This window comes from uncultured Flavobacterium sp. (assembly GCF_963922255.1).
Classification (GTDB): domain Bacteria; phylum Bacteroidota; class Bacteroidia; order Flavobacteriales; family Flavobacteriaceae; genus Flavobacterium.
This window is the reverse complement of the sequence record NZ_CAWUIC010000002.1, coordinates 288356-393402: the sequence shown is the minus strand read 5'-3', so window position 1 is coordinate 393402 and position 105047 is coordinate 288356. Positions and strand designations below refer to the sequence as shown.

Below are 105047 nucleotides of genomic sequence, written 5' to 3'. Positions count from 1 at the left end.
TGTTGCAAAAAACTCTAAGTCATATTGGAAAGGATCTAAACCATTTAAAATAGTTGCTGTATTTTGACTTAAATCAAAAGTATTATCGCAACTATATAAATCATTTGGCATATCATTGATTATAAAATCAGGATAGTATTCAACCACAACACAATCAGTCTGCTCACATGCACTTCCAATAAATCCATTAGAAGTAGTAACACAATAAATACCAGGACTATCTACAGTATAAGAAGGTCCTGTTGCCCCTGCAATTACTTGAGGCCCATTACCATCTCCAATATCAACAGTCCACACAAAAGTAAAATCATTAGGGCTTAAATTAGTATCTAATACTCTTGTATTATCTGGACATATTGCTCTACCTTCTGCAATAGTCATATCTCCTTCATAAATATTAACTCCTGCTTCATAGGTTAAATTAACCTCTCCAAAACCTGAATAGAAACTCGCTACACCCATTGTTCCTGAAAGTCCTAACACTCCTACTGCTGTAGAGCCTGTAGATTCAACTTTTACATTTCCTGATAATCCAGAAATTCTATAAGTCACCCAGTTTGGGTTACCCAGTACTGGTTGAGGTGTTGCGGTTGTTACAGCTCCGTTAATAGATATAACTGAACCGGCAACTGTAATTAGAATAACATTTGTACTACCTCCTCCAGTATTAAAATTAACTCCAGAACCAATCAAATTAATACTAGGTATTAAATCAACAACTTTTGGATAACTACAACTTAATGGAGGAATAAAATTCATACCTGTGGTATGAGTAGAGGTATCTCCTGCTAAAATTTGATAAAGATAAACGGGTTTATCTGTCTGTACATACATATTTTGATTAAATGTCCCTTGAAAATAAGTGAAAGGAACAATATAATAATCACCCGCATTTAAAGTGGTTAAAGGAATAGTATTACCATTGACAAATACCTGTGTATTATTTTGAGTTGCTATAACAATAGGTAATTCAGTTTGTGCTGTACCATTACCTTTAACAACAACATATTCCATTCCCACACGTTCCACTGGAACAATTTGGTCTAAACACACATCATTTCCTCCTGTTGCAGGATTATTAGTAATATTCCCTGTATTAACAGCAACTGGTCTTGTAGATGTTAAACGGGCTCCTATAAACCCTGTAAGATTTTGGGAGGTTGCGTTATCAGCATAGCCCGACAATACAACTGATTGTCCCGCATTTAAATTAAATGTTTGTGTTCCATTAGTGTTTATTCCTGTAGGTGTTGTAAAATAGACACCGGCATCATAGTCAGAAACAGTAACAGTTGTTCCGTTTTCCGTAGCCATGACACTCGCAACAAAGTTTCTACTACTGTCACTTGAACCTTGAGGAGAACTTCCTAACCTAAAATCTGTACCTAGACCTGCTCTACCTTTGGAAACAAACATTTCACCGTGTGCACCTGCATCAAGTTTAAAAGTTACATAAAACTCGCTAGTTCCTGTCAATATAAGCCCACTGTTTCCAGAAACTGTATGTAAACCTGCTTGGGTAACAAACATATTTGAGGGCTGGGCATTACCTACCGTAAATTGAGCAGGATTACCTGCTGAAATTGTATATGTACCAACAGCAACTCCGCTACCATTCGTAACGTTTACTTGAAAAGGTGTAGCTTCAGGTGTTGAAAGGTAAATTACATGTTGCCCGATATGACTAGTCGTTCTAGAATGCAATGGTGGAAGCCAGTGCTTATCACTTAGTTGACCAAACATACATGAAGTAAACAATAATGTAAATAGTAAATATAAACGCATTTTAATATTTTTTAAGGAAGTAAAAATAAATAAAAAAATGAATTATGTTACATAAAAATGTGTTTTTTATAAAAAATCACTAAGATAAGTCTGTTTTAGATGAATTTTTAACACCTAATCATCGAAATATAACAAAAAAATCATTTTATTATAAAATTATAACAATTATTAATCCGTTAAACTAATCATAAAGTTAACACTTTTTTATTACTTTATTATTAAAGAAAGTGTTAAATTGCAATTTAAGAGATTTAAGAAAGAATTAAAATAAAGAAGTTATCTGAATTAAATGATTTTTTAAAAAATTACTTAATTACAAATCAAATCCTAACTTTACTTCTAATTTTGAAGCTATAATTTTAGTAATTCTTTGTTTTAGTTCGGGAATCTTAATACTTTCAATTACTTCATTACTAAATGCAAACATTAATAAAGCTCTAGCTTCTTTTTTAGGAATTCCTCGCTGTTGCATATAAAACATGGCACTTTCATCTAATTGTCCGATTGTACAACCGTGAGAACATTTTACATCATCCGCAAAAATTTCTAATTGAGGTTTAGCATTGATTGTTGCTTTTTCACTAACTAAAATGTTGTTGTTTTGTTGAAAAGCATTTGTTTTTTGTGCTTCTTTTTCAACATAAATTTTTCCGTTGAAAACACCTGTTGCACTATCACCAATAATAGTTTTGTAATTTTGATGACTTTCACAATTTGGTGTAGAATGTTGAACTAAAGTGTAATGATCTACGTGTTGCTTGTCACCAATAATTGTAATTCCTTTTAAAGTACTATCAATATGTTCTCCGAAATGATAGAAGTTTAGGTTGTTTCTAGTTAAATTTCCACCAAAAGAGAAGGTGTGAACTGAAGCACGGCTTTCTTGCTTTTGAGAAATATAAGTGTTATCAATTAGATTTGCAGTTAAAGTGTCATTTTGAATTTTATAATAATCAACAATGGCTCTTTTTTGTGCAAATATTTCAGTAACCGAATTTGTTAAAACGGGATTAGTATTTAAACTCTGATGTCTTTCAATAATTTGAACATGAGCATTTTCACCAACAATTACTAAATTTCTTGGTTGAACCATTAAAGCATCTTCTTTTCCTGTTGAGAAATAGATGATTTCAATAGGTTTATCTGCAATTTTACTTTTAGGAATATTGATATAAGCTCCTTCAAAAGCAAAAGCAGTGTTTAATGAAGTTAAAGTTTCATCTTTACTTGCAATTTTGTTGAAATATTCATCTATAACCAATTTGTATTTAGGTTTGGTCAAAGCTGATGACATCAAACAAACATCAATTCCTTCATGCGTTGTAGCAGATAAAAAAGAACTAAATTTTCCATCAATAAAAACAACTTTATAAGTGTCTACTTCATGTAAAAAATATTTTTTTACCTCAGCAAATTCAACAGCATTATCCTTTTTTGGAAAAACCGAAAAGTCATTTTTAAGAATTGAGTTTAACGAAGTATATTTCCAAGCTTCTTCTTTTTTTGAAGGAAAACCTTTGTTTTCAAAGTTTTTTATAGCGTTTGTTCGCACATCATGTAGTTCTGAAGAAGTATCTATTTTTTCTTCAAAAGCCATGAAAGACGAAACTAATTTTTCTTTTAAATCCATTTTTATTATGTTGTCGGTTATCTGTTTTCGGTTGTCAGTAGAGTTTCTAACTGATAAAAGAAAACTGATAACTTTTTTAAACTAATTCAGCTTTAATCCAATCGTAACCTCTTTCTTCTAACTCTAAAGCCAGTTCTTTTCCACCAGACTTTACAATTTTTCCATCCATTAATACATGAACAAAATCAGGAACAATATATTCTAACAATCTTTGGTAATGTGTAATTACAATTACTGCATTATCTTTACTCTTTAATTTGTTTACACCATTGGCAACAATTCTTAAAGCATCAATATCCAATCCAGAATCTGTTTCGTCCAAAATAGCTAATTTTGGTTCTAACATTGCCATTTGAAAAATTTCGTTACGTTTCTTTTCTCCACCAGAAAAACCTTCATTTAAAGAACGAGATAAAAATTTACGATCAATTTCTAATAATTCAGATTTCTCACGAATTAATTTTAGCATTTCGTTAGCTGGCATATCTTCTAAACCTTTAGCCTTACGTGATTCGTTTATAGCAGTTCTCATGAAGTTCGTAACTGAAACTCCTGGGATTTCAACTGGATATTGAAAAGATAAGAAAACACCTTTGTGAGCTCTTTCTTCTGGAGCTAATTCTGAGATATCTTCACCTTCTAATTCGATTGTTCCTTCAGAAACTTCGTAGTTTTCATTTCCTGCAACAATTGAAGCAAACGTACTTTTTCCGGCTCCATTCGGTCCCATGATTGCATGAACTTCTCCTGCTTTAATTTCTAGATTTAAACCTTTTAATATTTCTTTATCTTCAACTGAAGCATGTAAATTTTTTATTGATAACATTTTATTCTTTATTTTAAACCATTAAGGTATTAAGATTTATTTTGATTTATCCGACACTTCCTTCAAGGGAAATTTCTAATAATTTTTGTGCTTCCACAGCAAATTCCATTGGCAACTTATTTAAAACTTCTTTACTGAAACCATTTACGATTAAAGCAATAGCTTTTTCAGTTGGAATTCCACGTTGGTTGCAATAGAAAACTTGGTCTTCACCTATCTTTGAAGTGGTAGCTTCATGTTCGATTATTGATGAAGTGTTTTTGCTTTCAATGTATGGAAAAGTGTGTGCACCACATTCATTTCCCATTAAAAGACTATCACATTGAGAGAAGTTACGCGCATTTTCTGCTCTCGCTGAAATTTGAACCAAACCTCTATAACTATTTTGAGATTTTCCTGCAGAAATACCTTTTGAAATAATGGTTGACTTAGTGTTTTTTCCTAAATGAATCATCTTGGTTCCAGTATCCGCTTGTTGAAAATTATTGGTGACTGCAATTGAATAAAATTCTCCAATTGAATTATCTCCTTTCAACACACATGAAGGATATTTCCATGTTACAGCTGAACCTGTTTCTACTTGTGTCCAAGAAATTTTTGCGTTTTTTTCGCACAAACCTCTTTTGGTTACGAAATTATAAACTCCACCTTTACCTTCTTTGTTACCAGGAAACCAGTTTTGAACGGTTGAATATTTTATTTCGGCATCATCTAATGCAATCAATTCAACAACTGCTGCGTGCAACTGATTTTCATCACGACTTGGAGCTGTACAACCTTCTAAGTAAGAAACATAACTTCCTTCATCAGCAATTACTAATGTTCTCTCAAATTGGCCAGTTCCTGCTTGGTTGATTCTGAAATAAGTTGAAAGTTCCATAGGGCATTTAACTCCTTTTGGAATATAACAGAAACTTCCGTCTGAAAAAACTGCCGAATTTAAAGCTGCGTAGAAATTATCTTTTTGTGGCACAACTGTTCCTAAATATTTACGAACTAATTCTGGATGTTCTTTAATAGCTTCAGAAATACTCATGAAAATAATTCCTTTTTCGCCTAAAGTTTTCTTGAATGTTGTAGCTACTGAGACGCTATCAATAACAATATCCATAGCAACATTATTCATTTTCTTTTGTTCGTCCACAGAAATTCCTAACTTTTTGTACATAGCTAACAATTCTGGATCAACATCGTCTAATGTTTTATTGGGATCTGCTTTTTTTGGAGCTGAATAATAAGATATCGCTTGAAAATCAGGTTTGGTGTAATGAACATTTGCCCATTCAGGTTCAATCATCTCTTCCCAAGCCCTAAAAGCTTCTAATCTCCATTCTGTCATCCATTCAGGTTCTTCTTTTTTCAAAGAAATAGCACGAACGATGTCTTCATTAAGACCAATAGGAAACGTTTCCGAGTCTAATTCGGTGTAAAATCCGTATTCGTATTCTTTATTTTCTAATTCGACTTTTAAATCGTCTTCTGTATATTTTGACATTTTATATTTTTAATGATTTATAGTGAAAAACTTTCTCCACAACCACAAGTTCTTTGTGCGTTTGGATTGTTGAACACAAAACCTTTACCATTTAATCCACCAGAAAATTCCAATATAGTACCCGCTAAATAAAGAAAACTCTTTTTCTCAACGGCTATTTTTACATTATTATCTTCAAAGACTTTATCGTTCTCTCCTATTTGTTTATCAAACTTTAATTCGTAAGATAATCCAGAACAACCTCCGCTTTTTACACCTACTCGAACAAAATCTTGAGTAGCGTCAAAACCATCTTCTTGCATCATTGCAACGATTTTTTTGCTTGCTGTATCAGAAACTTTAATCATTTGTTATTTTGATTTTGTCTAAATTAACTGCAAAGATAAGTCTTTTAGCTCTTTTTACAATGAATACTAACATTTTTATAACTTATTAAACGATAAGTAACATTTATGATAGATTTCACAAATCAAAGTTTATATTTTTATTAACTTGCAATCAAATTTTTTTTTAAATGAAATTATACCCTATTGAGGCTGGAAATTTTAAACTAGACGGTGGAGCTATGTTTGGTGTTGTTCCAAAAACTTTGTGGAATAGAACAAATCCAGCAGATGAAAATAATTTAATTGATATCGCTGCAAGATGTTTGTTAATAGAAAATGACAATCGGTTAATTTTGATTGACACAGGAATGGGTGATAAACAATCGGATAAATTTTTTGGTTATTATTCGCTTTGGGGAAATCATTCTATTGATAAATCATTAGCTAAATATGGTTTTCATCGTGATGACATAACAGATGTATTTATGACTCACTTACATTTTGACCATTGTGGAGGAAGCGTAGTTTGGAATAAAGATAGAACTGGTTATGAAGTAGCTTTTAAAAATGCAAAATATTGGACAAATGAAAATCATTGGGAATGGGCAACTAAACCTAACAATCGTGAAAAAGCTTCTTTTTTACATGAAAACATAATTCCAATGCAAGAAAGTGGTCATTTGAATTTTATAAAAAGACCTGAAAATGCAATATTAGAAAATTCAGAATTAGGTTTTGGAATATTCTTTGCAGATGGTCATACAGAAAAGCAAATGATTCCTATGATAAATTACAAAGGAGAAACATATTGTTTTATGGCAGATTTATTGCCAACAGCTGGTCATATTCCTTTACCTTATGTTATGGGTTATGATACAAGACCTTTATTGACACTTGGAGAAAAAGAATTTTTTCTTGAAATGGCTGCAGAAAAAAATTTTAAATTAATATTAGAGCATGATGCTCATAATGAAATAATAACGCTTCAAAAAACAGAAAAAGGGATTCGTTTAAATGAAGTGTTAACTTGTAATGAGGTTTTCAACTTATAAAATGTAACTTTTTTTTAAAAAAATTGTCTAATAAAAATAAATAAACACAAAATAATGAGAACATTTAAACCATTTTACGTATCAGCAGCCCTTGCCATTCTTCTTGCAAGTTGTGGAGGTACTTCAAAAATAGTATCAACACCTGTTGAAAACATTGATGCTATTCAAACAAAAACTACAAAATTATCAGAAACCGATTTACAACGTTGGAGTCATTTAGACTTAGTTAAAGACTCAGTTCCTGGAATGAGTGTTGATAAAGCTTATGCTGAATTACTTAAAGGAAAAAAAGGGAAAAAGGTAATTGTTGGAATTGTTGATTCTGGTGTAGATATTAAACATGAAGATTTAAAAGCAGTTATTTGGACTAACCCAAAAGAAATTGCTGGTAACGGAATTGATGATGATAAAAACGGGTACATTGACGATATGCACGGTTGGAATTTCTTAGGGAACTCGGTAAATGAGCAATTAGAAATGACTCGTATCGTAAAACAAGGCCCATCTGCTCCTGAATATGCTAAAGCAAAAGCTGCTTTAGATGAAGAATTAGAAGGTTTAAGTCAGCAAAAAGCTCAAATAGATATGATTTTAAATGCTGAAAAAGCTTTAGAAGAACATTTAAAAAACCCTAATTTCACTTTGGATGAGGTTAAAGCCATGACTACCACAGATGAGACTTTATTACAATATAAAGCCATGTTTACAAACATTTTAGCACGTCAAGATAAAGCTGCTTTTGACGAAAGATTGAAAGGTGGTATTAAGCAAGTAAATGATCAACTTAATTATAATTATAATGTAGATTTTGACGGTCGTTCAATTGTTGGGGATAATCCAAATGATATTACAGACACTAAATATGGTAATAATAATGTAGTTGGACCAGATGCAGAAGAAGCATTACACGGAACTCACGTTGCTGGAATCGTTGCACAAGTAAGAGGAAATGGTCTTGGTGGAGATGGTGTTGCAAACATGGTTGAAATCATGGCTGTAAGAGCTGTTCCAAATGGTGATGAGTACGATAAAGATATTGCTTTAGGAATTCGTTATGCCGTTGACAATGGAGCAAAAGTAATCAATGGTTCATTTGGAAAATATTTTTCTCCTAACAAAGAATGGGTTCAAGATGCATTAAAATATGCGGCTAAAAAAGATGTTTTAGTAATTTTCGCTGCTGGAAATGATGCAAAAGATTTAGATGTACACAATAAATACCCAAGTGATTCATATGATGGTGCACCAGAAATTTCAGATAATGTTTTAATAATTGGAGCTTTAAATGCTACTTATAGTCCAAACATGGTTGCTCCTTTTTCAAACTATGGAAAAAACAACGTAGATATTTTTGCTCCTGGAATGCAGATTTATGCTACCACTCCAAATAATAATTATAGATATTTACAAGGAACATCAATGGCTTCACCAAACGTTGCTGGAGTTGCTGCTTTAATTCGTTCTTATTATCCTAAATTATCTGCTGCTCAAGTAAAGCAAATTATTATGGCAAGTGGAACACCCTTAAAAAATACTATTTTAGTTGATGAAGATCAACACAAGGCTAATTTTGCTGAAATTTCAAAATCAGGAAGAATTGTAAATGCTTACAATGCATTACTTATGGCTTCAAAAATGTAATACTTTTTTTAAGTAAATAGTAAACCACAAAGCCCATATTTATATGACTTTGTGGTTTCTTTTTTAAATACTAAATTATGAAAAAAACACTTTTAATTACACTTATTTCATTTATTGGATTTTCTCAAAACAATCCAAATCCAGGCTATTGGCAACAACATGTTGACTATAAAATGGACGTGAAAATGGACGTGAAAAATTATCAATATACAGGAACTCAAGACCTGGTTTACACTAATAATTCAGGTGATACTTTACGAAAAGTTTACTATCATTTATATCCTAATGCTTTTCAACCAGGAAGTGCAATGGATATTCGTTTACAAACAATTGCCGATCCAGATAAACGAATGGTAAAGAAGTTTAAAGTTTCTGATAAAGAAGTAACTGAAAGCCGAATTAAAACACTAAAACCAGATGAAATTGGTTATTTAAATATTTCAAATCTAAAACAGAATGGAAAAATTGTTGCTACAAAAGTAGTTGGAACCGTTTTAGAAGTTACTTTAAATGAAGCTATTTTACCAAAATCAAAAACAACATTTTCACTAACATTTGAAGGTCAAGTACCACTTCAAGTTCGTCGTTCAGGAAGAAATTCTGAAGAAGGAGTAGCTTTATCTATGACCCAATGGTATCCAAAAATGGCTGAATATGACTTTGAAGGTTGGCATGCTGATCCTTACATTGGTAGAGAATTTCACGGTGTTTGGGGAGATTTTGATGTAAAACTAACCATTGACAAAGATTATACTGTTGGTGGAACTGGTTACTTACAAAACAAAAATGAAATTGGTCACGGATACCAAGATAATGGTGTTGAAGTAAAATATCCAAGAAAAATTAAAGAGTTGACTTGGCATTTTGTTGCTCCTAATGTGCACGATTTCACTTGGGCTGCTGACAAAGATTATATTCATGATATGTTAATTGGTGAAAATAATGTGGAATTGCACTTTTTATACAAAGACAACAAAGAGTACAATGAAAATTGGAAAAAAATGCAACCAAAAACTGCTGAATTATTAGCGTTTTACAATAAAAATGTTGGGCCTTATCCTTACAAACAATATTCTGTAATTCAAGGTGGTGATGGTGGAATGGAATATGGAATGTGTACTTTAATCACAGGAAATAGAAGTTTTGGAAGTTTAGTTGGAGTAACAGCTCATGAATTTGCACATTCTTGGTTCCAATTTGTATTAGCTTCAAACGAATCTAAACACGAATGGATGGATGAAGGATTTACGTCTTTTATTTCTGATTTAGCCATGAATGAAATTATGCCTCCAAAAGAAAAAGAAGATAACGTTTTTGAAAGTGCTTATAAAAATTATATATATTTAGCTAATTCTGGAAAAGAACAACCGCTTTCTACACATGCTGATCGATATGATTACAACATGACTTATAGTATTGGTGCTTATAGTAAAGGAGAAGTTTTCTTAGCACAATTAGGATACATTATTGGATCTGATAATTTAATGAAAACTTTAAAACGTTATTATTACGATTATAAGTTAACACATCCAACACCAAATGACATTAAAAGAAGTGCTGAAAGAGTTTCTGGAGCTAATTTAGATTGGTACTTAGTAGATTGGACACAAACCACAAATACTATTGATTATGCTATTCAAAATGTGGAAAGTGCAACTGATGGTGTACAAAGAACTGGTGTTACTTTAGAGCGAAAAGGAAGAATGCCAATGCCATTAGATATTCTTGTGGTTTATGAAGATGGTTCTAATGAAACTTTTTATATTCCGAATACTTTGATGCGTTTTGAAAAAGAAAATCCTTATGAAGGCATTAAAAGAACTATTTTAGATGGTTGGGATTGGGCTTATCCAACCTATACTTTTGAAATTCCAAAAGCAAAATCTGCTATAAAAGCAATTGTTATTGACCCAAGTGGATTAATGGCTGATGTGAATAGAGATGATAATGTTTATGAGAATAAATAATTCTTTACCTAAAAAAGGAGGCAATTGCCTCCTTTTTTATTTTTACACTTAACTGATTCATCGGTAAAAAAATCATGAAGAAAATAAATTATTTTCCAATAGCTTCATTATTTAATGATTCAAGAATTTCTTGAGATTTGTTTCTTTGTTCATTTAATTTATCTATTTGTAATTGCTGAATTGAATCTCTTCGCTGAGTCTCTTTTTTTTGTGCTTCTTCAAAAGCTTTCATTTCATTTTTTCTTGAAGCTTCAATAATTCTGTTTCTCTCTTCAGTTTGATTTGGTTTAGTAATTACACTCCTTCCCATTTTACGTGCCGTTTTCATATAAACCAAAAAGCCAAATAAAATTACAAAGCCAACAATTCCCAGTATTCCTTTTAATTTTTTATTCATTTTTTAATTTTAAAACAAATTATTCTTCAATCCAAATTTCCTGTTTGAAGTGTGGATAAGGAAGGTCTTTTGTAGTTAGATAAATAAATTCTGATTTTTCTTCACCTGTTAACCAGTCTATCCATCCCCATTTGTCATTTTTTTTAACCGCAAGTTTTGGGATACCGTTAGCATCAAAACTTTTATAATCATCATAAGCACAAGGAACCGTTTGTTTTGCATTTTTATAATAACTCCAGTACGACAAATAAAAGCCTACTTTTTCATTTTTATAGACTGCTGTATACTTTCCGTTGAACGGAAAAAAGGAAACACTATCGTAGTTTGCAAGAATAAGTGTTGTCAACCCTCTCGAACCTAAGGATTGATACATACCCCATTTTTTAGAATCTTTATTTCTGGCTTTAAAAACGTTATCACCATTACTTTCATCAAAGATTAGAATATCAGCATTTAGTTGTTTCTTTGATTCTTTAAAGGTGTCTATTGCCCAAGATTCGACCCAAATTAAAGGAACATCTTCTGGGTTTTCAAAAGAAGGATCTACTAAACTGACATCTTCAAACCAGTCAACCAGTCCCCAAAGATTCCCTTCTTTTACAAGTGTGTAGAATCTACCTTCAACTTCCTTTATTTTAATAGCATCGTATTTGCATTTTGCTTTATCAGCTGCATCTTGAATCTCGTAAGGATTCATAAGAATACCATATTTCTTATTATTCTTAACGATAGTTAGGGGTTCCATTTTTGTAAACCACCCTATAGAATCAAATTTAGGAGCTACTACCTCTTCTGAATCTATTTCAATTTCACCAGAATAAGAATGTGCATCAATAAAATAAATGCCCCATTTCTTATTGGATTTCATCTGCACTTTTGCTAAACTATTTCCTCCAGGAATCCATTCTATTTTTTTAGCTTTAATGTGTTTCAAAATCTGTTTGTCTGAGATTTTTTGTTGTGCATTTACGATGTTAGAAAACAGTAGTGGCAATAGTAAATAACTAAAATTTTTCATTTTAAATAAATTTTTTTAACTAAATAAAGTTGATGATTTACTATTAAATCAATTATTAACTTTTTTCTTAATTGGAGACACTTTACCTGATCCAAAACTGTCACTTTTAAGAGATGGAGTTCCTTTGCTTGGAAAACTAGTTGTCATTGTAGGCTTTGCAAAGACAGGTCCATTTGACTTTTTTGTTTCAATTTGTGGTTGATTTAGTCCATTTAAATTTGTGTTGAATTGACTCATAATTCTCTGTGAAAAATTTTGTAATTCAATTTCAATTTCATCAAAGCATTTTGGGTCAAGGTTATCATTGTTTACATAGGAATCCATTCGTTCTGTAAAACTTTGTATTGAAATCATAATATTAGTATAATTAGATTGCGAAATGTTTGCTGTTTGATTTAACATACTCCTAATTTCTTGTTTTAAGTTATTGCATACATTAGGATCATAATTATGCGTTGTAATTTCTTTATCATCAGTTTCTTGAATAACTATTTCGTCAAGGTTGTATGACTGAATGTTGTTTTCCAAAATTTGATTGTTTTCAATTTCAATTTGACTTTCAAGATCTAATTCTAATTCTGATATTAAATCATCAACATCATTTGTGTTATTTCCGGTGTTGTTATTGTTGTTTACTGGATTAGTAGGATTAGTAGTAGTTGAGATTTTTACAAAAGCCTTATAAAAAAATAAGTAGATACAATCAGGAATAAAATAATCACCTTGCATAGCTAAAATCTCTTCATGCTCCTCTACACTTATTGGGTAAAAATCATTCTGATACATGTCTGTTTTGGCATGAAATGAAATCGTTTTACCTGGATCAATTTGAAATGTTTTATTTGGGGTAGAATTATAAATTATTAAGTTTGCTTGTTCTGAACAAGCATTGGTTTTATGATTTCTTCTAACAATCGTTGATGAATGTTTAGGAAGCTTTATAAAGAAGACTTTGTTGTTAGTTGTATTAGTAAAATAAATTTGTAAACTGAAATTTTCCATTGGTTTGTCAGTAAACATATTGTTACAACAATATTCTCTATCCTCTACATTAAGTGTAACTTTCAAATCCTCCTCTAAACCCTCTGTTATATCAAAAAAATGATTTCTCCCTTGTAAAAAATCAGGAGAGTCAATATTTGGTATATTTTGCCCTAGAGTAATTCCAATATTTAAAATACCAAAAAATAAAAAAAAAATATGTTTAGAAATTTTGCTCATTTTTTTCTAAAGGTATTGAGACTTCTTTCTCTTTAATTTGTTTCCAATCTCCACTTATAATGTCTATTAATTGATAAAAGACATTTATATTGTTCATCAAAATAAATTTAGAGTCTACTCGAGATTCTAAATTAATTATAGAATCTTTATAACCTTCTTTGGATATATGTATATTATGGCTTTTTTTTGCAAGTAAAGAAATTTCTATAGGAGTTATTCCTTTATTATCTCCTTCAACCTCAACTTGAGCTCCACTAGGATTAGAAGTTACATAGACATTATTATATTTTGGGGCATAAAGTGTTCCACAACTTTGTATAAATAATGCAAATAATAATAGTTGTACCGTTTTTTTCATGGTTATTTAAGTTTAGATTTTGCTTTGTTAAACAGGGATTTATTGCCCGAAGTTTTTATTTGATCTTTGTAGGAGTTCAATAATTCATAGGCTGTTAAACCATTATCATTTTTTACATCTTTATCCACCGAATTATACTTTATTCCTAAATCGTAAACATTAGCCAAATAGCGTGCATTTGATTTAGTTATCTGCACAACCCAATGAAGTAAAGTTCCTCCATCTTTAAGTCTAACCTCGCTTAAATCAATATTATAATTTGCTATAACTTCATCTAGCTTTCCAAATAGATCATAATCTGATGTATTATTTTCTAAAATTCCATCTAATAAAATTCCCAAAAACTTTTGATTGTTATATTTATCATTAAAATCCATTTTCTTAGAGACAAAGTCTTTTGAAACTTTTCCGGTTTTTAGCATTTCTACGAATAAAGGATCGCCACTTTTTTCTTTAACCTCACTTAAATCAAACTTGTTGTCTAAAACTTTAAAAAGTTTACTGTTACCAATAAGGAATGCATTATAAGCTAAAGAGTATTCTGGTTTAGTTTTGTCAAATGAAGTTAGCGTCTTCTTTTCTTTTTTTGATTCTTCAAAAGCTTCATCTAATGGTAAGTTTTGAGATTTTGCAATTGATGAATACACACTATCAATAAGAGATTTATCAGTACTTGACAACTCGTTTTTTGACTTAAAACCATTATATCTATTTATTTCGTCTACAAAAATTTGTTGAGGTGAAGTATTATTTGCTGTTTCAAACATTTCAATTATCGCATTCATTTTAAATTCATAAGTCAAGTCTGATTTTTTCTTTTTTGATGAAGTGCTTGTCTTTTGCTCTTTTTTATTATTTTGCTCTATAGATTCTATAGAAACCAATTCTAAAAGAGTAGGCATTTTTTTAAATTTAATAATATCGTTTTCAATAAAAATTGCTGCATCATCACTACCTTTCAAAACATATCCATAAAACTGAGCCTTCGTTAGTGCTAATAATTTATCGTTTGTATTTATTCTGTCTTTGATAAATTCATTTTCACCTATGACGTTTAAAATTTCTCTATCATTGTATAAGTTTTTTAACAAACTGTATATTTTTTCGTCTGCTACTTTAGTTGACTTTGATTCTATGTAAGCAGCCGCTTCAGAGGGATCATTATTTGCTAAATACTTCAAAACGATTTCAGAATCTTTATATTTATTTAAATAAGTTTCTTTATTGTTAGCGTTCTCAATTAATATTTGAAATGCTTTTTCAGATTTTGAAAGTACCGCAAGGTCAATCGGTGTTTTTTTATTTAAAGTAAAATCAGTACTTACTCCTAAACTTACTATTCGATTTAAGCAATCATCACTGTTGTTTACAGTACAAAGCATTATAGTTTTTTTGAGTAAAGCATTCTTCTCATTTTGATTTTTATCTTTTAAATACGTATTAAGTATCAATTGAAAAGCATCAGAATTATCAACTTTGATTGCATACAACAATATGCTTTTATTCTCTATTTTTAAGGTTCCAAATATTGCAGATTCAATAATATCTCTTAGGTAACTATTGTCTTTATTGTCTATAGCGGTTTTTACTTTTTCTGATACATTTTTTTCTAATGCAGCTATCTTTTCTTTCTTTTCCTTAGAAAAATAGCTTTTATCATAAGCATAAGCGGTTAAATAATTACTTAAAGCTATTTCTTCACTTTGCTCTTCATACAAAGTGCCTAAATAATAAAAATTACTTGCATTAGGCTTTAGTTTTGCAACAGATGCAGCAAAAGTGATTGCAGCATCATAATAAGCATCATATTTTAATTCATTATACTTCTTGTATTTACTAACTGCTAATTTTTTGTACAATTGATCTTTTGCAATAAAGTTGTTCTCTATTGTTATTTGTTTTGTTGGAACAGGACAATTATTGTTTAACCAATATGTATTATTAGAATTAAAATTTTCTTTCATGCTTTTCATAAAGCAATCCAAGTTTGAGGCAAAGGCTAAATTGTATTCTTCGTCTGAAACATTCTCAGAAAATGCAGCAGCTTTTATATAATTTTGCTTCGCGCTTTCTGTTTTTTCTTTAGCGTCCCAATAAACTTGCGACATTCTATTGTGTTTTTCTTTTTTTAAAGCTGCTTTTCTAGCAGCTAATTCTCTTTCCGCTTTTTTGCGCTCTGAATTAGCACTTAAAAGACCAAGACCTTTAAATATAGCACCTTCATTATCACCTGCATTGATACTATTCCCTATTGAAATTCCTGTGTTAAAATCTGAAGTAAATGAATTTTCTTTATAGTTAGATTCTATTGAATTAAGTTGCTTAATTTTAGAATTAAAATCTGTTAAGATATCGTTAGGATTCATTGAAGCTGTTAAACCCTCTATATTTTGCATATTTTGATACAATCCATTTGCTAGTGAAAGTCCTTCTTGTTTTACATTCTCAGCCATCTTGTATGAACTATATAAGTCAGGAGAAAATGTTCTAATATATTGGTCTTTTAGCTCACTAGTATTTTGAGAAAAAAGATTAAAACAAGATGTAAAAAGGAATGCTAAACTAAAGAATAATTTTTTCATGGTTAATAAATATTAATAACAAACATAATAGAAATGGGTGTTTGTACGAAAAAAATGTCATGAGTGACATGTTTTCCGACATGAATGACACATAAAAAAATTATTTATGCTTAACTGCTTTTGAATAAATATAAATTTTGAAGAATTATTTTAATTTAATCTGCTTTTTTTCTTGAAAAAATTTACTTGTCAATGTTAGTTTTTCATAGAAAATATTAAACTTAATAAACAATTCAGAAAACGTAAAAAAATCTGGATTGTCACTAATGTTTAGTGTTTCTAAATTATTCATTTCAAAAACGAATCAGGTAATTTTTGTAGTTCATTACGCGATAAATCTAAGAACTTTAGGTTTTTAAATCCTTTAATTTAAGTAAGTAAAAAGTTAATTTTTTGCTTACTTAAATCAAGATTTTCAATATTTAAATCACTATTTAAAACTGAATTGACTTTTAGATATTTCAATCTTAGGATACTTTAATATTAATAGGGTTGGGTTAGGTAATTATTCTTTGTAGTAAAAAACATAAGGAATTATTTTTTTATCTTTTCCATTAATATAACCTCATAAACTACCGCTTTCACAGGCTAAAACCTGATTGAAACCCTTAAAATGTTCTATTATACTGTAAATACCTCATGAAACAATGTTTTAACTTGCCCATCAAAAAGTGAACTTGAAACAGTATACATATTGTTGCTCTTTGCTATAGTGAAAGAACCATTCCAATTGTAGAATTCAATATTATTATAAAATGAAGGCATTAATACTTTTGGCTTATTGGAGTTATAAACCAATTGATATATTCTCCTCTTTTTCGTTACTGAATTTAGTGCTTTAAAACACCATCTTCATTTATAGAATCATTGATAATTAAATCAGCATGAAGCATTTTTAAGGCTTCCTCTTTAATTTGAGAGAATGATAATTGAATAAAAACAATGAAAATGAAAAATAAAATTTGTCTAAAATATTGCTTTTATTCATGGTTTATTTCATTTTTTAAATTGAAAAAAGACAGTAGCAGTAATCCCTGACTTATGTTGCTACTGCCTCTCAACAATTAAGATTTATTTATCACAATCAGCGTATGGCTGAAGTCCATCTTTACCAAACCTTAATCTATCTATGTAAACATTAAAATATTTTGAAGTAAAACTTGATCCTGAATAACTTTTGTAAGTACTTCCAGAATTAACTGTAACTCTATTGTTTTTATTAGAATAAGAACCACCAGTAATTTCGTAATTAAAATGAACTTTTTCATTATAATTATTTTTAAATTCTAAATAAGCTTCATATTTTCCGGTACTTGTTTTTTTCGATTTTACTCTAAATTGAACACCTTTAAAACAGGCAATACTTGTCCAATTACTCCAATCTGTCCATTGAGCCTGAGCCATATTAACTGTTAAAAAAAACATTACTGCGGTAATTAAAATACTTTTTTTCATAATTATTGATTATTAATGCCTTTGTGAAACGTCTATAAAATCTTAAAAATTATTTCCGATATACGTATGAAGGCTGATTATATATTTAATTAATTGAAATTCTTTTTTTAAATAATTAAGCGGTTCCTGGTAACGTTCTTGGAACACATCCTCCTGAAACAGCATCATAATAAAATCCTGAAGGACAAGATGGGGTTACTGAGCCATCATCGCTTGAACAACTACTAAGAGAACAGAATGTAATTGCTAGAAAGGCAATAAATAAAAATTGGTGGAATCTTTTTTTCATAATTATTGGTTTTTGAATTTTGAGCCAAATTGAATAATTACTACTTGAAAACCAAAAAATTGTCACCAATGACCTGTTTTTGTACATGAATGACATCAATCAAATAAGCCTTTTTAAATTTTTAAGTATTAATTAGTCTTATTCAACAAATCTTTCAGCAATTGTTTATAAGTCCTAGATAGCTTTATCCACTCTCCATTTTCTAACATTACCTCTGTAGAGTTGATGATTTTAATTTTGTGAATATTCACTACATACGATTTATGAATACGAACAAAATCTTGTTTTGGCAATAACTCTAAAAGACTCGATAAAGATGTTCTTTCTATTTCTGGTTTTTCTCTTCCTTCTATAGAAATTTCTGCATAATGACCATCTGATTTAATGTATAAAATTTCGGTAGTGTTTAAAACGGCATTACTTTTTAATTTTAAAATAGCATTAGTTGAAATTGCTTCTTCTTTCTTTTTGGAGAATTCATCATTGAAAGAGTCCAATTGATTTTGCAATTGAATCACTTCTGATTTTTGGTTTTTATATCTTTTAAATAGTAAGAAACTAACTATTGCTAAAATCAAAACAATTAAAAATGAAATAAATAAATTTGATTTGTAAAAAGTGTTTTCTTTGTCTAATCTTTGTATTCTTTTTCTTTTCTCTTTGTTATCTTCTAAAACAAGTACTTGACTAAAACCATTTTCGCTTTTATTTATATATTTAGCTTTTTTTAAGCTATCATTAGCTCTTAAATATTCATTAGCCTTTTTATAATTTTCTTTTTTTTCGTTGATTTCTGCGTATAATGCATATTGATTTTCTAAATCGTATTTTATATGTTTATCTACAGATAATTTATGAGCCGAATCAAGGTATGTTAGTGCTAAATCATATTCCTCTTTTTTTAGATAAGCAGTAGCCAACAATCTATAATTTTCAATTTTAGATGGAATTTGGTTTTTATTTTTAAATTCTATTAATGATTTTTTCAAATACCATAATGCACTGTCTATTTCTTTCACAAAAATTTTGTTTTGTCCTCTGTTAAGATAAGCTAAACTCAATTCAAAATTTTGATTTGTGGACTTATAGTGGTGTATTACTTTATCTAAATAAAAGTTTGTAGAGTCTGTGTTTTTAATAAAACTAAAATTTGTAGCTAAGTTGCCATAAAGTCTATAAACGGTTCTTTTATCTCTTGGATTTCTCTTTGAAAATGAAATGCCTTTATGAAAGCTCAAATTAGAACTTTCAATGTCACCTAATAATTTTTGTGAAACACCGATATTAGAATATAATCCTGGTTTTGCATAATCAATTCCCAAACTATCCCATAAAACAAGTGCTTTTTCGAAGTATTCAATAGCCTTTTTATGTTCGTTTTTTTGTTTTTTAATCATACCTAAACCATTGTACGTATGAGCAATTTCTTCCTTTTTATTTATTTTTTTACTTTGCTCAATTATTTCTTTATAAATTAATTCCGCTTCATCAAATTTTCTAATTTGTGTATAAGCAATTGCTTTTGCTCTCAGAAGTCTGAAATAATTACTAATATTAATCTCATCTTTATAAACCAATGCACTATCTAAATAAACTATTGAACTTTCTCTTTTAGCTTGAAAAAGTTGAGATTGGGAAAGAATAAAATAACCCTCGGTTATGAAAGTAACATCATTTTCCTTATTTCCTAAATCTAAAATTTTATTACCATAAAAGAAAAGACTATCAGGATTGTTCTGATTTTTTCTAGAAAGTGATTGAAGTAATTTAAACTCTGAATTAGCTTGATTTTGTGCATTTAAAGTAAGCGTTACAAAGAAGAAATAAAGAAAAAATCTTGTCATTTTGGGGCTTTTAAAAATATAAATCAGCATTATATTCTTGTTAAAAAAATGCAAAATATTACAAAAAGTTAACTATTCAAAATTAAATTATCGTAAATAGCCTTTTTAAACCAATAAAAATAAAGCGAAAAACTAATATTTTAATTGCAATTCTATTTAAAAAGTCTAGTTATAGTTTATACCTTTGCTTTATGGCATTTACATATCCAAAAACTGAAAAACTGAAAAGCAAAAGCACTATAGATTTACTATTTAGTGAAGGAAAATCAGTTTCAAAATATCCGTTGCGATTGGTTTTTGTGGAAAATCCATCTGAAGAAAAAGAATTAATAAAAATGGGTGTTTCGGTTTCAAAGAAGTATTTTAAACATGCAGTTGACCGAAATTATTTCAAAAGAGTGTTGCGTGAATGCTATCGTTTAAATAAACATATTTTGACTGAAAATATTGAAAAACCTCATGCTTTTATGTTTTTTTATCAGACAAAAGATCGTTTAACTTATCAGGAAATTAACGAGAAAACTATCCAACTTTTTCAAAAATTTGTTGAAAATGTTAAGTAAAACCTAACTTTGGTTTACTTTTTGCTCAATTATAATTACATTCGTAGTTCATTTTATTTAATTCTATTGTTATGAAATCTCTTTTTAGAAAAAGAATCATTATCCCTATTATAGCTATTTCGTTTTTATTTGTTGGAGTTAGTTTCAAAGGTGATTTCTTTGAATTAGCAAAACAAATTGAAATATTTACCAATTTATTCAAGACCGTAAATCAAAATTATGTGGATGAAACAAATCCTGGTGATTTGATGGATAAAGGCATCAAAAGCATGTTGAAAGAATTAGATCCTTACACGGTTTTCTTCAACGAACAAGATGTGATCAAATTCAAAATCAACAATACTGGTGAATACACTGGAATTGGAGCCTTGATTACTCGAAAAGAAGATAAAGTAATTTTAAAAGAAGTGTACAAAGGTTTTCCAGCTGATAAAGCAGGTCTGAAAGCAGGTGACGAAATCATTCAAATTGATGATGTTTTGCTTAAAGACTTTAAAGAAGATGCTTCCCAATTATTGAAAGGAGCCAAAAACACCAAAGTAAACATTGTTTATTTCCGACAAGGTAAGAAAACCAATGGAGAAATAATTTTAGACGAGGTTGATTTAAGAGCTGTTCCCTATTATAAATTATTGGAAGACAATATTGGCTATATCGTTTTATCAAAATTTACCGAAAAAGCTTCTTCTGAAACTAAAGCCGCTTTATTGGATTTGAAAAAACAAGGAGCTACAAAAATAGTTTTAGATTTAAGAGGAAATCCAGGTGGTTTGTTAGGTGAAGCTGTAAATATCTGTAATTTATTTGTGCCAAAAAATGAAACTATTGTTACCACAAAATCAAAAGTTGAAAAGCATAATAGTGATTACAAAACAAGAAATGAACCGGTAGATTTAGAAATCCCATTAGCTATAATTGTTAATGGAAAAAGTGCTTCAGCTTCTGAAATTGTGGCTGGTGCTTTGCAAGATTTAGACAGAGCAGTTGTAGTAGGAAATCGCAGTTTTGGAAAAGGATTGGTTCAAAGACCTTTGAATTTATCTTATGGAACGCAAGTAAAAGTTACTATTTCTAAATATTATACACCTTCTGGAAGATGCATTCAAGCTTTAGATTATTCGCACAAAGATGAAAATGGAAAAGCTATTCGTACTGACGAAAAAAATTACAATGCTTTTAAAACCAAAAAAGGAAGAACCGTTTATGATGGTGGTGGAATTATGCCAGATCTTGAAGTTACAGAAACAAAACCTTCAACTATTTCAAAAGCTTTAACAGCAAATGATGCCATATTTAACTATGCAACTGAGTTTTATTATAAAAACCAAAACAATCCAAATGCCATGTTCACAAATTCTGATTATGATGGATTTAAACAATTCGTCAAAAAACAAGAATACAAGATGAATACGGAAACTGAAAGAGCTTTAGAAAGCACACTTGAAGTTGCAAAAAAAGAAAATATTGACAAAAATATTCAAACAGAATATAATTTACTGAAAGCAGCTATTGAAAAAAGTAACGAAAAAGAATTAGACAGAAATAAAGATGAAATCATCATGCTTTTAAACGATGAAATCATTACTCGTTTTCAATACAAAGAAGGTTTGTATGATTATGAAACTAAAAATAGTGCAGAAATCATCAAAGCCAAAAACATTTTAAAAAACACAGCTGAGTATAACAAAATATTAAAAAAATAATGCGTTCTCTAAAATACCTTTTCTTGTTACTTTTCTTAACTTCATTGACTTCATTTGCACAAGAAGATGAAATATTACAGTCTATTTATTTTGATTTTGATAAGTTTGATTTGCGAAAAGACCAACAAAAAGAACTTCAAAAATTCATTAAAACCATTGATACATCTATAGTTGAGTCTATTCAAATTTCTGGTTATTGTGATGATCGAGGAAAAGATGCTTATAATTTTGATTTATCAACCAAAAGAGCCAATACCATTAGAGATACATTGTTGCTTAATGGCATAAAAAATAAAATTATTGTTTCCATTCAAGGAAAAGGAAGCATAATGATTGATGAAGATTTAGAAACTAATGTACCTGAAGTTCGTTCTAAAAATAGACGTGTGGATGTGTTAGTAAACTTTAAACCACCAATTGTTAAAAGAACAAAACCTGAAAATTACACTATTTTAAGAAAAGATGTAATTGTTGGTGATAAAATTACCCTTGACAAAGTTTTCTTTGATAGAGGAAGCAGTAGATTAACTACTTCGGCCAAAAAAGAGTTAGATAAAATTGCCATTAGGATGCATCGTTTTCCAAAAATAGAACTTGAAGTACAAGGCCATATTTGTTGTACACCTTCTTACCAAAAAGAAGCTGTTGATAAAGATACTCGAAAACGGGAACTATCTGTAAACAGAGCCAAAGCAGTTTATAAATATCTTATTTCAAGAAGAGTAAATGAAAAAAGGTTGATTTATAATGGTTATGGAAACACACAACCTCTTGGTGGAAGTACTGATCAAGATAGAAGAGTTGAATTGCTGATTACTAAGATTGAATAAGCTTTGAAAAAACATTATAAAATATTACTCTTATTTATTTCTATTTTAATATTAGTTGGTTGGAAAACTATTCAAAATAATGAATTTGTTTACCAAATTGAAAATCAAAAAATAATGTTGAGAATTGAAAGTGGAATGAATTTCTTGAGATGGAATGAAAAAGCAAAATTAATATTAAATACAGAAAATATTGACTCAAGAAAATTAAGTCTTTCTGCTCCTGGTCTTCGAAATATAAAAGGAGCTACAATTGAGAATACAGAAAGTATTTGGGAAATTAATATTAGTAAACAAACCATCAAAAATGATACATTAAAACTTTTTATAAGTTGTAGAAATCAAGACGATAGGTTTTGGAGTCATCAATTTAAAATCCCAATAAAAGAATAGAAATCGATTGTTCAAAATCATTTCCTCTTCATCTGAATATGAGGAATATCATCTTCTAAATACATTTCACTGGTTTGAACAAACTGATGGGTTTCGTAGAATTTCTTTAAATATTCTTGTGCAGAAATTGTGATTTGAGAAGTCTTAAATTCCTTTTCAATAGTTGCAATGGAAACTTTCATTAAATCGTGTCCCCTTTTTTTGGCTCTTACTTTTTCGCTTACTACTACTCTACCAATTGAAGCTTCTTCAAAATAATAACCTTTGTCGAATAATCTGGTGTAAGCTACAATTTCGTCATTATAAAAACCTAAGACATGAATTGCTTTCTCATCTTTGCCATCAATGTCTTGATAAACGCAATTTTGCTCCACTACAAAGACTTCGCTTCTCAATTGCAACAATTGATATAGTTCTTGAAGAGAAAGTTCGTTAAAACGCTTTATTTTGAATATAAGCATATTTGAAATATTGAATTAAAAAAAAGAGCAAAAACTAATTTAGAAATCAGTTAATTTGCTCTTCATTTATAAGTTGTGAAATCTAAATTTATTACTTGATTTTAGCTGAATTAATAATCGCTTCTAATTCAAACATATGATCTCTTTTGGCTTTTGACGGCAAATAGGTAAATCCTTCGATAACTAAATAACGATTATTTTTAGTGTCTTTTACAGCATAGTTCACAAATGGACCAGCCATAAAGTCGTTTTTCAATTCCCACGTTCCTTTAGTCAAGTAAGTAAACTTATTGTCTAATTTAGTTTGAAACAAATAGGGAGCATAGGCTTCTTCGGTAATCATCCAAGTATTATCTAACGTTCCATGAATGTTAGCTTTTCCGATAGAATCTCTTAAATTAATAATGTTTTGAACGATATTTCCGTCTTTTTCTACTCTAGAAATTGGAGCTTCATAAATTAAAATACTATTATAACCTGAAGTAAATTCTTTTCGCAACCAAATAAATTTATCCTTTTCCATGTCATAATTATAACCATAACCAATGTCCAACGATAAACCAAACTTGTCTTCAATCTTTTTGTCGTTAACCAATGATTTTTTCATACGTCTTTGGTTTTCAGCTATTTCCCCATTTCTGATAGTGCTAATAATTTGAGAAGCTTTTGATTCAATGTTGCGAATTAGCTCTTCTGAATTTGTTCCGGTAATGAAAAAGACATTTTGAGGATAAGCATATAAATCTTTTCGAGCTGCAAAACCATTTTTATCTGATTTTTGAACCACAATAATGTTTCGTCCTTTTTTTACAAAGCCATCAAAAATTTTTGTTGGATATTGATTGATGTTAAACAATGGTTCTTCTTGAGGTAAACCGTCTACTGGAGCAGCTAATTTTTTTCGTAAGGAATCTCCAATTTCACCATTCCAAAGAGGTTCATCAATAAAAATAGAAACGTTATTAATATTTCCTGATGATTCAGAAAGGCCTTTGTTATTTGATACTTCTTCTTTGCACGAAAACAATAAAAAAGAAGCAAAAAAAAGTACAATAATTTTTTTCATTTGAAGTGTATTTAATAAAATTTTACCCGTTTATTTTTAATTTCATTCCGGGTTTAATATTATTACCACTAATACCGTTCCATTCTTTCAAATCATCAGCAGAAACTCCTGGAAATTTTTTTGCAATGGTGTATAATGAGTCTCCACTTCTTACTACATAGGTAGTTGCGCTTGATTTAGAAATATGAGATTTAGTGCTTTCTTCTTTGGTGCCATAAATTTTTAATTTATTTCCAGCATTAATTAAAGAAGATCTTAAATTATTCCATCTTTTTATTTCTGTTACTGTTACATCATATTTTTGAGCAATTAAACCTAAACTTTCTCCACGTCTAACTGTATGATAAGCAAGTTTGCTTTTTGTTTTCGTTTCTTCGTAGACAACAACTTTTGTTTCTTCTGGAGTTGTGCTTTCTGCTAAAGCTTCTTCTCTTGCTTTTTCACCACCATTTTTTATAAAATCAATATAAGCATAAACCGCTTCTTCATTAGAAACAAATAAGCCGATTTTGTCTTTTGGCATACGTAAATAATGAGGTTTGTCTTCGTTGTAAGGAATAATGTTTAATTTATAAATCGGGTTTAAAAACTCTACTTGGTCTTGTGGAATGTCAAATAATTCTGAAATTTGTTTAAAACTCATTTCTCTCTTCACCATTATAGTATCTGTTTCAAAATAAGTGATTTGAGCTTTTTTAGGAACAATTCCTAGTTCTTTTTTATGCTCATAAATATACATAGTCGCTAAAAAAGCAGGAACATAATTAGCCGTTTCTCTAGGAAGATTTTTTCGAATATTCCAATAATTTTGACTTCCACCAGAACGTCTAATAGCTTTAGAAACATTTCCTGGTCCAGCATTGTAAGAGGCTAAAACCAAGCTCCAATCTCCAAAAATTTTGTATAAACTTGATAAATATTGGCAAGCAGCTTCTGTAGCTTTTAAAGGATCAAATCTTTCATCAACATAAGAGTTAACTTCTAAATTAAATTGTTTTCCTGTTGGATACATAAATTGCCAAAGACCAGAAGCTCCTACTCTACTTTTTGCTCTTGGGTTTAAAGCAGATTCAACAATTGCCAAATATTTAATTTCTAGGGGAACATCGTATTTTGCTAAATGCTCTTCAAACATTGGAAAATAATATTCGGAAATTGCCATTAATCTTTCAAAACTATGCTTTCTGTTTTTAAGAAATGATTTGATTACGTTTTCTAATGAAGTATTGTATTCGATATTAAATGGAGATTTATCGTCCATTTTTTGAAGTCTTTTCTTTAAAATTTCTGTTGACATTTCAAAAGAAACTGCCTCGTCTATATCTAAATCAGAAATATCAGCATACATATCATCAAAAAGTTCCTGATTAGATAGCTCTTCCATCCATCGACTATCAATACAAGTACTTGTACTGTGATTAACAAAAGAGGCTTTTAAAGAATCTAAGTAAGATAATTTTGGAGCAACTTCTTCAATTAAACTTACTTCTATACTCTCTTGAGCAAAAGTAATACATGGGACTAATAGGAATAAAATGTTTCTGATTTTCATCATGCAGGGATTTGTAATTTAATAGTTTGTTAATCTATAATAACTCAAAAAAGTCAAAAATAGTATTATTATTGGATAATTGCTTGAATTCCAGGTAAATTTTTTCCTTCTAGCATTTCCAACATCGCTCCACCACCAGTAGACACGTAGCTTACTTGGTCTTCAAAACCAAATTGTTTTACCGCAGAAACTGAATCACCACCACCAACAAGTGAAAAAGCTCCATTTTTAGTTGCTGCTGCAATGTATTCTCCTACTTTAACTGTTCCATTTTCGAAACTTGGCATTTCAAAAACACCAACTGGTCCATTCCAAAGAATCGTTTTTGATTTTAAAATAACTTCTTCAAAGAGTTCTAAAGATTTTGGTCCAGCATCTAAACCTTGCCAACCATCTGGAATTTTTGTTACATCAATAATTTGCGTTTTTGCATCGTTTGAAAATGAATCAGCAATAACTGCATCAACAGGTAAATGAATTTGTACTCCTTTTTCTTTTGCTTGTTTTAAAATTTCCAAAGCTAATTCCATCTTATCATCCTCACAGATAGAGTTTCCAATGCTTCCACCTAAAGCTTTGATGAAAGTAAAAGTCATTCCACCACCAATAATCATGTGGTCAATTTTATCTAAAATATTTTCAATAATTGTTATTTTTGAAGACACTTTAGAACCTCCTAAAATAGCCGTTACAGGTTTTACAGACTCATTAAGTACTTTATTGATACTTTCAATTTCTTTACCTAATAAAAATCCGAAGTATTTATCATTTGGAAAATAGTTTGCAATAATTGTTGTTGATGCATGTGCTCTGTGAGCTGTTCCAAAAGCATCATTTACATAGATATCTCCAAGTGAAGCAAGCTTTTTTGCAAAGGCTTCATCACCAGCCTCTTCCTCTTTATAAAATCTAAGGTTTTCAAGTAAAAGTATTTGGTTTGGTTGTAGATTACTTGATTTTGAGTGTGCTTTGTCTCCTATACAATCATCAGAAAAAAGAATTTCTTTACCTAAAACTTCCGAAACTTTATCAACTATATGCTTCATTGAATATTTTTCTTCTGTTCCTTTTGGTCTTCCTAAATGCGACATTAAAATTACACTTCCACCATCATTTAAGATTTTATCGATAGTTGGTTTGGCCGCTTCAATTCGTGTTGCATCCGTAACTTTAAAATTTTCATCTAAAGGCACGTTAAAATCTACTCGGATTATGGCTTTTTTACCTTTAAAGTCAACATTATTGATTGTTTTCATAGGAAATAATTATTTTTTCGGGTTTGATTTTATTGTTTTAATTTTACAAAAATAAAAAAGACTCACAATTGAGTCTTTTTTTAATACTAATTTAACGTTTACACGAGTTCTTCATCTTTAATTCTCATGCCAACCATTTTTTGTTGGGGACAAAAAGGGTCATTATAATCTACATTCTGGTCATTACTTACTAATTGATCTGGACTAGTATTTACTAGCATAATCCATGTGTCTCCATAATACTTACCGTTTACATTTGAATAATATAAATTTAAAGCACTTGTCCACGAATCGTTCTTACTGACAAATACATATCTGTAATTATTTTTCGGATTGATAAAGAAGTTTGCGTCAATTCCGAGACTTCTTAATTTGGCAACAAATCGAGTAGCATTTTTATGTACAGCAAAAACATTGGCTATTACATAAAAACCTCTTTGTTGGTTAGCAATTTCAACCATTGGACCTGGAATTGCAGTAATTTTTGGTTTTCTTCCGTCTCTTGTTTGTGCTACTTGACTTAGTTTTTCACTAATTAAAACAGGATCAATCCTTGTTGTGTTTGAAGCTATTTCTTCTTCATTTTCTGCTTTAACTTTTGGATGATTAACTACTACTTCTTTTTTTGGAGCTAAAACAACATTGTTTGAACTCTTATTTGGAGTTGCATCAGCTTTAGAGACTATAACTGTTTCATTTTTAATAGGTTGGCTTGTTGCTTTATCTTCTGTTTTTGAAGTTTCTGCCACGATAACTTCTTTAGTTGGAGTTATTGTTGTAGTTTTTATTTCAGTATTAATTGAAGAAGTTGATTTAGATTCGCTTTTTGAATTTGTGTTTTCAACCAATACTTTTTCACTACTTATAGGATTTGTTGAAATTACTGTATCATTTGTTTCAGATAAATCATTTGAAACAATCATAACTGGTTCTTTATCAATTTCTTGGACTTCTACATTGAAAGCATTAAAGAACATAAAATATCTATCCCCTACGGTTTTAAGTTTTAGGGTAACATTATCTGTATTATTTTGTATTACAGAATTATCTGGATTTGCAATTGTAATTAAAGCCGTATCAAATCCTAATGTGTTTTTACTATTAGGGTTTCTTGCTGTGTAGTATTGGTCATCAATAATAATATTACTATTGAAGAAATTGTTTTCTAATTTTAATGGACCACTTAATAGTGTAAAAACTTCGCTTAATTGAGATTTGATTTGTAACTGATCTCCTGCCAAGTTATTATCTCCTTCTAAACCCGCACATGCTAATTTTGCTGAAACGTTTCCTTCAGGTAATGTTTTAAACCCAGTAAATAATATTTCTGTTGATTTATCTGTTACACCTGCAAAACCATCATAAGAAGTAATAAATTTTGCTGTTTCATTTTCATCTTCATAAACAAAGAACATTGTCCATCCACCCGAAACTCCACCTTCAACTACACCTTGAGTAGCTTTAATATTTGCTACTGTATATTCACCTGTTGCGTTTCCTAAATTCTTTACTAAATCTGTAATGTCTGCATAAACTGCATATGGAGCACTTTCATCAAAACCTTTTTTATCTAATCCGTCAAAAATTACCTCTCCCTTTACATTCACGTATGTATTTTCTCCAGGAAGTTTTAATTTAATTTGGTCAAACTCTTCTCTATTTTTATCAAATGCTTTAAATTTGTTTCGTTTGTTTTTAACACCACTGTTGTATTTGTATGTAGCAGACCAATATAAACCTGCGTAAACTATTTTTTTGTTTTCTTCATTTTCAAGGTATAATGTTGCAGCACTAGAACTGAAAGTAGACATGTCACTATCAATGTCGATGTAAAACATTTCAAACTCATCATTAAGTTTGGCTGTTTTAGTAGCATTCATATAAGGCATGTTTGGATTATTTCCATAATCCTTTCTATTCACAATATTGTTTGCAATAACTGTCATATCTCCTTTAACATAAGATTGATATCTTACTTTAAAAGGAACCGGTAATTGACCATAAGAAAAAGATGTTGCTAAAAGAATGGCAACCATCAACCCTAATTTTGAAATTTTGCTTAACATAATATTAGTTTTTACAATTATTATACTAACGATTCAATAACAATTATTTTTATGTACATTTACTTTTTTTGTTAGTAAGTACAAACAAACTGGTGATAAAACAACTGATTTTAAATCTTTTACTAAACTATTAAGAAATGTAATTGGTTTGTCAACAATTTAAAACGACTTATTAACAATTTTTATTGTGTTTTCAACAAGATATAAAATTTAGTACCTAGAAAATGTTTAAAAGTGTAATTGGAAATAAAAAAACGGTAGATTACTTGACTTCAAGTGTTGATGGTAGTAGGCTTGCTCACGCTCAACTATTTGTTGGTCCTACAGGAATTGGGTTGTTACAAATAGCTATTTCGTATGCAAAATATATATTGTGTAATGATAAAAATGTTGAAAACTTGGATTGTGAAAAATGCCTAAATAAGGTTGATCAACTGTCACATCCTGATATTCACTATGTTTTTCCTGTTACTTCCACTGAAAATGTAAAAAGTCATCCCGTAAGTGATAATTTCCTTAAAGAGTGGAGAGAATTCGTCAATCTACATCCATTTGGAAGTCTTCAAGATTGGTATTCACATTTAGGTGTAGAAAAAAAACAAGGGCAAATCGGTGTAGATGAAGCATTAGAGATAGTTAAAAAACTTTCTTTAAAATCTTATGAAGGAGGCTATAAGGTGATGATTATTTGGATGGCCGATAAAATGAATACAGCAACATCCAACAAAATACTTAAAATTTTAGAAGAACCACCGCAGAAAACTATCTTTTTACTTATAACTGAAAATTTAGAAGAAATAATTTCTACTATCACTTCTCGTTGTCAAATTATTGAATTTAATAAGCCTGAACAACAAGAAATTGAACTTTTTCTTAAGACTACTGGGACAAGTGATGCTCTTGCAAAAAGATACGCACATTTAGCACAAGGAGATATTAACAAAGCTTTAAAACTTTCAAATAACCAGAAGGATGATAAATTATACGAGGAATGGTTTGTAAAATGGGTTCGTTCTGCTTTTAAAGCTAAAGGAAATGCTGCCTCTATATTAGAATTAATTAGTTGGAGCGAAGAAGTGGCCAGTTATGGAAGAGAAGTCCAAAAACAATTTTTACATTATTGCATAGAGTTCTTTAGACAAGCCTTGTTAGAGAACTATACTACAAAAGATTTAGTCTATTTAGATGAAGGTTTAGATGGTTTTGAGTTAAAAAAGTTTGCTCCTTTTGTAAATGGTGAGAATATAAATGAGATTTTCAAGGAAATTTCAGATGCCATTTATCATATTGAGCGTAATGGAAACGGAAAAATTATTTTAACTGACTTGTCAATCAAATTAACTCGTTTAATACATAAAAAATAAATTATTTATTTAGAATATAATCATTTATAATATATTGCGTAAAGTATTACTTTAAACTTGATCTGTATAATTTAAGTTCTTCCCATGAAAATTTATCTCCAACAGTTTCTTTAAGTTCTGACAAGCTTTCTCCTTTAAAGTATTTGAACAATACCTTTAATTGTTTTATTTTTTCTTCAGAAAGTAAATCCTCAATTTTAATGAGGTCGAGTTCGATTAATTTAGTAAAATGTGTATAAATTGTGTTTTCGGTAAGTTTTCTAATACTTGCTATCTCATTGATAGTATGGTTGTTTTTCCATAAATCCAATGTTATTTCAATAGTTGGTTTTTTGCTTTCCTTTGGCTTTTTAACTTTTGGTTCATAATAAGAAACATCTGGATCAACATCAAAAACTCCTGGTTTAACTGTATTTAAATCTCTTATTTTTTTAAGTTTATTGGCTTTATAAGATAGAATTTCTTCAGAAGTTAGGTTTTCTTTTGAAATTTCTTTTCCAAAAGCAACCATTTCAATTAACAACTTGGCTTTCATTAAACGTTGAATGGTTTTGGTTTGAGAATCTTCCAAATCATTTAATTCATCATAAAACGTTTTTACTTTTTTGATTCGTTTTATTTCATCTATTTTAAACAATAATTCATAAACAAAATTGTCTAAATCTTTATAGAAATAGGAATAAGCAGCATTAAATCTTTCATTTAAATAGTGAACATCAAATTGGTCTTTAGAAAAAATATTATTTAATTGCTTAATAAAATTTTGAGCAGGAATGAACAAATTTTCAATTTTATTAGATTGATTTTCAGCCCATTTTGCATATTTAGCTTTAGGTGATTTTGGAGCTTCTTCTTTATAACTAAACCTATGATTTCTCCATTCTTGAGCTAAATCTTGCCAATCAAAAGTTGCTTTTAAATAGTTGAATAGATAATTTTTTGTTTCTTGCTCAAGCGATTTCTGAATATATTCATCAGTAGCTTTCTGTTCTGCATATAGCATTACATCATTATCATTGGAAAGTCCATTCATTTGGATTGGAGCTAACAATACCAAACCTTTAAGTGATCGTAAACGTGAAAGTGCTACATAAGCTTGTCCTGGTTGAAAAACACGTGAAACATCTAAAGCTGCTCTATCAAATGTTAATCCTTGACTTTTATGAACAGTAATTGCCCAAGCTAATTTTATTGGATAATGGGTGAAAGTTCCTAATACTTCTTCCTGAATTTCTTTAGTAGTTTCGTTTACTTTATATCTTATGTTTTGCCATTCATATCGTTCAACTTCTATTGTTTTTTTCTCTTCTGGAAATTCTACAATTATCTCATCTTTAGATAAATACTTAACAATTCCCATTTTTCCATTAAAGTAATTTTTTTCAAATGAAAGATCATTTTTGATGAACATAATTTGTGCTCCAACTTTTAGCTCTAATGTTTCTTCCAAAGGATAAATTTTATCTGGAAAATCGTCTACAATTTGAGCTTTGTAGTTGAAAATTTTGCCTTCTAATTCATTTAAAGCTTCTATATTAATTGAATCTGCTTTTTTATTATGGGTTGTAAGGGTAATAAATCCTTTATTTTTCTTAAAATCAAAATCAGGATTAACAAATTGATTTAGAACACTTAAATCATCTTTAGTTATAGTGTTATTTCGTAAATTATTAAGTACATCGATGAATTCACTTTCTGTTTGACGATAAATTTTATCCAATTCGATATATAGAGGTGGATTTTGTTGTACAACATGAGAATGAAAGAAAAACTTTCCTTGATAATATTTGCGCAAAATATCCCATTCTTCAGGTTTGACAATAGGAGGTAGTTGTAGTAAATCTCCTATAAACAAAACTTGTGCACCACCAAATGGCTGTTTACTTCTTCGCACGGATTGCATCATAAAATCAATTGCATCAAGCAAATCAGCCCTAAGCATACTAACTTCATCAATTACAAGTAACTCAATATTTCTAATGACATTTCTCTTAACAGCACTCATTTTAAAGTGACGAGAAAGTGTGCTTTTAGATTCAAATTTTACAGAATCTTTTATATGAGGTGCAATAGTATCTGGAATAAAACCACCAAAAGGCAATTGAAAAAGAGAATGAATAGTAACTCCACCAGCATTTAAAGCAGCAATTCCGGTAGGAGCAACAACAGCTGTGTTTTTATGTGTTGTTCTAATAATTTCTTTAAGAAGGGTAGTTTTACCTGTTCCTGCTTTTCCAGTAAGAAAAACAGACTTATTTGTCTGATTTATAAACTTTAAGGTATAACTTGCAACGGCTGATAATGAATTCATTGGCTTGTAAATTAAAGTATAAAAATACTAAAAAAAGTAAATAAAAAAACCTCATTAAAAAAATTAATGAGGTTTGAAAGTATTCTTAAAATCTAGTTATTTTTTAACTTCTTCTTTTTCAACAGTTTTTGTGTCTTCAGTTGGTTTATATTTGTCATTTAATAACTTAACTAACTCATCTGTAATATCATACGAGTCTTTAGCGTATAAAATACTTGGTGTAGATAATCCTGTACCGTATACATAATCATAACCATTCTTTTTTCCGTAATCTTTTATATATAGCTTAATATCTTTTACAAGAGAATCTAATTCACCATTACTTGCATCTTGAATTTCTTTGTACATTGATTGTTGTTTGATATTCAATCTTTGTTCTCTTTCTTGTAATTCAGCAGCTTTTTGTTGAGCCCATTGTGGTCCTTTTGCTTGAGCTTGTCTTAAAGCGCTTTCATAGTCTGCTTGAAATTGTTTTGCCTCTGCATCAAGCTCACGACCCATTTCTTGGGACTTTACTTTATATTTATTTTCGATATCAATAGCTTGTTGATGTTCTTTCATTAGTTTTTCTGTATCAACATAAGCTGTTTTAAGACCAGTTGTTCCTTCTTGTTTATTACAAGATAATATTGCAAATCCTAAGGCAATAAATAATAATTTTTTCATGTACGTTATTTCTAATTTTTGGTAAAAGTAATCAATTGAAAATAGTAATGCAAGATTTAATTTTTAATGCATAATTAATATCTATATAGTTTTTGTTTTGCATAATAAACAACTATAGTTTTTAATAGATTTATATGTGATTTAAGAGTATTTCAAGAAAACAGCAACAAAAGACAAGCCAAACACGCATAAGATTCAAAAAAAGGGATTTAAAATGAGTTTTAGTCGTTTTTAATTACATAAATGTGAGAAGAAAATTCTTTTTTAAGTATTCCTGAGCAATTTGAAAGAAATCCATATAAAATTCCTTTTATGAAATTCATTTTTCCTGTTTTATATTTTTCAGATAAAAGACAAACATAAAAACTATCAAACCACATTGGTTTCACTTTTTTTAATTGTAAACCTTCTTTATTAAATAATTTTTGAATACTTCCTTTTGAAAAATGCCATAAATGTCTTGGCACATCATAAGCAGCCCAGAAAGATTTATAATGTTTTGCGTCAAAAGATTTAAAATTTGGAACGGCAATAATAATTGTTCCATTTGGTTTTAATAATCTTTTTAAAATTCTAATTTGATTTTCTAAATCGGGTACATGTTCTAAAACGTGCCACATAGTAATCACGTCAAAAGAATAACTTTCTAATTCTTCTAAACTATCGATAAAATTAACTCCTTTTGAAATTGCAATGTTTTTTGCGTTTTCGTTTGGCTCAATTCCAATACAATTCCAACCAGATTGATTTGCTTGGATTAAAAAATCTCCAGTTCCAGCTCCAATATCTAAAAGATTTCCATGTGCTGCATTCTCTTTAGTAATTAAAGCAACTTTATTTTTTAAAGCATTCGACTTAACTAGGTGATACAATTTTTCAAATAAAGTTCTTTTAGAATCTGTATGCGAAATATAATCTTCGCTTTCATAATAGGAGGGAAGTTTGTCGAAACTAGGTTGGGGAAATGTTTTTAAAAGTTGTAATTCTTCATCTAAAAGCAAATCAAACGATTCTTTAGAAACCGAATGATCTTTAACTTTAATAAAAACATTGTTTGGAGAAAAATTCATATATTTTTTTAAATAAAAAAAGAGTAAAGGTAGTAAGTATAGTAGTTGACAAAGTGTGTTTCACGTGAAACATTTTTTAGTATTTAGTGTTCAGTAATTAGTATTTTGTTAGAACTGCTTACTAAAGACTGAACACTGATCACTTTTTAACGTCCCATATAAATTAACAATACAGAAATATCACTTGGAGAAACTCCGCTAATTCTTGAAGCTTGTGCAATTGTCTTTGGACGAATTTTATTGAACTTCATTTTAGCTTCAGTTGAAATAGACTTGATTTTACTGAAATCGAAATTATCTGGAATAATTGCATCTTCTAAACGATTCAATTTATCAGCGTGTAATCTTTCTTTTTCTATGTAACCTGAATATTTTACATCAATTTCTGCTTGTTCAATTATTTCTTCATCTAATTCATTTGTCGAAATATATTCAGCAACTTTTTCAAACTTAATAATGTCTTCTAAATCAATTTGAGGTCTAGAAAATACTTTAAACATTTTATCCGGTTGCGTCATTGGACTAGAACCTTTAGATTCTAAAATCGGATTTGCTTCTTCAGGCTTCGTACTAGTTTCTCTAAAAAACTGAACCATTGCATCTGACTTAGAAAATTTTTGCTCCATACGAATTAAACGTTCTTCAGAAGCTAAACCTAAATCAAAGCCTTTTGGAGTTAATCGAGAATCTGCATTATCTTGACGCAATAGTGTTCTGTATTCAGCACGTGAAGTAAACATTCTATATGGTTCTTCTGTTCCTTTAGTGATTAAATCATCTATAAGAACACCTATATATGCTTCATTACGTTTAAGAATAAATTCTTCTCTATCTTGAACTTTTAGAGCTGCATTTATTCCAGCCATTAATCCTTGAGAAGCTGCTTCTTCATAACCAGTTGTTCCATTAATTTGTCCAGCAAAATACAAACCTTCTACTAATTTAGTTTCTAATGTATGTTTTAATTGTGTAGGAGGGAAGTAATCATATTCAATTGCATATCCTGGTCTAAAGAATTTAACTTTTTCAAATCCTTCTACAGAACGTAACGCTTTGAACTGAATATCTTCTGGAAGAGAAGTTGAAAATCCATTTACATAAACTTCTACAGTATTCCATCCTTCTGGCTCTACAAATAATTGATGTCTATCTTTATCTGCAAAACGGTTAATTTTATCTTCAATAGAAGGACAATATCTTGGTCCAATACTTTTAATCCTTCCATTAAACATCGGGCTTCTATCAAAACCCTCTCGAAGATAATCATGAACTTGATTAGAAGTATAAGTCATATAACATGACCTTTGATGTATTAGCGGTTTTATACTTTGTAAATAAGAAAATTTATGTGGCTTTTCATCACCAGGTTGTTCGGTCATTTTTGAATAATCCAAAGACCGACCATCCACTCTTGGAGGAGTTCCAGTTTTCATTCTTCCCGATTCAAAGCCAACTTTCACTAAATCTTCTGTAATTCCAAATGAAGCACCTTCACCAGCTCGACCACCACCAAATTGTTTGTCTCCAATATGAATTAATCCATTCAAAAAAGTACCATTTGTCAATACAACCGTTTTAGATCTGATCTCTAAACCTAATGAAGTATTAATCCCTACAATCTTATTATTTTCAATCAATAAGCCAGAAACCATTTCTTGATAAAAATCAAGATTAGGAGTTTGCTCTAACATCAATCTCCATTCTTCTGCGAAACGCATTCTATCACTTTGAACTCTTGGAGACCACATAGCAGGTCCTTTTGACTTATTCAACATCTTGAATTGGATAGCAGTCTTATCAGATACAATTCCTGAATAGCCACCAAGTGCATCAATCTCTCTTACAATTTGTCCTTTTGCAATTCCACCCATAGCTGGATTGCAAGACATCTGTGCAATGTTTTGAAGATTCATTGTAACGAGTAGCGTGGAGCATCCCATATTAGCAGCCGAAGCAGCAGCTTCAGAACCAGCATGACCAGCACCAACTACAATTACATCATATTTATCTTGAAATATACTCATTGTTCCACGTGAAACATTAAAATTAATATTAACAGATGATTATTGTTGTTCCACGTGGAACATTGCAATTTTTTCATCTTCTTTTTGTCGCATTAACTTTGCATCTTGATTGGTTTTGTCTTTAAAACCACAGTAATGCAAAATACCGTGAGAAAGAACTCTTTTTAATTCTTCTTCGAAAGAAACATTGTAATTTAAAGCGTTTTCTGCCACTCTTTCTGTTGAGATAAAAATATCTCCCTGTACTAAATTTCCGACAGTGTAATCAAAGCTTATTATGTCTGTATAAGTATCATGATTCAGATACTCTACGTTGATATTTAAAAGATATTCATCATCACAAAAAATATAATTGATTTCACCTTCTGTAAAACCTTCGGATGTGATAATTTTTGAAATCCAATCTTGATAAACAACTTCGTTTTCTAATGCAAAATCATTTTCGTAGTTAAATGTAATCATTACTTATTAAAATATTCTTTAACCTTTTGGTCGTAATTTTTTTGCAAAGGTAAACTTTGTCTATTTAATATTTCAATGCTTTTGATATATTCTTGTAATTCCTTTGGTAGAGTAGAAGTATTGTTTGAAAATTTATCATCTGTTGTGTTAGATTTTCGCTTCTCGTCTTGTCCTTGTTGTTGGATAGCATTTTCTAATTTAAGCAATTCATGTTTTAAATTTAACATCTTTTGAAGCGTTTCATTTTTAAAACCCTTGTTGATTAATTGCTTTTCAATGTCTTTCATTTGGTTTAAAATATTATTACCATTGATACCTTGTTGTTCTAAAGTTTTCTGTAAAGCATCTCGAAGTTGTTGTTGCTCTTTAAGGATTTCTAAAATCTTTCCAGCATTTCCTTCCGAACCTTCTCCTTCACCATTTTCTCCTTGACCTTTTCCATCTTTCTTTCCTTCACCGGGCTTTTCTCCTGGTTTCTCTCCAGGCTTATCACCTGGTTTTTCACCTGGTTTCATTCCTTCCTTCATTTTTTCCGAAAGACCTTCTTGCTTTTTTATTATATCTGACAATTGTTTTTCACCTTTACCACTTCCTGGTTTTGGCATACCTTTTCCTGTGCCAGAACCTGATGCTTGCATGTTCATATCACTTTGAACATTACTTAAAAAGTCTGCTAACTTATTGGCACTAGATAATACATATTGCTGTAAAGAAGCTCCTCTTGCAACATTATTATCTGCTAAAGATTCTAAAGATTTATCTAAGTTATAATGTATTTCACCAACTTCATTTAATACAAATTCTGTAATCATTGGATTTCTCATGGAAACTGCAAAGATACTATCATCAACATGTTGGAATTGAGTTTTTAGTTCTTGTTGTTTTTTAAGAATTTTGTTTAAAGCCAAAGAACGCGATTGAGAAGATTTTGTGGGTTGAATTAATGCTTCTTCATCATAAGAAAAAGCTAAAAGATTATCTAGAATTTGACGTAACGCTTTTGCATCTTCTTCCATTTGTTGTGATTCTCCACCTTCCATAGATGCACTTATCTTTTGACTCATTTCTTTCATTTTTTTGGAGGCAGATTTTTGAGATTTAGAAGCTTTTGGTTTGTCATTTTTTTGTAAATCTTCTTCTGACTTTTCTAAATCATCTTGTACATCTTCTTGTTCGTTTTTATCATTTGGAATATCCATAGGTTTTTTTAAATCCTTATTGTCTTTATCCAATTGTTGTAATTCTTCTTTAATTTTGTCAAATTCGTCGCCAACTTTTTTCTGTTCATCTAAATTGTTTTTATTTTCATTGGCTAACTTATCTTCTTTTTCTCCTAACTTATTTAATTTGTCGGCAATTTGCTCCGCTTTCTTTTCAACATAAAAACGCTTTGTAAGTTCTACAAGTTGTTCTAAATTCTTTGCTTGGTTTTTAGAATCTTTTTTTAATTTATCTGCTTTTTCAAACAGTTCATCATCTTGTAATTTCTTTTGAAGTTCTTCTAACTCTTTTAAAAGTTTTTCATTTTTTTCAGATTGTTTTTGGCTTTCATCTAAACGACGTAACAATTCTTCTTTAAGTTTGTCTTCTTCTTTTGGATTAAAATTTTCAAGATTTTCTGAAAGTTTTTTGGTAAATTCTTTCATCATATCATCTTGCGATTTTTGTTTTTTGATGAAATCTTCAATTTTCTTTTGGTCTTTGAAATCTAAATTAGCTTTCTCCTTTTTCATTTTTTGGAGTTTATCCAATTCTTTTAATTGCTTTTCTTGATTGTTTAATGACTTTTCTAAACTATTTATATTATCATTTTGGTGTTTTAACAATTCGTCTTGTTTTTGATCATCTGTTAATTCATTATGAGAAAAAACAGAAGATTTACTCGATTTATAGTTGTTCACAGCATCGTTATCAAAAACTTCAAAATAGTAATCATAAATAACACCTTTTTCTACATTTAAACCATTTGGAAAAGAATACACAAACTGATCAACAGTTTGATTTTTCACAGGTATGTTACCACGTTTAACCAACTGAGGTTTATTTTTAGGATAATAAACAACTTGTAGCTTACTTAAACCATAATCATCTGATAGTTGTCCAATGATATATTCTTTATAGATTTTTAAACTATCTGGAGCTTTATTGGCAGAAATGAATGGAAATTGATCTTTTACAATATTAATTTGATAATCTAATGTTTCAAAATCTTTTACTTTATCATTTGATGTTACTAACTGGTATTCAAAACTTTGACTAATGTTTTTAGAAAAATTAAATTCACCAGTAGTAGAAGTGTAAACTGATTTTTTGTTATCTGCAATAAAAGCAACATCTGTTGTAGCAATAGTTGCTAATTTCCAACGAATGGTTGTTCCTTCAGGTACAATTGCATTACCTGTTCCTTTTATGGTTTCTGATTTACGTTTTAAATAACTTGGATACGATAAAATCATTTCGAAGTTATTGATTGTAGGAACATTAACTACTTTAAGATTGTAATCTTTTGAGTTTATATTATTTGCTTTCAGACTAAAATTCACATCCGAAATTACATTATCAAACTTATATTGAAACTCTCCAGTATTCGTGTTTTCCATTAAATATTCTTCTTCACCAATTATAAGCGATACATTTTCAGGAATCACATTTCCAACGGTTTTTACATTTAAAATAAAATCTTTGTTTTGTTGGGTAACCAAATCTTTATTCAAAACCACAAACTGAAAAGGAGCTGGTGGAATATATTTAGTATTATAATTGACAACTCTGTCCAACCCTTGTGAAATAATTTTAGAATTTCCAGAAACAAAAAACAAAGCCAATAATAAGATGGGAACTATCGCATAAGGCAAAAATTTCTTATTCTTATTAAAATTAATTGCTTTAGAGAAAGGAATTGGACTTAAAGTTTCTGCTTTTTGATTGATAGAAGCTAAAAGTAATTCTGAATTTTCTTTTTGATTTGATAATTGCAAAAAATTGGTCAGTTTATCATTTACTTCACTAAAGTGATTTCCTATAATTACTGATGCTTGTTCGTAATTAATTCCTTTTTGAAGTTTGAACAATTTGAATAATGGAAATAAAATAAATCGAACTAACAAGAAAACTTCAACAACAACGAACAACCAAAATAAAATAGTTCTTCCAGAAGTTGGTAACCAAAGAAAATATTCCACTAAAATGGTAAAGAGAAAATACAGCAATCCTAAACCAACAAAAAGAATAATTCCTTTTATGAGTTCATTGGTGTAAAACCTCTTGATAAAGGCTTCTAATTTCTCAAAAATGATAGATTTTGTTTCCAAATTGTTAATAGTCTGTTTATAACCGATAAAAATACAACATATAACGTAATAAGTCAAAAGTAATTGGTGATTAGCAAAACTTTAACTTCATAATCTGTTGATAAGTATCAGAATTTCTAAAATCTAAATTCTTACTTCTAAATTCAAATTGTATCTTTGCGACAAATTAGAAAAAAATGTCAAAACCAGTTAGAGTACGATTTGCTCCAAGTCCAACAGGAGGATTGCATATTGGTGGTGTAAGAACCGCTTTATTTAATTATTTATTTGCGAAAAAAAATAACGGAACATTCTATTTAAGAGTAGAAGACACTGACCAAACCAGATTTGTAGAAGGTGCTGAAGAATATATATTGGAAGCTTTAGAATGGTTGGGAATCTCTCCAGATGAAACTGTTGGAAAAAATGAAAAATTTGGACCTTATCGTCAAAGTGAACGAAAAGATATTTACAAAAAATATGCTGATCAATTGATTGAAAACGGTTGGGCATATTATGCTTTTGACACAGCTGAATCATTGGATGCTCACAGAAAACAACACGAAGCTGAAGGAAAAACATTCATTTACAATTGGCATAATCGTGAAAAATTAGATACTTCTTTAGTGATTTCTAAAGAAGAAACAGCTCAAAGAATAGCCAATGGTGATGCTTATGTGATTCGTTTTAAAACTCCAGTGAATGAAATTCTAGAATTGAAAGACATCATTCGTGGTGATATTAAGTTTGATACGAATTTATTAGATGATAAAGTATTGTTTAAAAGTGATGGAATGCCAACGTATCATTTAGCCAATATTGTGGATGATCATTTGATGGAAACTTCTCATGTAATTCGTGGTGAAGAATGGTTGCCAAGTTTGCCTTTACACAGTTTGTTATACAGAGCCTTTGGTTGGCAAGCCCCAGAATTTGCACATTTACCTTTGATTTTAAAACCAGTCGGAAACGGAAAATTAAGCAAACGTGATGGTGACAAATTAGGATTTCCAGTATTTCCACTAGCTTGGAAAACGGCAGAAGGAACTTCAATGGGTTATAGAGAACAAGGATTTTTTCCTGAAGCTGTTATTAACTTTTTAGCTTTATTAGGTTGGAATGATGGAACAGATAAAGAATTATTTTCATTAGAAGAATTAGTTGAAGCTTTTGATTTAAACAGAATTCACAAAGCAGGAGCAAAGTTTGATCCAGAGAAAAATAAATGGTTTAATCATCAGTATTTAATAGGCAAAAGTGATAAGGCATTAGCTATAAGTTTTTCAAAAGACATAGAAAATAGAGGAATTGAAACATCTTTAGATTTGGAAAGAGTTGTTGGATTAGTAAAAGAAAGAGCTAATTTCGTGAATGAACTATGGGATTTATCAGATTATTTCTTTGAAGCACCAACTTCTTATGATGAAAAAGCATCAAAAAATTGGAAAGAAGAAACTCCTGATTTAATGCAAAAAGTGATTGTTGAATTGAATAACATTGAAGACTTTACTTCTCAAAACATTGAAACTTTATTAAAAGAATGGATGACAGCCAATGAAATTGGAATGGGAAAAGTGATGCAACCTTTACGATTGAGTTTAGTTGGAGCTTTAAAAGGACCACATTTATTTGATATCATTGAAATGATTGGAAAAGAAGAAAGTATAAAACGTATTGAAAAAGCGATACAAACCTTATAAAAAAGTTAATCCCGAAAGTTTCGGGATTTTTTTTTTGTAACTTTTCACAACTTTACGCGTATAATTAACATAACCAATTTAAAAATTAAACTATGCCATTTTTCTACATTTTCGTGTTTTTAGGATTAATCGTTTTATTTTCTTCCTTTTTTACAGTAAAACAACAAACCGCAGCTATTATCGAACGTTTTGGAAGATATGCTAGCACTCGCTCATCTGGACTGCAATTAAAAATTCCAATTATTGATAGAGTTGCCGGAAGAGTTAATCTTCGTATTCAACAATTAGATGTAATTATTGAAACTAAAACAAAAGATAACGTATTCGTAAAACTAAAAGTTTCGGTTCAGTTTAAAGTGTTGCAAGAAAGTGTTTATGATGCTTTTTATAAATTAGAGTATCCTCATGATCAAATTACTTCTTATGTATTTGATGTGGTTCGTGCTGAAGTTCCTAAATTAATTTTGGATGATGTTTTCGAAAGAAAAGACGATGTGGCAATTGCTGTAAAAAGAGAATTAAACGGAGCAATGTCAGGTTATGGATATGATATTATCAATACGTTGATTACAGATATTGATCCAGATATTCAAGTTAAGAATGCGATGAACCGAATTAATGCTGCTGATAGAGAAAAAACAGCTGCTGAATATGAAGCGGAAGCAGGAAGAATTAGAATTGTAGCAAAAGCAAAAGCTGAAGCAGAAAGTAAAAGACTTCAAGGTCAAGGTATTGCTGACCAACGTAGAGAAATTGCACGTGGATTGGTAGAATCTGTAGATGTTTTGAACAGAGTTGGAATTAATTCGCAAGAAGCTTCTGCGTTGATTGTTGTAACACAACATTATGACACTTTACAAGCAATTGGTGCTGATACCAATAGTAATTTAATCTTATTACCAAATTCACCACAAGCTGGAAGTGAAATGCTAAATAACATGGTTGCGAGTTTTACGGCAAGTAATCAAGTTGGTGAAGCTATGAAAAAAGCAAATTCAAATAAGAGAAAAAAACAGAATGATGATGGTTCTGAAAATGAAGAATAATTTTTAGAAATTCCAAACTAAAAATTCCAAATTCTAAAAAAGGCTACTTTTGAAAAAAAGTGGTCTTTTTTCATTTTGAAAATATAAATTTCTCTAAAATGATAAGAATTTAACTAGAATTCAAAATTTGAGTGATTTTTAGCATGAAAACGCAAATAAAAAGCACTGTAGAAACATTTCATCAACAACTATAAAAGTATATTAACAACTTTTAAAAATTGCTTAAAATCAAGTTATGAAGGCCGTTTTTTAAATGTTTTAACTATCGAAAATAAAAAAATAATAGATTTAAATTATTATTAGTAAAAACTATTGATGTGTTGCTTAAAAATAACAAAATCTTATAAATAAAAAATTCCAAACCCTAAAATTTAGAATTTGGAAGTTTTTATAAGATTCTGAATCAAGTTCAGAATAAATTAAATTTTCAATATTTTGAAAAGATTTCCGTTTTCACGGAAATGTTACTGATTACTAATTTTTGCCCAAGTATCTCTTAATCCAACCGTTTTATTAAAAACTAATTTATCAGCTGAAGAATCTCTGTCTACACAAAAATATCCTAAACGTTGAAATTGGTAATGTTCTAATTCTTTGGCATTTACTAAAGAAGGTTCAACATAACCTGTGATAATTTCTAATGAATTTGGATTAATGTATTCTTTAAAATCTACTTCTTTATCTCCATCAGGGTTTTCGTGTGTAAACAATCTATCGTACACTCTAACTTCAGCTTCTACAGCATGTTTTGTAGAAACCCAATGAATCGTTCCTTTTACTTTTCTTTGACTAGCTTCTGAACCACTTCCTGATCTTGAATCTTCATCATAAGTACAGTGAATTTCTGTAATATTTCCATCAGCATCTTTTACAACTGATTCACCTTTAATGATATAAGCGTTTTTAAGACGAACCTCTGTTCCTAATGTCAAACGGAAAAATTTCTTATGAGCTTCTTCTTGAAAATCTTCTCTTTCTATGTAAAGTTCTTTAGAAAACGGCACTTTTCTGTAAGTCAAAACTTCCTCTTCTGGATTGTTTTCTGCTTCTAACCATTCTTCTTTATCTTCCGGATAATTAGTAATAACCAACTTTACAGGGTTTAAAACAGCCATTACTCTTGGAGCAATTTTGTTTAAGTCTTCACGAACGTAAAACTCTAATAATGAAACATCTATAAGGTTATCGCGTTTGGCAATTCCTATGGCGTTTGCAAAATTTCTTATTGCTGCTGCCGTGTAGCCACGTCTTCTCATTCCAGAGATGGTTGACATTCTTGGATCATCCCAACCTGCTACATGATTTTCATTGACTAATTGAGCTAGTTTTCGTTTACTTACTACTGTGTGTGATAAATTTCTTCTAGCAAATTCACGTTGTTTAGGTCTTACTTTAGTTTCATCATAGATCTGATTTAAGAACCAATCATATAATTCTCTATGAGGTAAAAATTCTAAAGTACAGAATGAATGCGAAACTTGTTCGATATAATCACTTTCACCATGAGCCCAATCATACATAGGATAAATACACCATTTGTTTCCTGTTCTGTGATGATGTTTATGTAAAATTCTATAAATAATAGGATCACGCATTAACATATTGGTTGCATTCATGCTTATTTTTGCACGTAAAACGTGAGTTCCTTCTGGAAATTCACCGTTTTTCATACGTTCAAACAAATCTAAATTCTCTTCAACAGAACGATTTCTGAATGGAGAATCTGTTCCAAATTGCGTTGGAGTTCCTTTTTGTTTTGCCATATCTTCAGAAGACTGACTATCAACATAGGCTTTTCCGTTTTTTATTATATCAATAGTCCAATCATATAATTGTTGAAAATAATCGGAAGCATAACATTCTTTATCCCATTGAAAACCAAGCCATTCTACATCTCTTTTAATAGCATCAACAAATTCTTGCTCTTCTTTAGCAGGATTTGTGTCATCAAAACGAAGGTTAACAGGAGCATTATAATCTAATCCTAACCCAAAATTTAGACATATAGAACTTGCGTGACCAATATGCAAATAACCATTAGGTTCTGGAGGAAAACGAAAACGCAATTTATCATTAGATAAACCGTTTTTAAGATCTTCGTTTATTATTTGTTCAATGAAGTTTAATGATTTTTGTTCTGACATTTTCAGTATATTTTTAGCAAAAATAGCTAAAATTATCAAGGCTAAAAATTGAATTTACATATAATATTACTTTGATACGGTTTAACATTGTAGGAAGTGTGGTTTCACCGCAAAAAAGGGTGTTTTAATCGATTTTATTGGTTATTAACACTATTTGTTTATAAAAAATACTTGGTTGTTGATAATATTTTATATATTTGTGGGTGTGATATTAAGGACACTTATATTAAATTAAAAATCAATATGTTACAAAAGTTAATAGCCCCGTTAGCTTTGTTGAACAAAAGAGTTTTTTTAACAATAGCCTTGTTAATAAGTTGGATTTTTGCTTCTGCACAAATTACAATAAACACACCTACTTTAGGCTTTTCTCAAGTATGTGCTTCAACAACTTTTAACAATTACAATCTTAGTTTTTCATTTTCTCCAGCCTCAAACTTAGGTTCTGGAAATGTTTTTTCTGTTGAGTTATCAAATGCCTCAGGTAGTTTTACTTCCCCAACTGTTTTAACAACAACAACCGAAATGGTTTCACCAGTGAGTGTTTCATTTCCTTTTCCAACAAATGTAAACGGAACCAATTATAGGATTCGAATTAAGAGTTCGTCTCCAGTAAGTACAAGTCCTTCTAGTGTTGCTTTTGCAGCAAATTACGCGGTTTATAATCAACCTTTTACTATTAACAATAATGTTTCAACACAAGCTATTTGTAGTTCTTCAAACTTTAACTTAACTATTGATAGTGGGCCAAATAGTCCTTTAAACTTTTCTCAATTAACTTATAAATGGTATAAAAATAATACAGTCATTTCTGGTCAAACCTCATCAAGTTTACCCATAACAGAAGCTGGAAATTATTATGTTCGTGTAGATTATGGAACATGTAATTTGAATGCGTATTCTAATGTGGTTTCAATAAGTGTTACACCTGCAGAAATTTTAACTATTAGTTCACAGGGAAATGCAACAACTTTCTGCCCTTCAACAGGTTTATTACTTTCAAGTATGATTGCTAGTTCAGGTTACACATACCAATGGTATAGAAACAATGTTCTAATTGCTGGAGCAACGAATGCTACTTATACTGCCACTCAGGAAGGTAGTTATTCTTTAGTAGCATCAAATACAGAGTGCATTATTAATTCAAATGTATTGGTGTTGACTGAAAACACCTTTACTCTTTCATTAGATTCGGGAACTGAAATAAACCTATTACCAGGTCAGACCAAAATATTAACTTGTAGTACAAATGCTGTAAACCCAACATATACTTGGTATAGAAATAACTTACTGCTTACAGGTCAAACAGCCAGTACATTGTCTATAAATCAAACTGGAAATTATAAAGTAGTTGTAAAACAAAATACGGGCTGTGTGATTGAGAAAGAAGTTTCTACACAAGTAACAGCACCAACATCATACAATTTAAGTATAATTCATAGTGCTGATTATGAAGATTGTGATAAAACTTCGGAAACACTAACTATAGCTTCATTTGAATCGATTTCAAGTTTAGGAACAAACTCAGTACCTACAAACATTGGTGTTTCTTATGCTTGGTTTAAAAATAATACTTTAATTCCTGGGGCTATCTCCTCTAGTTATACTGTATCTAATTATGTTAATAGTGATACTTATCATGCTGAGGCAAAATTTACGGACGGACAAACAGTTTCTTCCAATAATTTAGCTGTTCGATTAAAAATTGATGAAACAATTAGTTTATCAACAGATGGTATTTTATGTAATACAAATACAGAAGTTACAATTACTTCTTCTCTTACAAATTCAATATTTACATATCAATGGTTTAAAAATGGTAACTCAACTGTCTTAGGAACAAATACAACTTATGATGCTACAGAAGAAGGTGATTATTATTTGACAATCTCGTTTTTAGGATGTGAATTAAGTTCAAACTTGATACCTGTTGAGACTATTGATGAAACTATTTTAGTAACAAATTATGATGACGAAATTTTTATTAATGAAGGGGAAGAAATAACCATTACTGCTTCAGGAGCAGATTCTTATGAATGGTATAATGATGGTGTTTTGGAAAGTTCAACAAATGAAATAAATATTAGTCAAGAAAGTATTATTCAGTTAATTGCACAAATTAACGGTTGTGAAATTATTAAAGATTTTACTGTTTTATTACAACCAAAGATGTTTAGTGCGGTCATTCCAAATACCATTACTCCAAACAATGACGGAAGAAATGATACGTGGATAATTACGGAAGAATATGCTTATCAAAATGATATAGAAATTGTGATTTTTTCTTCCAACCAACAAGTCGTTTTTAGAACTAGTGATTATCAAAACAATTGGCCATTAGAACCTATTGCAAAGAGCAACAAGATTTTCTATTATAAAATTTTAAAGAATAATTCCACCTTACAAAAAGGAATGATATCAGTAATACAATAAGAATGATTAGACACAAACTTCTTTTTATTATAGGGCTTATTTTAAGCTGTGTGATTACAAATGCTCAAACTGATACCAGCGATGAGTTTGTAATGCCATCACAGACATTTATGCGTTTTAATAGAAATTTAGTTAATCCAACCCTTTCAATATTTAATAGTTATAAGTCAGAATATGTTGCTTATCACAGAAATCAATGGTTTGATTATGATGAATCTCCAAAAACCTATATGATAAATTATTCAGGAAATAATTATGAAAATAGCGGTTATGGTTTAGGAATTTATCAACAAGAAGTTGGTGTTTGGAAGAGTTTTGGAGGAATTGCCAATTATGCAAGAGGAGTTCGTTTGAATGATGAAACTATATTGTCTTTTGGGTTTAATGTTGTGTTTTTTAACTCAGGTTTAAACAGAGGAAAAATCATTACCGGTGAAGCTGATCCATATTTAGAACAATATGATAATACAAGTATATTGATGTTAAATCCTGGATTATCACTTCAGTTTGGGAAATTCAATTTTGGAGTGTATGGTGATAATTTAGTGGATTATAATTTTAAGACAAGCGAAATGCAGACAAAATTTGGAGAAAAAACTATATCAAGTCATTTGTCGTACATACATTCTCTAGAAAGTGCCAGCAACTTATTTGAAAATAGTAGTTTGACATTTTTGGCAAGAGGAAAATACATTGCTATGGAAGATTTAGATTATTCAGCTGGGATTTTATATAATGTTCCACGAGCTGGTTGGGCACAAGCTTCATATAGTGATTATTATGGTGTTTCAGGTGGATTGGGAATTAATATTTCTCAAAAAATTGCCATTGGTTATAATTATGAAAAAGGATTAGGAAAAGAGATTACCAATTTAGGAGCGACTCATGAAATATTTTTAGCGCTTACTTTAGATAGTAATGAAGAGTTTACAGCCTATTCAAAAAAACCTAAAGTTGATAAAGAAGCTGAAGCAGAACGACTGAAAAATCAAACATTAGAGCAAGAAGAAATAGATCGATTTAAACAAAATATTTACAACCAAACAATTGTAGAAACTAACTCTGCAACCGTTAAAAAATTAGAGGAATTTGTACTAAATGTAGAGAATGATAATATAAATTACTTATTACTTCCAGAGAAAAATAGTGGGATTAAAAAGGGATATTATGTCATCGCTACGATTTATAAAGAGAAAAATAAAGCCACAAAATATATCAGTGACCTAAAGAAAAAAGGGCTGAACAAAAGTGGTTCATTTAAAACATCAGGCAATCAATGGAACTATGTTTATGTTGAACGATTTGATAGTTATGAAGCAGCTAAAAAAGCATATCAAACAAAATTCAACAATAAGTACCCCGAAACTATGTGGATTTTACCAATACTTTAACCTATGAGAAAAATTACTATATCTCAAAAAATTGTTGTTGTTCTCATCCTACTATTAGGAACAATAACTTCTTCAGCTCAGATTAAAAATTCTTTTGATGTTCGTTTTCAAACAACAGTAAGAGGAGATTTAACTATGATTTCTAATAATATTCTTAATAGAAAGACAAATAATACTTCTGCTAATACATCTTATAATGGTACAGAGGCAAATGACAATTTAGATATGCAATATATTGACATTGACGGTTCAACTCAAACCTTCAATTCAAGTAGTGCTAATTTAACTATTCCAGATGCTTCTTGTTCAAAAATTGTACATGCTGGATTATATTGGGCTGCAACTTATAAATATAATTTAGTAAATGTATCATCATCTGGAAGGGAAAATGATTGGAATCAAGTAAAGTTTAGAGTGCCTGGTGGAAATTATGTAGATATAACTGCTGATGAAATTTTATATAATGCTTTTGGAAATGCTAATCAAGTTAATGTTGCTCATAGTCCTTACGCTTGTTTTGCAGATGTTACAGCACTTGTTAGTGGATTGACTAATCCGAATGGTACTTATTTTGTAGGGAATATTCGTGCCAGTAGAAACGAGATCAATGGTCAAACTTCATCAATTAGTGGTGGACTTTCTGGAGGTTGGACATTAGTAATAGTATATGAAAATATTAATTTACCTGGGAAAAATATAACTACCTTTGATGGATATGCAGTAATTGCTTCAAATGCAGGTAATTTAGACATTCCTGTGAGTGGATTTTCTACACTTCCTCCACCTTTTCCTGTTAGAGCAAAATTAGGAGTAAATACTCTTGAAGGTGATTTAGGAGTTAATGGTGATCAGTTTAGAATTAAAGCCAATTCGGTTGCTGGATTTACAACTTTAACCAACACTCCACCTCCAGCAGCTGCAGTAACAAATAATTATTTTAATTCTTCCATTACTTCAAATGGAGCTTTTTTTACAGCAAGAAATCCAAATAGTTCTAATACCCTTGGGTGGGACTCGCATTTGAATAATATTAATAACCCTGCAAATAGTGTCATACCAAATAATGAAACTGGAGTCACTCTAAGGGCATTATCAAGTCAAGATAAATATGATATTTTCTTAACAACTTTTGATGTTGAGATTATTGAACCACAAATTCCTTTATTGAAAGAGGTTGAAGATACAGCAGGAAATAATGTTAACAATCAAGCACTAGTATTAGGACAAGAAATTTTTTACACATTAACCTTTCAAAATACTGGAAATGATAATGCGCAAAACTTCACTATTACTGATGTTTTACCTATAAATGCAATATTTCCAGCTAATGGAACCATTCAACCAGGAGATGTTATTTTGCCTCCAGGAGTTACTTATGTTTTTAACCCTGCTACTAATCAATTTACATTTACAATACCTAATAATTTAGTAGAGATAGGTGATCCTGCTTATACTATAAGAATTAAGGTAAAAATTCCATCAAACTGTAATGACTTTAAAGACGCTTGTACTAACTTAATCAATAATCAAGCGTTTGTTTCTTATACAGGTGAACTAAATCCTCAGATAATTACTGATAATCCTAGTTTTAATGGATATGACAATTGTAATTATCCAACTCCAGGTACAACAAATTTTATTGCTAACATAGATGATTGTATTTTTACAAGTACAGAAGTTTTATGTGGTAATACTGTTGATTTAACTGCAGCAGATGGTTATGATACATATCAATGGGAAGATTCTAATGGAAATATTATAGGTAATACACAAACAATTACAGTTAATGCAACAGGTGTTTACACTGTATATTTATCTATTCCACCACCTTGTGTTTCAATATATCAAACAATTACAGTTGTAGATTTTAATAATGCTATTAATACAAATCCTGCAACCCCTTATGCTGATGTTGTGGAAATTTGTCCAAATGACGGATCGGAATTACCAAAAATATTTTTGTGCGGAATTAATGATAATGTATTGATTCAGTCTGGTGTTAATGATGCTGTTAGTATCGATTGGCAAATATTAGTACCTGGAAGTTGTCCTCCTGTTGGAATCAACAATTGTGCAAACAATAATCCTGGTTGTACATGGAACACTGTTGGATCTGGTCCAAACTTTAATGTTACAACAGCAGGAGAATATCAAGTAATATTTACTTATCAAAATGGTTGTTTTAGGCAATTCTATTTTAATGTTTTTCAAAATGTTTTAAATCCAGATATAGTAACTTCAAATATAATTTGTACTACTCAAGGTTCTATCACTATTAATAATATACCTTCAACTTACGAATTTAGTTTATCACCAACTGGACCGTTTCAAGCTTCAAATACTTTTAATATAGCTAGTGCTGGTGTTTATACTGTTTACGTTCAACAATCTGGAGTAACTGGAGGTTGTCTTTTTGAATATCCTAACATCAATATCTTAGAACAACTTTTAGATGTTGATGTTATTGTTACTGATAAACTTTGTAATGATGGTTTTGGTAGCATACGAGTACAAATCAATGGTGTTGATCCACAATATTATTTTAATATATCCCAAGGTGCAACAGTAATATCGACGTTTGGTCCTTCTATTGATAATGACCATTTATTTTCTAATTTAAACCCTGGTACTTATACTGTTACTGCAACAACTGATGATGGATGTACATATACGGAACAAGTAACAATTGAAGATCTTTCAGATTTAGAACTTGTTGCTAGTGTTTCTCAACACGTCGGATGTAATCAAGGTAATATTCAAGTAAATCCAAATGGAGGGCAACCACCATATAACTATGCTATATATAGTTACAATGGTGTTCCAGTTAATCCAGCAAATTATCAATATCAAACAAGTGTAATTTTTGATGTACAAAACGGTGAACAAGGAGATTATCAATTCTTAGTTATTGATAGTAATAATTGTACATCATTATCAAATATAGTAACAATAAATTTAGAACCACCTGTTACATTAAGTGAAACGCATACTAATGTAACTTGTAACGGTTTAAATAATGGAACTATTACTGTACAAACAGGTCCTACGAACGGGTACAATGTAAATTATAGTATTGATAATGGTACAACATTTCAATCTTCAAACGTTTTTAATAACTTAGTTCCTGACACTTATACAATTTTAGTAACATTTACAAAAGGAAATAGACTTTGTGAATACACAATAGATGTTACCATAACTGAACCTAATCCTTTGCTTGGTCAAGCACAGATAGTTCAGCAATTAACTTGTAACACATTAGGAGCAATTCAAGCTATAAATGTTTCTGGTGGAACATCTCCTTATCAATACAGTATTAATGGTGTTACTTTTCAAAATTCTAATGTATTCAGTAATTTAAATGCAGGAACTTATATTGTTACTATAAGAGATGCTAATAATTGTACAATTACAACCTCTCCAATAACATTTGTACAACCAACACCACCAACAGATATTACTTTTGTTGCTTCAGCGGTTACGTGTCCAAATTTAACTAGTAATGTAACAGCAACAATAATTGGTGGAACAGCTCCATATGTAGTTCAAATTACTTCACCTTCTGCAATTTCTGCAACTACAACTGTTGGAAATGTAGCCAGTTTTAACAACTTAGCAGTTGGTACTTATACATTCAATGTAACTGATTCAAATGGATGTTTATATCAAAAAAACTTTACTATAAATCCAATAAATTTTATCAATGTAACTGGAAGTTTAATGTCTAATGTTGTTTGTTTTGGAGATGCAAATGGTTCTGTTTTATATAATGTTAGTGGATTTAATACTTCATATTCATATAGTATAAATGGTGCTGCACCAATAACAAATCAAACAAATAGTTCAATTTCATTAAATAGTATAGGTATTGGTAATTATTCAATAACCGTTACAGATAGTACTACAAACTGTCAAGCTACTGTTAGTGTAACTGTTTCTGGACCAAGTAGTCCTTTAACATTAAATACCACAGTAAATCCAATTACTTGTATAGCAAACGGAACAATTAATGCATCAGCTTCTGGTGGTTGGGGTTCCTATTCTTATACATTAACGCAACCTAACGCAACGATAGTTGGTCCACAAGGTAGTGGTATTTTTAATAATTTATCACAAAATGGAAGTTATACTATTACTGTTACCGATGGAAATGGATGTAGTGTTACAAATACTGCAACATTAAATACACCAATAACTCCAACATTAGTTATAAGTCCTTCCTCAACTATTTGTTATAATGCATCAACAGGCTCAACTATAATTGTAACTGCTTCAAGTGGAAATCCTCCTTATCAATACAACATTAACGGAAGTGCTTATCAGTCAAGTAATACGTTTAATGGTTTAACACCAGGGAATTATACTATCAATGTTAGAGATAGTTTTGGTTGTATTGCAACTGTTTCTCAAACAATAACTCCTACTTTATTAGCTCAAGCAACATTGACAAAAAACTTGGATTGTAGTTCAAGTCCGAATGCCGTAATTACTGTAAATATAAACGGTGGAACAACTCCATATCAATATCAATTAAATTTCAATAATGGTGGATTTGGAACATCAACTACTGTAGTTGGAAATTCCTTTACAACTTCAACTTCAGCTGCTGGAACTTATCAATATTTAATTACAGATGCTGCTGGTTGTACTTTCACAACAAACTCTATAACAGTAAACCCAATTACAACTCCACAAATTATTAATGTTGCTCAAACACAGCAAAATATATGTAATGGTGATACTAATGGTGCTTTTGTGGTAAATATAAATTCAAGTCAAGGTACTCCTCCTTTCCAATTTAGTATTAATGGTGGTACATTCCAAAATTCAAATATATTTACAGGTTTAACTGCTGGAGTTTATAATATAACTGTTAGAGATAGCAAGCAATGTACTGCAACATCTTCAATTACATTAGTAGAACCAGATCCTATTACTTATGACATTTCTATAACAGAAATTACATGTAACAATCCTGGTGGAACATCATTTGGAGAAGTAATTTTTGAAAATGTAACAGGTGGTACTCAACCTTATACCTATTACTTAAGTAGCAATTTTGGATATTCAGACAGTTATTCAACAACAACTAATGAAGATCATACCTTCATAGTATTAAATTTTGGTATTTATACTGCTGAAGTAATTGATTCAAATGGTTGCTCTGTTGTTCAAGGTAATATTATAATAGCTTCACCTCCTGACGATTTAGATATTGATATATCAACGGCAACAGCAGATTGTGTAAATGGTGGGACTGCTATAGTAACTGTTTCTTCATTAGTTAGTAGTGGTTCTTATGAATTTGGAATATTAGAAACCAATACATTGCCATATACATCTACATATCAGTCTTCAGATATGGGTACTCCAGAAACTTCAACATTTACTGGATTAGTACCTGGTGTAACATACACATTTGTAGTTCATGATTTAATTACAGATTGCTATTATTTTGAAACGGCTAATGGACCTATTCCAAGCCCTTCAAATTTAACAGCAGCAATAACTGTTGTTCAAAACGTAACATGTACTGGAAGTGGAAATGGTAGTATATCATTCACTTTTGATAATTATGATGTCACAACGACCTCTGTGTCTTATGAAATATTTCATGCTCAATCTAATATCAGCACATCAATTACAGGAAGTAGTCCAACAACTGGAGGTGCTGTATTGGTTCAAAATTTTGGTGTATTAAGTCCTGGAACTTATTACATACTTTTAACCGAGAATGGAACAGGAACTGCTAATGGATGTACCTCTGCGACTTCAAACTTTACAATAACTCAATCAACTAATCAATTAGCTGGGACTGCAACTTTTATTAGTAATTTAAACTGCAATAACCCTGGTTATATATCAGCAACAGGACAGTTTGGAACGCAGCCCTATCAATACCAAGCTCTTCTGAGTACAGATCCTGCTCCAACTGTTACAACTTTTGCAGGAACTGTTCTAAACACAATTCCAATTACTATTGCAGGTACATATGTTGTTTACATAAGAGATGCAAATAATTGTATTGTAGCAACGAATACTGTAGTCGTTGGTGAAGATCTTTTACCGTCAATTAGCAGTCTTACAGTTGACGATTCTTGTGCAAATGAAGGAAGTTTTTCGATTACTATTACTAGATCACCTAATGGAGTTGCCCCATATGCTTATTCAATAGATGGAGGAGCAGGTTTTGTTGAAAACGCATCTACTTTTACTGTTAGTAATCTTTCATCAGGATTTCACACTGTAGATATGGTAGATAGTAATGGTTGTTTGTTTTCAACAAGTATTACTATAGATTCAATAATTAATGGAAGTGCTATTATTACCACACAACCTAGTTGTGATAATGATGATGGAGAAATTCAAGCTACTGCAACAAACGGAAGTGGAAATTATTCTTTTGAATTACAAACTGCTGCAGGTACAAATGTAGCTGGACCAAATACAACTGGATTATTTTCTACATTAGGTTTTGGGTCTTATAATGTGATTATTTCAGATGCTACTTTAGGATGTGATATAACTATTCCTTTAACTTTAGAACAACCAACAGCTGTTTCATTCACTACAACTCACGAGAATGTAAGTTGTAATGGAGCTTCAGATGGAAGTATTTCTATTGTTTTAGATCCAACAAATATTGATACTCCTTATACTTATTCACTATTTGATGGAACAACTACAATTACACAAAACACTCCTATTTTTACAGGATTAACTGGTGGAAATTATACAATAACCGTAACATCTTCTAAAAACTGCTTTGCGTCACAAGTAATTAATATTACTGAACCAAATCCATTAACCTTAATCTTAACAGGAGGTACTTTTGTTTGTAACAATAATAACAATGTGAGTGTAGTTACAATAACTGCAAATGTTGGATTAGGAACAGGTACAGCTCCCTATTTATACAGTATTGATGGAACAAATTATCAAAATACAAACACTTTTGATATAATTGATAATGGAACAGTTCAAAATATTACGGTTACAGTTAAAGATTATAATGGCTGTACTATAGATGAATCTATAATAATTAATCCTTTGCCGACAATAACTGACGTTTCTGTAACTCAAAATATTGCATTAACATGTGGTAATGAAGAAGAAGTTTTAATTACTGTAACAGGTGGATCTGGAACATATACTTATCAATTATTACCTAATGGTGCTATAGTGGGTCCAACAACAAATAACACTGCAACTTTTGCACTTATGACTTCGGGCTCTTATGTTTTTGAGGTTGTGGATACTTTAACTGGATGTAGTACTTTAACTACTCCTTATGTTATTGATCCTTTAGGAGTACTAACAGTTGTAGCAGATAATTCAAATGCTGTAAGTTGTTATGGAGGAACCAATGGTGAATTTGATATAACTGTAACTGGTTATACTGGAAATTATTATTACAACATTTATGATGATACAAACACTATAATAGCTTCAGGAAGTAATAACACCTCTACAAACCCATTGACTTTAACAGGTCTTGGTGGTGGAAACTATTCTGTCCAAATTATAGCAACTGATACTCCTTTCTGTGAAGCACTTTCTAATGTAGTAAATATTTATTCACCTCCAAACCCATTAACTTTAGATGTTCAACAAACTTCTGATGTTACTTGTAATATACCTGGTTTAGGAACTATAACAGCACAAGCTAATGGTGGAAATGGAACATTTGAATATCAATTAGTAAATATAACAACAAGTTCTACTATTCAATCATTTGGAACAAATAGTACATTTACTAATTTAAATGAAGGTACTTATGAAGTTACAGTCAGAGATATAAATCTTTGTGAAATTTCTCAAACAATACTACTTGATGCACCAACACCAATTGATGCAACTTATGTAGTTACAAATGCAAATTTATTATGTTATAATGAATCAAATGGAAGTGTAACAATAACTGCAACTGGTGGGCAAGGTAGTTATCAATATACTTTAACTGATGCAAATGGTATAACTTCTGGACCTCAAATTGGAAATGACTTTGATAATTTAGGAGCTGGTACCTATACTATTTATGTAGAAGATGGATGGAATTGTAACTTTACTACTTTACCATTTACAATAACTGAACCTACTCAAATTGAGGCAACATTAAGTGTTCAAAGTACATTATACTGTGATGTTAATAATCCAAATAATGCTGAATTAGTAATTACAGCTTCTGGAGGAACACCTCCTTATATGTATAGTTCAAATGGAACAATTTTTAACTCAACAAATACATTTACTGTTGGACCAGGTACTTATCAATACTATGTTACTGATGCTAATAATTGTACATCAATAATTACAAATGCAGTAACTATTACTCCTATTACTCCATTAACGATAGCTATAAATGCATCAAATACAGCTATTCAATGTAATGGTGATACTAATGCTTCTATCACGGCAAATGCAACTGGAGGTTTAGGAAATTACACTTACACATTGTTAAATGCAACAACAATGGCAGTTATTACTGGACCACAAACTAGTAATATATTTAATCAATTGGGTGCAGGAAGTTACATAGTAACAGTGAATAGTGATGGTGGTTGTGAAGAAAATTCAAATACTGTAATTATTACTCAACCAAATAATGCGTTAAACATTACAAATTTTACCGTAACACCTGCAACATGTAATGGAACTGCTAATGGAAGTATAACATTTAATCCAACAGGAGGAACACCTCCTTACCAATATGCAATTACAAATCAATTAGATCAGTTCTTTAATACAAATACTTTTATAGGATTAGGTGTTGGAATGTATACCGTAGTTGTTCAAGATTCTAATGGTTGTTTTGAAACAATAAATGTTCAAATGACTGAACCAGATCCTTTAGTAGCAACATTAGATATAAATTTACCTGAATTGTGTGAAGGAAGTAATAATGGAACAGCAACAATTAGTATAGTAGGTGGAACTGCACCCTATTTTACAAGTTTAGATGATGACACTCCTGGTAACTTTGTTCAAGGTCAATTAGTATTCAATAACTTAGATAGCACTGTTGATCATACAATATATGTTCATGATGCAAATGATTGTCAAACAAATATTTACATACCAGCAGGAAACCCAATAACATTAACTCCTACAGCTACTGTTAATTATGATTGTACAACAACTACAATACTTCAAAATAACACAGTTACTGTAAATGTTGAAGCAATAAACGTTGGTCAAGTTGAATACTCATTAGATAATCAAACAAGTTATCAAACAAATAATGTTTATACTAACTTAACTAATGGAACACATACAATATATGTAAAACATAATAACGGTTGTGTTAAAACAGTTGATATAACTATTACTAATTGGATTCCAGTAACAGAAACTCATACTCAAGTTAATGTATTATGTAATGCAGCAACAACCGGAAGCATAACAGTTAATGGAAATGGAGGAAACGGAACATATCAATATGCAATTTCTCCATCATTTACTTATGGAACAACTAATACATTTAACAATTTAGCAGCTGGAACCTATACTGTAAAAGTAAAAGATGGTAACAATTGTGAAATTGAAACACCTATAATTACAATTACTGAACCAACTGCTTTAAACGCAATTATTTCTGATTTTGGTCAAGATGTTTGTTTAGGTGATAATGTTGGATACATTCAAGTAACTATTAGTGGTGGAGTTGGTCCTTATATGGCTAGCTCTAACAATACAAATAATTATCAAGCTGTTGGATCAAGTAACATTGTAGATTACTTTAATTTAGCTGGTGGAGCAACTTATACGGTTTATGTTAAAGATGCAAATGGTTGTGAAACAATCATTTCACAAACTTTAGATCCAGCTGTTGATTTAAACCCAATTGCTGCTGTAGATTATGACTGTACAAATAATCAATCAACAAATACAGTTACAATTACAGTTGATAGTATTTATGAAAATGATGTTTTATATTCAATTGATGGTGGAAATAATTATCAAATTAGTAATACATTTATTGATGTAGCTCCAGGAACTTATATAGCTACTGTTGAACACATTAATGGATGTGTAGCTACAAGTAATAATTTCACAATAGATCAAATTGATGCTGTTGATTTAGTAGTAACTGAAACTGGATTAAATCAAATAACAGCTATTGCTTCTGGTGGAGTTCCTCCTTATACTTATGTATTCAATGGAACAAATACAGGTTCAAACAATGTGTTTATCTTTAATCAAACTGGAATTCAAAATGTTTCGGTTTATGATGCTAATGGATGTGAAGCTAATGTCCCAATTCCAACAACGTTTTATCCAATTGAAATTCCAAACTTCTTTACACCTGATGGTAATGGATTTAATGATTACTGGGCTCCTCAAAACGTGGATAACTATACCAATATTGAAAGTATAATTTTTGATAGATATGGAAGAGAAATCATTCGATTAAAATTAGGAGAATCTTGGAATGGAACATACGAATCGACTGATTTACCTTCAGGTGATTACTGGTACTTGGTTAATATAAATGATGGATCAGGAAGAACTTTTACAGGAAACTTCACCCTTTATAGATAATATAAAATGAAAAATATTTTTAAAATTTTTGTTAGTTTCGTTATGGTTAATTCTTTTGCACAAGAGTTAACCATACCAACCTACACCCAATATTTAGGTGATAATCCGTATGTTATTTCACCTGCTTATGCTGGAATTGGTGATAATATTAAAATTAGGATAAATGGACTGACACAATGGGTTGGTCTAAAAAATGCTCCTGATAATCAATCTTTAGCTGTTGATGGAAGATTAGGCCAACGTTCTGGTTTAGGTGGTTTTGTTTACAACGATAAAAACGGAAATACTTTTCAAAAAGGAGGAAAAATATCTTTTGCACATCACTTAATATTAGATTATTACGAAAACAGATATCTTTCCTTTGGAATGTCATTTGTAATGAATCAATTTTACATTGATGCCACACAATTCGATCCTTCTTATGATCCAATTGTTACTAACAACAGAGATTTAAACAATTACAATATAGATTTAGGGTTTCTTTACAGACAACAAGGTTTTTATTTTGCTGCAAATGTTTCTAACTTATTAAACAAAAACACCGATAAGTTTATAATTAAAGAACCAAATATTTTAAGAAACTTTTCAGCTTATACTGGTTATAAAATAAAATCGAATAATAACAGTGATATAGAATATGAACCATCTGTTTTTTATCAATTTTACCAAAGTGATAAACGTTCTAGTACTGATGTAAATTTAAAAATCCGTTTTATGGATTATGAAGATTATTATTGGGCAGGAATATCGTATCGATTCTTAAATGATCAATTATTTCAACCTTTGAATATTGGCCCAATGGGTGGATTAAAAAAGAATAACTTTTACTTTGCTTATTCGTATCAATATACAACTAATGCACTTTCTTCTTTCAATTCTGGAACACATATGGTAACTTTGGGCTATGATATTTTCCAAGGATTAAGTAATTGTCCTTGTACAAGTAACGAAATAGACTAAAATGGGAACCATAAAATTAAAAAACATCCGAACATTTTCGTATCACGGTTGTTTAGTTGAAGAAGGAAAAATAGGTAGTGACTACGTTGTAGATTTAGAAGTTAAAACTGACCTCAGAAAATCAGCTCTAAGCGATGATTTAGACGATACTGTGGATTATGTTCATTTAAACAAAATAGTCGTTGAGGAAATGGCTATTCGTTCTAAATTGCTCGAACATGTAGCACACAGAGTTATTGTAAGAACTTTTAAAGAAATTCCATCTATTTCTAGAATAAAGATTGCTGTTTCTAAAATTAATCCTCCAATTGGTGGTGATGTATCTAAAGTGACTATTGAAATGGAAGAATTTAGAAATTAGTTTTTCATTTTAAATTTCCTCTTTTCGTATAAATTCTTTGAAGCAACTATATGTGCTAAAGCATCTTTTGCCAATTCATTGTCTAATGTCACTGGTGTAAAAACAGAGTCTTTTTCTACTTTAAACTGCAATGGTTCAGCATTTGGGTTGATAATAATTACATCATTAGCTACTTTAAAAGCATAAGTTTCATTAAACATCATTATGGTTCTACCTTTTGTATTTTTAGGTAAAGTCATTAAATTTCTTCCAGGCATTGGAGATTGCGTAGTAATTCCTGATAAAGCTAAAACTGTTGATGGAATATCGATTTGACTTGCCATTTTATCATAAGTCATTCCGTTTTTAATATTTGGAGCAATAATCAAAGCTGGAATATGAAATTTATGAATCGGAACTAAAGCTTTACCAAAAGTTCTTGTATTATGATCGGCAATAACAACAAAAATAGTATTTTTAAAATACGCTTCTTTTTTAGCTAATTCAAAGAATTTTCCAATGGAATAATCAGCATATTTCATGGCATTATTTACTGTGTTTTTCTTTTTATCATACAATTCAATTCTTCCATCAGGAAATTCAAAAGGTTTATGATTGGATGTTGAAAACATCAATGAAAAGAAAGGTTTTTCACCTAAAGAAATAAAATATTCATTCGCTTTCACAGCTAAATCTTCATCCGAATAACCCCAAACTCCTTTAAAAGCATATTTATTTCCATCAGCATCTAAATCAGTTTCGTCAATAATATTATTGAAACCATTTCCGTTAAAAAAAGAAGCCATGTTATCAAAATTTGATAATCCTCCATAAATGAAACTTGTATCATAATTTTGTTTTCCAAAAGCCTCAGCTAACGTAAAAAAACCTTGTTGCGAGTTACTTAACTTAACCACACTTTCAGCTGGATTTGGTAAAAAACCCGTAACAACCGATTCAATTCCTCTAATACTTCTTGTTCCTGAACTATATAATTTGGTAAACAACAATCCTTCTTTAGACAATTTATCAAATTCTGGAGTTAAAGGTAAACCACCTAAACAACCTACAAATTCAGCTCCTAAACTTTCTTGAAGAAAAATAACAACATTATATTTTTTAGCAATAGAATCTGGTTTTTGAATGTGTAAAAACGGAATCTCTTCATCAATAAATTCAGAAACATCCATGTATTTTTTTACTCTATTATAAGCTTCAAACTTGTCCATTGTACCATACTTGTCTGTATTTCCTTCATTTTTTAAAGAATAAGCAGCAAAAGCAACTGTATAAAGTGAATTTAACCCAAGTGAATTAGTCATTTGATCAGAAGAAAAGATAGCATTACTAGCATTAATAGGACGAAGAGTAGTTAAGCTAGAACGAGCTCCAAAAAAAAGTAAAAAAGCTAAAACCGGAAATACTATAAGTTTTGTTTTATAAGAAGTTGCAACCGTGTAAAATAATTTTTTTCCAAATTTAAAAGCAAAAAACAAAGCCACAATTACTAAAATTATTGTAACTATCATCGAAGGCAAATAGCTCTTAACTAAAGTACCTAAAACCTCTTTTGGATAAATTAAGTAATCTAAAAATAAACGATTAGGTCTTGTATCATATTCATTAATAAAATTAAGTGTTGATAATTCCATAAAAAAGAACAAAAACAAAAACAAAATGAAATAAATATTTAGAAAACCATTAAAATATTTTAATACAGAATCTGGTAAAAGACTAATTAAAACAGCAGGTAAAAAAGCTAAATAACTCAACATTATCAAATCAAAACGAAGACCAATGGTAAAAATTCTCCAATAATCTTCAATTAATGTTACTCTATCTTTGAATACAAAAAATAAAATAATTCTACTTAACGTTGTAATTATCAATCCAATAAAGAAGAAGTTAAAAAGAGGTTTTAGGTAGTTTACTTTTTTCATTGTTGTTCTTAATCAAGAAATTAAGCTACAAAAGTAAATTAAAAAACGAAATGAGATTTTTTTAAAAATTAAAATTTGCTAAATTTTCTTGTGTTAGTCCAAAATATATGTAAATTTGCAATTCAAAATTGGCGTTGTGGCCGAGCGGCTAGGCACCGGTCTGCAAAACCGTTTACTCCGGTTCGAATCCGGACAATGCCTCTAAAACCTTCAAGGAAACTTGGAGGTTTTTTTATTTTTTTATTTTAATCTACAATTTTCCCAGAAATAGAATTTATTTTACAAATAAAACCATTAAAACCACTCACAGTAAATTTAAGATTAGCTATTATAAAATCAGTTTCATTTTTAGCTTTTTTTAAGGCTTGTATGGAATCTTTATTAAATTTATTTCCATCGTTTTGAATTACTTTTTTATCTGAAATTATTAAATAAAAACTTAAAATTTCTACATTCCAATCTAAACTAACATCATCAAATTCTCCAGAAATTACAGCTGATCCAATATCTTTTCTATTTAACTGAACAATACAATTATTACAATTACTTCCATTTAATTTTGAAGATAAAATAGGAATTCTTTTTATTTGATAAACATGTTCTTCATAAACAAAGGAATTATCTTCAAAAATAATCTTTACAACAATTTTTAATTCAGTTCCACTTCCTGGTCTAATTAAATATTTACCTGGTTCATCTAATTTAGAAACTCCTGGACCAGAAACCCAATATTCTTTAGCATTAGGAACAGCAACAGTTTTTGGATTATCAATTCCTCTGTAAACTACTTTTACTTTATCTAGTGAAATTAAACTATGTTGAGGTTTATAAATGGTGTCTTGAGCCATTAAATTAATTGAAAATAAAAGTGTGAAATAGACAATTAATTTAGTCATAACTTTAAGATTATTTATACTCAATTTCGGTACTTGGTAAGAATCTTTCTTTTAAAATTTCTTTTTCTTTTGGAAAAAAACCTTGCAACATAAAAAACAAACCAAATATCAAAATTACTATACTTATAACGCGTTTTATTTTATAAATATTTTGTGGTGTTAATCTGTTTTTTAATTGTTTAGCTAAAATAATTTTAGCTACATCAAACAATAAATAAAAAACTAAAATAGCTGCGAAAAACCATGAAATTCGCTCGGTTTGCATTTCCATTTGTGGTCCATAAGTTATGATAATCATCAACCAAAAACCTAATACACCAATATTGATAAAATTCAACAAAAAACCCTTGAAGAACAAAGCAAAATAATTATTCTTTGGAATGTTATCATTATCTACTTCTTGATCTTGTTGCTTAACGTATTTCTTTTTTAATAAAATAAAAGAAATCAATCCATAAGCCAACATAATTAATCCACCAATAATAAACAAAGTTGGATTATCTTTTAATTGTTCTAAAAGTTTATTGGTACTTAAATAAGCTATTAAAATAAAAATAATATCTCCAAAAACAATTCCTAAATCCAGTGTAAAAGCAGCTCTAAATCCTTTAGTTATGGAAGTTTCTAACAACACAAAAAAACCTGGACCTATTGAAAATGCCAATAAAAGTCCCCAAGGAATTGCAGTAAGTATGTCGTGTAAATGCAAATTTTTAGTGTTCAGTGTTCAGTTTTTAGTGTTCAGTAAATGAAACTAAAATCAAACTAAGTTTGTACGAATTTACAAAAAATATCAATTCTAATATAAGAATTTTAATATTACTCTAAACAACTGCCAACTAATTACTGAACACTAATCACTTATTTAACTTCACGAATTGTTCCACCAGCAATAACCTTTTGATTAATTTGTCTTGGTTTTCCATAAATGGTAATGTTTCCTCCAGCTCTTACTTTTGCATCAACTAAATTTGTTGCATAAATATCAGCTTCTCCACCAGCATTTACTGTGATTGTTGTTTGCTCGGTTTCCAATTTTTCTGCATTATAAATTGCACCAGAATTGATTAACAAATCTTGATTTTTAGCTTTTCCTGTAACTGTGATAATTCCTCCAGAAGTTCCTTTTACATTTAATTTATCAACATCTAAATTGATTTTGACTTCAGCACCTTCTTTTGTAATTATTTCAAAAATGGTAGCATCAAAAGTTTCAGAAGATGAAATTCTTGAACCTTCATTGGCTTCAACTGCTTCAATATTTTTGTAATATAACGTCACCGAAATATCTTCTCCACCCATAGTTTGTGAAAAAGGCATTCTTATTTTTAATTCACCATTTTTATTAACGGTTTCTACACTTTCAGCTTCATTTCCATTAATTGTGATTTTATTTTCTGTTGATTTTATTAATAAAACATCTAGTTTATCAAAAGAGGTTACTTTAGTAAAATCTCCTAAGGTTCTTTCAACTTGTGAAAAAGCTGCTGTTGTTAGTAATAGAAATGTAAATGTTAGTTTTTTCATGATATTAAATTTTAATGCTAAATAATCAAAAACTGTTCCTTTTTAAAATAAATAAGATTTTGAAATTCTAAAACTAATTTAGAACAACAAAATCTTACTTTTCAACTAATTACTAATCACTAGTTACTAATTACTCTTTTTTCCTCAAATAAGTAAAATCCAATTGTTTTTTAACTAAATCTGCGTTTTTAACTTTAACGTAAACTTCGTCTCCTAATTGTATGATATTTTTAGAAACTTCACCAACTAGTGCATATTGTTTATCATCAAACGTATAATAATCATCTTTAATTTCTCTGATTCTACACATTCCTTCACATTTATTTTCAATGATTTCAACGTAAATTCCCCATTCTGTCACACCTGAAACAACACCCAAGAATTCTTCATCTTTATGATCTTGCATGTATTTTACTTGCATGTATTTGATAGAATCTCTTTCGGCTTGAGTGGCTAAATATTCCATATTACTAGAATGTTCGCATTTTTCTTCATATTCTTCTGCTGAAGCACTTTTTCCACCATCTAAATAAAATTGAAGCAATCTATGTACCATTACATCAGGATAACGTCTAATTGGTGATGTAAAATGACTGTAGTAATCAAATGCTAATCCATAATGCCCAATATTTTCTGTTGAATATTTGGCTTTACTCATGGTTCTAATTGCTAAAGTATCAATAAGATTTTGTTCTTTTTTACCATTAACATCTTGCATCAATTGATTTAATGATTTGGATATATTTTTAGAATCTCTTAAATCTAACTTATATCCAAATTTTGAAATCAAAGCTTGAAGATTAAATAATTTATCTTCATTTGGCTCATCGTGAATTCTATAAACGAATGTTTTCTTTTGTTTTCCAATAAATTCAGCTACTTTTCTATTGGCTAAAAGCATGAATTCTTCAATCAAATGATTCGCATCTTTTGAAACTTTGAAGAAAACTCCAACCGGTTCAGCTACTTCATTCAAATTGAATTTTACTTCTACTTTATCAAACGAAATGGCACCAGCTTGCATTCTTTTTTTACGAAGAATTTTGGCTAATTCATCTAATTTTAAAGTCGCATCAACAATTGGTTTTGGAACTTGATAGGCTTCTCCAGTTAAAGAAATTTCAGCTGGAATTATATCAGACTTAGTTTCAATAATACTTTGTGCTTCTTCATAAGCAAATCGTTGATCTGAATAAGTCACGGTTCTTCCAAACCAAGAATCTACTACTTCTGCTTTTTGATTCAATTGAAAAACAGCTGAAAACGTATATTTTTCTTCATGAGGTCGAAGAGAACAAGCAAAATTAGATAAAACTTCAGGTAACATTGGTACAACTCTATCCACTAAATAAACAGAAGTGGCTCTGTTATAAGCTTCATCATCTAAAATTGTTCCTTCTTTCAAATAATGTGAAACATCAGCAATGTGAATTCCGATTTCATAATTTCCATTTTCTAAAACTTCAAACGATAAAGCATCATCAAAATCTTTAGCATCTTTGGGATCAATTGTAAAAGTTAGCGTTTTTCGCATATCTCTTCTTTTATCAATCTCTTCTTGAGTTATGGAAGTATCAATTTTTTTTGCGTAAGCTTCTACTTCAATTGGAAAATCATAAGGCAAACCATATTCAGCTAAAATGGCATGAATTTCAGTGTTGTGTTCTCCAGGTTTTCCTAAAACTTTGATCACACTTCCAAATGGTGAATCGGCTTTTTTTGGCCAATCTTCCATCGTGACTAAAACTACATCACCATTTTCGGCTTCACCAATTTTATCTTTGGGAATAAAAATATCAGTGTACATTTTATTATTGGCAGTAGTTACAAAAGCAAAGTTTTTTTGGATATCAATAACTCCAACAAATTCTGTTTTATCTCTTTCTAAAATTTCTAAAACTTCAGCTTCAGGTTTGCGAGAACTTCTTCGGTTGTACACATAAACTTTTACTTTATCTTTATCTAAAGCGTGATTCAAATTTTGAAAAGGGATGAAAACATCGTGTTCTAATTCATCGCAGATAAAATAACCTGTTTTACGAGAAGTCATATCAACGGTTCCTTCGTAATATTCAGATTTTGCAATGATTTTAAATTTTCCTCTTTCGGCTTCTTCGATTTTTCCTTTTTGTTTTAAACGATTTAGTTCTTTGATAATTTCGTTTCTACTTTTGGTATCATTAACATTTAACGCTGCAGCAATTTGCTTATAGTTAAAAGTCTTGTTAGCATCTTTTGAAATAATTTTTAAAATTTGAGCAGTGAAATCTTTTTCTTTGCTGCCATACTTTTTAATTTTCTTTGTCATATTCTTTTCTTATAAAGTTTAAAAGTACGAAGAAGTATTAAGATTATAGAACTAAGTAGTAAGATTTATCAAAAAGATAACTTTTATAAATTTCAAAATTTAGAAGTTTTCAACATATATTAAAAACAACAAAAATATTTTTAATTAAATTTAAATTTATGATGGTTATGATAGGGTGTTAATAGTTACTATAATTTTTTTAAAAAGATATTGGATTTTTAGTTTTGGTAATTTATACACAACAATTAACAATGTTATGAAATTGTAAAGTCCTAAAATTGAATTGAATTTAAGTTTTTATTAACAGTTGTTAACAACCAAAAAAACAGATTTTTCCTTGATAAGTTTTTATAAAATTTGTGTTGATAAGTGAAGATTTTGTGCTGATAATTTTCAAAAAAATAATCGAAACTTTATTAGGATTTTTAATTGCAGTTTTTGATTAGACAAATTTTCTATACATTCTCAAAAAACTTCTAAAAATCTATCTTTATTTATTAACATTTGATGTTAAATTAACATTAACTGATTATCAAGCAGTTGTAAAATTCAATTAACAATTGCTAGTAAAACCCTATTTTATGTAAGAATAGTTCTGATTTTTAGCGTTTTAGTTAAATTTTTTTCAAAAAGTCTTTTTTAGTTTAGGATGTCTTTTGCTTTAACTAACTTTGTATCAAACAAACACACTAAAAATAATACTAAATGAAAATTTCTATTGGAAATGACCATGCAGGTCCAGATTATAAAGAAGCAATTGTACATTATTTAAATAAAAATGGACATACAATAATCAATCATGGAACAGATACTTTTGAAAGTGTAGACTATCCAGATTTTGGTCATCAAGTTGCTTATGATGTTCAGATTAAAAATGCTGATTTTGGAATTGTAATTTGTGGTTCAGGAAACGGAATTGCCATGACCGCAAATAAACATCAAGATGTTCGTGCTGCACTTTGTTGGACCAAAGAAATTGCAGAATTAGCGCGTCAACATAATGATGCCAATGTAATAAGTATTCCAGCAAGATATACATCAATTCCACAAGCTGTTGCGATGGTTGAAACTTTTTTAACTACAGCTTTTGAAGGTGGAAGACATGCCAATAGAGTTAATAAAATTGCTTGTAAATAAATACCATGTATAGAAATTGGGCTTTTAGAATTACTATTTATAGTTTTATATGTTCTTTAATTATAATTTTAGCAACAATAAATCATGTAAATATATTTAACGAACCTATTAATCCTTTATATGGATATTTAAGAATTTTGGTTTTTATTTTTACATTGTGCTCAATTATACTTCTTATTTTAAGTATGTTTTCAAAAGAAGAAAAAAATTATAAATTTTATATTTCTTTTATTTATATACTATTTCAAATAGTATCAGTTTTTTATTTAACTCTAAACTAAATGAGCCACAATCACAACCACCAAGTACAAGGAAAAAACCTATTATATTCTATTTTACTGAATGTGATAATCACAGTTGCTCAAGTTATTGGTGGTATAATCTCTGGAAGTTTGGCTTTACTTTCAGATGCATTACATAATTTTTCAGATGTTTTGTCATTGGTTTTTAGTTATGTTGCTCATAAATTGTCAAGAAGGAAAGCATCTTACGAACAAACTTTTGGACTAAAACGTGCCGAACTTATTGCAGCTTTTGTCAATGCTCTATCTTTAATTGTAGTTGCGATTTATTTGATTTACGAAGCCATTACTCGTTTTTTTCAACCACAAGAAATTCAACCTACAATTGTTATTTGGTTAGCAGCTTTAGGAATTTTAGTCAATGGTTTTTCGGTTTTGTTGTTAAAAAAAGATGCTGATCATAACTTAAATATGAAATCGGCTTACTTACATTTGTTAACAGATATGTTAGCTTCAGTAGCTGTTTTAGTAGGTGGAATTTTAATGTATTATTTCCAAATTTTTTGGATTGACAGTGTTTTGACTTTAATCATTGCTGTATATTTAATAGTTGTTGGAGTAGATTTATTATTAAAAGCTACAAAAATGCTAATGCTATTTACACCTGAAGAAATTAATATCAAAGAAATTGTTGAAACGGTTAACCAAATTCAAGGTGTAAAACTGTTACATCATGTTCACGTTTGGCATTTGAACGAAGAAGAATTGCATTTAGAAGCTCATTTAGATTGCTCAGAAGATATAAAATTGAGTGAGTTCAATGATTTATTATACAAAATAGAAGTCACATTATTTGAAAAATTCCATATCAATCACGTAAACATTCAACCTGAATTTCAAAAAGAAGACCCTAAAGAGATAATAGTGCAAGATTGATTTTTATTTTCGAATAAAAAAAGCTACATTTCTATTCAATTTATATAGAGAATGAGTCAAGAAAAACCACAGTTAAAGAAGCAATATTATCCTATAAATTCAAATTTAAGAAGTTATCTCGAAAAATATAAAAGAGTTACAAAAACTAGAGTCTATTATGAAGATTTATTACGTTTTCAAGGAAGTATAGCTGTTTTTGATAAGGAAGGAAAAGATACTTTATGGATTCGAGTATATCACAATGAATTTGAAAAAGAAGAATTAGATAGAAGCCTCAAAAAAATTTATACCTTATTACATTCTGATGGTGATGAAAGTAGTATAGAATATTTAAATGTAGATTATATTGACTTTTGCACCTTTGGAAATTCAAAACCTTTTAGGGTAAAAATTAGAAATACTTTAAACGATAATTACACCCATTTTTACATTAAAAAAGCAGATGCTTCTCGAATTTTTGGCCTTGAAATCGAACATATTATTTCTCCAAATAGCATTAATTTTTTAGTTTTTGAAGACACACTCATTGAAGAACATATTGTTGGAATTCCAGGTGATGTTTTTTTAGAAGAAAACTTAAAAGAATGTAATGAACACGAAAAAACCCAAATAGCCAAAGAGTTTGTAAAATTCAATGAACGTTGTATGATTGGGCTTTTAGGAGACATGCGATCTTATAATTTTGTGGTAATTCCAATTTATGATTTTGACCAAAGAATTTTTAGAATTAGGGCCATTGATTTTGACCAACAAAGCTATGAAGGCAGTTTTAAGTTATATAAACCGCATCTTTTTAAAGAAAATTTTAAGCTATCAGAATTGGTACAAAATAAACTCAAACCTAAATCAATTACACAATATCAAATTGAAGAACGTTCCATTATTGTAAAACGTTTGATTGATACCAAAACAAGACTAAAACGCTTAATTGAAGCCATGAAATCTACCAAGTTGGCTCCAGACGAACACATTCAACAATTGCAAGATGAAATTTATGAAGTTACTTTAGATATCAACTTTAAAAATGCCAATTCAATGGGAGAAATTGTACAAGCAGCATTAGATTTTATGAAACGCAATTATAAATTTGAAGAGTTTACTTAATTTGAAAAAATCGGTATTCATATTATTTTTAATCCTATTTATTTCTTGTAAAAAAGAAGTAAAAGAAACTATTGAAGTAAATTCATTACCAATAGAAAAACAAAAAGATAGTATAGTTGAACAACCTGAAAAAATTAAAACAAAAACAAATAATTCTGAAATTATTTCAAAAGACACATCATTTGTTAATATGCTAACTTTAAGTTCAAATTTTATATTGGATTTGAAATACGCAACAGAAGATAATTTTTTAAAACAAAAAGTGTACGATTGTGCAGATTGTTATTTGCGAAAAAACACAGCTTTAGCTTTGATGAAAGCCAATCAAGAATTAATAAAAAAAGGTTTTAGAATTAAATTATTTGACTGTTATCGTCCTTTAGATGTCCAAAAAAAAATGTGGCAAATTTTACCAGGAACCAATTATGTAGCTAATCCCAAAAAAGGTTCTAAACATAATCGTGGAGCAGCTGTCGACTTGACTTTAGTAGATTCTTTAGGAAACGAATTAGACATGGGAACCAAGTTTGATTTTTTCGGACCAGAAGCACATCATACCTATACAAAACATTCACCTGAAGTTTTAGCAAATAGAAAATTACTAAAAGAAACATTAGCAAAATACAATTTTAAAAGCATTTATAACGAATGGTGGCATTACGAATATCGTCCAGAAATTCGTTCCAATGTTTCTAATTTTAAATGGAAATGTGAGTAGACAGGTTAAACGGTTATAAGTTTGAAAGATTTTGTCAATAGTAAAAAGCTACTTTTATTCTATTTTCATCTTTCTATTGACTTAATTTAGCTAAATTCAGTCAATCAACTGACGGAATTTACATTAATTCAGTCAATCAACTGACGGAATTTACATTTTTTTTCTATATTTGTATTGATTTTAATCCAAAAATATATGGAAAATTCAATACAGAGAGCAGTTTTAAAACAATTTGAATCCAAAGTTTTACCTAATAAAGTCTTGTTATTATTAGGAGCAAGACGTGTTGGAAAAACGGAATTAATAAAAAAATATCTCGAAAAAATTCCAAAAGAAGATTATTTGCAATTAAATGGAGAAGATATGGAAGATGCTGATTTATTAAAAGTACGTTCCGTTACAAATTATAAAAGACTTTTAGCAAATACAAAATTATTAGTAATTGACGAAGCACAAAACATTCCAGAAATAGGTTTAATTTTAAAGTTAATTGTAGATTCAATTGAGGGAATAAAAGTCATTGCAACAGGTTCATCTGTTTTTGATTTATCCAATAAACTAGGAGAACCTTTAGTTGGTAGAAAAAACACGATTTTCTTATTTCCCTTTGCTCAAATGGAATTTGCTAATTACGAAAATCATAAAGAAACAACACAAAAATTGCAAGAACGTTTACTTTTTGGTAGTTATCCAGAATTAGAACAATATTCAGATTGGAACGACAAAATCAATTATATAAAAGAAATAATAAATTCTTACTTATTAAAAGATATATTGATTTTTGAAGGTATAAAACAAGCTGATAAAATAGTAGATTTGCTAAAATTAATAGCCTTTCAAGTTGGACAAGAAGTTTCGCTTCAAGAGTTAGCAAGACAATTGGGAATTTCTAAAAACACTGTTGAAAGTTATTTAGATTTACTTTCAAAAGTTTTTGTAATCTATAAAGTAACAGGTTTTAGCAGAAATTTGCGAAAAGAAATTACGAAATCCAATCGTTGGTATTTTTATGATAACGGAATTAGAAACGGAATAATAAATAATTTTACTTTATTAGAAAACAGAACAGATGTTGGAGCTTTATGGGAAAATTATTTAGCTTCAGAACGAATAAAATATCAAAATTATACACAAAAATCAATTTCAAACTATTTTTGGAGAACTTATGATCAACAAGAATTAGATTGGTTAGAAGAGCAAAACGGAAACTTAAACGGTTTCGAGTTCAAATGGAACGAAAGAAGAAAATCAAAAATTCCAACAGCATTTGCAAAGGCATATCCAGAGGCAACTTTTGAAGTTATTAACAAACAAAATTATTTAGATTTTATAATGTAAAACTCTTAGCAAACTTTGCGAAAACCTTCGCATCTTTGCGTTAAATAAAAAATCAATGAACCAAATTCAATTCATAAAATCAGTTGTCAACACAGCTGATAAAAACATAGAAGCCACATTAAAATTACTTTCAGAAGATTGTACCATTCCTTTTATTTCACGTTATCGAAAAGATACAACCGGAAATTTAGATGAAGTCGAAATCGAAAATATTGCCAAACTTTCCAAGCAATATGATGAAATCGTTAAACGAAAAGATTCTATTCTGAAAACTATTGAAGAACAAGGCCAATTGACTTCAGAATTAAAATCAAAAATTCAAAACAGTTTCGATTTACAAGAAATTGAGGATTTGTATTTGCCTTACAAAAAGAAGAAAAAAACCAAAGCAGATATAGCTCGAGAAAATGGTTTAGAACCTTTGGCAAAAATCATAATGGCTCAAAACAATGACGAAATTGACTTTGAAGCTTCAAAATATATTTCCAAAAATGTGGTGAATGAAGATGAAGCTTTACAAGGAGCAAGAGACATTATTGCCGAATGGATTAACGAAAATATTTACGTCAGAAAAAATCTTCGTCGTTTGTTTCAAAGAAAAGCAACTATAACTACAAAAGTGGTTAAAAAGAAAGCCGAAGAAGAAGATGCCCAAAAATTCAAACAATATTTCGATTGGTCTGAACCCATTTCAAAAGCACCGTCACATCGATTATTAGCGATGATGCGAGCAGAAAAAGAAGGATTTATCAAGTTAAATGTTGAGGTTGAAAATGAAGAAGCCATTGATTTCATAGAGGAAAATATCTTAAAAGGAAGAAACGAAAGCACAGAACAAGTCAAAATTGCGATAAAAGACAGTTACAAACGTTTATTAGAACCAGCCATTTCCAATGAAACCTTACAAGAAGCAAAAGCAAAAGCAGATGAAAAAGCGATTGAAGTTTTCGCTGGAAATTTAGGCCAATTATTATTAGCTCCACCTTTAGGAGAAAAACGAATTTTAGCTATTGATCCAGGTTATAGAAGCGGTTGTAAAGTGGTTTGTCTTGACGAAAAAGGCGACTTACTTTATAATGAAACCATTTATCCACACGCACCACAAAACGAAAGCGCAATGGCCATGAAAAAAATCCGTTCGATGGTAAATGCTTATAACATTGAAGCCATTTCTATTGGAAACGGAACAGCTAGTCGCGAAACCGAATTTTTCATCAAAAAAATTGCCTTTGACAAGCCAGTTCAAGTATTTGTAGTTTCAGAAGCTGGTGCATCTGTTTATTCAGCAAGTAAAATTGCACGTGAAGAATTTCCTTCTTACGATGTAACGGTTCGTGGTTCAGTTTCCATTGGAAGACGACTTTCTGATCCATTAGCTGAATTAGTAAAAATCGATGCAAAATCCATTGGTGTTGGACAATACCAGCACGATGTAGATCAAACCAAATTAAAAGAAGAACTTGATAATACTGTTGTTCGTTGTGTAAATTCAGTTGGAATCAACATTAACACAGCTAGTAAATCCTTATTAAGTTACGTTTCCGGAATTGGAGAAAAAATGGCCGAAAACATTGTAGCTTATCGTTCCGAAAACGGACCATTTATTGAAAGAAACCAAATCAAAAAAGTACCAAGATTAGGAGAAAAAGCCTACCAACAAGCAGCAGCTTTTATCCGAATTAAAGATGGAAAAAATCCATTAGACAATTCAGCCGTTCATCCAGAAGCCTATAAAATTGTCGAAAAGATGGCTAAAGATTTAAAAATTTCGGTTGACGAATTGATTGCTAATAAAGAAAAAATAAGTCAAATAAAACTTGAAAACTACATCACAACAGAAATCGGAATATTAGGTTTAAAAGACATAGTAAAAGAGTTAGAAAAACCAGGATTAGATCCAAGAAAATCAGCCAAAGTTTTCGAATTCGATCCCAACGTAAAAACCATAAAAGATTTAAGAACAGGAATGATTTTACCAGGAATTGTCAACAACATCACAGCTTTCGGTTGTTTCGTAGATGTTGGAATCAAAGAAAGCGGTTTGGTTCATATTTCCCAACTAAAAGAAGGTTTTGTGTCTGATGTTAATGAAGTGGTAAAATTACACCAACATGTGCAAGTAAAAGTCGTTGAGGTTGATGAGGCAAGAAAGAGAATTCAATTGACTATGATATTATAAAACACAAAAAATCCCAAACACCAATAAAAATTGGAATTTGGGATTTTATTTTTTGGAATTTAAAAAGAACTACTCTTTCGTAGTCGTTTCGTCTTTTTTAGAATCTTTATTTTCTTCTTCCTTCATAGCGTTTTTAAATTCTTTAACACCACCACCAAGGCCTTTCATCATTTCCGGAATTTTTTTACCACCAAAAAGCAATAAAATAATAACCACAATTAATATAATTTGTGGAGTTCCAATCATACCTAAAAATATAGCTAATGCATTCATTTTTCAAAATTTAATACTGCAAAGATAAAAAGAAAATAACAAATGCTACTTTTTTAACTAATAATTATCGTAAAGCTAAACCCTTAACAAAGCATAATTATTATATTTGTAAAACAAATCTTTGCTAGAATGCCACAAAAAAAAATTAAAAGACAAGTTTTAAAGAACAAATTATTCAATAAAAGAAGATTAGTAATTCTTAATGAGGATACTTTTGAAGAAACGTTCTCGTTAAAATTAAATTTAATGAATGTCTTTGTGGTGGTGACTCTTTCAGCTATTTTTTTAATTTCCATCACAACCTACATTATTGCATTTACACCACTTCGCGAATATATTCCTGGTTATGCTTCTACTAAATTAAAACAAGATGCCATTGTTTTAGCTATAAAATCAGATTCATTGCAGAATAATGTTGAACTAAATAATAAATACATTGCTTCTATCAAAAAAGTTTTAGTTGGTGAGTTAGAATATGCTAAATTGAATAAAGATTCTCTACAAAGCAATACGATTGCCAAAGCTGAAGATTTTGATGTAAAAACTACAAAAGAAGAACAAGAATTAAGAGAACAAGTAGCTATTGAAGACAAATACAATGTGTTTGACAATGCAAAGCCTAAAGTAAATTTCGTTTTATTTCCACCCACAAACGGAAAAATTATTAAAAATTACAACGCTGCATCAAAAAACTACGGAATCGAAATTGCAGTTGCCAAAGAAACTCCAATCAAAACCGTAGCTTCTGGAACCATTTTATTTACAGATTGGACACCAACTTCAGGATATGTAGTGATTGTTAGACATGAAGACGAATTAATTTCTGTTTATAAAAATATTTCATTTCTTACAAAATCAGCAAGAGATAACGTAAAATCAGGAGAAGTAATTGGTCAATCTGGAAGCACAGAATTTCAAAACAATAGTGGAAATTTTTATTTCGAACTTTGGAAAGAAGGCTTCCCAATAAATCCAACGCAATATATTAATTTTCAATAATGTTTTTAGGAGCTATTTCCAGCCATTCATTGCAAGTTTTTTGCAAAAAACGTGTTTTTGTAAGTCATAAAAAGAGCTTCCTTTGGTCGCTTTTTTACAACTACAAAAACTACATTTTTTCACAAAAAAGCTTTCCATTGCTGTCTGGGCTAATTTACAAACTATGAGTATAAAAAGTTTCGCAGCAAAAATATTTGCCAAAAGCATCCATCAAAAAACACAAAAGTGGGTTTCAAAACCAGTGGAAACTCAACAAAAAGTGTTTTTCGAATTAATCAACCAAGCATCTGAAACCCAATTCGGAAAAGACCATAATTTTTCGCAAATAAAATCACATCAAGATTTCGTAAACAAAGTTCCAGTAAGAGATTATGAAGGTTTAAAAACCTATGTTGATAAAGTTGTAAAAGGAGAACCAAACATTCTTTGGAAAGGAAAACCACTTTATTTTGCCAAAACATCAGGCACAACATCAGGAGCCAAATATATTCCATTGACCAAAGAATCAATGCCTTTTCACATTCAAGCCGCTCGAAATGCTATTTTAAGCTACATTCACGAAACAGGAAAAGCCGATTTTGTAGACGGAAAAATGATTTTCTTACAAGGAAGTCCAATTTTAGAAGACAAAAACGGTATAAAACTAGGTCGTTTATCCGGAATTGTAGCTCATTTTGTACCAACATATCTACAAAAAAATAGAATGCCAAGTTGGGAAACCAATTGCATAGAAGACTGGGAAACTAAAGTCAATGCAATTGTTGAAGAAACCATAAATGAAAACATGGCAGTCATTTCTGGAATTCCTTCTTGGGTGCAAATGTATTTTGAAAAACTAAAAGAAAAAGCGAAAAAACCCGTTGGAGAAACCTTTAAAAACTTCAATTTATTTATTTATGGTGGAGTTAATTATGAACCTTACAGAGCTAAATTCGAAAATTTAATCGGTCGAAAAGTAGATTCTATTGAATTATTTCCAGCTTCAGAAGGATTTTTTGCTTATCAAGATTCCCAAACAGAAAAAGGAATGTTATTGTTGTTAAATTCAGGTATTTTCTATGAATTTATAAAAGCCGAAGAATTTCATAATCAAGATGCAAAACGATATACAATCGGAGAAGTTGAATTAGGAATCAATTATGTATTAATCATTTCTACAAACGCTGGACTTTGGGCATACAATATTGGTGATACAGTTCAATTTACGTGTTTAAAACCATACAGAATTATAGTTTCTGGAAGAATAAAACATTTCATCTCAGCTTTTGGAGAACACGTCATTGCTAAAGAAGTTGAAAGTGCCTTACAAGAAGCTGTTGAAAACACTGAAGTTCGAGTTAATGAATTCACTGTTGCACCACAAATCAATCCCACTTCAGGTTTACCATATCACGAATGGTTCATAGAATTTGAAAACGAACCTAATAATTTAGATGAATTTGCGTTAAAAATCGACAATGCCATGCGAAAGCAGAATGTATATTACGATGATTTAATTGTTGGTAAAGTATTGAGAACAATAGTAATTTCAAAAGTACCAAAAAATGATTTTCAAAACTACATGAAATCCATTGGAAAACTTGGTGGACAAAATAAATTACCAAGATTGAGTGATAATAGAGAAATTGCTGATAAGTTAGGAAGAGTATAGATGAGAGAAAATAGAAAAATGATTCTGAATCAAGTTCAGAATGACAGAATATGAACGTTATATTTTAAAAAGCAACGTTCTTACAAACTAAAAACCTAATCTTTTTTCAAGCTGAACTTGATTCAGCTTCTAAAATAAATATATGAAACAAACCCTTATTTTATTATTAATCTCACTTTCCCTTTCTGCCCAAGTAAAAGGTGTAGTTTTGGATAGTATTTCAGGTAAACCTATTGCTTATGCAGCAGTTTTATATGAAAACTCAAGGATAGGTGTCAACACAAATGAAAACGGAAATTTTATTTTGCCACACAAAGATTCTTTAAACATAATTCATGTTTCTAATTTGGGTTATTTTGATAAAAAGATATCCAAAAGTTCAGATTTAATTATAAAACTTGCTCCAAAAACGTATGAATTAAATGAAGTTATTGTTACAGATAAAAAAAATAATGAAGAAATTATTATTGGTGAAATTAAGAAACCTAAAACGGGTTATAGTAATGGAGGAACATCACACATATGGGCTAAACTTTTTAAATTTGAAGATAAATTTTATGAATTCAAGTATGTAAAAAATATTAGCTTTATGACAAAATCTAGAGTAAAAGACTCTAAAATAAAGATACGAATATTTACAACAGATTCTTTAGGTGAAATCGAAAATAATTTAATTAATGAAGACATTATCATAACTTGCAAAAAAGGTAAACATATTCAAATGATAGACGTTTCAAAATACAATATTTTATTTCCTGAAGAAGGATTAATGATAGGTTTTGAAAACTTAATTATTGAACAAAATAAATATGAGTTTACCTATACAATGGAAGGAAAAAAAGGAAAATTTAATGGTATAAGTTACGAACCTAGTATAAAAGGTTTTTTTAATAAAGAACCAACCGTTTATTCTATTACCAAAAACAAAGCCTATTTATTTACTGCAAAACCAATAAAAGAAAAAGATTTTCATGATATGAGTATTCAACTCACTTTAACCAACTAAAATGAAACAAATAATTCTCCTATTACTAACCACTTTTTCCCTTTCAGCACAAGTAAAAGGGGTTGTTTTAGATAGTATTTCAGGCAAACCTATTGCTTATGTTGGAGTATTTACTTCTAAACCAGAATTAAATTTTTCAGCAGATGAAAAAGGTGAATTTAAAAAGAAAAATTTTAAGAAAACAGATACACTTTGGTTTTTTACAACGGGTTACGAAATAAAAAAAGTATTGGTCAAAGACCTTAAAAGAAAAACTTATCTTACTCATATTCAACTCTTAAAGCAAGAGATAATAATAGCAAGTAAGAAAAATAAAACTTGGTTTGATTCATCAAAAGAAGATTATAGCCTTAAAAAAGATATTATAAAAGCCACAAGTTTAAAAGCCTATTATCTAAATGGAATAAAGCCCACAGAAAATGAAAAAGTTATAATTGAATCAATAAATGTAATGGCTTTAAATATTTCAGATAAAAAAGCAGTATATAAAATCCGTTTTTTTGAATCAGATTCAGTTCAAAATATAGGAAAAGATATAACAAACAATTCAATTATTGAAATTGTCGATTCAGTTAAATCAGAACCATTAACACATGTTGAAGGTAATCTTTTTAAACAAAAAAGAAAAGGGTTTTCTTTTGCTAAAATAAACCTACTAGAGCATCAAATCATAATACCAAAAGAAGGCTTATTTGTTGCCTTTGAAATAATAAACATTGAAGATAATTTTCAAGTTTTATCAGGAAGTAAATCAGGTAGCATCATGCCTTTTATTGATCTTTCAAAAAACGAAACAAAAACATATAAATTTGAAAGAGGAAATTGGATATTAGAAGATGAACCAAATTATTTACCTAAGATTAAAATTTCAATAACTCAACAAGAAAACTAAAAATACTATATTTGCAGGTTAGAAATACAATACATGAAAGAAATTAAAAACATATCACGTTCAAGAGCTCAAGAATCTTCTGCTGCCATTGAACGTTTATATATAAGTATGCGTCACCTTTTTAACAGAGGTTTTTACAAACCAATGGGAGTTTCAGGAGAAACATTGCGTGAGGCATTATTATCATTACGTCCAGAAATATATGGAAGTATTGCCGAAGAAAAAGTTGAATTAAGTGGTTTATTATACGTTATAGAAAGACTTCCTATTGGCATAGAACAATGTCGTTTTATCAATTTAACTTCAGATGAAGGCTATTCTAATTCGCATTTTACACCAATTGTTCCTCCAAAAAGAAGAAGAAATTGTTACAGAATTGACGACGAACAAATGAATGTGGAAATCACTCGTGGTCGTTCTGATATTTATGATATTTTGACACATTTGACTTTTATTTTCATCGAATCTCACAAAATTAAAGATAGAGTTTTAGTAGATGAATCTGGAGAACTAACTCGCGATTGGCAAAAATTAGAACAAATGGTTTTTCAGAACAAGAAAATGACTGTTGTGGAAAGAGAAAAAGCCATTTCACATATTTCGAGTGTTTTGGGTAGAACTTTTGCAGAGGTTCAAAACATTTATCCTGATTTTTCTACACCAGAAGCACCAGAACGCTTTTTGCACATTGTATATTGGTTAGGAAAATTAGCCATTGAAGAAGTGGTTTTAAACAACAAAAGAACCATAACTTTTAGTCCAATTTTAAGGGAACGTTTAGGGCATCATATTTATGGAGAAATTTGGGCAAACAACATTAAAGAAGTTTTACAAAAAAACAATTTAATTGGAAGACCTATACACATCATTAGTGCGAATATGCATAGTGTGATGAATTCAGTATTTGCTGAACCTGTAATTGGAAAAAAATACAAAGAAGCTACAGAATTTCAGATTTTTGAAGACTTAAGTAGTTCTAGCAACAAAGATTTACGAAAAAAAGTCGAAGATTACGCGCTTAAAAACGGTATGATTTCTTTACCTGACACTTCAGGAACTAACATTGATGTTCAGATTTTTGATACGGCTCAAATTGATTTTAAAAAATCAGCTTTTCAATCTGCTACATTTGAAAAAGAAAAACCTGTTTTAATCGTAATGGATTATGCATTTGGAGAACAAGCCTTTGAAACCATTGATGAGTTATTGAAACCTTATAAAATAGATAAAACAAAAATATTTTTAAACGTAGAGTCAGTTTCCATAATGGGGAAAGCAGGAATTCTTGAAGGAGGAAAAGGAGATATTATGATTCCAAATGCTCATATCAATGAAGGAACGGCAGATAATTATCCTTTTGAAAATGAGTTGACTAAAGAAATGTTTGAAGGAAACAGTATTCCAGTTTTTGCTGGACCAATGGTTACTGTTTTAGGAACATCACTTCAAAACAGAGACCTATTAAAATTCTTTCACGATTCAACTTGGGAAGCAATAGGTTTAGAAATGGAAGGAGCTTATTACCAAAAAGCAATTCAATCGGCATCAAAAATTAGAAAAAGTATAAATCCAAACGTAAAAGTTAGATATGCTTATTACGCTTCAGATAACCCATTAGAAACAGGAAGCACATTAGCTTCAGGAGGTTTAGGAACAACAGGTGTAAAACCAACCTATTTAATTACTATAAAAATTTTAGAACAAATATTTAACACAAAATAAGAAACATGAATACAAATTCACAAGACCAAGAATTAGACTTAGGTCAATTGTCAAAAAAGATAGGAGATTTTTTTCAAAAACTTATCGATGTTTTTTTTGATTTTATATTATTTATAAAAAGAAACATAATTATAGTAGCTGCACTTTTTATAATTGGTATTGTTTTAGGATATTTTCTAGATAATAAAACAAAAGTCTACGATCATGAAGTAGTGGTTTTGCCAAATTTCAATAGTGTTGATTATTTATATGCTAAAATAAATTTAATAAACGCTAAAAGAAAAGAAAATGACACTCTTTTTTTAAAATCTATTGGAATTAAAGAGCCTAAAAAGTTCAAATTAATTGAAATTGAACCAATTATTGACGTTTATAAATTCATACAAGAAAAAGAATCAAATTTTGAACTAATTCAATTAATGGCTGAAGAAGGTGATTTAGAAAAAATTCTAGAAAATGAAACTACAGCAAAAAATTATTTGTATCATTTAATAAAAATTAAGACTAGCAAATCAATTAAAAATGAAGATCTAATAACTCCCATTTTAAAATATTTAGAAACTTCTGAATACTTTTCGAATGTAAAAAAAGAAATGCAATTGAGTTTAAATTTAGAAATAAAATCTAATGATGAAACACTTAAACAGATTAATGACATACTAAATGAGTTACCAAAACAGTCAAGTAAATCAACTTCTGTTTACATCAGCGAAAACAATCAATTAAATGAAGTTATTAATTCAAAAGAACAGTTAATAAACAAACAAACCTACAATAGAGTTAGACTCATTAATTATCAAAATATAATAAAAGAGGTAAGTTCAACCTTAAACATCAAAGATACAGAAGGAACAAATGGAAAACTTAAAATAGTATTACCAATTTTATTTGTCTTCTTGTTTATGATGATAGTTTTCTTTAGAAAATTTTATAAAAAACAAATGAATAAAAGAAATTTAGCATAATATGAAAGGAATAATTCTAGCAGGTGGTTCAGGAACAAGGCTTCATCCATTAACTTTGGCAGTAAGTAAGCAATTAATGCCTATTTACGATAAACCAATGATTTATTATCCTTTGTCAACTTTAATGTGGGCTGGAATTAATGAAATTTTAATTATTTCTACGCCTCATGATTTGCCATTATTTCAACAATTATTATGTGATGGAAAAAAATTAGGTTGTCGTTTTGAATATGCTGTTCAAGAGAATCCTAACGGTTTAGCAGAGGCTTTTATTATTGGAAAAGAATTTATTGGTGATGATAAAGTTGCTTTAATTTTAGGAGATAATATATTCTATGGAACTGGTTTAGCAGAATTACTTCAAGCGAATAATGATCCTGAGGGAGGAATAATATATGCTTATCACGTACATGATCCAGAAAGATATGGTGTAGTAGATTTTGACAAAGAAGGCAATGTGCTTTCTATTGAAGAAAAACCAGAGCATCCAAAATCACATTATGCTGTTCCAGGAATTTATTTTTATGATAATTCAGTAGTTGAGGTTGCAGCAAATATAAAACCAAGTCATAGAGGAGAATTAGAAATAACAGATGTTAACAAAGAATATTTAAAAAGAGGAAACTTAAAGGTTAGTATTCTAGATAGAGGAACCGCTTGGTTAGATACAGGAACCTTTCAATCTTTGATGCAAGCCGGACAATTTGTTCAAGTAATAGAAGAAAGACAAGGTCTAAAAATTGGAGCAATTGAAGAAGCAGCTTATAAAATGGGATTCATTGATGCTAATCAATTAAAAGAATTGGCTCAACCTTTACTAAAAAGTGGTTATGGAACTCATTTAATGAGTTTGTTAGAAAAATAGATATAAGAAACTAAAACAAAGTGCAAAGAAATAAGATTTTATAATTTTAAAATTGATTTTTTGCCATTGTAATTGTCATAGAAAATGAATTTTATAGAAACAAAATTAGAAGGATGTTTTATCATTGAACCAAAAATAATCAAAGACGAAAGAGGTTATTTTATGGAAAGTTTTAATGAAAACACTTTTGCAAAAGGAATTGGTCATAATGTTCATTTTGTGCAAGATAATCAATCATATTCTTCAAAAGGAGTTTTAAGAGGACTACATTATCAAACAGAAGAACATGCTCAAGCAAAACTAGTTCGTGTTTTGCAAGGGGAAGTTTTAGATGTTGCTGTTGACATTAGACCAGAATCTAAAACCTATGGACAATATGAATCTGTTTTACTTTCAGCAGAAAACCAAAAACAATTTTTTGTACCAAGAGGTTTTGCACATGGTTTTATTGTGTTAAGTGAAACAGCTACATTTTTCTATAAATGTGATAATTTTTACAACAAAGAAAGTGAAGGAGGAATTAGCTACAAAGATTCATCACTGAATATAGATTGGCAATTTCCCATTGAAAACTGCATTATTTCAGAGAAAGATCAAGATTTACCAGAATTAAAAAACGCGAAAAAAGTATGGTAATTTTAGTAACAGGTGCAAATGGTCAATTAGGACAAACACTCCAATCAATTGCTGAAAAATATTCAGATATAGAATTTGTATTTTGTGATTCAAAAAAGCTGGACATCACGGATTATGATAATGTAAATGCAGTTTTTGATGAATTTATCCCAAATTATTGTATAAATGCAGCAGCTTATACTGCAGTAGATAAAGCTGAATCAGAATCTGATAAAGCATATGCAATCAATGTTTTAGGTTCGCAGAATTTAGCTAAAGTGTGTAAAATGAACAATACTGTTTTATTGCATGTTTCTACAGATTTTGTTTTTGATGGTACTAAAACAACTCCATATACTGAATTAGATGAACCAAATCCAACAGGAGTTTACGGACAAACCAAACTTGATGGAGAAGATGCAATTAGAGAACTTTGGGAAAAGCATTTTATCATTAGAACTTCATGGGTTTATTCAAAATTCGGAAATAACTTCATGAAAACTATGTTGCGTTTAGCTTCTGAAAGAGAAGAATTATCAGTAGTGAATGACCAAATTGGAACACCTACAAATGCAGTTGATTTAGCAGAAGGTTTAATAAAAATCTGTACAACCTACAACCTACAACCTACAACCCAAAATCTTTTCGGAATTTACAACTTCAGCAACGAAGGTCAATGCTCATGGTTCGATTTTGCCCAAAAAATATTTGAAATTAATAATATTACCATAGATTTACATCCAATTCCAACAACAAGTTATCCAACACCTGCAGAAAGACCAGCTTATAGTGTTTTAGATAAATCAAAGATTAAAAAAACATTTGGTATTCAAATTAACGATTGGGAAACTAGTTTAAGAAATATTTAATTTCTTTTTTTAGCAATACAAAAAGTACTGACTCCAAAAGGGAAATTTATCATTTTTAATAGTTTATTTTCAAAAATTAAAAGTTGGAGTAAAGTATTGTTTAGGAAAGAATTTCCAATTGTAATATCACTTTCTCCTGATTTTTTTTGATGGAATATTGATGAAATTTTTCTAAAAACATAAACAGGAATAAACAAGAAGAAGTTCCAATAACTAGATTTAATAATTTTTAGATTTTCATTTTCTATTTTTAATCTTAATTCATTTTTTTTGTAACGTCTATAATGCATGTTAACTTCATCATGATAACTCCATAAACTCATAAAAGCAGGAACAAAAACGTACATTTTACCGTTTTGTTTTAGTAAACTTTCCCAATTATTTAGAGCTTTTGTATCGTTTTCTAGATGTTCTAAACAATCCGAAGCTACAATAATATCAAACTTTTCTGTTAAGGTGATATTTTGAGCATCCATAACAAAAGTATTGGTTAGACCATTTTTCTTGCTATTAGAAATGGCTTTTTCACTGATATCAATTCCATATAAATTAATAGAATCAAAACCTAAATTTTCCAAATCTTTTAAGAAAACACCAGAAGAACAACCAATATCCAAAATTTTAGAATCTTTAGGACTATTCTTAAGTAAATCAATTAAATATTTTCTTCTTGATTTAAACCACCAATGATTGGTTTCAACATCATGGTATTTTTTTTCAAAATTTTCTTCCATATCTTTTAGTCGATTTTTTTATCAATAAAATATCTTGGTCTTTTTTTAACTTCTGAATAAATTTTACCAATATATTCACCAATAATTCCAAAACAAAAAAGTTGCACACCACCTAAAAAGTACATAGGTAAAACTGTAGATAACCAACCAGGAACATAATTGCCAGTATATAGTCCAAAAAGAGCATAAGCAGACATAATCAAACATAAAAAGAAGATTACAAAACCAATAATTGTAACCAATCGCAAAGGATAATTGCTAAAAGAAGTAATTCCGTTCCAAGCAAAAGACATCATTTTTAAAAATGAATATTTTGATTTTCCTGCCAATCGCTCTAAACGATCATAATACACAACACCTTGATTAAAACCGATAGTTGGAATAATACCTCTTAAAAACAAGTTGACTTCTCCATATTCCTCTAATGCATTCAAAACACGTTTACTACAAAGTCGAAAATCGGCATGATTATATACCAGATTAACCCTCATTTTTTTCATTAACTTATAAAAAAGCAGCGCTGTATTTCTTTTAAAAAAAGAATCGGTTTTTCTTTCTTTTCGAACACCATAAACTACATCTGTTCCTTGAGAAAACTTACTAATCATTTCTTCAATAACCGAAATATCATCTTGTAAATCAGCATCAATCGAAATTAAAGCATCAGCCTCATTTTTATAAGTAAGTAAACCAGCCAATAGAGCATTTTGATGGCCTACATTTTTGGCTAATTTTAAACCTTTAATATTTGTAAAGTTATTAGAATTGTCTTTAATAATTTTCCATGTATTATCTACACTACCATCATCAATAAATGCAATAAAACTATTTTCAGAAATAATATTTTTAGATATTAAATCTTTAATAATTGTGTTTAATTGCATTGAAGTTTGATTCAAAACCAATTCTTCGTTGTAACAGGGTGAAATTATGCCTAATATTGGTTTATGCATTTATGCCAATTTGAATTTAAGAGCAAAGTACAATTTTTTTGTTATTTAATATTCAAAAAAAACGTATAAATTTACACGGATTTTTTATTTGATTATTTTATAAAAAATCCAAAAAACATTACTCTTAGAATTAATATATGAGTATGAAATAATCAATAAAAAATGAAACAAATAAAAAAAATATATTGTTTAACTCCAGTTTATAATGATTGGGAAAGCTTAAGTATCTTAATAAAGAATATAAGTAAAGTCCAGAAAGACTATTTAGATCAATATGAAATATCACTGCTTGTTGTAAATGATGGTTCAAATCAAGAAAATAATGATTTTGATTATGACATTTCTACTTCTATTTTAAATCTAAAAATCAATGTTGGACACCAAAGAGCTATAGCAATTGGCATTCAATATATTTATAATGAAATAAAAGATATTGACTATTTGGTTGTAATGGATTGTGACGGAGAAGATAAGCCAGAACATATTACATGCTTAATTGAAAAAGCTGAAGCAGAATTATCAAATAAAATTATTTTTGCCCAAAGAAAAAAAAGACAAGAGTCAACTCTTTTTAAAACAGGCTATTTCTTTTATAAATATTTATTTTATTTTTTAACAGGACAACGTATAAATTTTGGAAACTACAGTATAATTCCAAAGAAGCATTTAGGAAAAATTGCAAATCAAAGTAATATTTGGAATCATTATTCTGGTTCTGTGATTCAATCAAAAATACCTTTTGATAAATTATTATTAGATAGAGGAAAAAGGTATAAAGGAGTTTCAAAAATGAATATGAATAATTTGATTATTCATGGATTAAGTTCAATTGCAGTTTACTTTGATTTTCTTTCTTTAAGAATATTAAAATTTTCTTTATATGGTATTGGAGTTTGTTTCATTAGTGTAATGTATATTTTATTTCAAAAAATTTTTACTGATACAGCCATTCCTGGTTGGGCATCCAGTTTAATACTAATAATATCAGGAATAATTTTGCAATTATTCTCCGTTACACTTATAGTTTTGCTATTACAACTAAGTACTAGAAAAAACATCACTGCACCAAACGATAAAATCTACTTAGAATTCATTGAAAGTACTACTGAATTAACCAAAAAATAATTATGTTAAACAAAATAAAAAATAACTATATCTTAATTGCAATATTAATTTTTGCAGCAATATTACGTATTTATCATATAGATTTTCAAAGTATATGGATTGACGAAATACACACAATGATAGAATCAGATCCCAAATTAAGTTATTCTGAATTTTATGAAATCATGGCTTTTAGAGAACAAATGCCTCACTTATATTTTCATATAACGAGAATTGTTGCATATGTTTTTGGACATTCCTCATTTGCAATGCGAATGATTAGTGCAATAATTGGTGTTGCTAGTGTTTATGCAATTTATTTATTAGGAAGAACTATGCTTTCTAAAAAAACTGGAATAATTGCAGCACTTTTACTATGTGTAAATTATTTTCATATTTGGTATTCACAAGAAGCTAGACCATACGTATTGCTATCATTGTTTACAATATTGTCCTTTTATAGGTTAATTCTTTTCATAAGAGATAATAATTTAAAAAATGCTACATATTTTGGAATTTTTGCAGCATTAATGATAAACACTCATTTTTTTGGACTGTTTGTATTGGTAGCTCAAGTTTTAATCCTTGTTTTAGTATTATTAGAGAAACCTAAAAGCGAAAAAATACCATTTATTAAAAAAACAATAATTACAGGTTTTTTAATACTACTATTATGGTTGCCTTCTATAAAAATATTCTTTATAGTTACTAAAATAAAATCATTTTGGATACAACCACCTGGTTTAGATGTCTACACACAGTTATTTAAAGATTTATTTGGAGGAGCAGAATCACTGTTGTACATAGTATTTGTGTTAAGTTTATTTTATTTTAATACCACATTTAATAAAAAATCCAAAAAACATATAGAAGATAACAAAAGTCTTTTAAGTTTTTGTGTATTAACTATTTGGATATTTATAACTTTATTTATCCCTTTTCTAAGGTCATATTTAGATATACCAATGATAATAAGTAGATATTTTATAAGTGTTTTACCTGCAATTATATTAATTTTAGCTATATCAATTACAAATATAAAACAAGTAATCATTCAAAGAATTATACTTTTAATTTTTGTCACAATATCATTAACTGATTTATTGGCTGTAAAAAATTATTATAATACACCATCTAAAACTCAATATGAAGAGCTTACAAAAAAAATCATTGAGAAAAACACTTCAAATGCAATTGTAGTATCTACTTGGGCATGGCACTTAAACTACTTTTTTAAAAACGACTCAATTAATACTAATACTAGAGAGCAAAAATTACAGGATTTTGTTGACAACATGCAAACTCAAAAAACTAGAGAAGTTCCATTCTGGTTTATCGGAGCTCATTTTCAGAATTATGAACTTACAGAAAAATCCGAAAACTATTTAAAAGAGAATTTTAATTTAGTAGAAGATTTTAGTTATTTTGATTGTTGGACTAAATATTATGTTCCCAAATCAGATAAAAATTCAGATAAAAATTCGATAAGATTAGATATGTTTAAAACGGCTACATTTGACGGTATTGGAAACATGATTTTATTTGAAAATACTGAAAAAAAATCCACATTCATTACATTAGAAAAAGGAGAATATGATCTAGTTGTTAAAGGAGTTAGTTTGCCTAAAAACCCTATAGATAATGAAAACGCACACCTTGTTTTTAAGATTGATGATACAGAAATTGCTAATGTTTATTTAAGTAACCTTGAAAATAATTTAGAAGAAAAGTTTTCTTTTTCAAATGATTTAGATAGAAAGGTTCGATTTAAAATAATTTATGATAATGACATCGTAAAAAATAGTCAGGATAGAAATGCAATATTAAATTATATTAAACTTGAAAAAAAATAAATAAATATTAAAAAAAAATATACTTTTGCTCAAAATATTTAATTTAGAAACAATGAAAAAAAGTCTATTATTTTTAATACCAGTTTTTTTTGTATTTATTGTTAGTTCATGTAAAAAAGAAACTTCTACAGAAACAAAAGAAGAAACATCAAAAGACACTAATTTAAAAGAAAATTTTATAGTTGAATTTGATGTTATTAGTCTAATACAAGATGATTTTGCAGTATATTATACTGAAGACAAAACTATTAATTTTACTGCAGATAAAGCTATATGGAGAGGAGTAAAAGCACAACCTGAAAGTCAAAAAGTTATTGTAGAATTTCCAGAAGAAATTTTACCTACTAATATTCGTTTTGATTTTGGTATCAATGAAAACCAAGGAGATATTATTTTAGAGAAATTTAAAATTAGTTATTACGGTAAATCATTTGAAGTTAAAGGATCAGAATTTTTTAATTATTTTGTGAAAAATGAAGCAATTAACACTAAAATAGACGAAGTTAATGGAACAATCACTTTCCTTAAAAATAACGAAAAGTTTACAACACCATATTTTTATCCTAATCAACCAATTTTAGATGAAATAGTTAAAATAACTAATTAAATTAGTTCAAAAGAAAATGAAAACCACAAATTAATTTATAGTTTGTGGTTTTTTGTTTTTTTAAAGTAATTTTGTTTAAATTTAATCAAATGCAGAAACACTTTATAAAATCTATTTTTCTTGTCATTATTTTGGCTCTGTTTACATCTTGTAATGGAGATAAAGATTCCAATAAAGTCATCATTAAAATTGAAACCGTTATAAAAGAAAATGACTCAATTAGAGTTTTTTACACTTCTGACAACTCCATAGATTTTAAAGAAGAACAAGCTGTTTGGAAGAAAACAGATGGTTCAATTAAAAATCAAGAAATTGTAATCGAAATTCCAAATAATATTTTACCTAATCAATTGAGAATAGATTTTGGAAATAATATTTTGAATCAAGAAATTGTTTTAAATAAAATTTGCGTTTCCTATTTAGAATCAACTTTTGAAGCCAAGGGGGAAGAAATATATTGGTATTTTAGACCGGATGAAAACAACACCACTTTAGACAAAAATAACGGAGTTTTAAAAAGAAAAAATCCTAGACAATTAAATGGACCTTCAATTTATCCAAAGGGAGATAAATTAAAAGAGCAGTTAAACAAACTTTATAATAAGGGAGCTAATGCTAAATAGAATTACTTCAATTTTATTTAAAAATAAGCAATTTCATAAGCTCTCTGTTTATGGGTTTGGACAGTTGTTTAATTTGGTTACTCCTTTAATTGTTGTTCCTTATATAGTAAATATTTGTGGTGAAGAAAACTTTGGAAAAACAGCCGTTGGAATGGCAATTGCTTTTTTTTTAATTGTTTTCGTTGATTATGGTTCAGATATAGTTGGTGTGAGAGAAATTTCTATTAATCGAGATAATCATGCCAATACCGAAAAAATATTTTTAACAACCTATGCCGTTAAGTTTGTTATTTTAATGGTTGTATTATTGATTGCAACGCTATGTTTTTTTTATATTCCGTATTTTAGAAAAGAGAAAATACTATTTGTTTTTAGCTTATCTGTTTTAATAGGACAGTTTGTAAATCCAACATGGTTTTTGCAAGGTGTTGAAAATGTAAAATGGATTACATTATTAAACATAATTTCTAAAGTAATTTATTTAACTGGAATATTTTTAACTGTAAAAGTTGTTGAAGATTATATTTATATCAACCTTTGGTGGGGCTTGGGAATGATAATTGCCAATTTATTTGTACTACTTTTAATTTTTAAAAAGTATAGTTTTAATCTAAAAGTTGTATCATTTCTAGAAATAAAAAAGCATTTGAAAAATGACTTTTCTATGTTTTCTTCTCAAATTTTTGTTTCGCTCCAACTCTATGCTCCTGTAATTATGGTCAGTTATTTTGGTAGTAATTTAATGGCTGGTCAATATAAAATTATCGAACAGATAATTGTAATATTTAAAACATATATATTTTTATTCTTCAACTTTATTTTTCCAAAAGTTTGTTATGAAGTGGAACACACTCCAAATGTAGCTTTCAGAAATTGGAAAATTTATAACGGCTTAAACTTTCTATTTGTATTAACCGGAATGATTTTTTTCTACGTGTTTTCTTATGAAATAGTCTCTTACTTTAATCCAACGAATAGATACTTCTTAAGTGAATTGTTAGAAGTTGCTATTTTTATTCCATTATTAATGGCAATTTCTACACCATTGAAACAATTAGTTTTAGCCTTTAATTATAAAAAATTCTACATTCGATTAACAGCTATAATGGTCATTATTAGTCTTTTATTAATCAGATTGGTTATTCCAAGTTATGAAGTGTATGGTGTACTCTATTCACTAATTTTTACTGAGATCATAATAATTATATTTTATTTATCTTGCGTAAGAAAAAATACTTTAAAAATAAGTAGTAATTAAGCAATGATTAAGTCAATAGTTCAAAGATTAATAAGTAAAACAGGTAAGTCATATACCATTGACAAGGATATACCAGTAGGACTTATTTACCATACACTTTTTTTGCGGTTAATTATGGTTATTAGAGGATATTTGTTTTTACAGAAAAAAGTATTTGTGGGTAAAAATTGTACTTTTTTAAATAAAAGTAATATTGTTTTTGGTAAAAATGTTACTATAGAAAAACATACCCGACTTGACGGTTATGCCAAAGAAAAAATAGAATTAGGAAACAACGTAAAAATTGGAGCTTATTCAAATTTATTATCTACAAGCCATTTCTCAAAATACGGGAAAGGATTAAAAATGGGAAATAATTCTGCTATTGGAGATTTCACACATTTTGGAGCACCAGGAGGAATTGTAATTGGAGATGATGTAATAATGGGTTCATACATTTCTTTTCATTCAGAAAACCACAAGTTTCAAGACACTTCAAAACTAATCAGAGAACAAGGTGTTACTTCTAAAGGAATAACCTTAGGAAATAATATTTGGGTTGGTGCAAAAGTCACATTTTTAGATGGTTCAAAAATAGGAAATAACTCGGTAGTTGCTGCTGGAGCTGTTGTGAATGGAGAATTTCCAGATAATGTTGTAATTGGTGGAGTTCCTGCAAAAATATTAAAGCATATCGAATAATGAAGATAACCATACCAAATAATTTTTTTTATCAATTCATATTTTTTTTATGCATCGCTATACCCTATCTGGATCATTTTGAATTGACAATTAGTACTTGGACAATTGGGGTTTTAGTAACAATTACTAAATCATATTCAACTTCAATTTTAAAAATTACAATACCTTTTTTTATTGTATTCTTTATTGCACTATTTGTAATGTTTTTTCACGATTATGAAAAATATTATATCATTAGGGATGTTACTTATTTGTTTAAACCTATAATTGGTTTTTTTATAGGATATCAAATTTGCAAAAGAACTCTTCAAAACGGCTTTAAACTTTTAATCAATACAGGTTTTATAATAGCTATCATTCACATCTCGGTTGTTCTTTTTGCGGTTGTAGTTTATGGAATTAGAACAGTGAATGACATTAGAGAATATGGTGGTTATTTTAGTGATTATGAAGTGTATATTTTAGCAATATTAATTTTTCACAAAAAGTTTCAATTAAACTATACCAAAAAACAAATTCAGCTTTTAATTGCAATAATTGGTTTTTCAGTATTTTTATATTTAGCAAGAACCAACTTTTTGCAATTACTAATTCTAGTGGTTGCCATGAAAGGTTATTTTAAAATTACTAAGCAATCAATTTTGGTATTTACCTCTATAATATTGTTATCAATAATAGGATATTCAACAGTTTTATATATAAACCCAAAGCGTAATGGTGAAGGAATTGAAGCATTTTTATATAAAATTAAAGTAGCACCATCAGAAACTTTTAAAACTAAAATTAAAAGAGATGATTATAAAGATTTTAATGATCATTATCGTGCTTACGAAAATATTATGACTGTAAGACAAGTTTCAAAAGGAGGAATTGTTGATGTCATATTTGGTAAAGGACTTGGTTCTAGAATAGATTTAAGACAAAAAGTATATCTTGGAGATATGGAATTGAGATTTATATCTATACTTCACAATGGCTTTATGATTGTTTTTCTAAAATCAGGGTTGTTAGGGTTGTTAATATTTTTTTATACAATTTACTTTTTCTTTAAAAAGAGAAAAAGCAATAATGAACTCATTAAAAACATTAACTTATTATTTATTGGTACAGGAGTCTTTTTAATATTATCAAATTGGGTATTTCTTGGATTTTATAATTTAATTGATACTAAAACTATATTAGTAGGATTTTTAATTTGCTATAGAGAAAAAATAATTGAATAAACAAAACATCAATGAAAAGTATTCTTTTTATCCATCAATCTGCAGAATTATATGGTTCTGATAAAACCATACTAATGTTTATTTCTAGTTTAGATAAAACAAAATATTTGCCAATAGTTATCCTTCCTTTTGATGGTCCTTTAAAAGAGGAGTTTGAAAAAAACAATATTAAGGTAATTATATCACCGGTTTTAAAACTTTATCGAAAAATGTTTACACCAAGGAACATGATAAAGTTCTTTAAAGAATACAGAGAAGGTATAAAAGCACTTGATAAGTTACACAAAGAATATGATTTTAAACTCGTTTATTCACACACTTTAGCTGCTTTAATTGGAATTTCTTTTGCCAAAAAAAACAAAATCAAACACTTGTGGCATGTTCAAGAAATTATTGCTAAACCAAAGATATTTAACCTTTCTTTCAAGAAAATTTTAGGCATAAAAAGCAATCACAAAATCATTTATGACTCAAAAGAAACCATGAATTTTTGGATAAAAGGAAATGAAACGTTAACCAAAAAATCAGATTTTATTTGGAACGGATTAGATGTAAACCAAAAAAGTATTACTTCTCTTGAAACAATTAAACAAGTAAGAAACGATTATTTTGAAGTAAATGAAAATTCAACTGTCATTGGTTTAATTGGACGAATTAATAGCTGGAAAGGGCAACAATTATTATTAAAAGCATTTTGTTTAATTGCCGAAAAGCAACCAGAAGCTAAGTTGGTTTTTATTGGTTCAGCACCACCAAATCAAGAGTTTTTTGAAAGAGATTTAGAAAATAAAATAAAAGCCTTTAAACTAGAAGAAAGAGTAAAAATTATACCTTTTCAGAATAATATTTGGCAATTTTGGGATTCAATCGATATAGCAGTAGTACCGTCAACAGAACCAGAACCGTTTGGAATGGTAGCTATAGAAGCAATGATGTCTAAAAAACCAGTTATAGCAGCCAATCATGGAGGTTTAACAGAAATTGTAGTACCTAATAACACAGGAATTTTATTTGAACCAAATAATGAAAACGCATTAGCTGATGCTTTAATTGAATTATTAAAAAGTTCAGATAAAAGAAAATCATTTGGTGAAGAAGGTTATTTGAGAGCAAACACACATTTTTCATTAAAAAACCATGTAGATAAATTTGAAAAAACATTTGAAGAACTTATCTAATTAAAAAAATAAATATATTTTTGCCTCAAGTTATAAAACTATGAAGATAGCTATTCTTGGAACAAGAGGTATTCCTAATTATTACGGAGGTTTTGAACAATTTGCAGAATTTTTTTCAGTATATTTAGTAGAGAAAGGACATGAAGTGTATTGCTACAATTCACATAATCATAAATATCAAGAAAAAACATTTCATGGTGTAAACTTAATACATAAAAACGATCCAGAACACAAAATGGGTACTTTTGGACAATTCATTTATGATTATAACTGCATAATGGATTCACGCAAAAGAGATTTTGATATAATTTTACAACTTGGTTACACAAGTAATTCCATTTGGTTTCCTCTTTTACCTAAGAAATCGATTGTCATAACAAATATGGACGGAATTGAGTGGAAACGCTCAAAATATTCAAAACCTGTACAACAATTTCTTCGTTTTGCAGAAAGATTAGCGGCTATTAGTAGCGATTATTTAGTTTCAGATTCCATAGGAATAAAAAAATTCTTAAAAGAAAGATACAAAAAAGACTCAACATATATTGCTTATGGAGCACATCCGTTTAATAATCCAAACGAAAATGTAATTAAAGAATATAATGTAGAAAAAGAAAACTATAACATGATTATGGCTCGTTTTGAACCAGAAAATAATCTTGATATGGTTTTAGAAGGTGTTGTTTTAAACAAAGAAGATGATACACCTATTTTAGTTGTGGGTAATCATGAAACAAAATATGGAAGTTATTTGAAAGAGAAATTTAAAAACCACAAAAACATAAGATTTATGGGTGGAATTTATAACTTAGAACATTTAAATAACCTTCGTTATTACTCTAAATTTTATTTTCACGGACATTCAGTTGGAGGCACAAATCCTTCATTGTTAGAAGCGATGGCTTCAAAAGCTTTGATTTTAGCACACAATAATGATTTTAATAAAGGAGTTTTAAAAGAGAACGCTTATTATTTTTCTTCACCCGAAGAAGTTAAAAAATTACTTCAAACTATCAAAAAAAATGATAACTTGCAGTTTATTGAAAACAACTATGAAGCTATCATTAAAGATTTTAATTGGAATAAAATAAATGGGCAGTATTTACAACTTTTTGAAGAATGTTTTAACCGACATACAATCGGAAAATAAAGAAAATAGTTCCTTCCTTTTTTTATTGTTACTATTTGTTACAATTCCACTTTCTTTAGGGTTGAATAATGTTTCTCTAATTTTATTTTTAGGATCAGTTTTACTAATTTTAAAAAAGAAAAGCTTCATTTTCTCAAAAGAGCTTTTTTTACCTATACTTTTATATATTTTAATGCTTCTCTCTTATTTTTGGAGTATTGATAAAGCGTTAACAATAAAGGCATTACCAAAAGAAATTGCGCTATTATTAATTCCAATAGCTTTTATGGTATTACAGCCAATTACAGAAAAATTTAAAAATAAAATTTTAAAATACTATAGCTTTTCAATAGTTTTAATTGTGGTTTATTTTTTAATGAGAGCTGTGATTAGATTTTTCATTTTAAAAGACATAAGTGTTTTTTTCTATCATGGAGAATACGATAATGACATAGGATTGGTTTCTAAAGAGTTAAATGCAATTCATGTTTCTGTCTTTGTAGCAATTGCTTTTTTCTATTTTTATGCATCAACAAAAATTTCAACTTTTAACACAATAATTTCATTAGTTTTATTTGGGTTTATTGTTTTGTTATCCTCTAAAAACATCATTTTAGTATTCATTGTATTAATACTAATTCACTTTTTCTTTTTTTCTAAATCAGCTAATAAAATGCGATTAAGAAATGTTTTCCTTTTTTTAATTATAATCGGATTTGTGTTTTCGTTTGGAAAGATAAAAGAAAGATTTCAATTAGAGTTTCAAACCAATTCAGATAAAAGCTTGAGTAGTAATGTAATTAAAGGACTACCAGAAGGAGTTCATAATGTCAGTATTGCAGAAGCTTGGACAAATGAAAAATTTACACCTAATGATTTTTTTCCAGGCACAGCTTTTAGAGTATATCAAGCCAGATTATTTTTTGAGTTTTTAAAAGAGGATAATATTTTTTGGAATGGATTTGGCCTTAATGCTTCGTATAAAAAAATGGAAGAGAAAGCAGTTTATTACAATGTTTTTCAAGGCACAGAAGAAATAGAAGGCTATCAAAAAAAGAATTTTCATAACCAATATTTTCAAGTTTTTGCAGAGTTAGGTTTTTTAGGAATTACACTTTTAATGCTAATGTTGTTATTTAACCTTAAAAATGCTATTAAACACAAAGATTTTATTCATATTGCTTTTGCAGTTCTAATGATTAGCTTATTTTTGACAGAATCTTTTTTGTGGAGACAAAGAGGTGTAATGTTTTTTACACTATTTTACTGTCTTTTTAATAGTACCAAAAAAGAGTAAATATCAATAAGATGAAGAGAATATTAATTACCGGAGCAGCTGGTTTTTTAGGATCACATTTATGTGACAGATTTATAAAAGAAGGATATTTCGTTATAGGTATGGATAACCTTATAACAGGAGATTTAAAAAATATTGAACACCTATTTAAAAATGAAAATTTTGAATTTTATCATCACGATATTACAAAATTTGTACATATTCCAGGAAAACTAGATTATATCTTGCATTTTGCATCACCTGCAAGCCCAATTGATTATTTAAAAATTCCAATCCAAACATTAAAGGTAGGTTCATTAGGAACTCACAATCTTTTAGGGTTAGCGCGCGTAAAAAACGCAAGAATTCTTATTGCTTCTACTTCAGAAATTTATGGAGACCCGTTAGTTCATCCACAAACAGAAGAATATTATGGAAACGTAAACACTATTGGTCCAAGAGGTGTGTATGATGAAGCAAAACGTTTTCAAGAGTCAATAACAATGGCTTATCACACTTTTCATGGTGTAGAAACTAGAATTGTCAGAATTTTTAACACTTACGGTCCAAGGATGCGATTAAATGATGGTCGTGTAATACCAGCTTTCATTGGACAAGCTTTACGTGGAGAAGATTTAACTATTTTTGGAGACGGAAGTCAAACCAGATCTTTTTGTTATGTTGACGATCAAGTAGAGGGAATTTATAGATTGTTATTATCAGATTATCATTTACCAGTTAATATTGGAAACCCTGACGAAATCACTATAAAAGATTTTGCCGACGAAATCATAAAATTGACAGGTACAAATCAGAAAGTAGTATATCATCCCTTACCTATGAACGATCCTTTACAAAGACAACCAGACACAACTAAAGCAAAAGAAATTTTAGGCTGGGAAGCAAAAGTTTCTAGAGAAGAAGGAATGAAAATAACGTACGATTATTTTAAATCTTTATCAAAAGAAGAATTGATGAAAGAAGAACATAAAGATTTTACAAAATACATTCACTAATTCCATGAACAAAGGAAGATATTCAAAATATATAAGACCTCTAAGTATCTTATTGGATATAGTTACCTTGTTGGTATTGTTTCCTAATTTTTTTAAGGGATTAAATGTTAATAATTTGCACTTTGGATTATTTCTTTTTATCTCTTGGGTAATTGTGTCTTTTTTTACAAAATTTTATGAAGTTTTTAGATACACTACTCCAGTTGAAATTATTACCAAAATTGTTAAACAAGCAGTTTTTTTTGGATTATTAATTATCGCTTTTTTTCCCTTTCATAAACAGGCAATATTTAGTGGAAAAGCAATTTCTATTTACTTACTAGTTCTTTTTTTAATAATAATTCTTTTCAAAACTTTATTGTTTTATTATCTAAAAAAATATAGATTATCTACTGGTAATAATTTTAGAAATGTAATTATCTTAGGTTTTTCAGAAGAAGCAATGAATCTTAAAAACATATTTCATTCAAGAGATGATTATGGATATCGATTTAAAGGGTTTTTCTCAGATAAAATAAAAAACAATGAAATTATTGGCAAAACGGCAGAGATTCCAACATTTTGTCTTGAAAATAATATAGATGAAATTTATTGTTCTCTTGATGAAATAACTAATGACCAAATGAAAGAATTAGTTGAATTTTCTGACGAAAATAAAATTGAAATTAAGTTCATTCCTGATTCTACAGCTATTTTTTCTAAAAATTTTAGAACAAATTATTATGATTTATTTCCAGTATTAACTTTACAAAAAACACCTTTACACCATCCAAGTATTCAAATAATTAAAAGAGTATTTGATGTAATATTTGCTCTAATTGTATTTGTAGGAGTTCTATCTTGGTTAACACCCCTTTTGGCAGTCTTAATAAAATTAGAATCAAAAGGGCCAGTTTTTTTTAAACAAAGTCGACCAGGAATTAATGAAGAAGAGTTTATTTGTTACAAATTTCGTTCGATGCAATTAAACGGGCTTACAGAAACAGAAGCTTCTAAAAATGACCCTAGAGTTACTAAAATAGGTAGATTTATAAGAAAAACGAGTATTGACGAAATTCCTCAATTTTATAATGTTTTAAAAGGAGAAATGTCTGTCGTTGGACCAAGACCTCATTTGTGGTCACAAAACGTTGCTTATGGTAATAAGGTTAAAAAATATATGGTTAGGCATTATGTAAAACCAGGAGTAACTGGCCTAGCTCAAGTAAAAGGTTTTAGAGGTGAAATTGAAACGGATGACGACATGATAAATAGAATTAAATTTGATGTGTTTTATATTGAAAATTGGTCGTTTATCATGGATATAAAAATAATCATTCAAACAGTCGTAAATATTTTCAAAGGAGAAGAAAAAGCCTACTAATGAACGATTTAGTCTCCATAGTTACACCAACATTCAATTCAGCAAAATATATTTCTGCAACCATTCAATCGGTACAAAAACAGACCTATCAAAACTGGGAAATGATTTTAGTTGACGATTGTTCTTCTGACAATACAATTGAATTAATAAAAGATTTTATTACCAAAGACAAAAGAATACAACTTCATCAATTAGAAACAAATTCTGGTCCAGCAGTAGCTCGAAATAAAGGAATTGAAAACGCTTCTGGAAAATATATGACGTTTTTAGACGCAGATGACATTTGGTTTGAGGATTTTGTCGAAAATAGCATCAAAACCATTCAAGAAACGGGAATTCATTTTGTGTTTTCATCCTATAAACGTTCAGATGAAAATTTAAATTTTATTTATTCTGATTTTATTGTGCCTCAAAAAGTAACTTATACAGACATTCTAAAATCAAATTCAATAAGTTGTTTAACGGCTTTTTTAGATATTGAAACGTTAGGTAAAAAAACAATGCCTTTGATTAGAAAACGTCAAGATATGGGTTTGTGGCTGCAATATCTAAAAGAAATTCCTTTTGCATACGGAATTCAAGAACCAAAAGCCATTTATAGAATTAGAGAAAATTCACTTTCCAGAAAAAAATCAAATCTTTTAAAATATCAATGGCAATTTTATAGAGAAGTTGAAAAATTAAATGTTTTACAATCTACTTATTACATGTTGCATTGGATGTATCGCGGTTTTATGAAGTATAGAAATTAAAACATAGATTGAAACTGCTTTAATTTTCCATGTTTACTTCTTTCTAAAAAGTCTTTTCTAGTAAAAACAAATTTTAAATTAGGTTCTAAATACAACTCAATAGCACTTTCAATTTTCTTAATTTGGGATGAAGTTAAATCAACTTCACTTACATATTCAATTTCAAACGAATCAATTTGGGTTTGTTTAACAACAAATTCTTTAACATTTCCATCATCTTCAATTATACTTTTGGTGACATAATAAAACGTTAATCCTGGTGATTTTTTGCCGCTTGGTAAAACAGCAATATCATTTGTACGACCAATTAATTTTTTAAGAATAGGTTTTCTACAAGTACTTTTTTCATCTAAAGCTCCAACATCACCAATTTCATATCTAATAAAAGGATGTGCTTTGTTGTATAAAGAGGTAATCACAATTTTCCCTTCTTTTCCATTTGAAACGGGTTGATTATTGTCGTCTAAAATTTCAACAAAAAGAGTTTCAGAATTAACTTGCCATTCGTTTTTTGTATTTTCAAAAGCTATTAAATCCAATTCAGAAGCACCATATTCATTCACAATTGGAACACCAAATTGATTTTCCATTAGTATTTTATCTTCTTCAAAAAGCATTTCAGAAGTTACCAAACAAACTTTTAAGGTTGGACAAATATCTTTTAAAACAATGTTTTTTTGTTTAAGAAATTTAGCAAATAAAACAATCGAACTGGTATAACCATTGATATAATCAAATTTTGATTTCTGAAATTTTTTCAAAACATTTTCTAAAACTTCATCAGACAAATCAAAAATGGAAAAACGAAAACGATTACTCAAAAAATCTTTTAAACGTTCTTTTTTATTACCAATAAAATCCAAAGGAATTCCATAAAAACGAGCTTGATAACTTGAATTAAAATCAATGCCATACCAACCAAAACGATAAATTATAGAAGCCCAAGTCAATGCATGACATTCTTTATCTTTTGCAAAAACAAAAGGATCACCACTTGAACCAGAAGTTTTATTTACAAAAACTTTTTTAGGTGAATAACCAATTGAAAGTCTTTCCCGTAAAGGATGCTGTAAGTCTTTCTTACTTAAAACGGGTAAATCATTCCAGTTTTTAATTTCAGATTTTCCAACAAGGTTTTTATAAAATAAATTATTTTGAAGATGAAAACTCAAAATTTCATTTCGTTTTTCTAAGACATAAGTTTCAAATTTTTCATCAGAAATAGCTATAATTTTTTCAAATTCAGCTTTAGCTTTCGTTATCGGAAAACCATTTATTTTTAATGAAAAATCAAATAATTTGAACACGTTTTGTAAATTTTATCAAAAATAAGAAAACTAAAACTTTTTAAACGAAAATTATATTTTAAAAACAAAACAAAGTATTTTTGCCAAAACAACTAAACAGAACTAATTAAGATGAGAATCTGAAACAAGTTCAGATTAAACACAACAAAAATGAATATTTTACTATTAGGTTCAGGAGGAAGAGAGCATGCTTTAGCTTGGAAAATGTTACAAAGCGATAAATGTCAAAATTTATATGTAGCACCAGGAAATGCGGGAACAAGTCAAATTGCAACAAACATTGAATTAAATCCGAATGATTTTGAAGCTGTTAAAAACACTGTTCTTCAAAATAAAATCAACATGGTTGTTGTTGGACCTGAAGATCCATTAGTAAATGGAATTTATGATTTTTTCCAAAATGATGCTGACTTAAATCATATTCCAGTAATTGGTCCATCTAAAAAAGGGGCACAATTAGAAGGAAGTAAAGAGTTTGCTAAAGAATTTTTAGTAAAAAATAATATTCCAACTGCTAGATATGAAAGTTTCACAGCAGAAACAGTAGAAAAAGGTTGTAAATTTTTAGAAACTCTTGAAGCTCCTTATGTTTTAAAAGCAGACGGATTAGCAGCTGGTAAAGGTGTTTTAATCTTAAATGATTTAGAAGAGGCTAAAACCGAATTAAGAAGCATGTTAGTTGATGCTAAATTTGGAAGTGCAAGTTCAAAAGTAGTTATTGAAGAATTTTTAGACGGAATTGAATTAAGTTGTTTTGTGTTGACAGATGGAAAAAATTATAAAATTCTTCCAACAGCGAAAGATTACAAAAGAATTGGCGAAGGAGATACAGGTTTAAATACTGGTGGAATGGGAGCCGTTTCTCCGGTTCCGTTTGCAGATACAGTTTTATTAGAAAAAATTGAAACTAGAATTGTAAAACCTACGATACAAGGTTTGCAAAATGATAATATTGACTACAAAGGATTCGTTTTTATTGGATTAATCAATGTAAAAGGAGAACCTATGGTTATTGAATACAATGTTAGAATGGGAGATCCAGAAACGGAAGTAGTTATGCCTAGGTTAAAAAGTGATTTAGTCGAAGTTTTTGATGCAATTGCTAAGCAAGAGTTAGATCAAATCACCTTAGATATTGATGAGAGAAGTGCAACGACAATTATGGTTGTTTCAGGTGGTTATCCTGAAGATTATGAAAAAGGTAAAGAGATTTCAGGTTTAGAAACTATTGAAGATTCATTAGTTTTTCATGCAGGAACTAAATTGGAAAATGGAAAAGTAGTTTCAAACGGAGGAAGAGTTTTAGCTGTTACTTCTTACGGTAGTTCGTTTGATGAAGCCATAAAAAAATCTTATCAAAACATAAATAAATTACATTTTGATAAGATGAATTATCGAAAAGATATAGGATTTGATTTAACCTAAAAACGAATGAGCAGTTGTATCATCTTCATCTTCACCATTGTTTTTGAAGATGTTTAATTGCTTAGTCCAATAAACTGTAGCAACGATACAAACAATAATAAATACCCAATTTAAAATGTTTGCTAACCACCAATTTGTTAATTCTAATTCTCTTAACCAATCTAAAGGTAGAAATAAAAAATCAACGAATAAACTCTGAATTCCTTCAAAAAATGCTTTCATTTTTTTAATAGTGTTATATTTACATCACAAAAGTATAAAATATCTTTATGATAGCAAGTGTTTTTAGTAAAACAAGACCAATAAATTATCTAATATTAGGAATTATATCATTTTTCTTATATGGATTATACCAATTTAAGGAAACAAGTTGGACAAATGACGGTTGGTTAATCGGTCAAAAGATAGGGTTGTTTCTTATTTTAGTAGCATCTTATTTTCTACTTAATTTTTTGACATTAAAAAATAATTTAACAAAATCAAATAATTATGCAATTCTGTTGTTTTCTGTTTTTTTGATTTTTTTTCCATTAATTTTCAAATCACCCAATGTTTTAATTGCTAATTTTTTATTGTTGTTGGCATTAAGAAGATTAATCGCTTTGCAAAATTTGAAGAACACGAAGGAGAAAATATTTGATGCTTCATTTTGGATATTTGTTGCAGCTTTATTTCATTTTTGGTGTATTTCTTTTATCATTTTAGTTTTCATTTCAATAATTTTTCACGTTTCAGGAAATTATAAAAACTGGATTATTCCCATTTTAGCTTTTTTTGCAGTTGCAATGCTGAGTATCTTATTGGATTTAATTTTACATAATGACTTATTAGCTGACATCTATAATGAAATAAACATTAGTTTTAACT

80 protein-coding genes and 1 tRNA gene (1 of these 81 cut by a window edge) are annotated in these 105047 nt (G+C 29.2%); 46 read left to right on the top strand and 35 right to left on the bottom strand.

What is annotated here, in order from left to right; all coding sequences use genetic code 11:
• From AABJ49_RS03765 to AABJ49_RS03745, 5 genes are all read right to left on the bottom strand, one after another.
• On the bottom strand, nt 1-1785 hold a 1785-nt coding region (locus tag AABJ49_RS03765; RefSeq protein ID WP_338376180.1), incomplete at its 3' end, for an IgGFc-binding protein.
• A gap of 313 nt (nt 1786-2098) precedes the next feature.
• Nucleotides 2099-3415 carry a Fe-S cluster assembly protein SufD gene (gene sufD / locus AABJ49_RS03760; protein WP_338376179.1) on the bottom strand — a complete coding sequence of 439 codons (1317 nt, stop codon included), beginning with the start codon at nt 3413-3415 and terminating at the stop codon, nt 2099-2101.
• Nucleotides 3416-3491: 76 nt separating this feature from the next.
• Entirely contained in the window at nt 3492-4241 is a 750-nt protein-coding gene (gene sufC, locus AABJ49_RS03755; protein WP_338376178.1) for a Fe-S cluster assembly ATPase SufC, read from the bottom strand.
• Nucleotides 4242-4287: 46 nt separating this feature from the next.
• Entirely contained in the window at nt 4288-5736 is a 1449-nt protein-coding gene (gene sufB / locus AABJ49_RS03750; protein WP_338376177.1) for a Fe-S cluster assembly protein SufB, read from the bottom strand.
• A 17-nt stretch (nt 5737-5753) separates the two neighbouring features.
• The gene (locus AABJ49_RS03745; RefSeq protein WP_338376176.1) at nt 5754-6083 is read right to left on the bottom strand and encodes an iron-sulfur cluster assembly accessory protein; all 330 of its coding nucleotides are present in this window, start codon (nt 6081-6083) and stop codon (nt 5754-5756) included.
• Between the two features lie 167 nt (nt 6084-6250).
• Here AABJ49_RS03745 and AABJ49_RS03740 point away from each other — a divergent pair, with 167 nt between their 5' ends.
• The 3 genes from AABJ49_RS03740 (at nt 6251) to AABJ49_RS03730 (ending at nt 10722) form a co-directional block, all read left to right on the top strand.
• On the top strand, nt 6251-7114 hold the full coding sequence (locus AABJ49_RS03740; protein ID WP_338376175.1) for an MBL fold metallo-hydrolase: 864 nt from the start codon (nt 6251-6253) through the stop codon (nt 7112-7114).
• 54 nt (nt 7115-7168) lie between these two features.
• On the top strand, nt 7169-8755 hold the full coding sequence (locus tag AABJ49_RS03735) for a S8 family peptidase (RefSeq protein WP_338376174.1): 1587 nt from the start codon (nt 7169-7171) through the stop codon (nt 8753-8755).
• Nucleotides 8756-8832: 77 nt separating this feature from the next.
• On the top strand, nt 8833-10722 hold the full coding sequence (locus AABJ49_RS03730; protein ID WP_338376173.1) for a M1 family metallopeptidase: 1890 nt from the start codon (nt 8833-8835) through the stop codon (nt 10720-10722).
• A gap of 88 nt (nt 10723-10810) precedes the next feature.
• Here AABJ49_RS03730 and AABJ49_RS03725 read toward each other — a convergent pair whose 3' ends face one another.
• The 8 genes from AABJ49_RS03725 to AABJ49_RS03690 all read right to left on the bottom strand — a co-directional run bounded on the left by AABJ49_RS03725 (nt 10811) and on the right by AABJ49_RS03690 (nt 19886).
• Complete coding sequence (locus tag AABJ49_RS03725) at nt 10811-11119, bottom strand: hypothetical protein (protein WP_338376172.1); 309 nt, start codon at nt 11117-11119, stop codon at nt 10811-10813.
• Nucleotides 11120-11138: 19 nt separating this feature from the next.
• Complete coding sequence (locus AABJ49_RS03720) at nt 11139-12137, bottom strand: WG repeat-containing protein (RefSeq protein WP_338376171.1); 999 nt, start codon at nt 12135-12137, stop codon at nt 11139-11141.
• Between the two features lie 48 nt (nt 12138-12185).
• Nucleotides 12186-13358, bottom strand: a complete 1173-nt coding sequence (locus tag AABJ49_RS03715) for a hypothetical protein (RefSeq protein WP_338376170.1) — start codon at nt 13356-13358, stop codon at nt 12186-12188.
• A complete protein-coding gene (locus AABJ49_RS03710) occupies nt 13342-13716 on the bottom strand; it encodes a PEGA domain-containing protein (RefSeq protein ID WP_338376169.1) in 375 nt (124 codons plus the stop codon). Before AABJ49_RS03710 ends, AABJ49_RS03715 begins: the two co-directional genes overlap by 17 nt.
• A gap of 2 nt (nt 13717-13718) precedes the next feature.
• On the bottom strand, nt 13719-16298 hold the full coding sequence (locus tag AABJ49_RS03705) for a hypothetical protein (RefSeq protein WP_338376168.1): 2580 nt from the start codon (nt 16296-16298) through the stop codon (nt 13719-13721).
• A gap of 1071 nt (nt 16299-17369) precedes the next feature.
• Nucleotides 17370-17753, bottom strand: a complete 384-nt coding sequence (locus tag AABJ49_RS03700; protein ID WP_338376167.1) for a hypothetical protein — start codon at nt 17751-17753, stop codon at nt 17370-17372.
• Nucleotides 17754-17868: 115 nt separating this feature from the next.
• Nucleotides 17869-18042 carry a hypothetical protein gene (locus AABJ49_RS03695; protein WP_338376166.1) on the bottom strand — a complete coding sequence of 58 codons (174 nt, stop codon included), beginning with the start codon at nt 18040-18042 and terminating at the stop codon, nt 17869-17871.
• 128 nt (nt 18043-18170) lie between these two features.
• A complete protein-coding gene (locus tag AABJ49_RS03690; protein ID WP_338376165.1) occupies nt 18171-19886 on the bottom strand; it encodes a LytTR family transcriptional regulator DNA-binding domain-containing protein in 1716 nt (571 codons plus the stop codon).
• A 191-nt stretch (nt 19887-20077) separates the two neighbouring features.
• Between AABJ49_RS03690 and rnpA the strand changes: the two genes are divergently transcribed.
• The 4 genes from rnpA (at nt 20078) to AABJ49_RS03670 (ending at nt 23372) form a co-directional block, all read left to right on the top strand.
• On the top strand, nt 20078-20449 hold the full coding sequence (rnpA, locus tag AABJ49_RS03685; RefSeq protein WP_338376164.1) for a ribonuclease P protein component: 372 nt from the start codon (nt 20078-20080) through the stop codon (nt 20447-20449).
• Nucleotides 20450-20520: 71 nt separating this feature from the next.
• Nucleotides 20521-22152, top strand: coding sequence for a S41 family peptidase (locus tag AABJ49_RS03680; protein WP_338376163.1), 1632 nt, complete (start codon nt 20521-20523; stop codon nt 22150-22152).
• Complete coding sequence (locus AABJ49_RS03675; protein WP_338376162.1) at nt 22152-22982, top strand: OmpA family protein; 831 nt, start codon at nt 22152-22154, stop codon at nt 22980-22982. Before AABJ49_RS03680 ends, AABJ49_RS03675 begins: the two co-directional genes overlap by 1 nt.
• A gap of 3 nt (nt 22983-22985) precedes the next feature.
• The gene (locus AABJ49_RS03670; protein ID WP_338376161.1) at nt 22986-23372 is read left to right on the top strand and encodes a hypothetical protein; all 387 of its coding nucleotides are present in this window, start codon (nt 22986-22988) and stop codon (nt 23370-23372) included.
• Between the two features lie 17 nt (nt 23373-23389).
• Here AABJ49_RS03670 and AABJ49_RS03665 read toward each other — a convergent pair whose 3' ends face one another.
• From AABJ49_RS03665 to AABJ49_RS03645, 5 genes are all read right to left on the bottom strand, one after another.
• On the bottom strand, nt 23390-23833 hold the full coding sequence (locus AABJ49_RS03665) for a GNAT family N-acetyltransferase (RefSeq protein WP_338376160.1): 444 nt from the start codon (nt 23831-23833) through the stop codon (nt 23390-23392).
• 91 nt (nt 23834-23924) lie between these two features.
• The gene (locus AABJ49_RS03660) at nt 23925-24899 is read right to left on the bottom strand and encodes a DUF4837 family protein (protein WP_338376159.1); all 975 of its coding nucleotides are present in this window, start codon (nt 24897-24899) and stop codon (nt 23925-23927) included.
• A gap of 22 nt (nt 24900-24921) precedes the next feature.
• Nucleotides 24922-26454, bottom strand: a complete 1533-nt coding sequence (locus AABJ49_RS03655) for a LysM peptidoglycan-binding domain-containing protein (protein ID WP_338376158.1) — start codon at nt 26452-26454, stop codon at nt 24922-24924.
• A gap of 65 nt (nt 26455-26519) precedes the next feature.
• Nucleotides 26520-27707 carry a phosphoglycerate kinase gene (locus tag AABJ49_RS03650; protein ID WP_338376157.1) on the bottom strand — a complete coding sequence of 396 codons (1188 nt, stop codon included), beginning with the start codon at nt 27705-27707 and terminating at the stop codon, nt 26520-26522.
• A gap of 98 nt (nt 27708-27805) precedes the next feature.
• Nucleotides 27806-29773 carry a hypothetical protein gene (locus tag AABJ49_RS03645; RefSeq protein ID WP_338376156.1) on the bottom strand — a complete coding sequence of 656 codons (1968 nt, stop codon included), beginning with the start codon at nt 29771-29773 and terminating at the stop codon, nt 27806-27808.
• A gap of 224 nt (nt 29774-29997) precedes the next feature.
• On the opposite strand from AABJ49_RS03645, the gene AABJ49_RS03640 reads away from it, so the two are divergent.
• Nucleotides 29998-31137 carry a DNA polymerase III subunit delta' gene (locus AABJ49_RS03640; protein ID WP_338376155.1) on the top strand — a complete coding sequence of 380 codons (1140 nt, stop codon included), beginning with the start codon at nt 29998-30000 and terminating at the stop codon, nt 31135-31137.
• 46 nt (nt 31138-31183) lie between these two features.
• Here AABJ49_RS03640 and AABJ49_RS03635 read toward each other — a convergent pair whose 3' ends face one another.
• From AABJ49_RS03635 to AABJ49_RS03610, 6 genes are all read right to left on the bottom strand, one after another.
• A complete protein-coding gene (locus AABJ49_RS03635) occupies nt 31184-33448 on the bottom strand; it encodes a helix-turn-helix domain-containing protein (RefSeq protein WP_338376154.1) in 2265 nt (754 codons plus the stop codon).
• Nucleotides 33449-33544: 96 nt separating this feature from the next.
• On the bottom strand, nt 33545-34114 hold the full coding sequence (locus AABJ49_RS03630) for an OmpH family outer membrane protein (protein WP_338376153.1): 570 nt from the start codon (nt 34112-34114) through the stop codon (nt 33545-33547).
• Between the two features lie 221 nt (nt 34115-34335).
• Nucleotides 34336-35184 carry a class I SAM-dependent methyltransferase gene (locus tag AABJ49_RS03625; protein WP_338376152.1) on the bottom strand — a complete coding sequence of 283 codons (849 nt, stop codon included), beginning with the start codon at nt 35182-35184 and terminating at the stop codon, nt 34336-34338.
• 146 nt (nt 35185-35330) lie between these two features.
• Nucleotides 35331-37202, bottom strand: coding sequence for a tRNA uridine-5-carboxymethylaminomethyl(34) synthesis enzyme MnmG (gene mnmG / locus AABJ49_RS03620; RefSeq protein ID WP_338376187.1), 1872 nt, complete (start codon nt 37200-37202; stop codon nt 35331-35333).
• Between the two features lie 45 nt (nt 37203-37247).
• Nucleotides 37248-37670 (bottom strand): rRNA maturation RNase YbeY, encoded by a 423-nt coding sequence (gene ybeY / locus AABJ49_RS03615; RefSeq protein WP_338376151.1) that lies wholly within the window; start codon nt 37668-37670, stop codon nt 37248-37250.
• Entirely contained in the window at nt 37670-40981 is a 3312-nt protein-coding gene (locus AABJ49_RS03610) for a hypothetical protein (RefSeq protein ID WP_338376150.1), read from the bottom strand. The genes ybeY and AABJ49_RS03610 overlap by 1 nt, the downstream gene beginning before the upstream one ends.
• 176 nt (nt 40982-41157) lie before the next feature.
• Here AABJ49_RS03610 and gltX point away from each other — a divergent pair, with 176 nt between their 5' ends.
• A complete protein-coding gene (gltX, locus tag AABJ49_RS03605) occupies nt 41158-42660 on the top strand; it encodes a glutamate--tRNA ligase (RefSeq protein ID WP_338376149.1) in 1503 nt (500 codons plus the stop codon).
• Nucleotides 42661-42752: 92 nt separating this feature from the next.
• Nucleotides 42753-43706 carry an SPFH domain-containing protein gene (locus AABJ49_RS03600; protein ID WP_338376148.1) on the top strand — a complete coding sequence of 318 codons (954 nt, stop codon included), beginning with the start codon at nt 42753-42755 and terminating at the stop codon, nt 43704-43706.
• A 464-nt stretch (nt 43707-44170) separates the two neighbouring features.
• On the opposite strand, the gene AABJ49_RS03595 is transcribed toward AABJ49_RS03600, so the two are convergent.
• Entirely contained in the window at nt 44171-45850 is a 1680-nt protein-coding gene (locus AABJ49_RS03595; protein ID WP_338376147.1) for a glutamine--tRNA ligase/YqeY domain fusion protein, read from the bottom strand.
• Nucleotides 45851-46093: 243 nt separating this feature from the next.
• Between AABJ49_RS03595 and AABJ49_RS03590 the strand changes: the two genes are divergently transcribed.
• The 5 genes from AABJ49_RS03590 to folB are packed head-to-tail and all read left to right on the top strand — an operon-like array spanning nt 46094 to nt 61537.
• A complete protein-coding gene (locus AABJ49_RS03590; RefSeq protein ID WP_338376146.1) occupies nt 46094-48283 on the top strand; it encodes a gliding motility-associated C-terminal domain-containing protein in 2190 nt (729 codons plus the stop codon).
• Between the two features lie 2 nt (nt 48284-48285).
• Nucleotides 48286-49674 (top strand): PorP/SprF family type IX secretion system membrane protein, encoded by a 1389-nt coding sequence (locus AABJ49_RS03585; RefSeq protein ID WP_338376145.1) that lies wholly within the window; start codon nt 48286-48288, stop codon nt 49672-49674.
• Nucleotides 49675-49677: 3 nt separating this feature from the next.
• Nucleotides 49678-60216, top strand: coding sequence for a T9SS type B sorting domain-containing protein (locus tag AABJ49_RS03580; protein ID WP_338376144.1), 10539 nt, complete (start codon nt 49678-49680; stop codon nt 60214-60216).
• A 6-nt stretch (nt 60217-60222) separates the two neighbouring features.
• Nucleotides 60223-61176, top strand: a complete 954-nt coding sequence (locus tag AABJ49_RS03575) for a type IX secretion system membrane protein PorP/SprF (protein WP_338376143.1) — start codon at nt 60223-60225, stop codon at nt 61174-61176.
• 1 nt (nt 61177) lies between these two features.
• Nucleotides 61178-61537, top strand: a complete 360-nt coding sequence (gene folB, locus AABJ49_RS03570; protein ID WP_338376142.1) for a dihydroneopterin aldolase — start codon at nt 61178-61180, stop codon at nt 61535-61537.
• Here the strand turns inward: folB and AABJ49_RS03565 are convergent.
• Nucleotides 61534-63456, bottom strand: coding sequence for an LTA synthase family protein (locus AABJ49_RS03565; protein ID WP_338376141.1), 1923 nt, complete (start codon nt 63454-63456; stop codon nt 61534-61536). The two genes, folB and AABJ49_RS03565, sit on opposite strands and share 4 nt — an antisense overlap.
• Nucleotides 63457-63586: 130 nt before the next feature.
• Between AABJ49_RS03565 and AABJ49_RS03560 the strand changes: the two genes are divergently transcribed.
• Nucleotides 63587-63657, top strand: a tRNA-Cys gene (locus AABJ49_RS03560).
• A gap of 44 nt (nt 63658-63701) precedes the next feature.
• On the opposite strand, the gene AABJ49_RS03555 is transcribed toward AABJ49_RS03560, so the two are convergent.
• The 4 genes from AABJ49_RS03555 to rnr all read right to left on the bottom strand — a co-directional run bounded on the left by AABJ49_RS03555 (nt 63702) and on the right by rnr (nt 68187).
• Entirely contained in the window at nt 63702-64352 is a 651-nt protein-coding gene (locus tag AABJ49_RS03555; protein WP_338376140.1) for a GldM family protein, read from the bottom strand.
• 10 nt (nt 64353-64362) lie between these two features.
• The gene (locus tag AABJ49_RS03550) at nt 64363-65061 is read right to left on the bottom strand and encodes a LysE family transporter (protein WP_338376139.1); all 699 of its coding nucleotides are present in this window, start codon (nt 65059-65061) and stop codon (nt 64363-64365) included.
• A 152-nt stretch (nt 65062-65213) separates the two neighbouring features.
• Nucleotides 65214-65879: a head GIN domain-containing protein gene (locus AABJ49_RS03545; RefSeq protein WP_338376138.1), complete on the bottom strand. Its 666-nt coding sequence runs from the start codon at nt 65877-65879 to the stop codon at nt 65214-65216.
• A 130-nt stretch (nt 65880-66009) separates the two neighbouring features.
• Nucleotides 66010-68187 carry a ribonuclease R gene (rnr, locus tag AABJ49_RS03540; RefSeq protein WP_338376137.1) on the bottom strand — a complete coding sequence of 726 codons (2178 nt, stop codon included), beginning with the start codon at nt 68185-68187 and terminating at the stop codon, nt 66010-66012.
• Between the two features lie 705 nt (nt 68188-68892).
• Here rnr and rpiB point away from each other — a divergent pair.
• From rpiB to AABJ49_RS03510, 6 genes are all read left to right on the top strand, one after another.
• Nucleotides 68893-69324: a ribose 5-phosphate isomerase B gene (gene rpiB / locus AABJ49_RS03535; RefSeq protein ID WP_338376136.1), complete on the top strand. Its 432-nt coding sequence runs from the start codon at nt 68893-68895 to the stop codon at nt 69322-69324.
• A 281-nt stretch (nt 69325-69605) separates the two neighbouring features.
• Entirely contained in the window at nt 69606-70502 is an 897-nt protein-coding gene (locus AABJ49_RS03530; protein WP_338376135.1) for a cation diffusion facilitator family transporter, read from the top strand.
• 51 nt (nt 70503-70553) lie between these two features.
• Nucleotides 70554-71606 carry a hypothetical protein gene (locus tag AABJ49_RS03525; protein ID WP_338376134.1) on the top strand — a complete coding sequence of 351 codons (1053 nt, stop codon included), beginning with the start codon at nt 70554-70556 and terminating at the stop codon, nt 71604-71606.
• Between the two features lie 112 nt (nt 71607-71718).
• Complete coding sequence (locus tag AABJ49_RS03520) at nt 71719-72324, top strand: M15 family metallopeptidase (RefSeq protein ID WP_338376186.1); 606 nt, start codon at nt 71719-71721, stop codon at nt 72322-72324.
• A 195-nt stretch (nt 72325-72519) separates the two neighbouring features.
• Complete coding sequence (locus AABJ49_RS03515; protein WP_338376133.1) at nt 72520-73662, top strand: ATP-binding protein; 1143 nt, start codon at nt 72520-72522, stop codon at nt 73660-73662.
• A 55-nt stretch (nt 73663-73717) separates the two neighbouring features.
• Nucleotides 73718-75841 carry a Tex family protein gene (locus AABJ49_RS03510; protein WP_338376132.1) on the top strand — a complete coding sequence of 708 codons (2124 nt, stop codon included), beginning with the start codon at nt 73718-73720 and terminating at the stop codon, nt 75839-75841.
• Between the two features lie 69 nt (nt 75842-75910).
• Here AABJ49_RS03510 and AABJ49_RS03505 read toward each other — a convergent pair whose 3' ends face one another.
• Nucleotides 75911-76114 carry a twin-arginine translocase TatA/TatE family subunit gene (locus AABJ49_RS03505; RefSeq protein ID WP_338376131.1) on the bottom strand — a complete coding sequence of 68 codons (204 nt, stop codon included), beginning with the start codon at nt 76112-76114 and terminating at the stop codon, nt 75911-75913.
• A gap of 129 nt (nt 76115-76243) precedes the next feature.
• On the opposite strand from AABJ49_RS03505, the gene AABJ49_RS03500 reads away from it, so the two are divergent.
• The 9 genes from AABJ49_RS03500 (at nt 76244) to rfbD (ending at nt 85698) form a co-directional block, all read left to right on the top strand.
• The gene (locus AABJ49_RS03500) at nt 76244-77113 is read left to right on the top strand and encodes a M23 family metallopeptidase (RefSeq protein WP_338376130.1); all 870 of its coding nucleotides are present in this window, start codon (nt 76244-76246) and stop codon (nt 77111-77113) included.
• A 163-nt stretch (nt 77114-77276) separates the two neighbouring features.
• Nucleotides 77277-78764 carry a GH3 auxin-responsive promoter family protein gene (locus tag AABJ49_RS03495; protein ID WP_338376129.1) on the top strand — a complete coding sequence of 496 codons (1488 nt, stop codon included), beginning with the start codon at nt 77277-77279 and terminating at the stop codon, nt 78762-78764.
• 142 nt (nt 78765-78906) lie between these two features.
• Nucleotides 78907-79770, top strand: a complete 864-nt coding sequence (locus tag AABJ49_RS03490; RefSeq protein WP_338376128.1) for a carboxypeptidase-like regulatory domain-containing protein — start codon at nt 78907-78909, stop codon at nt 79768-79770.
• A gap of 1 nt (nt 79771) precedes the next feature.
• A complete protein-coding gene (locus AABJ49_RS03485; protein WP_338376127.1) occupies nt 79772-80662 on the top strand; it encodes a hypothetical protein in 891 nt (296 codons plus the stop codon).
• A gap of 33 nt (nt 80663-80695) precedes the next feature.
• Nucleotides 80696-82384, top strand: coding sequence for a hypothetical protein (locus tag AABJ49_RS03480; RefSeq protein ID WP_338376126.1), 1689 nt, complete (start codon nt 80696-80698; stop codon nt 82382-82384).
• Between the two features lie 5 nt (nt 82385-82389).
• Complete coding sequence (locus AABJ49_RS03475) at nt 82390-83349, top strand: hypothetical protein (RefSeq protein ID WP_338376125.1); 960 nt, start codon at nt 82390-82392, stop codon at nt 83347-83349.
• Nucleotide 83350: 1 nt separating this feature from the next.
• Complete coding sequence (gene rfbA, locus AABJ49_RS03470; protein ID WP_338376124.1) at nt 83351-84214, top strand: glucose-1-phosphate thymidylyltransferase RfbA; 864 nt, start codon at nt 83351-83353, stop codon at nt 84212-84214.
• Between the two features lie 84 nt (nt 84215-84298).
• Nucleotides 84299-84850 (top strand): dTDP-4-dehydrorhamnose 3,5-epimerase, encoded by a 552-nt coding sequence (gene rfbC, locus AABJ49_RS03465; protein ID WP_338376123.1) that lies wholly within the window; start codon nt 84299-84301, stop codon nt 84848-84850.
• The gene (rfbD, locus tag AABJ49_RS03460; RefSeq protein WP_338376122.1) at nt 84844-85698 is read left to right on the top strand and encodes a dTDP-4-dehydrorhamnose reductase; all 855 of its coding nucleotides are present in this window, start codon (nt 84844-84846) and stop codon (nt 85696-85698) included. The genes rfbC and rfbD overlap by 7 nt, the downstream gene beginning before the upstream one ends.
• Here the strand turns inward: rfbD and AABJ49_RS03455 are convergent.
• Both AABJ49_RS03455 and AABJ49_RS03450 read right to left on the bottom strand, forming a co-directional pair.
• Nucleotides 85695-86432, bottom strand: coding sequence for a class I SAM-dependent methyltransferase (locus AABJ49_RS03455; protein ID WP_338376121.1), 738 nt, complete (start codon nt 86430-86432; stop codon nt 85695-85697). The two genes, rfbD and AABJ49_RS03455, sit on opposite strands and share 4 nt — an antisense overlap.
• Before the next feature lie 5 nt (nt 86433-86437).
• A complete protein-coding gene (locus AABJ49_RS03450; protein WP_338376120.1) occupies nt 86438-87385 on the bottom strand; it encodes a glycosyltransferase family 2 protein in 948 nt (315 codons plus the stop codon).
• A gap of 162 nt (nt 87386-87547) precedes the next feature.
• Between AABJ49_RS03450 and AABJ49_RS03445 the strand changes: the two genes are divergently transcribed.
• The 13 genes from AABJ49_RS03445 (at nt 87548) to AABJ49_RS03385 (ending at nt 101448) form a co-directional block, all read left to right on the top strand.
• Entirely contained in the window at nt 87548-88510 is a 963-nt protein-coding gene (locus tag AABJ49_RS03445; protein WP_338376119.1) for a glycosyltransferase, read from the top strand.
• A 2-nt stretch (nt 88511-88512) separates the two neighbouring features.
• Nucleotides 88513-90342 carry a glycosyltransferase family 39 protein gene (locus AABJ49_RS03440; protein WP_338376118.1) on the top strand — a complete coding sequence of 610 codons (1830 nt, stop codon included), beginning with the start codon at nt 88513-88515 and terminating at the stop codon, nt 90340-90342.
• Nucleotides 90343-90394: 52 nt separating this feature from the next.
• Entirely contained in the window at nt 90395-90949 is a 555-nt protein-coding gene (locus AABJ49_RS03435) for a hypothetical protein (protein WP_338376117.1), read from the top strand.
• Between the two features lie 89 nt (nt 90950-91038).
• Nucleotides 91039-91572: a hypothetical protein gene (locus AABJ49_RS03430; RefSeq protein ID WP_338376116.1), complete on the top strand. Its 534-nt coding sequence runs from the start codon at nt 91039-91041 to the stop codon at nt 91570-91572.
• The gene (locus AABJ49_RS03425) at nt 91562-92830 is read left to right on the top strand and encodes an oligosaccharide flippase family protein (protein WP_338376115.1); all 1269 of its coding nucleotides are present in this window, start codon (nt 91562-91564) and stop codon (nt 92828-92830) included. Before AABJ49_RS03430 ends, AABJ49_RS03425 begins: the two co-directional genes overlap by 11 nt.
• Nucleotides 92831-92833: 3 nt before the next feature.
• Nucleotides 92834-93511 (top strand): acyltransferase, encoded by a 678-nt coding sequence (locus AABJ49_RS03420; RefSeq protein ID WP_338376114.1) that lies wholly within the window; start codon nt 92834-92836, stop codon nt 93509-93511.
• Complete coding sequence (locus AABJ49_RS03415) at nt 93511-94734, top strand: hypothetical protein (protein ID WP_338376113.1); 1224 nt, start codon at nt 93511-93513, stop codon at nt 94732-94734. The genes AABJ49_RS03420 and AABJ49_RS03415 overlap by 1 nt, the downstream gene beginning before the upstream one ends.
• Before the next feature lie 11 nt (nt 94735-94745).
• On the top strand, nt 94746-95912 hold the full coding sequence (locus tag AABJ49_RS03410; protein ID WP_338376112.1) for a glycosyltransferase family 4 protein: 1167 nt from the start codon (nt 94746-94748) through the stop codon (nt 95910-95912).
• Nucleotides 95913-95952: 40 nt separating this feature from the next.
• The gene (locus AABJ49_RS03405; protein ID WP_338376111.1) at nt 95953-97062 is read left to right on the top strand and encodes a DUF1972 domain-containing protein; all 1110 of its coding nucleotides are present in this window, start codon (nt 95953-95955) and stop codon (nt 97060-97062) included.
• On the top strand, nt 97004-98338 hold the full coding sequence (locus tag AABJ49_RS03400) for an O-antigen ligase family protein (protein WP_338376110.1): 1335 nt from the start codon (nt 97004-97006) through the stop codon (nt 98336-98338). Before AABJ49_RS03405 ends, AABJ49_RS03400 begins: the two co-directional genes overlap by 59 nt.
• An 11-nt stretch (nt 98339-98349) precedes the next feature.
• Nucleotides 98350-99333 (top strand): UDP-glucuronic acid decarboxylase family protein, encoded by a 984-nt coding sequence (locus AABJ49_RS03395; protein WP_338376109.1) that lies wholly within the window; start codon nt 98350-98352, stop codon nt 99331-99333.
• Between the two features lie 4 nt (nt 99334-99337).
• Complete coding sequence (locus AABJ49_RS03390) at nt 99338-100696, top strand: undecaprenyl-phosphate glucose phosphotransferase (RefSeq protein ID WP_338376108.1); 1359 nt, start codon at nt 99338-99340, stop codon at nt 100694-100696.
• On the top strand, nt 100696-101448 hold the full coding sequence (locus AABJ49_RS03385) for a glycosyltransferase family 2 protein (RefSeq protein WP_338376107.1): 753 nt from the start codon (nt 100696-100698) through the stop codon (nt 101446-101448). The genes AABJ49_RS03390 and AABJ49_RS03385 overlap by 1 nt, the downstream gene beginning before the upstream one ends.
• On the opposite strand, the gene AABJ49_RS03380 is transcribed toward AABJ49_RS03385, so the two are convergent.
• Nucleotides 101445-102755 (bottom strand): phenylacetate--CoA ligase family protein, encoded by a 1311-nt coding sequence (locus AABJ49_RS03380; protein ID WP_338376106.1) that lies wholly within the window; start codon nt 102753-102755, stop codon nt 101445-101447. The two genes, AABJ49_RS03385 and AABJ49_RS03380, sit on opposite strands and share 4 nt — an antisense overlap.
• Before the next feature lie 150 nt (nt 102756-102905).
• On the opposite strand from AABJ49_RS03380, the gene purD reads away from it, so the two are divergent.
• Nucleotides 102906-104180, top strand: coding sequence for a phosphoribosylamine--glycine ligase (gene purD, locus AABJ49_RS03375; protein WP_338376105.1), 1275 nt, complete (start codon nt 102906-102908; stop codon nt 104178-104180).
• Here purD and AABJ49_RS03370 read toward each other — a convergent pair.
• Complete coding sequence (locus AABJ49_RS03370; protein WP_338376104.1) at nt 104172-104402, bottom strand: uracil phosphoribosyltransferase; 231 nt, start codon at nt 104400-104402, stop codon at nt 104172-104174. The genes purD and AABJ49_RS03370 overlap by 9 nt on opposite strands.
• Nucleotides 104403-104449: 47 nt before the next feature.
• On the opposite strand from AABJ49_RS03370, the gene AABJ49_RS03365 reads away from it, so the two are divergent.
• Nucleotides 104450-105047: the 5' portion of a DUF6427 family protein gene (locus tag AABJ49_RS03365; RefSeq protein WP_338376103.1), read on the top strand. 332 nt of this gene lie beyond the right edge of the window; only the first 598 of its 930 coding nucleotides appear in the window; it begins with the start codon at nt 104450-104452; the stop codon falls past the right edge of the window.

Bases quoted from the DNA above. Each gene is read 5' to 3' on its own strand.
- sufD (WP_338376179.1), bottom strand. From the start codon at position 3,415: ATGGATTTAAAAGAAAAATTAGTTTCGTCTTTCATGGCTTTTGAAGAA.
- sufC (WP_338376178.1), bottom strand. From the start codon at position 4,241: ATGTTATCAATAAAAAATTTACATGCTTCAGTTGAAGATAAAGAAATA.
- sufB (WP_338376177.1), bottom strand. From the start codon at position 5,736: ATGTCAAAATATACAGAAGACGATTTAAAAGTCGAATTAGAAAATAAA.
- AABJ49_RS03745 (WP_338376176.1), bottom strand. From the start codon at position 6,083: ATGATTAAAGTTTCTGATACAGCAAGCAAAAAAATCGTTGCAATGATG.
- AABJ49_RS03740 (WP_338376175.1), top strand. From the start codon at position 6,251: ATGAAATTATACCCTATTGAGGCTGGAAATTTTAAACTAGACGGTGGA.
- AABJ49_RS03735 (WP_338376174.1), top strand. From the start codon at position 7,169: ATGAGAACATTTAAACCATTTTACGTATCAGCAGCCCTTGCCATTCTT.
- AABJ49_RS03730 (WP_338376173.1), top strand. From the start codon at position 8,833: ATGAAAAAAACACTTTTAATTACACTTATTTCATTTATTGGATTTTCT.
- AABJ49_RS03725 (WP_338376172.1), bottom strand. From the start codon at position 11,119: ATGAATAAAAAATTAAAAGGAATACTGGGAATTGTTGGCTTTGTAATT.
- AABJ49_RS03720 (WP_338376171.1), bottom strand. From the start codon at position 12,137: ATGAAAAATTTTAGTTATTTACTATTGCCACTACTGTTTTCTAACATC.
- AABJ49_RS03715 (WP_338376170.1), bottom strand. From the start codon at position 13,358: ATGAGCAAAATTTCTAAACATATTTTTTTTTTATTTTTTGGTATTTTA.
- AABJ49_RS03710 (WP_338376169.1), bottom strand. From the start codon at position 13,716: ATGAAAAAAACGGTACAACTATTATTATTTGCATTATTTATACAAAGT.
- AABJ49_RS03705 (WP_338376168.1), bottom strand. From the start codon at position 16,298: ATGAAAAAATTATTCTTTAGTTTAGCATTCCTTTTTACATCTTGTTTT.
- AABJ49_RS03700 (WP_338376167.1), bottom strand. From the start codon at position 17,753: ATGAAAAAAAGTATTTTAATTACCGCAGTAATGTTTTTTTTAACAGTT.
- AABJ49_RS03695 (WP_338376166.1), bottom strand. From the start codon at position 18,042: ATGAAAAAAAGATTCCACCAATTTTTATTTATTGCCTTTCTAGCAATT.
- AABJ49_RS03690 (WP_338376165.1), bottom strand. From the start codon at position 19,886: ATGACAAGATTTTTTCTTTATTTCTTCTTTGTAACGCTTACTTTAAAT.
- rnpA (WP_338376164.1), top strand. From the start codon at position 20,078: ATGGCATTTACATATCCAAAAACTGAAAAACTGAAAAGCAAAAGCACT.
- AABJ49_RS03680 (WP_338376163.1), top strand. From the start codon at position 20,521: ATGAAATCTCTTTTTAGAAAAAGAATCATTATCCCTATTATAGCTATT.
- AABJ49_RS03675 (WP_338376162.1), top strand. From the start codon at position 22,152: ATGCGTTCTCTAAAATACCTTTTCTTGTTACTTTTCTTAACTTCATTG.
- AABJ49_RS03665 (WP_338376160.1), bottom strand. From the start codon at position 23,833: ATGCTTATATTCAAAATAAAGCGTTTTAACGAACTTTCTCTTCAAGAA.
- AABJ49_RS03660 (WP_338376159.1), bottom strand. From the start codon at position 24,899: ATGAAAAAAATTATTGTACTTTTTTTTGCTTCTTTTTTATTGTTTTCG.
- AABJ49_RS03655 (WP_338376158.1), bottom strand. From the start codon at position 26,454: ATGATGAAAATCAGAAACATTTTATTCCTATTAGTCCCATGTATTACT.
- AABJ49_RS03650 (WP_338376157.1), bottom strand. From the start codon at position 27,707: ATGAAAACAATCAATAATGTTGACTTTAAAGGTAAAAAAGCCATAATC.
- AABJ49_RS03645 (WP_338376156.1), bottom strand. From the start codon at position 29,773: ATGTTAAGCAAAATTTCAAAATTAGGGTTGATGGTTGCCATTCTTTTA.
- AABJ49_RS03640 (WP_338376155.1), top strand. From the start codon at position 29,998: ATGTTTAAAAGTGTAATTGGAAATAAAAAAACGGTAGATTACTTGACT.
- AABJ49_RS03635 (WP_338376154.1), bottom strand. From the start codon at position 33,448: ATGAATTCATTATCAGCCGTTGCAAGTTATACCTTAAAGTTTATAAAT.
- AABJ49_RS03630 (WP_338376153.1), bottom strand. From the start codon at position 34,114: ATGAAAAAATTATTATTTATTGCCTTAGGATTTGCAATATTATCTTGT.
- AABJ49_RS03625 (WP_338376152.1), bottom strand. From the start codon at position 35,184: ATGAATTTTTCTCCAAACAATGTTTTTATTAAAGTTAAAGATCATTCG.
- ybeY (WP_338376151.1), bottom strand. From the start codon at position 37,670: ATGATTACATTTAACTACGAAAATGATTTTGCATTAGAAAACGAAGTT.
- gltX (WP_338376149.1), top strand. From the start codon at position 41,158: ATGTCAAAACCAGTTAGAGTACGATTTGCTCCAAGTCCAACAGGAGGA.
- AABJ49_RS03600 (WP_338376148.1), top strand. From the start codon at position 42,753: ATGCCATTTTTCTACATTTTCGTGTTTTTAGGATTAATCGTTTTATTT.
- AABJ49_RS03595 (WP_338376147.1), bottom strand. From the start codon at position 45,850: ATGTCAGAACAAAAATCATTAAACTTCATTGAACAAATAATAAACGAA.
- AABJ49_RS03590 (WP_338376146.1), top strand. From the start codon at position 46,094: ATGTTACAAAAGTTAATAGCCCCGTTAGCTTTGTTGAACAAAAGAGTT.
- AABJ49_RS03585 (WP_338376145.1), top strand. From the start codon at position 48,286: ATGATTAGACACAAACTTCTTTTTATTATAGGGCTTATTTTAAGCTGT.
- AABJ49_RS03580 (WP_338376144.1), top strand. From the start codon at position 49,678: ATGAGAAAAATTACTATATCTCAAAAAATTGTTGTTGTTCTCATCCTA.
- AABJ49_RS03575 (WP_338376143.1), top strand. From the start codon at position 60,223: ATGAAAAATATTTTTAAAATTTTTGTTAGTTTCGTTATGGTTAATTCT.
- folB (WP_338376142.1), top strand. From the start codon at position 61,178: ATGGGAACCATAAAATTAAAAAACATCCGAACATTTTCGTATCACGGT.
- AABJ49_RS03565 (WP_338376141.1), bottom strand. From the start codon at position 63,456: ATGAAAAAAGTAAACTACCTAAAACCTCTTTTTAACTTCTTCTTTATT.
- AABJ49_RS03555 (WP_338376140.1), bottom strand. From the start codon at position 64,352: ATGACTAAATTAATTGTCTATTTCACACTTTTATTTTCAATTAATTTA.
- AABJ49_RS03545 (WP_338376138.1), bottom strand. From the start codon at position 65,879: ATGAAAAAACTAACATTTACATTTCTATTACTAACAACAGCAGCTTTT.
- rnr (WP_338376137.1), bottom strand. From the start codon at position 68,187: ATGACAAAGAAAATTAAAAAGTATGGCAGCAAAGAAAAAGATTTCACT.
- rpiB (WP_338376136.1), top strand. From the start codon at position 68,893: ATGAAAATTTCTATTGGAAATGACCATGCAGGTCCAGATTATAAAGAA.
- AABJ49_RS03530 (WP_338376135.1), top strand. From the start codon at position 69,606: ATGAGCCACAATCACAACCACCAAGTACAAGGAAAAAACCTATTATAT.
- AABJ49_RS03525 (WP_338376134.1), top strand. From the start codon at position 70,554: ATGAGTCAAGAAAAACCACAGTTAAAGAAGCAATATTATCCTATAAAT.
- AABJ49_RS03515 (WP_338376133.1), top strand. From the start codon at position 72,520: ATGGAAAATTCAATACAGAGAGCAGTTTTAAAACAATTTGAATCCAAA.
- AABJ49_RS03510 (WP_338376132.1), top strand. From the start codon at position 73,718: ATGAACCAAATTCAATTCATAAAATCAGTTGTCAACACAGCTGATAAA.
- AABJ49_RS03505 (WP_338376131.1), bottom strand. From the start codon at position 76,114: ATGAATGCATTAGCTATATTTTTAGGTATGATTGGAACTCCACAAATT.
- AABJ49_RS03500 (WP_338376130.1), top strand. From the start codon at position 76,244: ATGCCACAAAAAAAAATTAAAAGACAAGTTTTAAAGAACAAATTATTC.
- AABJ49_RS03495 (WP_338376129.1), top strand. From the start codon at position 77,277: ATGAGTATAAAAAGTTTCGCAGCAAAAATATTTGCCAAAAGCATCCAT.
- AABJ49_RS03490 (WP_338376128.1), top strand. From the start codon at position 78,907: ATGAAACAAACCCTTATTTTATTATTAATCTCACTTTCCCTTTCTGCC.
- AABJ49_RS03485 (WP_338376127.1), top strand. From the start codon at position 79,772: ATGAAACAAATAATTCTCCTATTACTAACCACTTTTTCCCTTTCAGCA.
- AABJ49_RS03480 (WP_338376126.1), top strand. From the start codon at position 80,696: ATGAAAGAAATTAAAAACATATCACGTTCAAGAGCTCAAGAATCTTCT.
- AABJ49_RS03475 (WP_338376125.1), top strand. From the start codon at position 82,390: ATGAATACAAATTCACAAGACCAAGAATTAGACTTAGGTCAATTGTCA.
- rfbA (WP_338376124.1), top strand. From the start codon at position 83,351: ATGAAAGGAATAATTCTAGCAGGTGGTTCAGGAACAAGGCTTCATCCA.
- rfbC (WP_338376123.1), top strand. From the start codon at position 84,299: ATGAATTTTATAGAAACAAAATTAGAAGGATGTTTTATCATTGAACCA.
- rfbD (WP_338376122.1), top strand. From the start codon at position 84,844: ATGGTAATTTTAGTAACAGGTGCAAATGGTCAATTAGGACAAACACTC.
- AABJ49_RS03455 (WP_338376121.1), bottom strand. From the start codon at position 86,432: ATGGAAGAAAATTTTGAAAAAAAATACCATGATGTTGAAACCAATCAT.
- AABJ49_RS03450 (WP_338376120.1), bottom strand. From the start codon at position 87,385: ATGCATAAACCAATATTAGGCATAATTTCACCCTGTTACAACGAAGAA.
- AABJ49_RS03445 (WP_338376119.1), top strand. From the start codon at position 87,548: ATGAAACAAATAAAAAAAATATATTGTTTAACTCCAGTTTATAATGAT.
- AABJ49_RS03440 (WP_338376118.1), top strand. From the start codon at position 88,513: ATGTTAAACAAAATAAAAAATAACTATATCTTAATTGCAATATTAATT.
- AABJ49_RS03435 (WP_338376117.1), top strand. From the start codon at position 90,395: ATGAAAAAAAGTCTATTATTTTTAATACCAGTTTTTTTTGTATTTATT.
- AABJ49_RS03430 (WP_338376116.1), top strand. From the start codon at position 91,039: ATGCAGAAACACTTTATAAAATCTATTTTTCTTGTCATTATTTTGGCT.
- AABJ49_RS03425 (WP_338376115.1), top strand. From the start codon at position 91,562: ATGCTAAATAGAATTACTTCAATTTTATTTAAAAATAAGCAATTTCAT.
- AABJ49_RS03420 (WP_338376114.1), top strand. From the start codon at position 92,834: ATGATTAAGTCAATAGTTCAAAGATTAATAAGTAAAACAGGTAAGTCA.
- AABJ49_RS03415 (WP_338376113.1), top strand. From the start codon at position 93,511: ATGAAGATAACCATACCAAATAATTTTTTTTATCAATTCATATTTTTT.
- AABJ49_RS03410 (WP_338376112.1), top strand. From the start codon at position 94,746: ATGAAAAGTATTCTTTTTATCCATCAATCTGCAGAATTATATGGTTCT.
- AABJ49_RS03405 (WP_338376111.1), top strand. From the start codon at position 95,953: ATGAAGATAGCTATTCTTGGAACAAGAGGTATTCCTAATTATTACGGA.
- AABJ49_RS03400 (WP_338376110.1), top strand. From the start codon at position 97,004: ATGGGCAGTATTTACAACTTTTTGAAGAATGTTTTAACCGACATACAA.
- AABJ49_RS03395 (WP_338376109.1), top strand. From the start codon at position 98,350: ATGAAGAGAATATTAATTACCGGAGCAGCTGGTTTTTTAGGATCACAT.
- AABJ49_RS03390 (WP_338376108.1), top strand. From the start codon at position 99,338: ATGAACAAAGGAAGATATTCAAAATATATAAGACCTCTAAGTATCTTA.
- AABJ49_RS03385 (WP_338376107.1), top strand. From the start codon at position 100,696: ATGAACGATTTAGTCTCCATAGTTACACCAACATTCAATTCAGCAAAA.
- purD (WP_338376105.1), top strand. From the start codon at position 102,906: ATGAATATTTTACTATTAGGTTCAGGAGGAAGAGAGCATGCTTTAGCT.
- AABJ49_RS03370 (WP_338376104.1), bottom strand. From the start codon at position 104,402: ATGAAAGCATTTTTTGAAGGAATTCAGAGTTTATTCGTTGATTTTTTA.